This is a genomic window from Caulobacter sp. FV2ye17ST (assembly GCF_058680955.1).
In genome coordinates this window covers 1507574-1617708 of sequence record NZ_CM178727.1, presented here as the reverse complement: position 1 = coordinate 1617708, position 110135 = coordinate 1507574, and the positions used below count along the sequence as shown (strand labels likewise).

General features: G+C 66.5%; 111 protein-coding genes, 2 tRNA genes and 2 pseudogenes (2 of these 115 running past the window's edge). 42 read left to right on the top strand and 73 right to left on the bottom strand.

Going from position 1 to position 110135, the window contains the following annotated elements:
• On the bottom strand, positions 1-535 hold the 5' end (the start) of the coding sequence (locus tag ACW17V_RS07870; protein ID WP_492108294.1) for an FkbM family methyltransferase. Its footprint begins 728 nt before the window's first position; only the first 535 of its 1263 coding nucleotides appear in the window; its start codon is at positions 533-535; its stop codon lies beyond the left edge, outside the window.
• 100 nt (positions 536-635) lie between these two features.
• Here ACW17V_RS07870 and ACW17V_RS07865 point away from each other — a divergent pair, with 100 nt between their 5' ends.
• The 4 genes from ACW17V_RS07865 to clpA all read left to right on the top strand — a co-directional run bounded on the left by ACW17V_RS07865 (position 636) and on the right by clpA (position 5375).
• Positions 636-1892 (top strand): DNA polymerase IV, encoded by a 1257-nt coding sequence (locus ACW17V_RS07865; RefSeq protein WP_492108293.1) that lies wholly within the window; start codon positions 636-638, stop codon positions 1890-1892.
• A 162-nt stretch (positions 1893-2054) separates the two neighbouring features.
• Positions 2055-2453, top strand: coding sequence for a DUF3224 domain-containing protein (locus ACW17V_RS07860; RefSeq protein ID WP_492108292.1), 399 nt, complete (start codon positions 2055-2057; stop codon positions 2451-2453).
• Between the two features lie 242 nt (positions 2454-2695).
• The gene (clpS, locus tag ACW17V_RS07855; RefSeq protein WP_062147013.1) at positions 2696-3025 is read left to right on the top strand and encodes an ATP-dependent Clp protease adapter ClpS; all 330 of its coding nucleotides are present in this window, start codon (positions 2696-2698) and stop codon (positions 3023-3025) included.
• Positions 3026-3038: 13 nt separating this feature from the next.
• Positions 3039-5375: an ATP-dependent Clp protease ATP-binding subunit ClpA gene (clpA, locus tag ACW17V_RS07850; RefSeq protein ID WP_492108291.1), complete on the top strand. Its 2337-nt coding sequence runs from the start codon at positions 3039-3041 to the stop codon at positions 5373-5375.
• Positions 5376-5432: 57 nt separating this feature from the next.
• Here the strand turns inward: clpA and ACW17V_RS07845 are convergent, their stop codons facing one another.
• A complete protein-coding gene (locus tag ACW17V_RS07845; protein ID WP_492108290.1) occupies positions 5433-5978 on the bottom strand; it encodes a GNAT family N-acetyltransferase in 546 nt (181 codons plus the stop codon).
• Between the two features lie 8 nt (positions 5979-5986).
• Positions 5987-6418, bottom strand: coding sequence for an HIT family protein (locus ACW17V_RS07840; protein ID WP_492108289.1), 432 nt, complete (start codon positions 6416-6418; stop codon positions 5987-5989).
• Between the two features lie 53 nt (positions 6419-6471).
• Here ACW17V_RS07840 and ACW17V_RS07835 point away from each other — a divergent pair, with 53 nt between their 5' ends.
• Positions 6472-7065, top strand: a complete 594-nt coding sequence (locus ACW17V_RS07835; protein ID WP_492108288.1) for a DUF4287 domain-containing protein — start codon at positions 6472-6474, stop codon at positions 7063-7065.
• On the opposite strand, the gene ACW17V_RS07830 is transcribed toward ACW17V_RS07835, so the two are convergent.
• The 5 genes from ACW17V_RS07830 to ACW17V_RS07810 form a co-directional block, all read right to left on the bottom strand.
• Entirely contained in the window at positions 7066-7620 is a 555-nt protein-coding gene (locus ACW17V_RS07830) for a glycoside hydrolase family 19 protein (protein WP_492108287.1), read from the bottom strand.
• Positions 7621-7674: 54 nt separating this feature from the next.
• Complete coding sequence (locus tag ACW17V_RS07825) at positions 7675-8832, bottom strand: GNAT family N-acetyltransferase (RefSeq protein ID WP_492108286.1); 1158 nt, start codon at positions 8830-8832, stop codon at positions 7675-7677.
• A complete protein-coding gene (locus tag ACW17V_RS07820) occupies positions 8829-9602 on the bottom strand; it encodes a glycerophosphodiester phosphodiesterase (protein ID WP_492108285.1) in 774 nt (257 codons plus the stop codon). The genes ACW17V_RS07825 and ACW17V_RS07820 overlap by 4 nt, the downstream gene beginning before the upstream one ends.
• Positions 9602-10063 (bottom strand): RidA family protein, encoded by a 462-nt coding sequence (locus ACW17V_RS07815; RefSeq protein WP_492108284.1) that lies wholly within the window; start codon positions 10061-10063, stop codon positions 9602-9604. The genes ACW17V_RS07820 and ACW17V_RS07815 overlap by 1 nt, the downstream gene beginning before the upstream one ends.
• Before the next feature lie 137 nt (positions 10064-10200).
• Positions 10201-10635, bottom strand: coding sequence for a phasin family protein (locus tag ACW17V_RS07810; RefSeq protein WP_419317328.1), 435 nt, complete (start codon positions 10633-10635; stop codon positions 10201-10203).
• A gap of 287 nt (positions 10636-10922) precedes the next feature.
• Between ACW17V_RS07810 and ACW17V_RS07805 the strand changes: the two genes are divergently transcribed.
• Positions 10923-12212 carry a D-alanyl-D-alanine carboxypeptidase family protein gene (locus tag ACW17V_RS07805; RefSeq protein ID WP_492108283.1) on the top strand — a complete coding sequence of 430 codons (1290 nt, stop codon included), beginning with the start codon at positions 10923-10925 and terminating at the stop codon, positions 12210-12212.
• Between the two features lie 66 nt (positions 12213-12278).
• On the opposite strand, the gene ACW17V_RS07800 is transcribed toward ACW17V_RS07805, so the two are convergent.
• Positions 12279-12704 carry a J domain-containing protein gene (locus ACW17V_RS07800; protein ID WP_492108282.1) on the bottom strand — a complete coding sequence of 142 codons (426 nt, stop codon included), beginning with the start codon at positions 12702-12704 and terminating at the stop codon, positions 12279-12281.
• Positions 12705-12743: 39 nt separating this feature from the next.
• On the bottom strand, positions 12744-13580 hold the full coding sequence (gene mipZ / locus ACW17V_RS07795; RefSeq protein WP_492108281.1) for a division plane-positioning ATPase MipZ: 837 nt from the start codon (positions 13578-13580) through the stop codon (positions 12744-12746).
• Between the two features lie 201 nt (positions 13581-13781).
• On the opposite strand from mipZ, the gene panC reads away from it, so the two are divergent.
• Positions 13782-14660 (top strand): pantoate--beta-alanine ligase, encoded by an 879-nt coding sequence (panC, locus tag ACW17V_RS07790; protein ID WP_492108280.1) that lies wholly within the window; start codon positions 13782-13784, stop codon positions 14658-14660.
• A 174-nt stretch (positions 14661-14834) separates the two neighbouring features.
• On the opposite strand, the gene ACW17V_RS07785 is transcribed toward panC, so the two are convergent.
• From ACW17V_RS07785 to ACW17V_RS07760, 6 genes are read right to left on the bottom strand one after another with little or no spacing between them, the layout of a single operon-like run.
• Positions 14835-15233, bottom strand: coding sequence for a DUF1489 family protein (locus ACW17V_RS07785; protein WP_492108279.1), 399 nt, complete (start codon positions 15231-15233; stop codon positions 14835-14837).
• A 19-nt stretch (positions 15234-15252) separates the two neighbouring features.
• The gene (locus tag ACW17V_RS07780) at positions 15253-17214 is read right to left on the bottom strand and encodes an acetyl/propionyl/methylcrotonyl-CoA carboxylase subunit alpha (RefSeq protein WP_492108278.1); all 1962 of its coding nucleotides are present in this window, start codon (positions 17212-17214) and stop codon (positions 15253-15255) included.
• 9 nt (positions 17215-17223) lie between these two features.
• A complete protein-coding gene (locus ACW17V_RS07775) occupies positions 17224-18525 on the bottom strand; it encodes a DUF3667 domain-containing protein (RefSeq protein ID WP_492108277.1) in 1302 nt (433 codons plus the stop codon).
• 39 nt (positions 18526-18564) lie between these two features.
• The gene (locus ACW17V_RS07770; RefSeq protein WP_492108276.1) at positions 18565-19404 is read right to left on the bottom strand and encodes an enoyl-CoA hydratase-related protein; all 840 of its coding nucleotides are present in this window, start codon (positions 19402-19404) and stop codon (positions 18565-18567) included.
• Positions 19401-19943 (bottom strand): GNAT family N-acetyltransferase, encoded by a 543-nt coding sequence (locus ACW17V_RS07765; protein WP_492108275.1) that lies wholly within the window; start codon positions 19941-19943, stop codon positions 19401-19403. Before ACW17V_RS07765 ends, ACW17V_RS07770 begins: the two co-directional genes overlap by 4 nt.
• A gap of 2 nt (positions 19944-19945) precedes the next feature.
• A complete protein-coding gene (locus tag ACW17V_RS07760; protein WP_492108274.1) occupies positions 19946-21538 on the bottom strand; it encodes a carboxyl transferase domain-containing protein in 1593 nt (530 codons plus the stop codon).
• 178 nt (positions 21539-21716) lie between these two features.
• Here ACW17V_RS07760 and ACW17V_RS07755 point away from each other — a divergent pair, with 178 nt between their 5' ends.
• Entirely contained in the window at positions 21717-23489 is a 1773-nt protein-coding gene (locus ACW17V_RS07755; RefSeq protein WP_492108754.1) for a patatin-like phospholipase family protein, read from the top strand.
• On the opposite strand, the gene ACW17V_RS07750 is transcribed toward ACW17V_RS07755, so the two are convergent.
• Positions 23467-24243, bottom strand: a complete 777-nt coding sequence (locus ACW17V_RS07750) for a methyltransferase domain-containing protein (RefSeq protein WP_492108273.1) — start codon at positions 24241-24243, stop codon at positions 23467-23469. The two genes, ACW17V_RS07755 and ACW17V_RS07750, sit on opposite strands and share 23 nt — an antisense overlap.
• Before the next feature lie 142 nt (positions 24244-24385).
• Here ACW17V_RS07750 and ACW17V_RS07745 point away from each other — a divergent pair, with 142 nt between their 5' ends.
• Both ACW17V_RS07745 and ACW17V_RS07740 read left to right on the top strand, forming a co-directional pair.
• Complete coding sequence (locus tag ACW17V_RS07745; RefSeq protein WP_492108272.1) at positions 24386-24553, top strand: hypothetical protein; 168 nt, start codon at positions 24386-24388, stop codon at positions 24551-24553.
• Positions 24554-24647: 94 nt separating this feature from the next.
• Positions 24648-24733 (top strand): annotated as a pseudogene (locus ACW17V_RS07740) (hypothetical protein).
• Between the two features lie 104 nt (positions 24734-24837).
• On the opposite strand, the gene ACW17V_RS07735 reads toward ACW17V_RS07740, so the two are convergent.
• The 6 genes from ACW17V_RS07735 to ACW17V_RS07710 form a co-directional block, all read right to left on the bottom strand.
• Entirely contained in the window at positions 24838-25992 is a 1155-nt protein-coding gene (locus ACW17V_RS07735; protein ID WP_492108271.1) for an isovaleryl-CoA dehydrogenase, read from the bottom strand.
• A 78-nt stretch (positions 25993-26070) separates the two neighbouring features.
• On the bottom strand, positions 26071-27342 hold the full coding sequence (gene spmX, locus ACW17V_RS07730; RefSeq protein WP_492108270.1) for a lysozyme-family localization factor SpmX: 1272 nt from the start codon (positions 27340-27342) through the stop codon (positions 26071-26073).
• 102 nt (positions 27343-27444) lie between these two features.
• Positions 27445-28899 carry a magnesium transporter gene (gene mgtE, locus ACW17V_RS07725; protein ID WP_492108269.1) on the bottom strand — a complete coding sequence of 485 codons (1455 nt, stop codon included), beginning with the start codon at positions 28897-28899 and terminating at the stop codon, positions 27445-27447.
• Between the two features lie 153 nt (positions 28900-29052).
• Positions 29053-29139, bottom strand: a tRNA-Leu gene (locus ACW17V_RS07720).
• A gap of 90 nt (positions 29140-29229) precedes the next feature.
• Positions 29230-29625: a hypothetical protein gene (locus ACW17V_RS07715; RefSeq protein ID WP_492108268.1), complete on the bottom strand. Its 396-nt coding sequence runs from the start codon at positions 29623-29625 to the stop codon at positions 29230-29232.
• A 38-nt stretch (positions 29626-29663) separates the two neighbouring features.
• The gene (locus ACW17V_RS07710) at positions 29664-29915 is read right to left on the bottom strand and encodes a FliM/FliN family flagellar motor switch protein (protein WP_007670373.1); all 252 of its coding nucleotides are present in this window, start codon (positions 29913-29915) and stop codon (positions 29664-29666) included.
• A 71-nt stretch (positions 29916-29986) separates the two neighbouring features.
• On the opposite strand from ACW17V_RS07710, the gene lipB reads away from it, so the two are divergent.
• Positions 29987-30712 carry a lipoyl(octanoyl) transferase LipB gene (lipB, locus tag ACW17V_RS07705; RefSeq protein WP_492108267.1) on the top strand — a complete coding sequence of 242 codons (726 nt, stop codon included), beginning with the start codon at positions 29987-29989 and terminating at the stop codon, positions 30710-30712.
• Here the strand turns inward: lipB and ACW17V_RS07700 are convergent.
• Genes ACW17V_RS07700 through ACW17V_RS07690 form a run of 3 tightly spaced genes read right to left on the bottom strand, consistent with a single transcriptional unit; the run spans position 30709 to position 33718 of the window.
• Complete coding sequence (locus tag ACW17V_RS07700) at positions 30709-31113, bottom strand: DUF805 domain-containing protein (RefSeq protein WP_492108266.1); 405 nt, start codon at positions 31111-31113, stop codon at positions 30709-30711. The two genes, lipB and ACW17V_RS07700, sit on opposite strands and share 4 nt — an antisense overlap.
• A 42-nt stretch (positions 31114-31155) precedes the next feature.
• Positions 31156-31674, bottom strand: coding sequence for a DUF805 domain-containing protein (locus tag ACW17V_RS07695; protein WP_492108265.1), 519 nt, complete (start codon positions 31672-31674; stop codon positions 31156-31158).
• A gap of 49 nt (positions 31675-31723) precedes the next feature.
• Positions 31724-33718, bottom strand: a complete 1995-nt coding sequence (locus ACW17V_RS07690; RefSeq protein ID WP_492108264.1) for an acetyl-CoA carboxylase biotin carboxylase subunit — start codon at positions 33716-33718, stop codon at positions 31724-31726.
• A gap of 159 nt (positions 33719-33877) precedes the next feature.
• Here ACW17V_RS07690 and ACW17V_RS07685 point away from each other — a divergent pair, with 159 nt between their 5' ends.
• On the top strand, positions 33878-34381 hold the full coding sequence (locus ACW17V_RS07685; RefSeq protein ID WP_492108263.1) for a GlcG/HbpS family heme-binding protein: 504 nt from the start codon (positions 33878-33880) through the stop codon (positions 34379-34381).
• A 50-nt stretch (positions 34382-34431) separates the two neighbouring features.
• On the opposite strand, the gene ACW17V_RS07680 is transcribed toward ACW17V_RS07685, so the two are convergent.
• Both ACW17V_RS07680 and ACW17V_RS07675 read right to left on the bottom strand, forming a co-directional pair.
• Positions 34432-35010: a DJ-1/PfpI family protein gene (locus tag ACW17V_RS07680; RefSeq protein ID WP_492108262.1), complete on the bottom strand. Its 579-nt coding sequence runs from the start codon at positions 35008-35010 to the stop codon at positions 34432-34434.
• A 10-nt stretch (positions 35011-35020) separates the two neighbouring features.
• Positions 35021-35341, bottom strand: coding sequence for a YbjQ family protein (locus tag ACW17V_RS07675; protein WP_492108261.1), 321 nt, complete (start codon positions 35339-35341; stop codon positions 35021-35023).
• A 69-nt stretch (positions 35342-35410) separates the two neighbouring features.
• On the opposite strand from ACW17V_RS07675, the gene msrB reads away from it, so the two are divergent.
• Positions 35411-35893 carry a peptide-methionine (R)-S-oxide reductase MsrB gene (msrB, locus tag ACW17V_RS07670; protein ID WP_492108260.1) on the top strand — a complete coding sequence of 161 codons (483 nt, stop codon included), beginning with the start codon at positions 35411-35413 and terminating at the stop codon, positions 35891-35893.
• Positions 35894-36006: 113 nt separating this feature from the next.
• On the opposite strand, the gene ACW17V_RS07665 is transcribed toward msrB, so the two are convergent.
• Both ACW17V_RS07665 and ACW17V_RS07660 read right to left on the bottom strand, forming a co-directional pair.
• Positions 36007-38355, bottom strand: a complete 2349-nt coding sequence (locus tag ACW17V_RS07665) for a TonB-dependent receptor (RefSeq protein WP_492108259.1) — start codon at positions 38353-38355, stop codon at positions 36007-36009.
• A gap of 569 nt (positions 38356-38924) precedes the next feature.
• Complete coding sequence (locus ACW17V_RS07660; protein ID WP_492108258.1) at positions 38925-40394, bottom strand: alpha/beta hydrolase; 1470 nt, start codon at positions 40392-40394, stop codon at positions 38925-38927.
• 123 nt (positions 40395-40517) lie between these two features.
• Here ACW17V_RS07660 and ACW17V_RS07655 point away from each other — a divergent pair, with 123 nt between their 5' ends.
• Both ACW17V_RS07655 and ACW17V_RS07650 read left to right on the top strand, forming a co-directional pair.
• On the top strand, positions 40518-41942 hold the full coding sequence (locus ACW17V_RS07655) for a LytR/AlgR family response regulator transcription factor (protein WP_492108257.1): 1425 nt from the start codon (positions 40518-40520) through the stop codon (positions 41940-41942).
• A 105-nt stretch (positions 41943-42047) separates the two neighbouring features.
• The gene (locus ACW17V_RS07650) at positions 42048-43337 is read left to right on the top strand and encodes an MgtC/SapB family protein (protein WP_492108256.1); all 1290 of its coding nucleotides are present in this window, start codon (positions 42048-42050) and stop codon (positions 43335-43337) included.
• Positions 43338-43700: 363 nt separating this feature from the next.
• Here the strand turns inward: ACW17V_RS07650 and ACW17V_RS07645 are convergent, their stop codons facing one another.
• Both ACW17V_RS07645 and ACW17V_RS07640 read right to left on the bottom strand, forming a co-directional pair.
• The gene (locus tag ACW17V_RS07645) at positions 43701-44165 is read right to left on the bottom strand and encodes a chemotaxis protein CheW (RefSeq protein ID WP_492108255.1); all 465 of its coding nucleotides are present in this window, start codon (positions 44163-44165) and stop codon (positions 43701-43703) included.
• A gap of 23 nt (positions 44166-44188) precedes the next feature.
• On the bottom strand, positions 44189-45697 hold the full coding sequence (locus ACW17V_RS07640; protein ID WP_492108254.1) for a methyl-accepting chemotaxis protein: 1509 nt from the start codon (positions 45695-45697) through the stop codon (positions 44189-44191).
• A gap of 319 nt (positions 45698-46016) precedes the next feature.
• Here ACW17V_RS07640 and ACW17V_RS07635 point away from each other — a divergent pair, with 319 nt between their 5' ends.
• The 6 genes from ACW17V_RS07635 to ACW17V_RS07610 all read left to right on the top strand — a co-directional run bounded on the left by ACW17V_RS07635 (position 46017) and on the right by ACW17V_RS07610 (position 53952).
• Positions 46017-46628, top strand: a complete 612-nt coding sequence (locus tag ACW17V_RS07635) for a GntR family transcriptional regulator (protein WP_492108253.1) — start codon at positions 46017-46019, stop codon at positions 46626-46628.
• 84 nt (positions 46629-46712) lie between these two features.
• Entirely contained in the window at positions 46713-49160 is a 2448-nt protein-coding gene (locus tag ACW17V_RS07630) for a TonB-dependent receptor (RefSeq protein WP_492108252.1), read from the top strand.
• Between the two features lie 44 nt (positions 49161-49204).
• Positions 49205-50113, top strand: coding sequence for a CE1 family esterase (locus tag ACW17V_RS07625; RefSeq protein ID WP_492108251.1), 909 nt, complete (start codon positions 49205-49207; stop codon positions 50111-50113).
• A gap of 26 nt (positions 50114-50139) precedes the next feature.
• Complete coding sequence (locus tag ACW17V_RS07620; RefSeq protein ID WP_492108250.1) at positions 50140-51483, top strand: DUF1254 domain-containing protein; 1344 nt, start codon at positions 50140-50142, stop codon at positions 51481-51483.
• 51 nt (positions 51484-51534) lie between these two features.
• The gene (locus tag ACW17V_RS07615) at positions 51535-52581 is read left to right on the top strand and encodes a serine hydrolase domain-containing protein (protein WP_492108249.1); all 1047 of its coding nucleotides are present in this window, start codon (positions 51535-51537) and stop codon (positions 52579-52581) included.
• A gap of 78 nt (positions 52582-52659) precedes the next feature.
• The gene (locus ACW17V_RS07610) at positions 52660-53952 is read left to right on the top strand and encodes a hypothetical protein (protein ID WP_492108248.1); all 1293 of its coding nucleotides are present in this window, start codon (positions 52660-52662) and stop codon (positions 53950-53952) included.
• A gap of 159 nt (positions 53953-54111) precedes the next feature.
• Here the strand turns inward: ACW17V_RS07610 and ACW17V_RS07605 are convergent.
• From ACW17V_RS07605 to ACW17V_RS07580, 6 genes and pseudogenes are all read right to left on the bottom strand, one after another.
• Positions 54112-55428: pseudogene (locus ACW17V_RS07605) on the bottom strand (aminotransferase class V-fold PLP-dependent enzyme); the annotation flags it as partial.
• A 171-nt stretch (positions 55429-55599) separates the two neighbouring features.
• On the bottom strand, positions 55600-56178 hold the full coding sequence (locus tag ACW17V_RS07600) for an SCO family protein (RefSeq protein ID WP_492108247.1): 579 nt from the start codon (positions 56176-56178) through the stop codon (positions 55600-55602).
• The gene (locus ACW17V_RS07595) at positions 56178-56627 is read right to left on the bottom strand and encodes a copper chaperone PCu(A)C (protein WP_492108246.1); all 450 of its coding nucleotides are present in this window, start codon (positions 56625-56627) and stop codon (positions 56178-56180) included. Before ACW17V_RS07595 ends, ACW17V_RS07600 begins: the two co-directional genes overlap by 1 nt.
• Before the next feature lie 19 nt (positions 56628-56646).
• Positions 56647-58089, bottom strand: a complete 1443-nt coding sequence (locus ACW17V_RS07590; protein WP_492108245.1) for a PepSY-associated TM helix domain-containing protein — start codon at positions 58087-58089, stop codon at positions 56647-56649.
• A 12-nt stretch (positions 58090-58101) separates the two neighbouring features.
• Positions 58102-60420, bottom strand: a complete 2319-nt coding sequence (locus tag ACW17V_RS07585; protein WP_492108244.1) for a TonB-dependent receptor — start codon at positions 60418-60420, stop codon at positions 58102-58104.
• 61 nt (positions 60421-60481) lie between these two features.
• On the bottom strand, positions 60482-60880 hold the full coding sequence (locus ACW17V_RS07580; RefSeq protein WP_492108243.1) for a DUF2946 family protein: 399 nt from the start codon (positions 60878-60880) through the stop codon (positions 60482-60484).
• 201 nt (positions 60881-61081) lie between these two features.
• Here ACW17V_RS07580 and ACW17V_RS07575 point away from each other — a divergent pair, with 201 nt between their 5' ends.
• The 5 genes from ACW17V_RS07575 (at position 61082) to ACW17V_RS07555 (ending at position 66926) form a co-directional block, all read left to right on the top strand.
• A complete protein-coding gene (locus ACW17V_RS07575) occupies positions 61082-63253 on the top strand; it encodes a TonB-dependent receptor (RefSeq protein WP_492108242.1) in 2172 nt (723 codons plus the stop codon).
• Positions 63253-64362, top strand: a complete 1110-nt coding sequence (locus ACW17V_RS07570; RefSeq protein WP_492108241.1) for a PepSY-associated TM helix domain-containing protein — start codon at positions 63253-63255, stop codon at positions 64360-64362. The genes ACW17V_RS07575 and ACW17V_RS07570 overlap by 1 nt, the downstream gene beginning before the upstream one ends.
• A gap of 219 nt (positions 64363-64581) precedes the next feature.
• On the top strand, positions 64582-64773 hold the full coding sequence (locus ACW17V_RS07565; RefSeq protein ID WP_492108240.1) for a hypothetical protein: 192 nt from the start codon (positions 64582-64584) through the stop codon (positions 64771-64773).
• 260 nt (positions 64774-65033) lie between these two features.
• Positions 65034-66074 (top strand): substrate-binding domain-containing protein, encoded by a 1041-nt coding sequence (locus ACW17V_RS07560; protein WP_492108753.1) that lies wholly within the window; start codon positions 65034-65036, stop codon positions 66072-66074.
• Positions 66075-66152: 78 nt separating this feature from the next.
• A complete protein-coding gene (locus ACW17V_RS07555; protein ID WP_492108239.1) occupies positions 66153-66926 on the top strand; it encodes a prepilin peptidase in 774 nt (257 codons plus the stop codon).
• A gap of 6 nt (positions 66927-66932) precedes the next feature.
• On the opposite strand, the gene gspN is transcribed toward ACW17V_RS07555, so the two are convergent.
• The 14 genes from gspN to ACW17V_RS07485 form a co-directional block, all read right to left on the bottom strand.
• Positions 66933-67637, bottom strand: a complete 705-nt coding sequence (gene gspN, locus ACW17V_RS07550; protein ID WP_492108238.1) for a type II secretion system protein N — start codon at positions 67635-67637, stop codon at positions 66933-66935.
• A complete protein-coding gene (locus tag ACW17V_RS07545) occupies positions 67634-68113 on the bottom strand; it encodes a type II secretion system protein M (protein ID WP_492108237.1) in 480 nt (159 codons plus the stop codon). Before ACW17V_RS07545 ends, gspN begins: the two co-directional genes overlap by 4 nt.
• Entirely contained in the window at positions 68110-69195 is a 1086-nt protein-coding gene (gene gspL / locus ACW17V_RS07540; RefSeq protein WP_492108236.1) for a type II secretion system protein GspL, read from the bottom strand. Before gspL ends, ACW17V_RS07545 begins: the two co-directional genes overlap by 4 nt.
• A complete protein-coding gene (gspK, locus tag ACW17V_RS07535; RefSeq protein WP_492108235.1) occupies positions 69192-70166 on the bottom strand; it encodes a type II secretion system minor pseudopilin GspK in 975 nt (324 codons plus the stop codon). The genes gspL and gspK overlap by 4 nt, the downstream gene beginning before the upstream one ends.
• Positions 70163-70753, bottom strand: a complete 591-nt coding sequence (gene gspJ, locus ACW17V_RS07530) for a type II secretion system minor pseudopilin GspJ (protein ID WP_492108234.1) — start codon at positions 70751-70753, stop codon at positions 70163-70165. Before gspJ ends, gspK begins: the two co-directional genes overlap by 4 nt.
• Complete coding sequence (gspI, locus tag ACW17V_RS07525) at positions 70750-71121, bottom strand: type II secretion system minor pseudopilin GspI (RefSeq protein ID WP_492108233.1); 372 nt, start codon at positions 71119-71121, stop codon at positions 70750-70752. Before gspI ends, gspJ begins: the two co-directional genes overlap by 4 nt.
• A complete protein-coding gene (locus ACW17V_RS07520; protein ID WP_492108232.1) occupies positions 71102-71515 on the bottom strand; it encodes a GspH/FimT family pseudopilin in 414 nt (137 codons plus the stop codon). The genes gspI and ACW17V_RS07520 overlap by 20 nt, the downstream gene beginning before the upstream one ends.
• A gap of 58 nt (positions 71516-71573) precedes the next feature.
• Positions 71574-72020, bottom strand: a complete 447-nt coding sequence (gene gspG, locus ACW17V_RS07515) for a type II secretion system major pseudopilin GspG (RefSeq protein ID WP_492108231.1) — start codon at positions 72018-72020, stop codon at positions 71574-71576.
• A gap of 11 nt (positions 72021-72031) precedes the next feature.
• Complete coding sequence (gspF, locus tag ACW17V_RS07510) at positions 72032-73243, bottom strand: type II secretion system inner membrane protein GspF (protein ID WP_492108230.1); 1212 nt, start codon at positions 73241-73243, stop codon at positions 72032-72034.
• On the bottom strand, positions 73230-74705 hold the full coding sequence (gene gspE, locus ACW17V_RS07505) for a type II secretion system ATPase GspE (protein ID WP_492108229.1): 1476 nt from the start codon (positions 74703-74705) through the stop codon (positions 73230-73232). Before gspE ends, gspF begins: the two co-directional genes overlap by 14 nt.
• Positions 74702-76828, bottom strand: coding sequence for a type II secretion system secretin GspD (gene gspD, locus ACW17V_RS07500; RefSeq protein ID WP_492108228.1), 2127 nt, complete (start codon positions 76826-76828; stop codon positions 74702-74704). The genes gspE and gspD overlap by 4 nt, the downstream gene beginning before the upstream one ends.
• Positions 76825-77223, bottom strand: a complete 399-nt coding sequence (locus tag ACW17V_RS07495) for a type II secretion system protein N (protein WP_492108227.1) — start codon at positions 77221-77223, stop codon at positions 76825-76827. The genes gspD and ACW17V_RS07495 overlap by 4 nt, the downstream gene beginning before the upstream one ends.
• 204 nt (positions 77224-77427) lie before the next feature.
• Entirely contained in the window at positions 77428-80049 is a 2622-nt protein-coding gene (locus tag ACW17V_RS07490; protein WP_492108226.1) for a TonB-dependent receptor domain-containing protein, read from the bottom strand.
• Between the two features lie 67 nt (positions 80050-80116).
• Positions 80117-81553, bottom strand: coding sequence for a beta-helix domain-containing protein (locus ACW17V_RS07485; protein WP_492108225.1), 1437 nt, complete (start codon positions 81551-81553; stop codon positions 80117-80119).
• Positions 81554-81886: 333 nt separating this feature from the next.
• On the opposite strand from ACW17V_RS07485, the gene ACW17V_RS07480 reads away from it, so the two are divergent.
• Positions 81887-82504: a hypothetical protein gene (locus ACW17V_RS07480; protein WP_492108224.1), complete on the top strand. Its 618-nt coding sequence runs from the start codon at positions 81887-81889 to the stop codon at positions 82502-82504.
• A gap of 130 nt (positions 82505-82634) precedes the next feature.
• Here ACW17V_RS07480 and ACW17V_RS07475 read toward each other — a convergent pair whose 3' ends face one another.
• Both ACW17V_RS07475 and ACW17V_RS07470 read right to left on the bottom strand, forming a co-directional pair.
• Complete coding sequence (locus tag ACW17V_RS07475) at positions 82635-82955, bottom strand: hypothetical protein (RefSeq protein ID WP_492108223.1); 321 nt, start codon at positions 82953-82955, stop codon at positions 82635-82637.
• Positions 82956-83505: 550 nt separating this feature from the next.
• Positions 83506-84561 (bottom strand): ComEC/Rec2 family competence protein, encoded by a 1056-nt coding sequence (locus ACW17V_RS07470; protein ID WP_492108222.1) that lies wholly within the window; start codon positions 84559-84561, stop codon positions 83506-83508.
• 60 nt (positions 84562-84621) lie between these two features.
• Between ACW17V_RS07470 and ACW17V_RS07465 the strand changes: the two genes are divergently transcribed.
• Entirely contained in the window at positions 84622-84774 is a 153-nt protein-coding gene (locus tag ACW17V_RS07465) for a hypothetical protein (protein ID WP_492108221.1), read from the top strand.
• Here the strand turns inward: ACW17V_RS07465 and ACW17V_RS07460 are convergent.
• From ACW17V_RS07460 to ACW17V_RS07445, 4 genes are all read right to left on the bottom strand, one after another.
• A complete protein-coding gene (locus ACW17V_RS07460; protein ID WP_492108220.1) occupies positions 84771-87149 on the bottom strand; it encodes a TonB-dependent receptor in 2379 nt (792 codons plus the stop codon). The genes ACW17V_RS07465 and ACW17V_RS07460 overlap by 4 nt on opposite strands.
• A 99-nt stretch (positions 87150-87248) precedes the next feature.
• Entirely contained in the window at positions 87249-88223 is a 975-nt protein-coding gene (locus ACW17V_RS07455) for a FecR family protein (RefSeq protein ID WP_492108219.1), read from the bottom strand.
• Complete coding sequence (locus tag ACW17V_RS07450) at positions 88189-88794, bottom strand: RNA polymerase sigma factor (protein ID WP_492108218.1); 606 nt, start codon at positions 88792-88794, stop codon at positions 88189-88191. The genes ACW17V_RS07455 and ACW17V_RS07450 overlap by 35 nt, the downstream gene beginning before the upstream one ends.
• Before the next feature lie 769 nt (positions 88795-89563).
• A tRNA-Leu gene (locus ACW17V_RS07445) sits at positions 89564-89648 on the bottom strand.
• Between the two features lie 104 nt (positions 89649-89752).
• Between ACW17V_RS07445 and ACW17V_RS07440 the strand changes: the two genes are divergently transcribed.
• A complete protein-coding gene (locus ACW17V_RS07440) occupies positions 89753-90760 on the top strand; it encodes a P1 family peptidase (protein WP_492108217.1) in 1008 nt (335 codons plus the stop codon).
• Here ACW17V_RS07440 and ACW17V_RS07435 read toward each other — a convergent pair.
• The 3 genes from ACW17V_RS07435 to ACW17V_RS07425 all read right to left on the bottom strand — a co-directional run bounded on the left by ACW17V_RS07435 (position 90747) and on the right by ACW17V_RS07425 (position 92638).
• Positions 90747-91253: a MarR family winged helix-turn-helix transcriptional regulator gene (locus ACW17V_RS07435; RefSeq protein ID WP_419317368.1), complete on the bottom strand. Its 507-nt coding sequence runs from the start codon at positions 91251-91253 to the stop codon at positions 90747-90749. The genes ACW17V_RS07440 and ACW17V_RS07435 overlap by 14 nt on opposite strands.
• A 237-nt stretch (positions 91254-91490) precedes the next feature.
• On the bottom strand, positions 91491-92312 hold the full coding sequence (locus tag ACW17V_RS07430; RefSeq protein WP_492108216.1) for a hypothetical protein: 822 nt from the start codon (positions 92310-92312) through the stop codon (positions 91491-91493).
• An 83-nt stretch (positions 92313-92395) separates the two neighbouring features.
• Positions 92396-92638, bottom strand: a complete 243-nt coding sequence (locus tag ACW17V_RS07425; protein WP_492108752.1) for a hypothetical protein — start codon at positions 92636-92638, stop codon at positions 92396-92398.
• Between the two features lie 135 nt (positions 92639-92773).
• Between ACW17V_RS07425 and ACW17V_RS07420 the strand changes: the two genes are divergently transcribed.
• Positions 92774-92956 carry a DUF3606 domain-containing protein gene (locus ACW17V_RS07420; protein WP_421738462.1) on the top strand — a complete coding sequence of 61 codons (183 nt, stop codon included), beginning with the start codon at positions 92774-92776 and terminating at the stop codon, positions 92954-92956.
• On the opposite strand, the gene ACW17V_RS07415 is transcribed toward ACW17V_RS07420, so the two are convergent.
• Positions 92953-93375, bottom strand: a complete 423-nt coding sequence (locus ACW17V_RS07415) for a hypothetical protein (protein ID WP_492108215.1) — start codon at positions 93373-93375, stop codon at positions 92953-92955. The genes ACW17V_RS07420 and ACW17V_RS07415 overlap by 4 nt on opposite strands.
• 2 nt (positions 93376-93377) lie before the next feature.
• Positions 93378-93626 carry a DUF3297 family protein gene (locus ACW17V_RS07410; protein WP_492108214.1) on the bottom strand — a complete coding sequence of 83 codons (249 nt, stop codon included), beginning with the start codon at positions 93624-93626 and terminating at the stop codon, positions 93378-93380.
• Between the two features lie 254 nt (positions 93627-93880).
• Here ACW17V_RS07410 and ACW17V_RS07405 point away from each other — a divergent pair, with 254 nt between their 5' ends.
• From ACW17V_RS07405 to ACW17V_RS07385, 5 genes are all read left to right on the top strand, one after another.
• Positions 93881-94486, top strand: a complete 606-nt coding sequence (locus ACW17V_RS07405) for a YqaA family protein (RefSeq protein ID WP_492108213.1) — start codon at positions 93881-93883, stop codon at positions 94484-94486.
• Positions 94483-95112 carry a disulfide bond formation protein B gene (locus tag ACW17V_RS07400; protein ID WP_492108212.1) on the top strand — a complete coding sequence of 210 codons (630 nt, stop codon included), beginning with the start codon at positions 94483-94485 and terminating at the stop codon, positions 95110-95112. Before ACW17V_RS07405 ends, ACW17V_RS07400 begins: the two co-directional genes overlap by 4 nt.
• Complete coding sequence (locus tag ACW17V_RS07395) at positions 95109-95669, top strand: demethoxyubiquinone hydroxylase family protein (RefSeq protein ID WP_492108211.1); 561 nt, start codon at positions 95109-95111, stop codon at positions 95667-95669. Before ACW17V_RS07400 ends, ACW17V_RS07395 begins: the two co-directional genes overlap by 4 nt.
• A 66-nt stretch (positions 95670-95735) precedes the next feature.
• Complete coding sequence (locus tag ACW17V_RS07390) at positions 95736-97538, top strand: M1 family metallopeptidase (RefSeq protein ID WP_492108210.1); 1803 nt, start codon at positions 95736-95738, stop codon at positions 97536-97538.
• A 103-nt stretch (positions 97539-97641) separates the two neighbouring features.
• Complete coding sequence (locus tag ACW17V_RS07385; protein ID WP_492108209.1) at positions 97642-98163, top strand: VanZ family protein; 522 nt, start codon at positions 97642-97644, stop codon at positions 98161-98163.
• Position 98164: 1 nt separating this feature from the next.
• On the opposite strand, the gene ACW17V_RS07380 is transcribed toward ACW17V_RS07385, so the two are convergent.
• A complete protein-coding gene (locus ACW17V_RS07380) occupies positions 98165-98350 on the bottom strand; it encodes a hypothetical protein (protein ID WP_419317376.1) in 186 nt (61 codons plus the stop codon).
• Positions 98351-98569: a hypothetical protein gene (locus tag ACW17V_RS07375; RefSeq protein WP_492108208.1), complete on the bottom strand. Its 219-nt coding sequence runs from the start codon at positions 98567-98569 to the stop codon at positions 98351-98353.
• A 108-nt stretch (positions 98570-98677) separates the two neighbouring features.
• On the opposite strand from ACW17V_RS07375, the gene ACW17V_RS07370 reads away from it, so the two are divergent.
• Entirely contained in the window at positions 98678-98986 is a 309-nt protein-coding gene (locus ACW17V_RS07370) for a hypothetical protein (RefSeq protein WP_492108207.1), read from the top strand.
• A gap of 27 nt (positions 98987-99013) precedes the next feature.
• Here the strand turns inward: ACW17V_RS07370 and ACW17V_RS07365 are convergent, their stop codons facing one another.
• The 4 genes from ACW17V_RS07365 to ACW17V_RS07350 form a co-directional block, all read right to left on the bottom strand.
• The gene (locus ACW17V_RS07365) at positions 99014-99577 is read right to left on the bottom strand and encodes an HNH endonuclease (protein ID WP_492108751.1); all 564 of its coding nucleotides are present in this window, start codon (positions 99575-99577) and stop codon (positions 99014-99016) included.
• A 163-nt stretch (positions 99578-99740) separates the two neighbouring features.
• Positions 99741-100388 (bottom strand): DNA-3-methyladenine glycosylase family protein, encoded by a 648-nt coding sequence (locus ACW17V_RS07360; RefSeq protein ID WP_492108206.1) that lies wholly within the window; start codon positions 100386-100388, stop codon positions 99741-99743.
• Positions 100389-100436: 48 nt separating this feature from the next.
• Positions 100437-100916 (bottom strand): transcription elongation factor GreA, encoded by a 480-nt coding sequence (greA, locus tag ACW17V_RS07355; RefSeq protein ID WP_492108205.1) that lies wholly within the window; start codon positions 100914-100916, stop codon positions 100437-100439.
• 215 nt (positions 100917-101131) lie between these two features.
• Positions 101132-101242 carry a hypothetical protein gene (locus ACW17V_RS07350; protein WP_492108204.1) on the bottom strand — a complete coding sequence of 37 codons (111 nt, stop codon included), beginning with the start codon at positions 101240-101242 and terminating at the stop codon, positions 101132-101134.
• A 156-nt stretch (positions 101243-101398) separates the two neighbouring features.
• Here ACW17V_RS07350 and ACW17V_RS07345 point away from each other — a divergent pair, with 156 nt between their 5' ends.
• Entirely contained in the window at positions 101399-102019 is a 621-nt protein-coding gene (locus ACW17V_RS07345; RefSeq protein ID WP_492108203.1) for a TetR/AcrR family transcriptional regulator, read from the top strand.
• A gap of 4 nt (positions 102020-102023) precedes the next feature.
• Positions 102024-102863, top strand: coding sequence for a tRNA glutamyl-Q(34) synthetase GluQRS (gene gluQRS / locus ACW17V_RS07340; protein WP_492108202.1), 840 nt, complete (start codon positions 102024-102026; stop codon positions 102861-102863).
• Here gluQRS and ACW17V_RS07335 read toward each other — a convergent pair.
• Positions 102860-103594, bottom strand: coding sequence for a GNAT family N-acetyltransferase (locus ACW17V_RS07335; RefSeq protein WP_492108201.1), 735 nt, complete (start codon positions 103592-103594; stop codon positions 102860-102862). The genes gluQRS and ACW17V_RS07335 overlap by 4 nt on opposite strands.
• A 7-nt stretch (positions 103595-103601) precedes the next feature.
• A complete protein-coding gene (locus ACW17V_RS07330; protein WP_492108200.1) occupies positions 103602-104246 on the bottom strand; it encodes a TlpA family protein disulfide reductase in 645 nt (214 codons plus the stop codon).
• Between ACW17V_RS07330 and argH the strand changes: the two genes are divergently transcribed.
• The 4 genes from argH (at position 104247) to ACW17V_RS07310 (ending at position 109140) form a co-directional block, all read left to right on the top strand.
• Positions 104247-105671 (top strand): argininosuccinate lyase, encoded by a 1425-nt coding sequence (gene argH, locus ACW17V_RS07325; protein ID WP_492108199.1) that lies wholly within the window; start codon positions 104247-104249, stop codon positions 105669-105671.
• Complete coding sequence (locus tag ACW17V_RS07320) at positions 105668-105985, top strand: hypothetical protein (protein WP_492108198.1); 318 nt, start codon at positions 105668-105670, stop codon at positions 105983-105985. Before argH ends, ACW17V_RS07320 begins: the two co-directional genes overlap by 4 nt.
• A gap of 164 nt (positions 105986-106149) precedes the next feature.
• Positions 106150-107418 (top strand): diaminopimelate decarboxylase, encoded by a 1269-nt coding sequence (gene lysA / locus ACW17V_RS07315; RefSeq protein WP_492108197.1) that lies wholly within the window; start codon positions 106150-106152, stop codon positions 107416-107418.
• Positions 107419-107535: 117 nt separating this feature from the next.
• On the top strand, positions 107536-109140 hold the full coding sequence (locus ACW17V_RS07310) for a methyl-accepting chemotaxis protein (RefSeq protein WP_492108196.1): 1605 nt from the start codon (positions 107536-107538) through the stop codon (positions 109138-109140).
• Between the two features lie 9 nt (positions 109141-109149).
• Here the strand turns inward: ACW17V_RS07310 and ACW17V_RS07305 are convergent, their stop codons facing one another.
• Both ACW17V_RS07305 and ACW17V_RS07300 read right to left on the bottom strand, forming a co-directional pair.
• Entirely contained in the window at positions 109150-109734 is a 585-nt protein-coding gene (locus ACW17V_RS07305; protein WP_492108195.1) for a phosphoribosyltransferase, read from the bottom strand.
• Positions 109673-110135 carry the final stretch of an MJ0042-type zinc finger domain-containing protein gene (locus tag ACW17V_RS07300; RefSeq protein ID WP_492108194.1) on the bottom strand. The gene runs 467 nt beyond the window's last position, so only the last 463 of its 930 coding nucleotides appear in the window; its start codon lies beyond the right edge, outside the window; the stop codon is at positions 109673-109675. The genes ACW17V_RS07305 and ACW17V_RS07300 overlap by 62 nt, the downstream gene beginning before the upstream one ends.

The window sequence follows — 110135 nt, the reverse complement described above, 5'->3', positions numbered from 1 at the left end:
CGAACCCCATCGAAGCCAGCGCCGCGATGATCTCCTCGGCGCGCCCGGCGCCGGGATTGTAGTCGGCCAGCGAGATCTCGATCATCACATAGTCGGCCTTGCCGATGACCTCTCGGCCGCCCTGCAGGACGTCCAGTTCCGCGCCCTGGGTGTCGATCTTGACGAAATCAAACTGCCGGTCGGTCAGCAGGTCATCGAGGCGAGCCTTGGGCACCACCTCGCGGATGACGACCTCGTCGCGGAAGTGCTGCGAGTTTTCCCGATAGAGCGAGCTGCCGGTGGACTGCAGCCATTCCCGGGTCAGGAAAAGCTCAGCCTCGCCGTTCTCGTTCGAGGCGGCCACCATGTGGCGCTCGAAGGGAAACTTGACCAGATTCTCCTCGCAGTGAGGATTGGGCTCGATCATCGTGGGCTTGCAGGACGGATACACCTGCATGAACGACCAGGTGAACATGCCCACGTTCGCGCCGATATCCAGCATCGTCCGCGGCGTATAGCCCTGCAACCGCAGGCGTTTGAAGAGTTCAAGGTCCACAGGATCATCCGCATGACACGCGGGCTCGACTGAACGCCTCGCCATCGATTCGCGATAGGTTCGCCTTGCGTTTCGGGTTTCTGAAGAGCCACGCTTGAGAATGAAGGCGCTCTGCCGCGATTGTTTCTGGACCGGCGAGGACAGGCCCCGGCGCTGCCCGGCCTGCGGCTCGCCGCGCCTGGTCGTGCATGACGATCTGGGCGATCTGGCCATGGCGCACATGGACTGCGACGCCTTCTACGCCGCCGTTGAAAAACGCGACCGGCCGGAGCTGCGCGACCTTCCCGTCATCATCGGCGGCGGCAAGCGCGGCGTGGTGACCACCGCCTGCTATATCGCCCGCATGAGCGGCGCGCGCTCGGCCATGCCGATGTACAAGGCCCTGCAGCTGTGTCCGCAGGCCGTGGTCATCAAGCCCGACTTCGCCAAGTACAAGGCGGCCAGCCGGGCGATCTTCAGCCGCGTGGAGGCCCTGACCCCGCTGGTCCAGCCTCTGTCCCTGGACGAGGCCTGGATCGACCTGTCGGGAACCGAGCGGCTGCACGGCGCGCCGCCCGCCCTGGTGCTGGCTCGCCTGCAGGCCGAGATCGAGCGCGAGGTGGGCCTGACGGTCTCGATCGGTCTGGCGCCCAACAAGTTCCTGGCCAAGATCGCCTCGGAACTGGACAAGCCGCGCGGCTTCTCGGTGATCGGCGCGTCCGAGGCCAGGACCTTCCTGGCCGGCAAGCCCGTCTCGATCCTGCCCGGCGTCGGCCCCGCAACGGTCACGGCCCTGGCCGCCGAGGGCTTTCGCACCGTGGGCGACATCGCCGCGGCCGACCTGAAGCATTTGGCCGCCACCTTGGGCTCAAGCGGCCTGCGCCTGCACCGACTGGCCCAGGGCCAGGACGCGCGGATGGTCGATCCCGATCAGGTGCGAAAGACCATTAGCGCCGAGACCACCTTCAATGACGACCTCTTCAAGCGCGAGGACCTGGAGGACGAGCTCTGGCCGCTGTGCGAACGGGTCGCTCGGCAGGCCCGGGCCGAGGGCGTGGCCGGGCGCGTGGCGACGCTGAAGCTGCGCACCCCCGACTTCAAGGTCCACACCCGCCGTCGCACCCTGGCGGTGCCGACCCAGACGGCGCGCACCCTGTTCCAGGTGGCCCGCGAACTGCTGGCCGCTGAGCCCGGCGGAACCTACTACCGCCTGATCGGGGCCGGCCTGACCGAGTTCGTCCCGGCCGAGGGCGCGGCCGACGACTTCTTCGCCGGCGACGAGCGTCAGACCCTCGCGAAGGAAAAGACCATCGACGTGCTGCGCGGCAAATTCGGCGCCGGGGCGGTGATGACGGGACGTGCGCTCAAGAGCCGCTGACGGTTGCCCAGGCCGAGCGTTCCGTTATCAAGGATCAGCGTTATCCCAGGAGCCAGCATGTCATCGCCGCCTGTTTTGGTTCTCGCGCTGTTGGCGACGCTGACCCTGTCCCCGATCGCCGCCGCCCAGACCGTCCCAATATCCACGCCCGGAGCTCCTGCCATGACCCATCACGCCCGGGGGCCCTTCGAAGTGAAGATGGCGCCGCAGGATCAGGACGTCGGCGAAGGCTCGACCCTGGGCCGCATGTCGCTGGACAAGACCTTCCATGGCGATCTGGAGGCGACGGGCAAGGGTCAGATGCTGACCGCCGGGGCTGACACGCCCGGGTCGGCCGTCTATGTGGCGATCGAGCGCGTGACCGGAACGCTGCACGGCAAGGCCGGCAGCTTCGCTTTGGTTCATCAGGGCGTGATGCGCGGCGCCGAGCGCAGCCTCAAGGTCGATATCGTGCCCGACTCGGGCGGCGGCGCCCTGAAGGGCATCGCTGGAAGCCTCAGCATCGAGATCGTCGACGGCAAGCACCTCTATGATTTGCACTACACCCTGCCCGTCCAATAGCGGTTCGGACGGGCGACGCTGACCGAGCGCCCCTTGCGCGACACGCTCTCGCGCACCATTTCGGCTCCTCGCCCAGGAAACCGTCGTCGCACGGCCTCCGTTCTCCCAATCGTGAAGTCCTTTTGCAGGGCGCCCCTGTGTTAAAGCGGCGCAGTTGCGCGTGGGCCTCTTCCAAAGCCCGCGCGTTTCCATATCTAATCCTAGTAAGGCGGGTGGTTCGGCCCGTCGGGAGAAAACGGTCAATGGCCGAGCGGAAGCAAGGCGGACAGAATAACGGAACTGGATCTTCGGTCATCACTGAGGTGAAACCGAAGACACAGAAGCCTTCGCTCTATCGAGTACTGATTCTGAACGACGACTACACGCCGATGGAATTCGTCGTGTACGTCCTCGAACGGTTCTTCAACAAGTCACGCGAAGACGCGACCCGGATCATGCTGCTCGTTCACCAACACGGTGTTGGTGTGTGCGGCGTCTATACCTACGAAGTTGCTGAAACGAAGGTTGCGCAGGTCATCGACTCGGCGCGCCGTCATCAGCACCCCCTGCAGTGCACCATGGAAAAAGACTGAGGAGCCTCCCCCCTTGCCCTCGTTTTCTCGCCCTCTCGAAGAATCCCTCCACCGCGCCGTGGCCTACGCCAACCAGCGTAAGCACGAATACGCGACCCTGGAGCATCTGCTCCTCTCCCTCACCGACGACGATGACGCCGCCGGGGTGATGCGCGCCTGCGACGTCGATCTGGTCGCTCTGAAAAAGAGCCTGGCCAACTATCTCGACGTCGAACTGGCCTCTCTGATCGTCGACGACGAGGAAGACGCCAAGCCGACCGCCGGCTTCCAGCGCGTGATCCAGCGCGCCGTAATCCACGTGCAGTCGTCGGGCCGCGAAGAAGTCACCGGCGCCAATGTGCTGGTGGCCATCTTCTCGGAGCGCGAAAGCCACGCCGCCTACTTCCTGCAAGAGCAGGACATGACGCGCTATGACGCGGTGAACTTCATCGCCCATGGCATCGCCAAGAAGGCCGGCGCGTCCGAGCCCAAGGCCGTCAAGGGCGCCAGCACCGGCGCCACCGAAGACGACGCCGAAAAGCCCAACACCAAGACCGGTGGCGAGGCTCTGGAAGCCTATTGCGTCGACCTCAACGAAAAGGCCCGCCAGGGCAAGGTCGACCCCCTGATCGGCCGCGCGAACGAAGTGGAACGCGCGATCCAAATCCTGTGCCGGCGGACCAAGAACAACCCCCTGCTGGTGGGTGAGCCCGGCGTCGGCAAGACGGCCATCGCCGAAGGCCTGGCCCGCAAGATCATCACCCATCAGGTCCCCGAGGTCCTGGCGGAAGCCACCATCTTCTCGCTCGACATGGGCGCGCTGCTGGCCGGCACCCGCTATCGCGGCGACTTCGAGGAACGCGTCAAGCAGGTGGTCAAGGAACTCGAGAACCACCCCAATGCGGTGCTGTTCATCGACGAGATCCACACCGTGATCGGCGCCGGCGCGACCAGCGGCGGGGCGATGGACGCCTCAAACCTGCTGAAGCCGGCTCTGGCCTCGGGCAGCCTGCGCTGCATGGGTTCGACCACCTACAAGGAGTTCCGTCAGCACTTCGAGAAGGATCGGGCCCTGGTCCGTCGCTTCCAGAAGATCGACGTCAACGAGCCGTCGGTGGAAGACACCATCAAGATTCTCAAGGGGCTCAAGAGCTACTACGAGGACTTTCACAAGCTGAAATATACGAACGAGGCCATCAAGGTCGCGGTCGAGCTGTCGGCCAAGTACATCACCGACCGCAAGCTGCCCGACAAGGCGATCGACGTGATCGACGAAGCCGGCGCCGGCCAGATGCTGCTGCCCGAGAACCGTCGCAAGAAGGTGCTGGGCGTCAAGGAGATCGAGGCCGTCGTGGCCAAGATCGCCCGCATCCCGCCCAAGTCGGTCTCCAAGTCCGACACCGAGGCGCTGAAGGAGCTGGAAACGGATCTGAAGCGCGCGGTGTTCGGTCAGGACGACGCGATCATGCAGCTGTCCTCGGCCATGAAGCTGGCTCGCGCCGGTCTTCGCGACGCGGACAAGCCGATCGGCTCGTTCCTGTTCAGCGGCCCGACCGGCGTCGGCAAGACCGAAGCCGCCAAGCAGCTGGCCCTGACGCTGGGCATCGAGATGATCCGCTTCGACATGTCCGAGTACATGGAGCGCCATACCGTGAGCCGCCTGATCGGCGCCCCTCCCGGCTATGTCGGCTATGATCAGGGCGGCCAGCTGACCGACGCCGTCGATCAGCACCCGCACGCCGTGGTCCTGCTCGACGAAATCGAGAAGGCTCACCAGGACGTCTACAACATCCTGCTGCAGGTCATGGACCACGGGGTTCTCACCGACTCCAACGGCAAGAAGGTCGATTTCCGCAACGTGGTCCTGATCATGACCACCAATGCGGGCGCCTCGGACGCCCAACGCCAGTCCATCGGCTTTGGTCGCGACAAGGTGGTCGGCGAGGAAGAGGCCGCCCTCAAGCGCCTGTTCACGCCGGAATTCCGCAACCGCCTCGACGCGGTCGTGGCCTTCAAGCCGCTGACGCCGGAGATCATCCGCCAGGTTGTGCAGAAGTTCGTCATGCAGATGGAGGCCCAGCTGGCCGACCGGAACGTGACGATCGAACTGTCCGACGACGCCGCCGACTGGCTGGCCAAGAACGGCTTCGACGAGCTCTACGGCGCCCGTCCGCTGGGCCGGGTCATCCAGGAGCACATCAAGAAGCCCCTCGCCGACGACATCCTGTTTGGACGTCTGGTGCGCGGCGGCCACGTCAAGATCATCCTCAAGGACAGCAAGATCGACTTCGAGATCGAAAGCACCCCGGAAAAACCCGCCAAGGGCTCCGCGGCCACCGAGACCGAAGCCGAACCGGTCCTCGTCGAATAGATCCAGCACCATCGAGAGGCCCGGAGCGATCCGGGCCTCTTTCGATTCCGGCTCGTTCTAGTCGTGCAAGTCCCCCGACGCCGACCTCGACAGCCACTGGCTGCGGCCCTGCCCATAGATCTGCGTAACCTTGCCGTCAGGTTCAACGGCCGCTCTCAACCAGGTGGAGCCAAGGCGCTGCGCCACGGCAATGGAGGCCGTGTTCCCGGCGTCGATGCCGTGGATGACTTCGGCCCATCCCAGCGTCTCGAACGCCCAGTGCATGGCGGCCCGGGCGGCTTCGGTCGCGTAGCCCTTGCCCTGGGCCGCACCGGCAAACGCCCAGCCGATCTCGGTTCCCAGCGCGCCTTCGGGCATCCATGGGCCGGCGCGGCCGATCCACGCGCCAGACTCCTTCTCGATCACCGAGAACAGCCCGCAGCCCCGCAACGCCCACATGCCCGCGACAGTCGCCAGCCCGCGCCAGGAGGCGGCGCGATCCTGCGGGCCGCCGATCCAGGTGGTGACGCGCTCATCAGCGTCCAGCGCCCCCCAGTCATCCAGATCGCCCTCGACCGGCGGACGCAGGATCAGGCGGGACGTTTCGAGCCGTGGGCCGGTCATCGCGACGCCTAAAGCGCCGCCGCGATCTTCTCGGCCAGGGCCTTCAGCTCCTCGACATCGGCCATGCCCTTGCCGTGCGCGCCCAGGGCCTCGCTCTCGTAGCGGGGGATGACGTGGAAATGCAGGTGGAACACGGTCTGGCCGGCCGGGGCGCCGTTGAACTGTGTGACGATCACGCCGTCAGGCTTGAGCGCTGCGGTGACGGCGGCGGCGGCCTTCTGGGTGGCGCCGATCAGACGGCCCAGCGTCTTGGCCTCGGCCTCCAGCAGGTTGCGGGCCTTGCTGGTCTTGGAGATGACCAGCATGTGGCCACGCGCCTGAGGGAAGACGTCCATGAAGACCAGGACCTGATCGTCCTCGAACACCTTCACGGCCGGCATTTCGCCGCGGATGATCTTGGCGAAGATGTTGTCGGGGTCGTAGGTTCCGTGAAGGCTCATGGCCGTCTCCTCATGCGAGGGGTGTCGTAGCAAACCACGGGAGGCGCGCAAGCATGACGACCAAGTCCAGCGAAAAGCCTCAAGGCCTGACCGAGAAGCAGGAGAAATGGTTCGCCTCGATCCGCGAGAACCTGGAACGCGAGACCGGCAAGACCCTGGCCGAATGGATCGAGATCGTGCGGCGCGACTGCACCGAGACCAAACCCCGGGCGCGGTCCGAGTGGCTGAAGGCCCATCATGGCATCGGCGCCAATCGCGCGGCCCTGATCCTGTCGGAAGCCTTTCCCTCGACCATGGGCTGGGATGACGCCGCCGGTCTGCGCGCGGGCCTGTGGACCGACCCGGCCTCCACCGCGATCCTCGAAGCGGTCGAAGCCGTCGTCGCCGACTTTCCCGGCCTGGTCACCGGCCAGCGCAAGGCCTTCACCGCCTGGTCCAACAAGGTGCAGTTCGCGGCGATCAAGCCCGCCAAGGGTGGGACCGCGTCGCTGGGTCTGGCGCTGACGCCCGACGCCTCCCCTCGCCTGTTCGAGCCGAAGAACGAGGGCTGGTCGGAACGGCTGAAGGCCAGGGTCGCCCTGGCCTCGCCAGCCGATGTGGATGACGAGATCAGGGCGTTGCTGAAGGCGGCCTGGGACAGGTCCTGATCAGACCGTATGGCTGATGGCGGCGTAGAACATCTTCGCCTCGTCGGCGATGATATTGGCCTTGTCGGTTCCGTTGATGATCCGACGGGCGTTCACCCAGTCGCCCTTCGTTTCATTGAAGTAGCGGCCAAAGCCCACGCCGGTGAACAGGCCCTGCTCCATGCCCAGGAACATCACCGGCACGGCGTTCTTCAGCGACAGGGCGAGGTCGGGATCGGCCACCATGTCGACGCCCAGCTTGGTGGACATCTTCTGGTAGTTGTCCTTCCAGGTCAGCTGAACCAGGCCCCGGCCGTAATAGATCTGGCCATGGGGCGGGGTCGGGACGCCATACGGCTTGCCCTTGCCCCTGCCATATTCGCGGATCGGCCCGAAGGTCTTGTCGGTCTCGTGGTAGGCCGTGCCCAGGGCATAGGCCAGCCAGCGATCATCCTTGGCCGCCATATGGGCGTCCCAATAGTCAAGGATCGCGGTCAGGCCATCGACCTGCGATTGCTTCAGCTTGCCGCCAAACAGCTGCGCCCTGACAAATGAAAAGAAGAACTCCCGGTTCATGGTCCCGCCCACGCGTTTATGATCGCGAAGGGAAACACACGTTCAGATAGTAATCTAGCTCTTCTTGAAGGGGGAATATTCCTCGGACAGCATCTCCATCTCGGCGTCGACCGCCACGCGCTCGCGCTCAAGATAGCGGGCGACCGGCTCGCGCAGCATCGGGTCGGCGATCCAGTGGGCCGAATAAACCGGACTGGGGAGATAGCCGCGAGCGATCTTGTGCTGGCCCTGGGCGCCGGCCTCGACGCGGGGCAGGCCCAGGCGGATCGCGTGCTCTATGGCCTGATAGTAGCAGAGCTCGAAATGCAGGAACGGCACGTCCTCGGCGCAGCCCCAGTGGCGACCATACAGGCAGTCGCGGCCCAGCAGGTTCAGGGCCCCGGCGATCCACGGGCCGCCCGGACGACGGGCCATCAACAGCAGGACCTTGTCGGCCATCCGCTGACCCAGCAGCGAATAGAACCGCCGGTTCAGATAGGGCCGGCCCCACTTGCGGCTGCCGGTGTCCATGTAGAAACCGAAGAAAGCGTCCCAGTGCTCTTCGGTCAGTTCATCGCCGGTCAGGGCCACGATCTCCAGCCCGTCCTGGGCGTCGCGCCGCTCGCGACGGATGGTCTTGCGGCGGTTGGACGACAGGGCCATCAGGAAGTCGTCGAAGGTCGCGTAGCCGGCGTTTTCCCAGTGATACTGCTGGTCCTGCCGCAGCAGCAGCCCGCGCTGGCCCATCCATTCCCATTCGTCGGCCCGGGGAAAGGTCACGTGCAGCGATGAGGCGCCCATGCGTTCGCACAGGGTCAGGGCCCCGCCCAGCAGGGCTGAGCGGCCGTCGTCGGCATCGACATCGGGTCGCACGATCAGGCGCGAGCCGGTCACCGGCGAGAACGGCGAAGAGCACTGGAGCTTGGGATAGTAGCGTCCGCCCGCCCGCTCATAGGCGTCGGCCCAGGAATGGTCGAAGACGTACTCGCCCTGGCTATGAGACTTCAGATAGAGGGGCATGACGCCCGCGACGGCGCCCTCCTCGTCTTCGACCGACAGATGCTGCGGCGCCCAGCCCTTACGCGCGGCGACACAGCCGCTTTCCTCCAGGATCGACAGGAAATCATAGCTGACGAAGGGATCGCCGGTAGGCGCGGCGCAGGCGTCCCAGGCTTCGCGGCCGATCTCGGCGATCTCGCGATGGACGCGAACCGCCGCCTTGACCGAAGTCACGCCTCAAAGCCCTCGAAGATCAGGTTGTCGCAATGGTCGCTGACGGCCTCCCACTGCTCGGGCGAGCGCACCGTCCAGGCGATCACCGGCATGCCCTTGGCGCGATGGAGGTCGGCGCGGGCGCTGGGCAGCATGTCCAGGCCCAGGGCCAGAAAGTCGGGCCGGGCGATCTCGACCTGCTCCAAAGCGGCCAGCGAGCGGCGCATCTCCGGCGCCAACTTGCGGGCCCCGTCGTCATTCCAGCTGTAGGAATCCAGGCCGCGCAGGATCTGCGGATGGTGATCGGCGAACCAGGCGTGGGAATAGGGATTGAAACCGATCACGGCGATGGGGCCGTTGTGATCGATCAGCACTTCAGAGACCCGCTTCTCAAGCTCGCCGACCTCGCCGAACGGGGTCTTCAGCTCGATATAGACCATGGCCCGGTGACCGATCAGGGTCAGGGTGTCGGCCAGGGTGGGAATGGTCTCATCGGTTCCGCAAAGCGCCATGGCGCCGAGGTCGGCGGCCGTGTGGTCGCGCAGGCGCCCTTCCCTGCCGGTCAGACGGTCCAGCCGATCGTCATGGAAGACCACCGCCTCGCCATCGGCCGTCAGCTGGACATCAAGCTCGATCGCATAGCCCCGCGCGCAGGCCGCCTGGAACGCGGCCAGGGAGTTTTCGGGCGCGCCACCGGGGGTCCAAAGCCCCCTGTGGGCGATGGCGGGTTCGAACAAGCGCTCCCAGGCCTCGCCAAACACCTCGGTCGAGGGACGCTCGTGAACACGCATCAGGCGATCTCCACCACGGCGTCGACCTCGACCGCGAAGCCCAGCGGCAGGCGATAGACACCGACCGCCGAGCGGGCGTGGCGTCCGGCGTCGCCCAGCACCTCGACCATCAGGTCCGAGCAGCCGTTGACCACCTTGGGAATGTCGATGAAGTCGGGGCCGGCCTGAACGAAGCCGCCCAGCTTGACCACCCGCACCACCCGGTCGAGGTCGCCGTCACAGGCGGCCTTCATCTGGGCCAGCAGGTTGATCCCGCACAGACGCGCGGCTTTCTGGGCGGTTTCCAGATCGACGTCGACGCCGACCGTGCCCTTGATGCCACCCGAAGCGTCCAGCGAGATCTGGCCGGAGATGTGGATCAGGTTTCCGGACCGCACGAACGGCACATAGTTGGCCACGGGAGCCACAGGCTGCGGCAGCACCACGCCAAGCTCGCTCAGACGGTCATCGATCTTCGACATCACGCACTCCATTCACGAGCCGCAATGCTTAACGCCGCAAAGGGCGGGCACAAGAAAAAAGGCCCGAACCGCTACCGGCTCGGGCCTTTCAATCTTGTCTGCCGGGACCGCGCCAGACGCGGTCTCGTAAGGTCGCCTTAGCGGGCGGCCTGGAACTTTTCGACAGCGGCGCTGGCGCGTTCGTTCAGCGGCTTCATCGAATCCTTGATCGAAGCCGAAACGATCTCCGAAGCCTTGCTCATCTGGGCGATGTAGGCTTCCAGAGCCGACTTGGCCCAGGTCGTCTGCAGTTCCATGGCTTCCTGGACGCTCTTGGCGCCGGCCAGCGACTTCACGGCGGCGACCTGATCTTCGGCGGCCTTCTTGGAGTAGGCGAAGGTCTCGGCGCCCAGGGCTTCAGCGCCCTTGGTGGCGGCGGTCACCGAAGCGACAACGGCTTCGAGGTTCTTCTTGGAAACGGTATTGGCTTCCGCCAAGGCGGCCAGCGACTTCTCGACGCCGTCCTTGAAAGCCTGGTTCGAGGCGGTGCTGAACTGTTCGACGGTCTTCTTCATCGTTTCGGCGGCGGCCATGGGGAGTCTCCTGGCAATTTGGCGGGGCATGGCGAAGCTGTGCGAGCAGCCCCATGCGCTTGGGACAACGCCGATTTGCCATGTTGCAGTGCAGCAGTCAAGAAAATTGTGCAGCGCACCATGACCTAGCGTCATGCTGAAGCGCGACCGCAACGCGCTCGTTTTTTCCGCACCCGCGACAACATCGCTCACCGGTTGTTTACTTTGGCTAAAGGCGGGTCAGTTCATGCTAGGGTCACGCGTGTGGCGGTGCGGAACCGCTCAGTTCAAATGACGGACGCTCATTCATGTTCGCCAAGCTTCGCTCCGCCCGCACAATTCTCGCCACCGTTGGCTTGGTGCTTTCGTGCGTGATCAGCGCTCTGGTCCCCACGACCAGCGCTTCGGCCCAGATCCCGTACCTGCAGCTGAACGCCGCAGAGCCGAAATACGCGGCCATCGTGATCGACGCCAATTCGGGCGAGGTGCTCTATGACAAGCGCGCCGACAGCCCCCGCTATCCGGCTTCGGTGACCAAGGTCATGACGCTGTACCTCGCCTTCGAGGCGCTCAGCGAAGGTCGCATGAAGCCCACCGACCGCGTTGTCATCACCCCGCGCGCCGCCGCCCAGGCGCCGACCAAGCTGGGCCTTCCGGCCGGCGACAGCATCAGCGTGGACGAAGCCATTCGCGCCATGACGGTAAAGTCCGCCAACGACGTCGCCGTGGCCATGGCTGAGAAGCTGGCCGGCAGCGAGGCGCGATTCGCCGCCCTGATGACCCTGCGCGGCCAGGAACTGGGCATGCGCAACACCCGCTTCGTGAACGCCTCGGGCCTGCCCGACAGTCGCCAGATCAGCACCGCCCGCGACCTGGCCATCCTGTCACGCGCCACGATGCGCGACTTCCCGCAGTACTACAGCTACTTCAGCGTCAAATCGTTCTCGTTCCGGGGCAATACGATCCGCGGCCACAACCGCCTGCTCGACAGCATGAACGGCTTCGACGGTCTCAAGACCGGCTACACCAACGCCTCGGGCTACAATCTCGCCGGCTCGGCCGTGCGCGACGGTCGTCGCCTGATCGCCGTGGTCCTGGGCGGCTCGTCGACCGCCTGGCGCGACAACAACATGGAAGACCTGCTGCTGACCGGCTTCGAGGTCCTCAAGCGCCGCGCCCACGGCGACCGCACCACCATCGCGGCCAACCTTTATGAGACCGAGCCGAACGGTCCGATCATGCGGCCTTCGATCGAACAGGGCGACGGCGAGCAGTCGGGCCTGAAGATCGTGCTGACAGATTCGCCGCGCGCTCAGCCGGTGAAGGTCTCCCCCACCCTCAAGGCCGCCAAGAAGCCCAAGGGCGAATGGGCCGTTCAGGTCGGGGCCTTCAAGTCCAAGAGCCTGGCCAGCAAGCAGCTGACCCTGGTGCGTGGTCGCTTCGCCAAGTTCGTGGCCGACGCCGAGGGCGCCGTCGAAGGCGCGGCCGGCGGCGCATTCCGCGCCCAGTTCCAGGGGCTGACGGCCGAAGCCGCCCGCAGCACCTGCGCCGCGATCACGGCCAGGCGCCAGCCCTGTATGGTGTTGTCACCGCGCTGATCCCGGCTCAGATCGGACATCGAATCGAGCCCGGAGCGCCCAGCGCCCGGGCTCTTTTCTTGACCGCTAGGGCTTCAGAAGACGATCGCGCGCCGCATTGAGCTGGGCCGCCAGCCCCGCCGTGCCGCCCTTGTCGGGGTGGGCCAGACGGATCAGGCGGGCATGGGCTGAGCGGATTTCCTCGGCGGTGGCGTCAGGTCCGACGCCAAGGATCGAGCGGGCTTCGGTCAGGGTCGGCCCGGACATAGCGGGCGACGCAGGCTTGCGGATCGCAGGTCGCCGACGCGCCTCGGAGGCGCTCCAAAGACCGACAATGCCCAGGACGATACCCGTGCCCCAGCCGCCGCGAATGGTGGTGTAGGCCGCGCCCGCAAAGGCGGCCAAGGCGACGACGCCGGCGCCCACGCGCCAGCCATCCCCTTTTAGGAACGGCTTTCGGCTGCCCCAGAACACCAGGGCCAGCACGATGCCGCCAAGCAACAGATAGATCATCACAAATCCGGACGCGCTCAGGCAGCCCCCGAGGGGCCCCTACTGAGCGGCGAGCAGAGTTTCCCCGGAATAGGCCGAAAGACCAAGCGAATGCATCAGGGCGCGCAGTTCCTGGCGGGCGGCCAGGTGCTGCAGCGACACCGGCACCGGGCGAACCTGGGGCGACAGGTCGGCGATGGTCAGGCCGAAGGGGAACAGTTCGCGATAGATCACCCGGTCGCGCAGGCCAGGGCCCATGCGAAAGCCGACCCGTTTGGCCAGCGACGTAAGGCGGTCTTCCAGACGCTTGCGGTTACGGGCCTCGGTGGTGGCCAGGCGGTTGCGCAGCACCACCCAGTCCAGCGCCTGGCGCTGGCCGCTCATGGCGCGCGCCTTGCGGGCTTCCCAGACGGACTGGGAATAGAGGCTGGGCGTGGTCAGTTCCATGGTCACCGGATCGACGTGACCCAGCATGTCGAAATCGACGAAGCTGTCGTTCATCGGGGTGACAATCAGGTCCGCGCGACCATGGGCCAGGCGCGAGATGGCGGTGTCACCGCCGGGCGTGTCGATCAGGACGAAATCGGCCTCTTCCAGCCCGCGGGCGAAGGCGATCTCGAAGCGCTCGATCTGCTCGCTCTCGGGCGCGGCGGCCAGGGCGATGTCGTCCTCGCTGAGGCGAAGCTGGATCGGCTCGGGAAGCGGAAGCTTCTTGTTCTCCAGCCAGGCGCGGCGGTTCTCGAAAAAGCGCATGGAGGTGCACTGGCGCAGGTCCAGGTCGATCACCGCCACCTTGGCGCCGCCGTAAAGCAGGGCCGTCACGAGATGCACGGCGATGGTGGACTTGCCCGCCCCGCCCTTCTCGTTGCCGACCACGATCACGCGCGTTTCAGCCATGTGCTCGCTCCTTCGTTCGCCGCGACTCGCGCGGTCAATGAAAGGTTAACATGCACGCAACGGCTCAGCCGAGAGGTCATCGCATTGTTCCACAGGCCCTTTTGTCGCAGGGGTGGCGCACGGGTCGCCTATTGTGCGGCGCAGTAGACGCCGCCGCGCCGCTCGGCCATAAGCCACGCCTGTTCGCAAAGGAGGCCGTCGATGCCCCAAGCTTCCCCGACCCCAGTTTCCCCAACCATCGTTCGCACCGTCGCCGATCTGCGCGCCCAGGTCGCCGCCTGGAAGGCCGCCGGCGACCAGGTCGCCCTGATCCCGACCATGGGCGCCCTGCACGAGGGACATCTGACCCTGGTCAAGCTGGGCCAGACCCGGGCGCGGCGCACCGTGGCCAGCGTCTTCGTCAACCCCAGACAGTTCGCCCCGCATGAGGATTTCGACGCCTATCCGCGCGGCGAGGCCGCCGACGCCGAAAAGCTGGCCTCGGTCGGCTGCGACCTGATGTTCGCCCCCTCGGCCGCCGAGATGTATGCGCCGGGCTTTTCGACCGCGATCAATGTTTCGGGCGTGTCCGAGCCGCTGGAAGGCGCGGCCCGTCCGCAGTTCTTTGGCGGCGTGGCGACCGTGGTGGCCAAGCTGCTGATCCAGTGTCAGGCCGACTACGCCGTGTTCGGCGAGAAGGACTACCAGCAGCTGCAGGTCATCAAGCGGCTGGTCCGGGACCTTGATCTGCCGGTCGAGATCGTTTCGGCGCCCACCGCCCGCGCTGACGATGGCCTGGCCCTGTCTTCCCGCAACGCCTATCTGTCGGCCGAGGAACGCCAGATCGCCGCCGCCCTTCCGAGAGCCCTGCGCGCCGCGGCCCAGGCCGTGGCGGAAGGCGGACGCATTGATGAGGCGGAAGCCGCGGGCAAGGCCGCGCTGAGCAGCGCCGGCTTTGGCCAGATCGACTATCTGGATATCCGCGAGGCCTCTGATCTGTCCAAGCTGGGTCCCGGACCGATCGGAGACGCGCACGGCCGCATCCTGGTGGCCGCCTGGCTGGGCAAGACCCGCCTGATCGACAACATGGCCGTGGGCTGACCCGCAGGATCAGTCCATCGGGTGCAGCGCGATCAGCAGCCCCACGACCAGACTGACGAACATCAGACCCACGCCGATCACTGCGTACAACGCCCTCATCGACTTGCCCTCTATGCCTCTGCAAGCAGGATGCACGCCTTGGGGTTGTTTTTTTGCTAACGATCGCGTTAAAATCTACCAGGCGCCCAGTTCACGCAGCTGACGGGCCAGGTCCAGAGGCATGTCGGCGGCCTCACTTTCCGTCAGATCGGCCGGCGCATCCTCGGCCGGCAGATAGCGCCAGCCCTGAAAGGCCCGCCTGGGCTGCGGAACCACGCGGATGATCGGCGGGTCGACCGTCACCTCGCAGCGCTTGGCCGCGCCCTCGCCCACCGTGTCGATGGCCAGGATCTTCTGGCGGCACAGGATCTGGCCCTTGAACACGCGATAGAGCGAGCCGCCGTCCAGCACCTCGTCGACGCGCTTGGGCGTCATGCGGGTGTGCATGATCCACGGCTCGCCGGCCTTGTGCCAGGCGACGAGGTCGTCGATCGTGTCGCAACCGACGACCAGCTTGATGATGTGCAGGGGCATGGGCGGGTGATAGCGCGGATCAGGCGGCCGGTTCCAGCCTGGCCAGCACCACGCCCTCGCTGACCTGACCGCCGGCGACCGCAGAAAGCTCGGCGACCACGCCGTCGAACGGCGCGGCCAGGGCGTGCTCCATCTTCATGGCCTCAAGCGTCAGCAGGGTCTGGCCCTTGACGACGCTCTGGCCGGCCTCGACCGCGACCGAGACGATCTTGCCCGGCATGGGCGACAGGATCGCGCCGTCCGAGGCGGCCGAATGGGCGCCGCCGCCCTGATAGCTGAAGTCGAACTCCTGAACGTCGCCGCCCTCGAACACCCGCAGGGGGCCATCGCCATGCGCGCCGGGCAGGACATCGACATCGTCCAGAGCACGGCCGTCCTCGACGGTGATGTCCCAGGACCAGTCATCACCGCGGCCACCGGCCAGGGCGACGCGCAACGGGACCTTGCGGCCGTCGATGCTCATCGGCAGGTCCATGGCCGCGCGCGGCGCGTTCATGCGGAAGCCCAGCAGACGCGACGGCGCGCTGACGAACGGATCGGCCTTGGGCTGATCGGCGTCCATGAAGCGTTCCAGATGCTGGCCGATGGCCGCCAGAGTCGGGGCGTCAGAGAACGTACGCTCGACCAGTTCGTCCAGCCGCGCTTCGATGAAGCCGGTATCGACCCGCCCCTCGACGAAGTCCGGATGGCTGGCGCAGCGGGCCAGGAAGGCGGCGTTGGTCTTGACGGGCCACACCTCGACCAGGCCGCAAGCCTCGGCCAGACGATGGGCGGCGTCCTCGCGATCGACGCCATGGGCGATCAGCTTGGCGATCATCGGGTCGTAAAAGGGCGTGACCTCGCCGCCCTCCTCCACCGCGCTGTCGACGCGCACGTCGCCCTCGGGCAGGCGGAAATGCTTCAGCTTGCCGGTGCTGGGCAGGAAGCCGGTGACCGGGTTCTCGGCATAGAGGCGCGCCTCCATGGCCCAGCCGTCCAGCGTGATCTCGTCCTGCTCCAGCGGCAGGGGCTCGCCCGAGGCGACCCGCAGCTGCCACTCGACCAGGTCCTGGCCGGTGACCATCTCGGTGACCGGATGCTCGACCTGCAGCCGGGTGTTCATCTCCATGAACCAGATGCGGTCGGCGCGCAGGCCCTCGCTGGCGTCGGCGATGAACTCGACCGTGCCGGCGCCCACATAGTTCACGGCCTTAGCGGCCTTGACGGCGGCGGCGCAGACGGCCTGGCGGGTGGCCTCGTCCATGCCGGGGGCCGGAGCCTCCTCGATGACCTTCTGGTGACGGCGCTGCAGCGAGCAGTCGCGCTCGAACAAGTGGACGACATTGCCGTGGCTGTCGCCGAACACCTGCACCTCGATGTGGCGCGGGCGAGTGACGTATTTCTCCAGCAGCACGCGCTGGTCGCCGAAGCTGGCGGCCGCCTCGCGCTGGCATGAGGCCAGGGCTTCGGCGAAGTCAGCGGCCGCCAGCACCTTGCGCATGCCCTTGCCGCCGCCGCCCGCCACGGCCTTGATCAGCACGGGGTAGCCGATGATGGCCGCTTCCTTCGAGAGACGCTCGACCGACTGGTCATCACCCAGATAGCCGGGAGTCGTGGGCACGCCGGCGGCGATCATCACCTTCTTGGCGGCGTCCTTCAGGCCCATGGCGCGGATCGCCGACGGCGGCGGACCGATCCAGACCAGACCCGCATCGAGCACCGCCTGGGCGAAGTCGGCGTTCTCGGACAGGAAACCATAGCCGGGGTGGATCGCCTCGGCGCCCATCTGCTTTGCGGCCGCCAGGATCTTCTCCGGGACCAGATAGCTCTCCCGCGCCGGGGCCGCGCCGATCAGGATGGCGCTGTCGGCCTCCATCACGAACGGCGCGTCGGCGTCGGCCTCGGAATAGACCGCGATGGTCCGCACGCCCAGCTCGCGAGCTGTGCGGATGATCCGGCGGGCAATTTCGCCGCGATTGGCGATGAGGACGGAAGAGATCAAGGGCTGGGCCTACATTTGGTAAAGAGTGAAAATCATCAAGCCGACCACCAGGATCCCGAAGGCCGTGGCGCTCATGATCCAGACGATAAAGGTCTTGAGCAGCGCGCCAAAAATGCTGGAGCCATAACCGCCGCGCAGGGTCTGGAAGAGATTGATCGGCACCCACAGCGACAGGATGCCGAAATACATCGCCTGCACGGCGTGCGGTAGAATCAGACCCAGGGCGTTAGCCAGGAATGAGAACGACAGCAGGTTGGTGGCCACCAGCAGGTGGTCGTAGATGAAGTACTGGCGCTTGTTGACATAGACCAGCGCCAGGCTGAGGCCCATGATCGGCAGCAGCAGCACCGCCAGACGATGCGCCCAGCCGAACATGACCAGGATGTAGTAGTCCGGGTTCTCGACGGCCTTGGCCGTGCGCTCCTTGAGCCAGTTGCCATTGACCACGGGGCTCTGGAAATTGACGGTGTTGCTGGAGTGCGCCTTGGTCTCGGAATAGATCACCGCGGGCCTGGTTACGGGCCTGCCGTGCGGACTGTCTTCGGCCATGGCCTGGGCCTGGGCTCCCAGGGCGTCTGGCCCCTGCTCTAATGACAGGCTGCGGATCTGGTCGGCGGCGGCCTTGCCCGTCAGCTTGTGCGCGAGCTCCTGCGCGACCTTGGGGTCTTTTTCGATAGCGTCGGCCCTGGCGATCTTCGCCGCATAGCGGTCCTGAACCTTTTGGACATCCTCGGCATAGCTGGCGGCAACACTGGCCTTGTCCTGGTCGGGATCCTTCAGCGCTTCGTCACGCTCGCTCGCGGCCTCTTTCAAGGACTCGTCGCGCACTTCGACCGCCTCGGCGCGCCGTCTAGCGGCTACCTTGGCTCGGCCCTCCGGCGTCGCCAACTCAGCGGCGCGGTGCTCTGCCGCGACCTCATCCTGGTGCTTGATCTCATGGATCGCGTGCTCGGCCGCGAAGATGAACAACAGCAGAGCCACAAGGAACGTGCGGAACGGCGGGACATGCCGCGCGATCCGGCCTTCCATATAGTCCTTGGCCAGCACGCCGGGCTTGAACAGCAGCAGCGGCAGGGTCTTGGCCAGGCGGCCATCGAGGTGGAACATCCCCTCGATGGCTTCCCAGATCAGGTGCAGGATCGTGCGGTGATGGGTGTCGGCGTTCTGGCCGCAGGAATGGCAATACCAGCCTTCCAGCGTCGTTCCGCAGTTCGCGCAGGGCTGGCCCTGCCCGTCGAAAGGCTTCTTCTTTCTGCCCCGGAAGACATCCGTGATGGAGTCCGCCGTCGCCGCTTCGAGTTCACCCGTCATACCGCCCCCGGTCCCCTGAAGTCGTGTCGTGAATCGCGCCTAGATTGACCAGGCCGGTTTACGACGCGCGAGGAAGGCGCGCACCCCTTCCTGGCCCTCTTCGGAGACGCGGCGGCGCGCGATGCGCTTGGCGGTCTCCTCGACCAGGCCCTTGTCGAGTTTCTGATCAGCAAAGTCGTTGACCAGCGCCTTGGCGTCGCCGATCGCGCCGGGGGCGCAGGCGGACATCTCCTCGATCAGGGCGTCGCGCGCCACCTCAAGGCCGGCGACATCGTCGAACACTTCATCGACCAGGCCGTAGCTCCAGGCCGCATCCGCATCAAACACCCGACCCGTGGCGAACAGCAGCTTGGCCGTGCGCGGGCCCAGGGCCGCGATGACATAGGGGCTGATGGTCGCGGGGGTGAGGCCCAGCTTGACCTCCGAGAAGCTGAAGGTGGCGTCCGCCGTGGCCATGGCGTGATCACAGGCCGCGACCAGACCGGCGCCGCCGCCGAACGCCGGGCCTTCGACCAGGGCCACGGTCAGGGCCGGCACGTCGTGCAGGGCCTTGAGCATGTGGGCCAGCTCCAGAGCGTCGAGACGGTTGTCGTCCTCGCTCCAGTCGACCGCGTCGGCCATCCAGCTCAGGTCGGCGCCGGCGCTGAACGCCCCGCCCATGCCGCGCAGGAACACCACCCGGACGCCCTCGGCGCCGTGCAGGGTCTCGAACGCCTCGCGCACGGCCGCAATGGTCGCCGCATCAAAAGCGTTCTTCTTTTCGGGCCGGTTGATCCAGACGGTCACCGCCCCTTCGGGCGTGCTTTCCAGGTGAACCAGCGGGCTCACGGCGTCGGTGTCGGGAACTTCGACAATCGGATCGGCGATAGGGTTGGTCATCGGTCTGGGCCTTCCTGAACTCTGGGCAGACAGTACATCACATGCGGTCGCAGCGGGTGGTCCCGAGACAGGCCCGGATGATCGAAATCCCGGCGCTCGTCGCGCAGGAAACCCAACCGCCGCATGACCGCCTGGGACCGAACGTTCGAGCGGGCCGTAAAGGCCAAGATCTCGTCGACGGGCAAACGCGCGAAGCCGTCGGCGAGGATCGCCGGCATGACGCCAGAGACCAGGCCGCGCCCCACGGCGTCGGACCTCAGACGCCACAGGGCCTCGACGCCCTCGACCCCGAACTCGCCGTCCAGGACATGCAGCCCCGCCGCGCCCACGGCCTCGCCGGCCTCATCCAACACAGCCCAGACGCCCCAGCCCTTGTCCGCGATGTGCGCCGCCACCCGTTCGAAGGTCGAGCGGCTGCGCTCGGCGTCCATCGCGCCGCCCAGCCACTGGGCGACCAACGGATCGCGGTTCAGCGCTTCCCAAGCCGGGAACAGCGCCTCAGTCCAGGGCAGCAGTCGAGAATGCGGCGGCGTCGGCATGGCTACATCCTGAAGACGCCGAACGTCGTCTCCGGAATCGGCGCGTTGAGGCTGGCCGATATGGCCAGACCCAGGACGTCGCGGGTTTGCGCAGGATCAATGATGCCGTCATCCCAGAGGTGAGCAGTGGCGTGGTAGGGATTGCCCTCGTCCTCGTACTTCTGGCGGATCGGGGCCTTGAAGGCCTCGGCCTCCTCGTCCGTCCACTTGCCGGCGTCGCGGTGGACGGTGGCCAGCACGCTGGCGGCCTGCTCGCCGCCCATCACCGAGATTCGGCTGTTGGGCCAGGTGAACAGGAAGCGCGGGCTGTAGGCCCGGCCGCACATGCCGTAGTTGCCGGCCCCGAAACTGCCGCCGATCAGGACGGTGAACTTGGGCACCTCGGCCGAGGCGACCGCCGTGACCAGCTTGGCGCCGTCCTTGGCGATGCCGCCGGCCTCGTACTTGCCGCCGACCATGAAGCCCGAGATGTTCTGCAGAAAGACCAATGGAATCTTGCGCTTGCAGGCCAGTTCTATGAAGTGCGCGCCCTTGACGGCGCTTTCGCTGAACAGCACCCCGTTATTGGCCAGGATCGCCACCGGCTGCCCCCAGATGCGGGCGAAGCCGCAGACCAGGGTCGTGCCATAAAGCGCCTTGAACTCGTCGAACTCGCTGCCGTCGACGATGCGGGCGATGACCTCGCGCACGTCATAAGGCGCGCGGACGTCGGTCGGGACGATACCGTACAGTTCCTCGGCGTCGAACAGCGGCGCCCTGGTTTCGGTGATCACCAGCTCGGCTGGCTTCGTGGTGTTGAGATTGGCGATGATCGAGCGGACGATCTCCAGCGCGTGCTCGTCATCATTGGCTACGTGATCGACGACGCCCGACCGGCGACCGTGGGTGTCGGCCCCACCCAGTTCCTCGGCCGAGATGACCTCACCCGTGGCGGCCTTCACCAGCGGCGGACCGGCCAGGAAGATGGTGCCCTGGTCGCGGACGATGACGGTCTCGTCGCTCATCGCCGGCACATAGGCGCCGCCGGCGGTGCATGAGCCCATGACGCAGGCGATCTGGGCGATGCCCGCCGCGCTCATCCGGGCCTGATTGAAGAAGATGCGGCCAAAATGGTCGCGGTCGGGGAACACCTCGGCCTGGTGGGGCAGGTTCGCGCCGCCGCTGTCGACCAGATAGACGCACGGCAGCCGGTTCTGGGCCGCGATCTCCTGGGCGCGCAGGTGCTTCTTCACCGTCATCGGGAAATAGGCGCCGCCCTTCACGGTGGCGTCATTGGCGACGATCATCACCTCGCGACCCGACACCCGGCCGATGCCGGTGATGACGCCGGCCCCAGGAGCCTCGCCGTCATAGAGGTCGCAGGCGGCCAGCTGGCCGATCTCGAGGAACGGCGAACCCGGATCCAGCAGACGCTCGACCCGCTGGCGCGGCAACAGCTTGCCGCGCGCCACGTGGCGCTGGCGGGTCGCTTCAGAGCCCCCCAGGGCGGCCGTGGCCACCCGCTGGCGCAACTCTTCGACAAGTCCGCGATTGTGGATGGCGTTGCGGGCGAAGGTCTCGCCGGACGGATCGATAACGGAGTTCAGCTTCGGCATGTGAGCGGCATAGCCTTTTACATTCAAACCCGAAAGGCGGTAGTTTTCGCCTCTCGCCATCCACTAATCCGCGAAAACCCTCCGCGAACGGTCGTATCCAGGGCGCGACAGTCGGACCGATCGCGCCCCGATGGTCAAGCCTTGCCATTCAAGCTAGCGTCCCGTCGTGGGAACGACTCTGGACGCCTTCGACGACTCAGCTCTGGCGCGCCTGTTCGCCCGTGAGCGGCGCGACGGGGTGGCGTCGTGGTTCTCTCTGCCTGGTGGCGCGACGCTGTATGCCCCGGGCGAGCAGGCCGACCAACTGTATTTCCTGCGCACCGGTCGCCTGGGCGCCTTCCGGCGCGAGGAAGGCCAGGAGCCGCAGTTCCTGGGGGTGATCCGTCCAGGCGAGCCGGCCGGCGAGATGGCCCTGATCGGCGGCACGCCGCACTCGGCCAACCTGGTAGCGTTGCGCGACAGCGAAGTGCTGGCCCTGCCCCGCGCCGACTTCTTCGAGGCGGCCGAGCGCGACCCCAAGGTGATGCTGGAACTGTCGCGGCTGATGATCCGCCGCGCCCGCCAGGCCCAGACCCATGCGGCGATCGGCGATCCATCGGTCTTCGGCTTCATCGCTGTCGAAGCGGGCCAGGCGATCCGGCCCGTCGTCGAACGGCTGGCGCGCTGCATGGAAGCCCTGGGCTATTCGGTGACGGTCGAGGGCGCCGAGTCGCAGCTGGCGCCGACCGAGTGGTTCAGCAATGTCGAGCGCGAGCACGACTTCGTCCTCTATGTGGCCGAGGCTGACGAGACCCAATGGAAACATGTGGTGGGCCGGCAGGTCGACCGCCTGTTCCGGGTCGGGCGCGGCGAGCGCCAGCCGCCGGCGACCATTCCGTCCTATGCCTCCGGCCCGCTGCAGGCCCAGCGCCTTGTCGACCTGATCCTGCTGCAGTCGGGCAGCCTCAAGCAACCCCAGGGCTCCGAGGCCTGGATGGAGGCCACCAAAGCGGCGCGGCTGTTCCATCTGCGCGAGAACGGCATGGCCGACGTGGAGCGTCTGGCCAGAGTGCTGACCGGCCAGTCGGTGGGCCTGGTGCTCTCGGGCGGCGGCGCACGCGCCTATGCCCATATCGGCGCCATCGAGGCCCTGCGCGAGCGCGGCATACCCATCGACTTCGTCGGCGGAGCCTCGATGGGCGCGGTGATCGCGGCCGGCCTGGCCATGGGTTGGGACGACGGCGAGATGGAGACCCGTATCCGCAAGGCCTTCGTCGAATCCAGCCCTGTCGACGACATCGCCTTCCCGATGATCGCCATGACCCGCGGCGACAAGGTCAAGGCGCGGCTGCAGGAGCACTTCGGCGACGTCCAGATCAGCGACCTGTGGCTGCCGTTCTTCTGTGTCTCCTCGAACCTGACCTCGGGATCCTATCACCTGCACCGGCGCGGCCGACTGCACGACGCCCTGCGCGCCTCGATCTCCCTGCCCGGCGTCCTGCCGCCGGTGTGCGAGAACGGCGCCGTGCTGGTCGACGGCGCGGTGATGAAGAACTTCCCGGCCGACGTCATGCGCGCCTTCCAGCTGGGCCCCATCGTCGGGGTGGACGTCACGCGCGGCCGCAGCATCACCGACGAGGACGTGGTCACGCCGCCGTCCCTGTGGAAGTGGATCTGGTCGGGCGAGTGGCGCAAGGGACCGCCCATCGTGGCCCTGCTGATGCGCGCCGCGACCGTCTCGACCGGCCGCGATCTGGCCGCCAGCCGGGAAGCCTCGGATGTACTGATCACGCCCAAGCTCGACAAGATCGACATCCGCGACTGGCGGGCGTTCGCACCGGCCGTGGCGGCCGGCAAGATCGCCGCCGCGATCGCCCTCGACGGACTGGACCGGCCGGTCGCCGACCTGCGCCGCCGCCCCAGCCTGGCCGAACGCGCCCGCGCCGCGCTCAATGCCGCCGGGCGAGGATGAACATCCGGGTGAACGGAAACAGCGTCACGCCGTCCGCGCGACGCGGATAGTCGCGCGCCAGCCGCGCCCGCCAGGCGTCGAGGAACGCCGCCTTCTCGTCCGCGTCGGGCAGGGCGTCCAGGTAGGGCAAAAGGGTCGTGCCCATCGTCCAGTCGACGATCGGATCCTGGCCGTGCAGGGCGTGCAGATAGGTGGTGGTCCAGATATCGATCTCGGGACACAGCGGCGCCAGCCAGGCGTAGTAGTCGCGCGCATCGTGGGATGGCCGCACCCCCTCGACGCCCGCCAGCCGCCGCGCCCAGGGGCCGGTCGCGACGATCTCGGCCAGAGTCTTTCGCCAGGCCACGTCGGTCACCAGCGGCATCTGACAGGCCAGTACGCCGCGCGGCGCCAGGGCGTTCGCCAGGCGCGGAAACAGGGCGGCATGGTCGTCGACCCACTGAAGAGCGGCGTTGGTGAATAGCAGATCGATCGGGCGCTCGGGCGCGAAGCCGGCGATATCGCCCAGGATCCAGTCCACCCGGCTGGAAAGTCCCCTCGCCCGCTCCAGCATCTGGGGACTGGAATCCAGGCCATGCACCGTCGCCTCCGGATGTCGGGCCGCCAGCAGAGCGGCCTGCTCCCCCGCGCCGCAGCCCAGGTCCCAGATTTCCGCCGGATGCAGGTCACGCGGCAGCGCGGTCAAAAGGTCCAGCGCCGGTCGCTCCCGATAGCTCCGATACAGGGCATAGATGTCGGGGTTCCAGGCAGACATAGGCGTGGCCTTCATTTCAGGTGCGACAATTGGCGCGCGGCGGACACTGCGCCGCCCCCGTTAACCTCTTGGTTAATGCGCGATTCATTCTATATCTAAGTCAGGTCTCCGACAGAGAGACCTTTGGGAAGGACGCCAATCCATGCCTCGACCCGTCAAGCTCACGATGGTCGTTGATCGCCGCAAGGATGCGGCGGGGATGATACCGCCCCATTCTCACAGGCTTTACTTGCCCCGCCCGATGATGATCGGCGCGACACTGCTGTTCTGGGCGGCGGTTGTTGTGGGCCTCAAGCTGCTGGCGTCCTGATTTCAGGCGGCAAGGCTGCGTCAAGCGGTCGCGAGAATAGCCACTTCCCTCTTCGCGGAATTCGCGCTCATATCCTCCTTGTGTTGTTCAACATCTGAAAGGAGGTGACCAGTGTCTCATTGTCTCCAACCGAGGTCGCGCATCGTGACCTGGAGCCTGAAGATCGAGGTATCCGCCTAGAGGCGTTGAATCGCTCAAAGGTTTCAGTCACGCCGCGCACCGCGGCCACGACGATGGAGGGCCGTTCCGGGCAACCGGAACGGCCCTTTTTCATGCCTTGAGGGTCAGCCGCCGACCAGTTCGCGACCGATCAGGAAGCGGCGGATTTCATTGGTGCCCGCGCCGATGTCGTACAGCTTGGCGTCGCGCAGGAACCGCTCGACCGGCCACTCGCGGGTATAGCCTGCGCCGCCCAGGGCCTGGATGGCCTCCAGGCAGGTCTGCACGGCGTTTTCCGAAGCCAGCAGGATCGCGCCGGCGGCGTCAAAGCGAGTGGTCTTGCCCGCATCGCAGGCCCGCGCCACGGCATAGACGTAAGCCCGGGCCGAGTTCAGGGCGACATACATGTCGGCCACCTTGCCCTGCATCAGCTGGAACGAGCCGATCGCCTGGCCAAACTGCTTGCGCTCGCGGACATAGGGCAGAACCACGTCCAGGCACGCCTGCATCAGGCCCAGGGGCCCCGCCGCCAGCACCGCGCGCTCATAGTCCAGGCCGCTCATCAGCACGCCGACGCCGCCGCCCACCGGACCCATGACGTTCTCTTCCGGGACTTCGCAGTCCTCGAACACCAGCTCGGCGGTGTCGGAGCCACGCATGCCCATCTTGTCGAGCTTCTTTGAAACGCTGAAGCCCTTCATGCCCTTCTCGATCAGGAAGGCGGTGATGCCGCGATCGCTGGTCTTGGCGTAGACCACCAGGGTGTCGGCGTGCGGGGCGTTGGTGATCCAGAACTTCGTGCCGTTCAGCACATAGCGATCGCCCTTCAGCTCGGCGCGCAGCTTCATCGAGACCACGTCAGAGCCCGAACCGGCCTCGCTCATGGCCAGAGAGCCGACATGCTCGCCGCTGATCAGCTTGGGCAGGTAGCGGTTCTTTTGCTCGGGCGTGCCCCAGCGACGGATCTGGTTCACGCAGAGATTGGAGTGGGCGCCATAGGACAGGCCCACCGAGGCCGAGGCGCGGGAGATTTCCTCCATCGCCACCACGTGTTCGAGATAGCCCAGGCCAAGGCCGCCGAACTCTTCCTCGACGGTGATGCCGTGCAGGCCCAGGTCGCCCATAGGCACCCAGAGCTCGCGCGGAAATTCGTTGGTTTCATCGATGCGCGCCGCGATCGGGGCGATCTTGTCGGCCGCGAAGCGGGCGGTGGTGTCTCGGATCGCGTCGGCCGTTTCGCCCAGCGCGAAGTCCATCGAGGGTGCGGAATTTGTCATCATGCCCACTCGCATAGCACAAACGCCCGCGGATCAACGAGACCCGCGGGCGTTCATGCTCACCAGCTTTTCAGCCGGGCTCTAGTCTTCGTCGCCCTCGTCGGGACCGGCCAGCTTGCGCAGCAGCAGATAGGCCGAGACCACGAAGCAGATCGCGCCGATCATGCTGGCGCCATAGCCGAACATCTTGATCTGCGAGAAGCCCGGACCCGAGGCGACGGTGAGGATCCACAGGACCCCGCCGCCGAACATCGCCAGGCCCAGCACGCCCAGGCTGACCAGCAGGCTGAGGTTGCCGAAGCGCGGCGCTTCCGGCTCGGCGAACGGCACGTCCAGCGTGCTGAGGGCCACGTCCTCGCTGGTCGAGAATCCGTCCAGATTGAACACCGAGGGCGAGGTCCGCGTGGCGGTCTCGAACAGGGTCGGCTCGACGGCGGCGGCCGGCGGCGGCGTAAACTCGGCGACTTCGGCGACCGGTTGCGGCACGACCGGGGCGACAGGCTCCGGGGTCAGACGGAACGGCGCGCTGACGGTCTCTTCGAAATCCTCATAGAGAACGGCGGCGGGCGGCGCGGCGGCCGGAACCGGGGGCTCGGGCAGCACCAGATCGTCGCGAACGACGGCCGGGGCATCCGGAGCAGCAACCGGCGCGGGCTTGTCGGCCAGGATCGCTTCCAGACGCGCGCCGACGGCGGCGGCGGCCTGTTCGCTGGCGGTCGGACCTTCCTCGTCGGGAACGACGATGGCCAGAGGCGCGCCGTCCTCGCGTTCGACCACGGCGCGGTCGCCTTCGAAGCGGGTCATGACGGCGGCCGGCGTCTGCTTGGGCACCGAGCAGCTGGCGTCGTAGTCGACCTTGGGCCGCAGGACAGGACTGGGCGCCGCGATCCAGACGCCGTCGGCCGGCGTCAGGAACAGCGCCTTCTCGGCCGAGCGGCGACGGACCAGGGCGTCGATGACGATACGCTCGCCCTCGAAGTCGGCCTTGCGCCACATCTCCATGGCGCAGGCGGCCTGCAGCAGCGAACCCTCGTTGATCCGGCGCAGCACGCCGGAGCGGACGAAGTTGTCGAGCCCGATGTTGAAGGCGAAACAGACCAGCGCATCGAACTGGTTCTGGTTCAACGGCGCATAGGTCTGTTCGTTGACCGCATGGGCCACCGAGATCAGATCGTAGAGAAGGAGGGCCTCGGCGTCCTTTTCCGAAACGGTCGCCCCACCGCGTGCGGTGAGGGTGTGGCCGTAACCGATCGTCCAGCGCCCATCGGGGAGCTGAGCGGCTTTCATCCGGTAGCCTTCGAATCTCTTGATGAGATCGACGGCGGCGCGGGAGACCTGATGACGCGGTTTCATCGCGAAGAATGACCCAGTTTGAGACAGACGCAGTTGCGTTCGTCTCTCTCCCGGCAAGATAGGGGCCGGTTTGGGTGTTCCCGTGACGCGGGAGCGATTTTTCTAGTGCAACAGCAGGGCAGCGATCAGCAGGACGGCAAAGAATCCCGTGAAATCCGTAAGGAAGGTCACGAAGATCGACGACGACACCGCCGGATCCCGTCCCATCTTCTCCAGGGCCAAAGGCGCCAGGATGCCGCCGACGGCGGCCGTGAAGATGTTGGTCACCAGGGCCAGACCCACGATGATCGCCAGCTTTCCGTGCTGATCCTCGGGACCGAAGATCATGTAGGTGGCCGCGCCCATCACCAAGGCAAGACACAGGCCATTGACCAGGCCCACGGAAACCTCGCGCAGCACGATCCGGCGGGCGTTGGCCGTGGTCAGCTCCTTGCTGGCCAGGGCGCGCACGGCCACGGCCAGACTTTGGGTGCCTGCATTGCCGCCCAGGGACGAGACGATGGGCATCAGGATGGCCAGGGCCACCAGTTGGGCGATCTCTTCCTGGAACACCGCCACGCCGCTGACCGCGATGCTGGCGGTGACCAGGTTCAGCAGCAGCCAAGGCAGGCGCGCGCGGACGATGTCGATCACGGTGGCGTCGCGACCGGCGTCAGAGACGCCGGCCAGGGCGAGAATATCCGCCTCGGCTTCTTCGCGGATGACCTCGACGATGTCATCGACGGTGATCTGCCCCACCAGCCGCCCGCCCGAGTCGATGACCGGGGCGCTGATCAGGTGATATTTGTCGAAGATGTAGGCGACCTCTTCCTGGTCCATCTCGACCTGAATTTCGGTGACCGCTTCCATCAGGTCGGCCAGCCGCGTCTCGCGGCGGCTGCGCAGCAGCAGGCTGATCGGAATGGCGCCGACGGGCTTGTAGGTGGGGTCCACCACATAGACGTCGAAGAACAGCTCGGGCAGAGAGTCGCCGGCCTCGCGCACATGATCGATGGTGTGACCGGCGGTCCAGAACTCGGGAGCCGCCAGGAACTCGCGCTGCATGAGGCGGCCGGCGGTCTCGTCCTCATAGGACAGGGTGGTCTCGATCGCGGCGCGATCGACCTCGCCCATGGCGGCCAGCACCTGATAGCGCTTGGTGTCGTCCAGGTCGTCGATGACGTCGGCGGCGTCGTCGGTGTCGAGTTCTTCCAGCGCGCGGGCCAGGGCGACCGACGGCGTGGCCTCCAGCACCTCCTCGCGGATATTGTCTTCCATCTCGGCGAGGATCTCGCCGAGCGCCTCGGGATCGAGAAGCGGGATGACCTCTTCGCGATAGGCCGAAGACAGGAAGCCCATCAGGTCGGCGACGTCGGCGGGCTCCAGCGCGCCGACCAGCTCGCGCAGGCGCTCGGTGTCGCCGCTGTCGGCGGCGTCGATCACCATGTCGACATATTCGGGATTGAGCGCGTAGTCGTCGCCCAGCGCCAGATCTTCGAGATCCTCGGGCGTGGCGGCCTTGGGGAACGGAGCCCTGTCCAGCGCGTCGTCGGTCAGTTCGGCGATGTCCCGGGTCATGGGGGCCTCCTGAGCTCTAAGGGCGTGGCGTGCTGGCGTGTTCCGATGGGGGCGAGGCCCGCTTCCCCAAGGAAAGCCAAGCCCAGAAACGATTAGAGCGCGCCCAGCGAGTCGGAAACCGATTTCGCCAAGCGCGCTCTAGTAGGTTTCACCTGGTGCGGTCGAGAAGACTCGAACTTCCACGCCCTTTCGGGCACAGCGACCTCAACGCTGCGCGTCTACCAATTCCGCCACGACCGCACGTGGTGAGGGGCGGCTGGTAGCAAACTGAATCTGGTTTGGAAAGGGCAGAGTTGCGACTCTCTTGTCTGTGCGAAGGCGCGACCGAGCTCAGTTGGCTTTCGCCCGCCGCAAGCGAAGCAGCTCCGGCGGCGCATCGCCGACTTTCAACATCACGCCGCGCCTCACAAAACGCCCCGAGACGGGGATTGCGTCTGCCCCCGCGGTGCCAGCTTGGTCGATCCAACGAGACAGATAGGTGAACTGAATCTGGTCGCCCAGGATCCTGGCCGGGAAAACCTCAGCCCCATTGCACCAGCCCTCGCAGAGCTCGAACTCAACTGTCGGATTGGGGCCGTCTCGCACTTCAAGGCGAGCACCGACGTAATCGTCCGCCTCATCTATGTATCGGAGATTGTCATAAAATCCGGAACGATTGGCCTTGCCCGACCACGCCGTGACCGGAAGGACAGTCAGAAGAATGGCGATGCCAAGCACTCGGATCATGGCCTAGCTAGCCACAACCCTAGTGCGAATGGCTAGGCCTAAACGCCGCCGGCCATATAGTCATAGACGTCGGCGGCGCGCGTCACCTGGATGGCGATGCGATCGTCGCTGATCTGGATCTCGCCGCGGGCGATCGGGTGGTTGTTGGCCAGGATCCAGACCTCGTCATTGGTCTTGGCGTCCAGCGGGATCACCGCGCCGCGGCCCATGCGCAGCAGCTGCTGCATGGGAAGGATCGAGCGCCCCAAAAGAACGGAGATCTCGACATTGACGGCGTTGACCTGGCTCACGAACTAAGGCCCCTAAAATCGACTCTCGACCATTCTTGGTCGCGCCATCGAGATTGCAAGAATAGGGCCGTATGCTTGATCGCCCGTTAAGCCTTGAAAATAAAGGAAACCCGCTTCTGGGACGCGGCGATGACGCGCCCGTGGGGTGGGCGGTTTCGACCGATTATGTCCCCTACCCGGCAGCCGTTGCCGCCATGGAGGCGCGCGCCGCCGCCATCGCCGAGGGTGCGGCGGGCGAACTGGTCTGGCTGCTGGAGCATCCGCCGCTCTATACCGCCGGCATATCGGCCAAGGGCGCGGACCTGATCGAGCCTGATCGCTTCCCGGTGTTCGAGAGCGGACGCGGCGGCCAGTACACCTATCACGGCCCAGGCCAGCGGGTGGCCTATGTGATGCTGGACATGACCAAGCGCGGCCGCGACGTGCGCGCCTTCGTCGAGGCGCTGGAGGCCTGGATCATCGACGCACTGGCCGCCTTCAATGTGGTCGGCGAGATGCGCGAGGGCCGGGTCGGCGTCTGGGTCGAACGCAAGGGCGCGGGCTGGTCGCGCGAGGACAAGATCGCCGCCATCGGGGTCAAGCTGCGCAAGTGGGTCAGCTTTCACGGCATCAGCCTGAACGTGGAGCCCGACCTTGGCCACTTCTCGGGCATCGTGCCCTGCGGCCAGACCGAGCACGGAGTGACGAGCCTGGTCGATCTGGGCCTGCCCGTGACCATGGACGAGGCCGACGCGGCCCTGAAGGCCAGCTTCCAGCGGGTGTTTGGGCCGGTCGAGGACGCGGAAGCGCCGGTCTAGATCGAAACCGTCTTCAGCGGCGGCGGGCCATAGCGGTTGGCTCCCTGCTCGCTGCCCATGACGCCCAGCTCGACGATCGCCCACAGGATGGCGATCGAGAACACGAAGTCGAGGAAGTGCTCGGGCTGCGGCCACACGGCCACGACAGCCACCAGGATCAAGGCGGCGAACCACCCCGATCGACCACGGTCATGCAGGCGCTTGGACAGCACGCAGGCGCCCGAAAACAGCAGGGCCGGATAGACCAGCCAGCCGGTCAGCCAGTGCAGGGTGTAGCCGGCGATGGCCTCATAGATCACGGTGAAGCCGATCAGCACGGCGGCGGCGATCAGAAACGGCGTGCGCGACAGCCGCCCGTTGGACGACAGGAACAGCTCCGCCCATTCAGTCTGACCGTTCATTCGCCCTGGCTCCGAGTCGGCAATCGCGCCGCACGGACTAATCTAGGCGTTTGCGCCGGGTGTCGGAAGGGCGGGATCGCCGAGGACTAGCCGGTCACCGACAACTTCGGGGTGCTTCGGCGAGAGACCGTAGCGATTTCGCCCGCGTGTCCCGTCAACAAAGCCGTAGTCGATGAGAACGTATAGCCCTAGTGCGACGACCGTGACGCCGCCAAGTGCGAGCAGATCGTCGCGCTCAAGGGCGCCAGCAATGCCGATGGCCAACCCCAAGACGAGGAATAGCGAGAGCACCACGATCGAATAGACCGCCGACCGATTGCGGTCATGACCGCGTTTCACCATGAGCGCGAGCGCCGGCCACAGGAAAAGCAGATCCACGACAGTTCGCGCGATCTCGTTGTTCTCCTCAGAGACGCCGCCGATCGCCACAATCAGACCCAGCGCGATGACGATCTTGACGATCCCCAGGCCGAAACTGATCAGCCAATACTCCGAGCGACGCATTCGCCCGTCGAAACTGAACAGACCATCGATGATGGGATTGGTTTTCGTCTTTGCCATGTCCGAGACTATGCCTCAGTTACGCCGAGGCACAATCGAAGATTGCGGACTAGGCGAACTCCACCAGAACCTCATCCGCCGCGACAGGATCGCCGCCCTTGGCGTTGACGGCCTTGACCACGCCGTCGCGCTCGGCGCGGATGATGTTCTGCATCTTCATGGCCTCCAGCACGCAGACCACCTCGCCCTCGCGCACCTGCTGGCCGGCGGTGACGTCCATCGAGACCACAAGGCCCGGCATCGGCGAGAGCACCAGCCTGGAGGTGTCGGCGGCCTGCTTCTCGGGCAGCATGTCGTGCAGCTGCGCCGAGCGCGGGGTCAGGACTAGGACCCGGGCCTTGGCGGCGCGGTGGCGGATGGTGAAGCCCTCGGCCGCCGGAGCGACCTGAACGGTGAAGGCGGCTCCGCCCAGCAGGCCGCGGAACACCGGCTTGCCCGGACGCCAGACGATGTCGCTCAGGATCAGGGAGCGGCCCTCGTCGAGCAGTTCGACGGTCAGATCCTCGTCGCCCGAAAGCTTTACGCGGCGCTTGGCGTGGCCGACGGCCACCACCCACTCGTCGCGCACGGACCCGTTGAGGCCCGCGACATTGGTGCGCGCCCGCGCGGCATAGACCCGCTGCATGGCCGCGCCGACAGCGGTCAGGATGTCGATCTGGACCGGGGTCGGTTCGGTGCCGCCGAAGCCGTCGGGGAACTCGTCCTTGATGTAGTTGGTCGACAGCTGGCCCGAGCGGAACCGCTCCTGGTCCATCACCGCATTGAGGAACGGGATGTTCTGGCCCAGGCCCTCGATATGGAAGTCCTCCAGCGCCCGGCCCATGCCGTCGACGGCGGCGATGCGGGTCGGGGCCCAGGTGCAGAGCTTGGAGATCATCGGATCGTAGAACATCGAGATCTCGTCGCCCTCGCGGACGCCGGCGTCGTTGCGGACGGTGTAGCCCTCATGCTGCCCCTCCTCCGGAGGGTCATACCGAACCAGGCGGCCGATGCTGGGCAGAAACTTGCGGTAGGGATCCTCGGCGTAGATGCGGCTCTCGATGGCCCAGCCGTTGATCTTCAGGTCCTTCTGCTCGAAGGCCAGTGCCTCGCCCCAGGCGCTGCGGATCATCTGCTCGACCAGGTCCAGCCCCGTGATCAGCTCGGTGACCGGGTGCTCGACCTGCAGGCGGGTGTTCATCTCCAGGAAGAAGAAGCTCTTGTCCTGGCCGGCCACGAACTCGACGGTGCCGGCGCTGTCGTAGTTGACCGCCTTGGCCAGGGCGACAGCCTGGGCGCCCATGGCGTTGCGGGTCGCCTCGTCGAGCAGCGGGGATGGCGCTTCCTCGATGACCTTCTGGTTACGGCGCTGGATCGAGCATTCACGTTCGAACAGGTGGACCACATTGCCGTGCTTGTCGCCCAGCACCTGGATCTCGATGTGGCGCGGGCTGACGATGAACTTCTCGATGAAGATGCGGTCGTCGCCAAAGCTGGCCTTGGCCTCGGCGCGGACGGCCGGAAAGCCTTCCTCTACGTCCTGGCGGGTCCAGGCCACGCGGATGCCCTTGCCGCCGCCGCCCGCCGACGCCTTGATCATCACCGGATAGCCGATCTCCTCGGAGATCTTCACGGCATGGGCGGTGTCGTCGATCTCACCGATATGGCCGGGCACGCACGAGACGCCGGCGGCCTGGGCGAACTTCTTGCTCTCGATCTTGTCGCCCATGGCGCGGATGGCGCCGGGGTTGGGACCGATGAAGGCGATGCCCTCGTCGGCGCAGCGCTGGGCGAAGCCGGCATTCTCCGACAGGAAGCCAAAGCCAGGATGCACGGCCTGGGCGCCCGTCTGCTTGCAGGCGTCGATGATCTTGTCTGCGACGAGGTAGGACTGGTTGGCCGGCGACGGGCCGATATGCACCGTCTCGTCGGCCATCTCCACGGCCATGCTGCCGGCGTCGGCGTCCGAATACACAACCACCGTCGCGATCCCCAGACGGCGGCACGTCTTGATGACGCGGACGGCGATCTCGCCCCGGTTGGCGATCAGGATCTTGCTGAACATGGTGTGGCCCCCTGCAAGCTTATTGTCTTGTTGGACACCGGTTATCAGGCCCTCGCCTGTTTGCAACCTTGCCCCTACGGCGCTAAAGCGGAGTCCGGGCATGACACCGGTTTCCAACAACGGTGCTCACGGAAATTGCCCAGGGGAGAAACGGCTATCATGAAGCCCACCGCACACTTTGCCGCGCTTGCACTCGCGCTGGCCGCCGCCTCGCCCGCCATGGCCCAGACCGCCGCGCCGCCGGCCGCCGCGCCGGTCTATCCGCCCTATGGCCGGTCGGTGACCCTGGCCGAAGCCAGGATCGCCGTCGCGGCCGCCCAAGCCGAGGCCGTCAAGAACGGCTGGTTCATGGTCATCACCGTGGTCGAGCCCAATGGCGCGCTGGTGCTGAGCGAAAAAATGGACGGCGCCCAATACGGCTCCAACGACGTGGCGCGACGCAAGGCCGAGACCTCGGCCAGCTTCCGGCGGCCGACCTCGTACTTTCAGGACGCGGTCAAGGGCGGGACGCTGAACGCCATCTTCACCGGCGCCCTGGCCATCGAAGGCGGCGAACTGCTGATCGTCGACAACCGCATCGTAGGCGCCATCGGCGCCTCGGGCGGATCGGGCGCCCAGGACGGCATGGTGGCCCGTGCCGGGGCGGCTGCGCTGGTCAAATAGGCGACTTCGGGCGGGCGGGATCGGCGACGGTCCCACCCGCCCAATCGTCGTCAGCCTGGGGCGAACTCTCTGGCGAACATGGCCTCGTAGCCGCCGATCAGCTCTTCTGACTCCGGCGCGATCAGCCGTGCGATACCAGCCGCGAAGCTGACCGGCGCGATGCCAGCCGCGCTGACGATCCTGCCGGAGGTCACCGCCCTCGCCTGATCGACGTACTGGGCGCCACCGCCATAACCGGGCGCCTGCTCCTCCAGCCAGTCCTTGCCGTTGGAGGTGTGCTCGCGCCCCTCGAACAGTCGGGCGCGCGCGGCGGCGACCGTGCCGGCGCAGATCGTGCCGACGATCTTGCCGTCGGCCACAGCCTGGCGCAGCAGCCCAAAGACCGCCTCATCATGAAAACTCGTCCAGGCGTCTGAACCGATCAGCAGGAAGACGTCGGCGTCGGACAGGACCGGATCGTCAAACCTGTAGTCGGCGGCGGCCAGCAGCCCGCCGATGGAGGTCTGGGGCTCGCCATCCGGCGTGGCGATCTCGATCTGGACGCCCAGATGCTCCCGCAGAAGCGCCAGGACGGGCCCGGCTTCCCAATCGGCCCAGCCCGGTTGCAGAAATGCGACGGCGACGGTCATCGGCCCTCCCCTAACGCAGCTTCACGGCGGTGCCGGCGGCGGTGACCATCAGCATGCCGCCGTCAGGGCCCAGCGACTCGTAGTCGAGATCCACGCCCACTACAGCGTCGGCGCCCAGGCGGCGGGCTTCATCGTTCATTTCCTGCAGGGCGATGTCGCGCGCCTCGCGCAGGGCCTTCTCATAACCGCCGGCGCGACCGCCAATGATGTTGGTGATGCCGGCGAAGATATCGCGGAAGATGTGCGCGCCGATGATCGCCTCGCCCGACACCACACCCAGGGTGGCGGCGGTCTCGCGCTCGGCGATGGAGGGGGTGGTGGAGGTCAGCATCGGCTCGTTCCTTCCTTATGGCGTCTTCGACTCTACCGGATCGGCTCCGGGCATCTTACATTGGGTGTCATGACAGACGCCGCCACCCGATCAACCGCCGGTTTTGACCTTACCGCGCCCAACGAGGCCGAACGCGAACGCCTTGAGGCCGACCTGACGTCCGAAGAGGCGCGGGTCCTGCTGCAGCATGGCACCGAGGCCCCGTTCTGTGGCGGCCTGCTGGGCGAAAAGAGCCCGGGCGTCTATGGCTGCCGCCTCTGCGGCCTGCCGCTGTTTCGCCACCAGACCAAGTTCGAAAGCGGCACGGGCTGGCCCAGCTTCTACGCACCGTTCGCCGAAGACCATGTCCGCGCGATCAAGGACACCTCTTACGGCATGACCCGGATCGAGACCCGCTGCGCTCGCTGCGACAGCCATCAGGGTCACGTCTTCCCCGACGGGCCGCCGCCGACCCGCCTGCGCTACTGTATCAATTCGGTGTCGCTGCAGTTCGTGAAGGCGGGTGATCCCCTGCCCGATCCGCTGCATCGGGGCGATCCGACCGTCGCTTAGCAACGTCGCGTCCGGTCATGGCCCTTGGGTCAAAGGCCGCGCCCTGCTGGCCGACCTGATCCGGGAAGTTGAGGCCGCCCGCGCGCCCAAAGGCGGCGAGCGGCCCCCGGGTACTAGAAGTCCGCCGAAAGGGTGAACTGGATCGTGCGGTGCGAGCCCGGGCGGAAGGTCGCCAGGGTGCTCACGGTCGTGCCGATCGTGCCCAGATAGTCGGTGTCGAAGATGTTATCGACATTGACCCGCGCCTTGACCTGCTCGAACGGGCCAAAGCCGAAGCCGTCGCCCATGTCGAGATAGGCGTTCCAGATCATGTAGCCGGGCGCGTGCTCGCTGTTGATGAAGTTGGTGAAACGGTCGTCGATCAGGCGTCCCGACAGGTTGAACACCAGGCCATCGGTCGGCTCCAGCGTGACCCCGCCCTGGAAGATCCATTCGGGGAAGTCCGGCACCTTCTTGCCGGCGATCTTCAGCGCGGCCGGCGTCGGCGTCAGGACGAAGTTGGCGATATCATCCTGAAATTCAGAGACATTGTACGAGATGTTGGTGTTGAAATAGATCTTGCCGTCGAACAGATCCGGCTTCCACTGGCCGCTGAACTCGGCCCCCGACGCTTCCACCGCGCCGACATTCTGGAAGAAGCTTTCGGTGGTGGTGCTGCCGGGCACCGGTGCGGAGAACGATTGCAGACGGTTCTTGAACTCGGTCTTGTAGACCACGAACGAGGCGTTGAACGTCGCCCGGTTGGCGCGATAGCCCAGCTCCCAGTTGGTCGAGGTCTCGGCCTCGGGCGCCGGGACCAGTGGGCTGGCGGCCGACAGCACGTCATCCGCGCCGCGCGGCAGGGCCATGTTCTCCGAGTATGACGCGAAGACCTGGTCGCGCGCGCCCACCGAATAGACCATGCCGATCTGCGGCAGGAAGCTGTCGGACCAGTTGGCCTTGATGCTGGGCTGACGGCGGTTGATGTAGTCGGCCGGGTTGCGATAGCCGCTGATCTCGTAGTCGACATCCAGGGTCTTGAAGCCAAATTCGAGCTTCAGATCGTCGTCCAACAGGCTGAGCGTGTCCTTCAGGAAGAACTGCGTCGTCTGACGGGTCGAGGTGTAGTTGCGCTGAAGGTGGACCGGCTCGTTGAGCAGCGGCGCGCCGTCGGGGTTGCCGCCCTGGACGTTATAGCGGGCCTGAGTGCGGTGGTAGTCGTCGTCCTCGAGCCAGAGGCCGGCTTCGACGGTGTTGATGCCGATGCGCCATTCGCCCTTGGCCGTGACGCCCTGACGGGTGCCGTCGACGCCGGAAAGGCCGTACTGAATGCCCTTGGGCGCGGTCAGGCCGGCGACGATCAGGCGCTCGGCGTTGTGACTGGTCAGAGAGGTCGCATAGGCTTCAGGCGAAACGCCGTAGCCGCTCTTGTCCTCGTAATAGGCCGTGGCGCTCAGGTCGATGGACTCGCCCAGAGCGGTTTTCAGGGTCAGACCGTACAGGTGGTCCTTCCGCTTGTTCACCGCGAACTTGTAGTACTGATTGTAGTTGGCGTTCGAATAGGTCGGACCCGTCACGCCGTTGATGACGGCCGGAGCCAGCACCGGCACATAGCCCAGATAGGCGAAGTCTCGCCCGCTGCGGCCAAACGGGTCGTTCGCGTTCCCGAAATACTGCGCCTTGTTGATCGACGGCGAGTCGTAGTCGAAATAGTCGTTGTGCACGGTCTGGAAGGTCAGGCTGGTCGCCTCGCCCATGTCCCAGCGCAGCTTGGCTTCATAGTGGGTGCGATCGATGGTGCCCGGGCCGCGCCACAGGTCGCCCTCGATCCACGAGCCGCTGACATAGCCCGAGAACGGGCCGACCTTGCCGCTCTCCAACCGCAGGAAGGTGCGCTTGAGCGAGTCGCTGCCGCGCGTGTAGCTGGCCGAGCCGCCGGCGACTTCGCTGGGGGCCTGGGTGAAGTAGTCGACGATCGGGCCCAGCGACGCGTAGCTGGGCAGGGCCACATCGCCGGCCCCGGCCGAGGCGGTGACCCGCAGCAGGTTCTCGTTGTCGACATAGCGATAGATCGGGCTGCCGCCGAACTGGTCGCTGCGGCCCATGGGGATGTCGTCGAGCAGGAAGCCGATCTGCTGGAAGTTGAAGGCCCGCACCGAGACCGAGTTGCCGAACTCGTACATGCCCAGGGCGTCATTGGCCTGGACGTTGAAGCCCGGAAGCGACTCCAGCATCTTCAGGCCGGTGACGCCGGCCGGCGCAGACAGCAGCGCCTCGCGGGTGATGGAAACCGTGGCGGTCGCCTGGTCTGTGCCGATGGCGACGCTGGCCTCAGACAACCGCTTGCCGGTGACGACCACCAGATCGACCTCCGTCGCCGGCGCCGCTTCCTGGGCCAGCACCGGAGTGGCGACGGCAAGGATCGAGGCTGCAAGAAGCGCCGGTTTGAGGCTGCGCGATCGGGCTTTTGTTTTGATACTCATGACTATCCCCTCTTCGATCTCGTCGCGGCGGGGAGGCCTGACGAGATTCTGTTTGGTCCTAGGACTGACGAAGAATGAGACGCTGATTTCAGGCGTCCGGCCGCGCGCGAACGACGCGGCGCGCGTGAATGCCTGCGGACTGCACGGCGCGAGACCGGTCAGTCGCATTGATCGCCCCAATATTAGGCGACCCGGCGCGGGTCACGGCGCAGAGAGAGGTGAGAATGAACCTTGGGGCGGATCTCCGAAAACGCGGAGCTATTGGGGCAAGATCATCTTTATCGATCGAATTCAGAGACTTAATGTTTGAGTTGAGCAAGCTTGAGCATTCGCGCCAAGGGGGATCACGGCGGCCGCCGGCCCCCTGCGTCGCCTGGCGGCCCCGCAGACCTGTGAGCTGCCGTTCTCCGACGTCATCATGCCGGGCGGGGTCAGCGGTTGGAACTCGCCCGCCGGGCGCGGATCGGCGCGCCGCGACTTCGCCGATGACGATCAGCACAGCGCCGCCAACCGTCTGCCCGGCCGCGCCGGGAGAGTTTCCAGGGTTTCGCGTTAGAGCCGCGCGTCGATCACGCCACCTGGAACTTCGGCGGCGGCAGGCTCAGTCGGGTGTCGGCCACCGTCTCGCCGCGGAAGAACCGCACCATCAGGGCCTGTACGTCGGGATGGGCCTCGAAGACATTGTGGCCGGCGTTCTCGACGATCACCCGCGACTTGTGCTGGAACTGGGCCGCAACCTCGTCCTGCTCGGACATCGGCGTGCGGCCGTCCAGCGTGCCGGCGACCAGCAAGGCGGGGTGGTCGATGCGGAGCGGCGCACGGAAGCCTTCTCCCAGATCAACGCCCGGGACCACGCCCAGCAGCTGCGGCATCGGGAAGTTCAGCGCCTCGCCCAGCACGGCGGTCTTGGCTTCGCGTCGCACCAGGGCCAGCCGGGCCGGCGAGATCCCCGACGCTAGGTCCGTCGCCTCAGGCATGCCAGCGATGCCGAGAAGGTTCGCGAATTCGCCCATGAAGGGCTTCAGCACGTCCGTTTGGCCCGCGTCGAGCGCCAGATACAGTCCCGGCAGCATGACCAGGGTTTGCGGATTGGCGATCAACCCGCCCGCCATGAGTTGAATGGCGAAGCCGCCAATGCGGAGCTCGACCGGCGCGCCATTCAGCGTGGCGGTCATCTTCACCGGCGCCGCCTCCAGCTTGGCGTGCACGCGCCGCATCAGGGCGGGAAGATCGGGGATCGCCGCGCGCACGGCGGGATCGGCGGCCAACAGTCCATCCACCTCCCGCAAAAGCGCGTCCACCGCCGCCGGCCGCTTCACCGTCTGGTCCTGGCCCTCCAGGCTGGCCAGGGCGACGCGGTTCACACGGTCGCCATGCCGCCTGAGCATGCTGAGCGCCAGGTGCGTGCCATAGCTGATCCCCCACAGGTCGACCTTGTCCGCGCCCAGGTGACGTCGCAGGTCGTCGATGTCGTCGGCGTTCTGCTCGGTGTTGTAGCCGGTCATGGCCACGCCGGCCTTGGTCCAGTCGGCCCAGGCCTCCTGGAAGTCCGTACGGAAATAGGACGTCAGCCCCGCCTCGGTGAATTCGGGCGGCGGCCGGGTCGAGGGCGGCCGTTCGGGAATGTGGTTGGACAGGCCTGTGCCGCGCTGGTCGAAGGCGATGACGTCCGCCCTCTCGCGCAGGGCCATCATGATCGGAAAGCGCGGTCCGGCCAGCGCACGTGTCGCCGTGCCCCCCGGTCCGCCAGCCAGGTAGATGATCGGCGGACCGGGCTCGGCCGCCGTCGAGGCGAACCGCACATAGCTCAGCCGGATCTTCCGAGACGTGGGATCGCGGCGATCCTCGGGGACCTCGAAGAAGCCTCGCTCCGCATCGGTGTCCTGCCCCTTCCAGCCCTTGAAGCGGAAGACGCCGGCCCGCGATGGAGACGACGAAACGGGAGCCTGGGGAGCTGCCGTCTGGGCGAACGCCAGGGCGGGAAAGGCGAGGCCGGCGGCGGCGAGAATGGTGCGGCGATTGAGCGATGCATGGGTCATGTCGACAGCAGAGCCGTCCCAAGCGCCGTCCGCCACACCGCTTCGGTCAATGGCGCCGTTTGATCGGCGAATGGTGGCGCATCTCGGCGAGCGGCGCCCTAAACTGGCTTCATGTGGCGAACCTTGCTTCTCGGCCTGCTCCTGACTGGCCTCACAACCCTGGCCCAGGCCCAGGAGATATCATGGCAGGCCTGTACCGGCGTGATCGGTCCGAGCGGTCCGGTGCTGAGCGACTGTCGGCCGATCGAGGATTTTGTCGATCCCCAGGGTCGTGAACTCTGGATCCGTTCCACGATAGGCACGCCCGGCGACACGCGCCCGCGCGCGCTGTATCTGGCGGGCGTCGCCTCGTCCGAGGCCTGGCTCAACGGCCAGCGCCTGGGCGTCAACGGTCGCCCTGGCGCTACGGCGCGGGAAGAAGTCCCTGGACGATACCAGGCGATCTTTCCGATCCGCGAGACCAGCTGGCGACCCGGTGCAAACACCTTGGTGCTGCACCTGTCGTCCTTCCATGGCGGCCTGCGCTTCGCCCGCCCAATGAGCGCGATGGTCGTCCTGCCCTATCCCTATCCACAGCGGGTCGCGCTGCAGGCGGTCACCTTTGTGACCGCCGGCGCTCTGCTGGCCGCTGCGTTCGGCTTCGGCGTCATCCATGCCATGCGCCGCACCGGATCAAGCCTCCTGCTGGCGGCCATGGCCGGCGTCGCGGCCTTGCAGGCCATCGTCGAGAGCCTGCGATCGCTGTTTGCCTATGCCTATCCGCTGCATGCCTGGCGGATGAGCGCCATCTGGGTTCTGGCGGCCGCCTTCGCGATCCTGCTGGTCGGCTATGTTGCCAGCCGGTTCCTGCCCAGGGCGCGGGGCCTGATGATCGGCCTGGCCCTGGGATTGGTCGGCGCCACGGTCCTGCTGCCGGGCTTTGATATCAAGACGGTCTGGGCGCTGATCCTGGGGGTGTCGCTCGCCGCCCTGCCCGCCGCGGCCGGCGTACGTCAGCGGCTCCCCGGCGCGCGGCTGACCCTGGGCTATCTGGCGCTGTTCCTCGCGCTGGCCCTCGGCTTCCCCGAATGGCTGGCCGACCTCTCCTACTTCCTGCTCGCCGCCGCCCTGGTGCTGCCGCTGCTGATGGTCGAGGTGGTGCGTTTGGGTCGCGACGACCGCGGTCGAGAGGCCGCCCTGACCCGCGCCGCCAGCCGCCCCGACCGCCTGACCGTGGCCTCGGCGCGAGGCGTCGAACTGGTTCCGATCGCGGAGATCCTGGCCGTGGTTGGGGCCGACGACTATGTCGAACTGCGGCTGGTCGGCGGCCGAAGCCTGCTGCACGCCGCCCGCCTTGATGGCCTGGCGACCCAGCTGCCGGAAAGCTTCCTGCGCGTTCATCGGTCGGTGATCGCCAATCTGGCCCAGGCGCAGCGCCTAGAGCGCGACGGCGACCGCTGGCGGCTGCACCTGAGCGAGGGCGCGCCTCTCCCCGTCAGCCGTTCGCGCCAGCCCGCCCTGCGCGAGGCCCTGGACGCTCCTACTCTTGTTGAGGCGGTTTCGGCGTAGCGGCGGGGTGACCTTCCCGCTGTTCCCAATCTCCGCATGAAGACATCCCCTGTAGCGTGATATCGGCACGGGCCCATAAATCCACTGGACAGGACCTGGGGCGGAATGGACCGTGGCCATCACCACGAGCCGATTGGAGCCTGGGCCATCCCTGACATCCCCATCCTGAACCTGGCCGTCGCCCTTGGCGTCGGCCTTCTGATCGGCGCCGAACGCGAGCGCCGCAAGCAGGCGCAAGCTTCGCCCGCGGCGGCCGGGATTCGCACCTTTTCGGTCACGACTCTGGCGGGAGCGGTCAGCTTTGTGATCGGCGGCCCGATGCTTCTGGCGACAGCCACGGCTGCGGTCGCCGTCCTGGCGGCCCTGAGCTACTGGCGGGCTCGCGCCGAGCCGGACGCCGGGCTTACGACCGAGATCGCCCTGATCCTCTCGGTCTTGGTTGGCGGCCTGGCGATCCTCGCGCCGGGCGTGGCCGCCTGTGTCGGGGTCATCGTCGCGATCCTGCTGGCCGCCCGGACCCCGCTGCATCACTTCGTCAGCAAGGTCCTGACGCCGGACGAGGTCCGCGACGCCATGATCCTGGCGGGAGCCACACTGGTCGTCCTGCCCTTGCTGCCCGATCGCGCGATGGGGCCGTTCCTGGCGCTCAACCCCCATTCGATCTGGGTCGTCGTTGTCCTGGTCCTGGCCATCGGCGCCGCCGGTCACGTCGCCGTGCGGGCGCTCGGCGCCCGGTGGGGCCTGCCCCTGGCCGGGCTGGCTTCGGGCTTTATCTCGAGCACGGCGACGATCGGCGCCATGGCCGGCAGAGCGGCGGCCGCGCCGGCGACACTATCGGCTGCGGTGGCGGGCGCGGTGCTGTCGACGGTGGCCACCATCGTCCAGATGGCGGCCGTGATCGCCGTCACCAGCCTTCCGACTCTGCAGGTCATGGCCGGGCCGCTGCTGTGCGCGGGCCTGACGGCTGCGGCCTATGGCGCGGGGTTCACCCTCCTGGCCCTGCGCCAGCCCGCCCATGAAGACCCTGATCCCGGCCAGGCTTTCAGTCTCTCGGCGGCCCTCGCCTTCGCCGCGACGCTGGCGGTGATCATCGTGGCCTCCTCGGCGCTTCGTGAGTGGTTCGGCGAGGTCGGCGTTATCGCCGGGGCGGCCCTGGCTGGTTTGCTGGACACGCATGCGGCGGCGATCTCGATCGCATCCCTGGTAGGCTCGGCCCGAATGACCCCCACTGAGGCCGTGCTGCCCATTCTCGCCGGACTTACGACCAACACCCTGACCAAGCTGATCTTCGCGTTTTCCGGTGGCCGCCGTGACTTCGCCTGGCGAGTTGCGCCGGGCCTGCTCCTGGTCGCTGTAGCGGCCTGGCTGGGCACGCTGATCCCGCCCTGGCTATGACAGGAAGGGCAAGGTCGCGCTCAGGCGTCTCCCTTGAGCCTGGCTGGCGTTGCGTCGCGATCGTTTGATCACGGCGGCTTCCCCCGACACCAGGCCGCAGGCTCCTTGAGCGCAGCCACAAGTTCGTCTGGGTCGACAAGCTCGCCTGCGACTTCACGGTCTTCGCGAGTTTCGTCCGCATCATGCCACGGCTCAGGCGGCTAAATCGTCCCTGCAGACTGGAACAGCCTCCCAAGTCCCTCCAGTTTCCGGACGCATAGACCGTCGACGTCGTCGGCAGTGATCGACCCTGACCCGACGTCCGGAGTGAGGATTGGGTGGCTGCGAGGGCTGGTCCGTCCGAAAACAGACAGCCGTGAACGCCTAGGCGGCGAGGTGCTGCGCCGGGAGAAGCGCGCTGACGACCAGTCGACTAAGTAGGCGGTCCCCAATCGGAATGATGGCGTCGACGAAAAGGTCTGGCGTCGTCGTTTCGATCTGAGGCGGTTCTTGCAGGACGCTGGCATCGACCTGGAAGGTCTCCTGGACACCGTCAACCAGAACCCCGGCTAACTGCGCGCCGTGCTGGATCACCACGATGACATGGCGCGACGACACTTCGGTCACGCCCAAACCCAAACGACAGCGCAAATCGATTACCGGCATCACCGCGCCGCGAAGGTTGATGACCCCCAGCACATACACCGGCGTGTGCGGCATCTGCGTGGATGGAGTCCAGCCACGGATCTCACGAACGCTGCGGATATCGATACAAAACTCCTGACCCCCGATCTCAAAGGAGATCAGTTCCAGTTGCCCCTCGCTGGCCAGGCCGCCGTCGCTAGTCATTTGGCCATCTCCCTCCGCACGGGTCAGAATTCTTCCCAGGACTGGGCTGCCGCCTGAGCCGCGCCGCCGGGACGGGCGAACGCCGCGATCTTGGCCTGCTCGCGCGCCACTGGGTTGGCTGCCGGCGCATGACGACCAGGATGAGCGGGTTCGCCCCTTGCGGCGGGCGCGCCGGTCTGGAAGCGCGCGACCAGCGTGGCCAATTCGGCGGCCTCGGTTCTGAGGTTTGAGGCCGCGGCGGTGGCTTCTTCCACCATAGCGGCGTTCTGCTGGGTCACTTGGTCCATCTGGTTGACGGCGGTATTGACCTCATTGAGGCCCGTCGCCTGCTCCTGGGACGACGTGGCGATCTCGGAAATCAACACGTCGATTTCGGCGATCTTGCCGACGATGCCCGTCAGCGCCTGTCCGGTGTCGCCGACCAGCTTGACCCCCCGCTCGACCTGGGCCGTGCTGCTGGCGATCAGGGTCTTGATCTCCTTGGCCGCTTCGGCCGAGCGCTGGGCCAGGGCTCGAACTTCCTGGGCGACGACCGCGAAGCCCCGTCCCGCTTCGCCAGCGCGCGCCGCTTCCACGCCTGCGTTCAAGGCCAGAAGGTTGGTCTGGAAGGCGATCTCGTCGATGACACCGATGATCTGGGTAATCTGACCCGAGCTTTGCTCGATTTCGCCCATGGCGGCCACGGCGTCTCGCATGACGTCCCCCGAACGCGCTGCATCGCTTCGCGCTCCCGAAGCCGCCGTGGAGGCCTGCTGGGCGCCAACGGCGCTACGCTTGACGGTGGCGGTGATCTCGTCGAGCGCCGCCGCCGTCTGTTCAAGACTTGCTGCCTGTTGCTCGGTGCGACGCGACAGATCGTCCGACGCCGACGAGATTTCGTCAGCCCCGGCGCGCAAGCCGCCCGTCGTCGCGGTTATGCTGCTCATCGCCTCCCGCAACGCATCAATGGCGGCGTTGAAGTCATCCCTGATCTGAGTGTAACGCCCCACGAACTGCGCGGTGATCCGAGCGGTAAGGTCGCCCTGCGCCATGCGTTTGAGGCTCGCGGCGAGGTTGGCCACGACCTCTTCCTGCTCCCCGGCCGATCGCTCTCGCTCGGCCTCTGACTGAATCCGTTCGATCTCGATCGCCGTGACGTCGGTCGCGAACTTGATGACCTTGTAAGGCTTGCCGTTCTCGTCGAGCACGGGGTTGTACGAGGCCTGGATCCAGCACTCGGAGCCGTGCTTGGTAATCCGCAGGAACTTGCGGGCGACGAACTGGCCGCTGTTAAGTTCATCCCAGAAAGCGCGGTACTGTGCGCTCGCGGCTTCGGCCGGTGGAACAAAAATCCGGTGATGCTGGCCTACGACCTCTTCGGCGCGATAACCCAGAGCGTTCAGGAAGTTGGTGTTGGCCCGCAGGATGGTTCCGTCGAGCTTGAACTCGATCACCGCCTGGGAGCGATCCATGGCCGCGACCTGCGCTCTCAATTCACGCAGTTCAACCGCGGCAGCGGTCTGCTTGGTCTTTGCCGTGTTTGAGAACAGCATGGCCGGTGGCTTCGCTCCAAGAACATGGTTGCCGAAATTTTTCCGAAAATGGCTAACGCAATCCTAATTGCGCGCCGCTCGCATCTGAACGGCTCCGGCAGATCTACCGAAATCGGGTATGTCCTTGGGTGGTGCGGCAATCCGCGCGCCCTCGCCGATTGACGGCGGCCTTTGGCGCGGCGCAGCGCGCTTGACCTGGATGCGCCCAGAAAACAGCTTGATAGGGCGAGCCCACACATCACATTGTAGACAAATGACCAAAGCCACGACCGCGCGTCTACAACAGCGCCGCAACCGATCGACGGCCGATAGGGTCGCCATGGATCTGGCGTTCCTGATCGAGACTGGCGTCTACAAACCCGGTGATCGGTTGCGGGAAGTCGAGTTGTCGGAACGCTTCAAGGTCAGTCGGGCGCCCGTGCGAGAAGCGCTGCGGGTTCTGGCTACTCGATCGCTCGTCCATATGGAGCCGATGAAGGGCGCGACGGTCGCGCGGCTGTCCGACCAGGAGGCGCGCGAGAGCGTCGAGATCAGCGCCGTGCTGTTCGGCCTGGCGGCTCGGAAGGCAGCAAGTGCCCGTGACGACGACGATATTGCCGCCCTATGGCGACAGGTCGAGCGTTTGGAGGCCATGGCTGGAGAGGGTGTCGAGCCGCTCGAGTTCTTCCGCCAAACCCTGCGGGCCGGCATCGTCGTCGTCGACGCCGCCAAGGGCAGCCGGCTTCGCGCCCTGATCGTCGATGTGCGCATGGGGGCGGCCGACAATTTCGGTCCCTACGGCTTCACCACCCTGGCCTTGCGCGTCCAGGCCGCCAAACGTTGGCGCGATCTGGTCGACGCGATCGAGCGTGGCGATGGCGCTGAAGCGGACCGCCAGGCGCAACTGACCCACGTCGACTCCCTGACGGCGGCGCTAAAGATAACGACGTAAATTGTCGACAATCTGTAGACAGCGATAATCGTCTCGGCATAGTTTCCGGCATCAAGGCGCGCAGACGCCGTGTGGAGGATAACGATGGGACAGGTTCGGACGGCTCCGGCCGAGAGCGTCGCGCGCCGACTCGGCGCGACGAACAAGACGCTGCTGATGAGCGGCGTCGCCGCACTGCTTCTGGGGACGCCCCTTGCAAATCAGGCCCACGCCCAGGCTCCTGCGTCCGGCCAGACTGGGGCGGGCGATGTCGGCGAAGTGGTCGTCACGGCGCGCCGGCGCGCCGAGCAGTTGCGCGATGTCCCCGCCGCCGTCACCGCGATCACGGAAGTCGATCGTCAAGGACTCGTGCTGGACCGCATGGAGGACTACCTGCGGCAGGTCCAGGGCGTGACCCTGGTGACCTCCGGTCCCGAATATCTGAACGACATTTCCATTCGAGGTCAGGGCAGCGGCCGGGTCGGCTTCACCGAAACCGCCACCGGCCTCTATCGAGACGGACTCTATAGTTCCGGCGGTGGCTTTGGCGGTCGCTCTCTGACCCGCATGGACCTGCTCGACAATTCACGGGTCGAAGTGCTGCGAGGTCCGCAAGGGGCGCTCTTTGGGCGCAACGCGGTCGGCGGCGCGGTGAACGTGATTTCCAACGCGCCCAAGCCTGACTTCGGCGGCACGGCGACCGTGCGCCATTCGGATCCTGAGCGGACAGACCTGGAGGCCATCGTCAATCTGCCGCTCGGCGAGACCGTCGCGGCGCGGATCGGCGGTTTCATCAGCGATCAACACGATGGCTTCATCGTCAATACGACGACCGGAAACGTCACCGACACCCAGGATTCCAAGGGCGTACGATTGGCGATCGAGGCCAAGCCTTCCTCGAAGGTCACCCTGGGCGGCACGGCAGAGTATTTCGACAGCAGCGCAGCGGGCTTTACGGGCCTGGCCCGCAGTCCCGCTCTGGATCCGGGCCCCTATGTCCGCGCCAACCAGAACAGGGAGGGGCGTACAGATATCCAGGAAACCGGGCTTGCGCTGCGCACCGATATCGATCTGGGCTGGGCCGACATGGCTTTGCGCGGCTCGCATCGCGAGCGCGACGGCGCCCGAACGGGTGAGGACGACGATCACTTCGCGGGCGTGTCACTCTCGGACGTCGCCCCGGGCGCGGCGGTCAGCTATCCGGACTATTCGCGCGCGCAGTTCGAGGACTACAGGCGCGACGTGGCCCAGGTGACCTTCGCCTCAAAGGCGGAGGGGCGCGCCAGCTGGCTGTTCGGCGCGGAATTCCTGAGCTCCAAGGACCATGTCGTCACCGAGCCGGAAGACTGCCCGGCCTATACGGGCGCCGCCCTGCAGGTCACGCCTGGCTGCTTTGTCGGGACCGCGGCCGTGGGCGCGACAACGACCTTCTCGGCGGCGGCCCGTCAGGCCGGACGCGGTTCGATGAACCACGACACTTTCAACGAAGAGGTCGACTCCCTCTCGCTGTTCGGATCGATCGAGGCGAAGCTGGCCGAGGCGTGGTTGCTGGCCCTGGAACTGCGCGTCCAGCACGATAGCCGGGACTACGATTTCGAACGGTGGTCGGAGGATCCGCTCGTCTATTTCGGGACGGGTCCCGCGCCGACCGGATTGCTGGCCCCGATCGGCGGCTCCGGCGCGACCACCGCGCAATTCTGTCCGCCCACCCTGGCGGCATCAGCCTGCGCGGCGGGCAATCAGACCGCGACGATCAAGACCGGCTTCGACGACACTTTCTACACCCCGACCGTTTCGCTCCGCTGGAAAGTCGCCGAGGAGCAAAATGTCTATTGGCGCTTCGCCACGGCCTACCGCTCTGGCGGCTTCAACACCAACCTGCCACCGTCGGTGACGCGGACTCTGCTGCCGCAGATCCTCCGCTACGACGCGGAGTACGCCTACAACTATGAAACGGGCTGGAAGGGACGGCTGTTCGGCTTCAACGCCGAAGCCGCGCTCTACTACACCTGGACCAACCAGGTTCAGGTGGTCACCGCGCCGTCGGCGGGCTCGACGGGCTTCATCCTGTCGAACGCCGGCGACGCCCATGTCTATGGGTTTGAGGCCGAGGCGCGCCGCGTCTTCCGGGTCGGGCCTGGCAGGCTGGTGACGCGCGTCTCCTATTCGACGTCCGATGGCGCTTACGAAAAGGGCGCCAGCCTCATCAGCCAGGGCGTCACCGTGGATCTGGAGGGCAAGCAGGTTCCGCGCCTGCGAGCCAATCAGGTCGCGGCAAACGTCCTCTACACCCAGCCGATGGGACGACTGCGGGGCTTCGTCGGCGCCAGCGCGCAGTATGCGGACGGCGGGTTTGAAACACCCGACAACAGCCGGCCCTATGCGGGCTACACCCTCTACGACGCCCGCGTGGGCGTGGAAGGCGAGCACTGGCGGTTCTCGCTGACCGGCCGCAACCTGACCGACGAACGCTATGTGCTTAACGTCGTGGGCTCGGCCGAGTTCTGGAACCAGCCGCGCATCTACGGCGCGGAACTTACGCTGCGCTACTGAGCGCCCGCGAACAGGTGGGCGGCGCCAAGACAAGGATCGAACAGATGAAACCCGTCATTGCTGCGATCTTAACGGCTGTCATGTCGTTCGCGGGCAGCATCACCTGGGCCCAAGGCTCGGAAGCGCCTGTCGCGCAGAGCGTGCAGGTCGGCGGCGCCAGCCGTGAGTATCTGCTGGCCACCCCGACCGGGATCGAAAGGCCAGTCCCCCTGGTCATCGCCCTCCATGGCGGCGGCGGCAACGCCAAGACCATGACGCCACGCTGGCTGGACACGGCCCGCAAGGAGGGCTTCGCCGTGGCGTTCCCCAGCGGGGTCGGGCGTACGGGCAATATGGGCACCTGGAACGCCGAGGGCTGCTGCGGCTACGCCATGACGTCAGGCAGCGACGATATCGCTTTCATCGCGGCCATGATCGACGATATCGCGCGCACCCACCGGATCGATCCCGCTCGCATCTATGTGACGGGCCTGTCCAACGGCGGGATGCTGACCTATCGCGCCGGTGCAGCCCTCGCGCCGCGGCTCGCCGCGATCGCCGTGGTGTCGGGCGCGATGTTCGGCGGAGAGCCGGCTCCGTCGACGCCCTTGCCCGTCCTGATCATGCACGGCGCGCAGGACGATATCGTGCCCTTCAAGGGCGGGACGTCACCGATGGCGCTGGTGGCCCGTTCCCAGTCGCGCCCGTTCCGAGAGGTATCCTACGCCGTGGACTTCTGGCGCGGCGCCGACGGTTGCGCGCCGTCCCCCTCGGTCGAGGTCCAGGGCGACATTACGGTGGAGACCTACGGCAAATGCCTCAAGGACAGCGAGGTGGTCTTCTACAGGCTCAACTCCGCCGGCCATACCTGGCCGGGGCCCGTTGCGGCCAACGGCGGACTGGAGCGCGCCCGCTATGACCAGATCGACGCGACCGAGGTGATCTGGCGGTTCTTCAGCCGTCACGCGCGTTGACCCCTGCCCGGTTGGAGAGACATCCGATGCACCGCCGCCACCTGATCAAGTCCGCGCTCGCCGCTTCGACCCTATCGCTGGGCGGCCCTGCGATGGCCGCGCTTACCGAGCGCGCGTCGACAGACCCCTTCCTGCGGGCCTTCTTCTTTGCTTTTCCGCTCTACGAACTCGCACGCATCGAGCAGGAGCGAACGGAAGCCGTCAGCGGCAAGCCAGGCCGGCTGAACACCATCTCGAGCCGGGCGCGGTTGATGGACCACACCTCTCGCCAGGTCACGGCGCCCAACAACGATACGATCTACGCGTCCATCTTTCTGGAACTGTCAGGGGGACCGGTCGAACTGACCGTCCCGAGTTCGACAGATCGCTATTTCTCCCTGGCCTTCATGCACGCCTTCACCGACGTGTTCGCCTATGTCGGCACGCGCGCCACCCGGGGACAGGGCGGTCGTTACTGGGTCGTCGGTCCCCAATGGAAGGGCGCGGCGCCTCAGGGCGTGAAGCTGATCCGTTCGCCCAGCAACGACGTCTGGGCCCTGATGCGTACGCTGGTGGACGGCCCGGACGATCTGCCGGCGGCGCTGGCCTTTCAGAACGGTCTGACACTCAGCGTCGCGCCCGATCGCGCGCCGCCTCGCGGCTTTCAGGCCGCCGCCGGCGATGTGAACGATCCGGTCGTGTTCCTGTCGCTGGTCAATGAAGTCATCGCCCGCTCTCCAGGCGGCGGCGCGCAGTTCCCGAGGGCCCGCCAGTTCGCCGCCCAGGGGATCGGCGCGCCGGGCCTGCCGTCGAGCGACGTGCTCGCCCGCTGGCGGGAAACCATTCCCGGGGCGCTGGAAATCCTGCGCGAGACCTTCCGGTTCCGAGACTACGCCGTCGATGGCTGGAGCTATCAACCGCCCGGGATCGGCGACTTTGGCGCCAATGACAAATTACGGGCCGCCGTCGCGCTCGGCGGCATCGCGGCGCTGGGCGAAGAGGAGGCGATGTATTTCCACGCCAACTTCGATGGAGACGGCGCGCCGCTGATGGGCTCGGCCCCGTATCGCTGGCGCGTTCCTCCCGGCGGCGTTCCCGTCGACGCCTTCTGGTCGCTGACTATGTACGAGGTCACGCCGGAGGGCCGCTATTTCTTTACGGACAATCCCATCGGCCGCTACGCGATCGGCGACCGCACGCCCGGGCTGATCAAGGATCCAGACGGCGGGTTCGAGATCCTGCTGCAGCGGGATCGGCCCTCGGGAGACATGGCGGCCAACTGGCTCCCCTCCCCCGTCGGACGCATGCGCCTGGCCCTTCGCGCCTATCTGCCACGACGAGAGCTCAGAGAGCGATCCTGGCGCGTCCCGGCTCTTTTGAAGGCCGGGTAAGTCCAGCGCCCCACGCCCGACAGCGCTCGCCAACAGATGAAAGCCCGAGTGATGCCAAACGCTCTCCTCCGCCTGTTCGTGGCCGCGATCGCCTCGACGCTGGCCATTGGGCCGACCGCGTGTGCGATGCCGCCCGCGACCGCAGGCCAGGTCGCGACCGTGTCGTCGGAGACGAAGGATCTCCTCGAATATCTGCGCAGCCACGGCAGCACGGGCTTCATCGTCATCCAGAACGGCAAGACGCTGATCGACCAGACCTGGCCGCCCCCTGCCAACGACCGAATGTTCGCGAACTTCATCTATGGTCAGGCGGATGACGGCGGGCTTCTGGAAGACGTCGCCTCGCAGCAAAAGAGCTTCGTCGCGATCCTGGTCGCGATCGCCATCGACAAGGGTCTGATCGACATCAACAGCCTCGTCTCCAGCTATCTGGGCGCGGGCTGGTCCAAGGCCTCGCTCGAGCAGGAAGCGCGCATCCGGGTCATCGATGTCCTGACGATGAGCTCGGGGCTCGACGAGACGTTCGGCTACGTCGCGCCGCCTGGCTCGGTCTTTTTCTACAACACGCCAGTCTACGCGATCGCCAAGCGCGTGGTCTCTACCGCCGCCGGTCGGCCGCTGGAAGCGGTCACCCAAGACTGGCTGACCAAGCCGACCGGGATGAAGGACACCGCCTGGCGCAAGCGCCCCGCCGCGCTGGCCTCGGCCGGCAACGACACCGGTCTGGTCACCACGCCGCATGATGTGGCGCGTTTTGGCCTCATGGTGCTGAACGGCGGCGTGGCCGAGAACGGCGCGCGCGTTGTCTCGAAAGCCCAGCTCAACGCCTTGTTCAACCGCTCGCCCGCCAACCCGGCCTATGGCCGCCTGTGGTGGCTGAACGGTGGCGCCTACGCCCTGCGCGCGCAGGCCGGCCGCCAGGACGGCCAATTGATCCCTGCGGCCCCGGTCGACCTGTTGGGCGCGCTCGGCGCGCTCGATCGCCGCCTCTATGTCGTGCCCAGCCGGCGTCTGGTGGTCGTGCGCACCGGCGCGGCCTCCCGCGATCCCGGCTTCGATCAGCAGCTGTGGCTGAGGCTGATGAAGGTCATCGGCTGATCCCATTGCCCCGGCGCCTTGGCCGCGCAATCACGCGGCATCGCGACGACTTTTTCACCAGACGACGAGGGACCCGGCATGATCGACACCAGCAGGCGGACATTTCTGGGCGCGGGTGCGCTGGTCTCCCTGAGCGGGGCCGCCGCCTCGCCCTCTACCCACGACAGGATCCAGGCAGACCTGCTCAAATACGCCGGCTTCGGGGAAAAGCGGGCTGGCGGCCCCGGCGATACAGCGTGCGGCGAGTGGCTGGCCAGCGAGCTTCAGACGGTGGGCTATGCGATCGAGAAGCAGGCGTTCTCCGTCCCCTTCTTCAACACCACACGCGCCGAGTTCGCCATCGATGGAGCAAGCGTCCCAGTCTATCCCCAGCCTATCGTCGTACCGACCGGCCCCGCGGGCTTGTCCGGACCGCTTGTCAGGGTCGACCCGGCCGGTCGCTTCGCTGGCTCGCTCAAGGGCGCGATCGCCCTGGTGGATCTGCCCTCTGCACGCTGGTCCACGATGCTGGCAAAGGCCGCGCGCGGCCCGATCGAGGCGGCCTTCGCCGCCGGATCCAAGGCCGTGGTGGCGATCACCAATGGTCCCACGGGCAAGGTGATCGCGCTGAACACCGATGGCCGCAAGCCGATGTTCGCCGGCCCGGTCGCCTTGCTCGCCCCCGAGGCGGCTAGCCCCTTCCTGGGCGCCGCTTTCGAGCGCAAGGAAGCCCGCCTGACGATCAACGGTCAGGGCGGCCAGCGATCAGCCTTCAATTTCGTGGGGAGGATCGACCGCGGCAAGGGGCGTTGGCTAGCGGTGTCCACCCCGCGCTCGGGCTGGTTCGGCTGCGCGGCGGAGCGCGGGCCGGGCGTCGCCGCCTGGCTGGACCTGGCGCGCTGGGCCGCGGAGGCGATCACGGACCACGATCTCGCCTTCGTCTGCAACACCGGTCACGAATACGAGTATCTCGGGGCCGCCGAAGCGATGAAGCAGATCGCGCCACCGCCTGCGGCGACCCGTTTCTGGCTACATCTGGGGGCCAATGTCGCGGCGCGCGACTGGCATGAACTCCCGGGGAAATGGACGCCGCTGCCCAGCGCTGACAGCCAGCGTATCCTGTCGATCACGCCGGAGCTGCTGCCACTGGCCCGCGCCATCTTCGCGGGCCAGATCGGCTATGAGGCGCCGGTCTCCAGCGCCGTCCTGTCGGCGGGGGAACTCGACGAGGTCATCAAGGCAGGCTACGCGCCGGCAGCGGGCGTCTTCGGAATTCACCGCTACCACCACGTGGCGGAAGACGACGAACGCTGCCTCAACACCCCCGCCACCCTCGCGGCCGCAAATCATTTTCGCAGATTGGTGCAGGCCGTCGCTACCGCGTCGTCCTAGCGCCATTTTCAGACATTGCCACGGCTCCAAAAACTCGACCTTCGCCAGTTCGTCGCGCCGAACCATCGCGAGTTTCTGGACAGCGAAAGGATCAGGCAATGTCCCTCCCCCTGCACCTTGAACCCTTTCCCAGGGCCGAGCCGAAGCTGACTGCCGAGGCTAGAGAAACATTGCGTGTTCGGCCCTCAGCGCGACAGCCAGCGCATCGACGTCCGCGTTCGCGCTGTACAGGCCAGGCGTCACGCGTATCACCGGTCCGTTTTGAATGCCGGTCCGCCAGACGGTGTGAATGCGGTAGCGCTCGAAGAGCCGGCGCTGCAAGCGCTGGGCGCCCTGGTCGGTGACCATCCCCTTCAGCCGAAAACTGGTGATGGCGCAATAGCGCGACGGATCATCGGGCACGCAGATTTCGACGTTGGGCAGGTCGCGGACGGCATTCACCCACCGGTCCCTCAAGGCCCGCATGTGCTTTTCCTTTTGCGCGCCGCCCACTGCGAAATGGAAGTCGACGGCCGTAGGGATCGTCAGCACGGCTGGGAAGTTCACCGTGCCGGCCGGAACCCTGGCGTTGATGTCGTCGCTGGGGAGCGCATTGCCAAACGCGATGTCGATGTCGGCGAGTCGGCTCTTGCGAATGTACATCGCGCCCGTGCCAAGCGGTGCGGAGGTCCATTTATGGACTGACCAGCCGACGAAATCAGCGCCCAGGTCCTCGAGCTGGAAGTCGAGGCAAGCGACGCCATGGGCGGCGTCGACGATGGTGTCCACGCCACGCGCGCGCGCCATGGCGACGATCTCGCGCACCGGCGTCACCAGGCCCGTCCGATTGGAGACCTGGGTGACCAGCAGCAGCTTGGCCTCGGGTGTGCGCTTGAGAACATCCTCATAGGCCGAGAGGATGTTGGCCGTGGTGGCGGGCTCCGGCATGGCGAACTTCACCACCTTCGCGCCGCGATGCGTACCCAGCCAGCCCATGGCCGCGATCATCACGTCGTAGTCGAGGTCGCAATGGATGACCGCGTCAGCGGGCTTGAGCGGCTTGTAGTTGGTGATCAACATCTGCAGCGCATCGGCGCCGCTGCGGGTGACGGCGATCTCCTCCGGCAGACAGCCCATCTGGCGCGCAATGGACGCCTGGGCGGCGCGGTTTGCCGAAGTCCAGCCTGCGCCGCCCGGCAACACGTTGCGCGCCCAGATAGCGTTGGCGCTGTTCACCGCCACGTTGTGCCGGGCGTAGGTCTGCGCCACCGCCCGGGGCATCATGCTCCAGTAGCCGGCCTCCAGATTGTGGATGCCGGGTTCGACGTCGAAATGGCTGGGCAAGTCTTCCGCCAGGATCGAGTTGGGTCGCAGCATTGGCTCTGGCGACGGCCCCGAAGCGGCGGCCGCTGGCTGCGAGGCCAGCAAGGCGGGCGCGCCCGCCAATGCGGTCGTAAGCAATTGGCGGCGGCTGGGCGTATTGGGCATGACGGTCCTATCGAGGGCCAAGTTTTTCAAGGCGGGGTCAGGAGTTCGGATCGGCGCGCAGTCGGCAAGCGGTCTGGTCGCTCGCTCGCGAACCACGCGTTCATCGACCGTCCCACAGGCGTTTTGCCCGGCGCCAGGATGCTTTTGGGGGCGAAAGCCCTCCCGCCGGTTTAGCCAGATCTAGCCCAGCACGCCCTTCACTCGCTCAAGGGCCTGATCCGGTGAACTGCCGTAGCCGATCGGGCCTACGAACTCGCCGCGCCGGTCGAACAGATAGACAGCCGTGGAGTGATCGACCGTGTACTCGCCCCCCTCCAGCGGGACCTTGCTGTAGTAGATGCGGTAGGCCTTGGCGGTGGCGGCGATCGCCTCGGGCGACCCCGTCAGCCCCCGAATGCGTGGGTCGAAGTTCGAAAGGTAGCGCTTGAGCTGAGGCGCCGTATCACGCTGCGGATCGACGGTGATGAAAACCACGTTCAGGCGCGCGGCTTCTGGACCCAGCTTCTCCAGCCACTGGCCAATGTCGGTCAGGGTCGTGGGGCATATCTCCGGGCAGTAGGTAAAGCCGAAATAGATCAGGGTCGGCTTGCCCAGCAGATCGCGGTCGGTGACGGTCCGGCCATCGACATCCATCAGGGAAAAGGGGCCGCCGACCCGTAGAAGCGGCTTGCCGTTGCGGCTTCGGACATAGAGCGCCCCGCCCGCGGCCGCACCCAGCGCCGCCGCCGCCCCGCCCAGCACGAGAACCCTGCGCCGCATCAGTGCGCGCCGGCCGGAGACGGCGCCTTGATCGGCAGGGTCACCGTGATCGCTCCCGCCCTCTCGAAACGGAGAGTCAGCCGCAGGTCTTCCCCAGCCTTGAGCGGGCTGTCCAGACCGATGAGCATGATGTGGTAGCCGCCCGGCTTCAGGGCGACAGTCCCGCCGGCCGGGATCGCCAGGCCATCTTTCAAGGGCCGCATGCGCATGATGCCGCCCGTCACGGACATCTCGTGCACCTCGACACGCTTGACGCCGGGCGCCGAGCCACCCAGCAGCCGATCCGGCGCCTTGCCAGGGTTGGTCAGGGTGAAGTAGGCCGCGCCAGCCGGGGCGCCGGGCGGCGTTGCGCGCACCCACCCCGCCTCGATGCGCGGAGCCGACGCGGCGGCCAGAGCCGACGTGGCGATGAGGCAGGCGGCGGCCGCGATGAAAGCTGCGTTCTTCATGGAAAACCTCATGGGTCTATCAGGCTGCGGGATTGGCTTGGCGCAGGCCCAGCCAGTGGCGGACGCCGGGGATGTGACGCAGGGCCAGTCGCTCGATCAGGGCGATGGCGATCATCGAGATCCCTAGGACGGGTAGAAGGACGCCGAACACCACGATGAGCACGCCGACGCTCACGGCGATGCGGCCCTCGGGCAGATTGGGCGGCGCGCCCAGCTGACCCTCCGGTCGGCGGCGCCACCAGATCACCAGGCCGCTGACGCTGAGGGTGATCAAGCCCAGAGCGGCCAGCACACCCAGAAGTTGGTTGGCCAGGCCAAACAGCTGGCCCTCATGGACGGCAATGCCATAGCCGATCACCTGGTCGATCGGGTGACGGTTGCTGAAGCCGTCGGTGCGGATCACCTGGGCGGTGTCCGGGTCCAGGGTCAGGGTCACGCGCTGCGGCCGATTGGGCGTATCGGAACGGGCCGTCCAGTCGGGCGAGGCATTGCGACCTTTCCTGTTGGACGGCGGCGCGATCAGCACCGGCGGCGGCAGGTCCAGGGCCCGCACCGTGGCGACCATGCGATCGAGCGGGGGCGTGGCGTCCATCGTCATCCCCGACATGTCCATGCTCGACATGTCCATACCGGCCATATCCATGCCCATCATGTGACCGGCGTGCTCCGACGCTGCGGCCCCATCAATAGCCTTGCGCTCGGCCTTCTCACCGGCGCGGCCATTGGACCAGTCCTGCTTGGCCACGGCCGTGCCGGTCAGCTTGCGGACCTCCTTGAAGCTGTCGCCCCAGACCTTGGCCCAGGGCAGACCGGTCAGCAGCAGGAACAGCGCCAGGCCGGAAATCCACATGCCGGTCACCGCATGGATGTCCCGCCAGAACAGCTTGGAACCACGACCCAGGCGCGGATAGAGCACCCCGCCCAGGCCCTGGGCCTGACGCGGCCACCACAGATAGAGGCCGGTGACGACCATGACGATGGCCCAGCAGGCGGCCAGCTCGACCAGGATCGAGCCGTTGTCGCCCATCAGCAGCTCGCCATGGATGGTCTTGTCGATATCCATCAGGCGATCGTTCTCGTTGATCACCTTCAGGACCTGCAGCGTCTCGGGGTGGACATAGACGAGGATGTTGTCGCCCTTCCTGCCCACCACCACGCGGGCGGCGTCGTCGGCCTCGCGTCGCACCTCGTAGGTGCGCAGGCGCGATCCGGGCACGGCCTTGAGGGCCGCGTCGACCTGGGCCTGGGCGCTGACGGGTTTGCCCGTCAGAGTCAGGTGGTCATAAGGGCGATCCAGCCAGGCCTCGACCTGGGGCTTGAACAGATAGATCGAGCCGGTGATCGCCAGGATGACAATGAACGGCGCGCAGAACAGCCCGGCATAGAAGTGCCAGCGCCAGATCGCGCGATAGTCGAAGATCGTCCGTCGGGCCTTGGTCAGGGCCGGGCTGGAGGTGGTCATGAGATCAGGCTCCTACCACTTGGTCTTGACGTCGAAGACGAAGGTCCGCTGCGGCAGCGGGTGTGAGACGTAGGCCTGGTCGTTGAACAGGTTGTCGATCCCGACGCTGACCTGGGCCTTCTCCGTGACGTTCCACGACACCCGGCCGTCGACCGTGAAATACTCGGTCTGGAAGCCGTAGGCGTCGCCGCGCGACAGGCCGAACAGGTCGGAATTGGGCCGCGAGGCGTAGCGCCAGCCCAGCGAGGCCTTCACGCTGTCGCTGATCCGATAGCGGACATTGCCGCTGGACCGCCAATCAGGGATACGCGGGAACTTCACACCCTCGGCGGCGGTGTTGGCGCTGTTCTTGATCGTCTTGGCGTCGATGCGGGTGACATTGGCGTCGATGTCCAGGCCCGGGATCAGGACATCGCTGGCCTCCAGGATCAGCTCCAGGCCGTACTGGCGCACCTTGTCGACGTTCTTGTAGGACGAGACCACGGTCCCATACTGGTTGAGCCCGCTGAAGCTGAAGATCGCGTCCTCGATATCCTGGTAGAACAGACTGGTGGTCGAACGGACCTTGCCGAAGGTGCGTCGCAGAATGAGGTTGGCGTCCTTCGACTTCTCGGCCTTCAGGTTGGGATCATAGCTGGTGGGGTCGATCTCGCGGGTGATGTCGTCAAACCGCCCCTGATAGAGCTCGCCCACGGTGGGGAAGCGCTCGGCCGTCCCCACACTGACCTGCAGCTCGAAGTCGCCGGGGATGCGCCCCTGCAGCGACAGCTTCGGGCTGACCGAGGTCTCCTCGCGCTCGGGATAGGCGCTGTCGGCGCGGGCGCCGCTGACGCGTTTGCCGATACCGCCGTCGAAGGCCCGCCAGCTGTCGAAGCGCAGGCCGCCGGTCAGGACGAAATTGCCGTCCAGATCATAGGCGTCCTCGGCCCAGACGCCCCACAGGCTGGTCTTGCCGTAGGTCGAGGTCGAATAGACCGGCGTGGTCGCCGTGTGCCAGTTGGTGGTCGTATAGGTGTCGGTTCCGGCCTCGTAGAGGTTTGCGTTCAGGCCAAAGCCCAGCTCATGCTTGCCGAAGGCGCGATCGAAGCTGGCGTCGCCCGTCCACCAGCCCGGCTTGGTCTGACGGCTCTGGGTGCCGGCGCCGTTGTTCGCGCCCGTGGCGTAGTCGTTGGAGGTGCGCGAATCCTGGTCCGGGATCCAGTAGCGCGACAGATTGAACGACGCGTCCCAACCAGCCAGCGGCCCGGCCAGCTTCAGGCCGGCCAGATATTCGATCCGGTCGGTTTCGGAGAAGGTCAGACCGGTGGCGTTCCAGGTCTTGCCGCCATAGCTGACCTTGCCCTGGTAGACCGGCTTGCCCGACGCATCGACCAGCCAACTGCGCGGATTGGTCAGGTCCTGATTGGTCTTCCAGGCAAAGCCCAGGGCCTGGATGTCCCAGCCATTGCTGGCCGCATAGCCGACCCGCAGGCGCAGCTGGTCCTGGATCACATGCACCGGCGAAGCGCCGCCGAACACCGGCGAGGCCAGGCGGCTGTCAGTATAGGCGCCGGTCACCGCCGTGCCCGTCCCGGTCGTCGCCGACAACAGGCTGTAGCTCATCGACTGGCCGGTGTTCTCGAAATGCCGGAAGCCGCCGCGCACGCTCCAGGGGCCGTCCTCCTGCTTGTAGGAGATCCCGCCCTCGGCGCTGTAGCCCTTGAAGGTCTGGTCGTAGCCGTATTCCTTGAACGGCATGATCATGGTCTGGGCGTTGGCATAGACCTCGCGGCCAGGCTCGGGCTCGCGGGTGGTGACCGAGATCACCCCGCCCATCGAGTTGCCGCCGTAACGGGCCGAATAGGGTCCGTAGACGATGTCGAACTGGCGCACCTCGGCGGGGCCGACAACGTTCCACTTGGGCGGATAGTCGTAACGGTTGCCCAGGAAGTTGGAGACCAGGAAGCCGTCGACCAGCACGATGGTGCGGGCGCTCTGGACGGTGTTGGTGCCGCGCAGGGCGACCACGGCGTTGTCGTCGCCGGCGAAGCGTTTGCGCACGAAGAAGTCGGGCGCGTACTTCATCAGGTCTTCGACATTGACCGCGTTGATCGCCTCGAACTCGGTCTGGCCAAGTGACACGGCTAGGCCGCGCGGCACGACGGTGACGGGCTTGTCGCCGCGCCCGACGACCAGGACCTGGTCGACCTCGGCGGGCTTGGCGTCGGCGGGCTCGACCGCCGCGGCGACGCGGTCTTCGGCCAGGGCGAGAGCGGGCAGAACGGCGGGGCTGACCGCGAGGGCGGCCAGCAGAGCGCGCGCCGAAACGGCGCGGCAAAGCGTGAAGGACATGAAAATTCCAATCGTCGAACGTCAAGGAGCCGGCGCGCGAAGCGGCCGGCGGCGATGGGCGTCAGACGATGGCGGGTGGTCCGGTCTTGAAGGGCGGCGGAGCGGCCAGGCCAAGGCCAGGTCGCTGATGGGCGAGCGGCAGATCAATCTGTGAAACCGTGGCGAAGGCTTCCGCGTGGACCAGCGTCAGGGCGGGAACGGGCAGCGGCGTGACGGCGCCGGCGAAGACGCAGCCATGGTCTAGATTGACCTTGCCATCAGCCGGCTCGGGCGCGCTTTCGCCGTTCTGGACAACACCGCCGCCATCGACCGAAACGGTTTTGGCGCCTTGGGCCGTACAGATCACGATGGCGGGCAAACCGCCCTGCCCCTGGGTCGGGGCGACCATGTAGCCCGCCGGGATCAGGACCCGCACGGCGATTGCGCAGACGGCCAGCAGCACGCCAACGCGCGCCTGCATCCGAGTCAATCGTGACCACCCCAGTCTCATGGGCGCTCGCCTACGCCCAATGGTGAGGCCTGTCCAGACGACGCCGCTTTCGCGCAGCGACCATCGTCAGTTGACGACTTCAGAAGTTCGATATGGCACAAGACATATTGCAACTCAGTCGCAATTACATCATACGGCGCCTCATCCTAGATTCATGTTCTCCGGGGCGTCATGACCAAGCAAGTTTCCAGCGCGCGCCTGCGGCTCGCCCTCCTCGCCGGCCTCAGCCCTCTGGCGCTATCCCCGGCCGCGTTCGCCCAATCCCAGACCGACATCGAGCAGGTCGTGGTGACCGCCGCCCGCACCATCCTGCCGGCCAGCGCCCTGCCCCTGACGGTCGACGTGATCGACAACGCGACCCTGAACCAGCAGGTGGCGATCAGCGGCTCGATCATCGACGCTGTCTCGACCCTGTCGCCGTCTTTCTCGCCGACGCGCCAGAAGCTGTCGGGCGCGGGTGAGAGCCTGCGCGGCCGCTCACCGCTTTACGCCATCAACGGCATTCCGCAGTCGACGCCGGTCCGCGACGGTTCGCGCGACGGCTACACGATCGACCCGTTCTTCATCGACCGCGTCGAGCTGATCTACGGCTCTAACGCCCTGCAGGGCATTGGCGCCACCGGCGGCGTGGTGAACCAGGTGACGGTGGGACCGCCCAAGCAGGACGGCGTCTCGGGTCGCACCCTGATCCAGGCCAGCGGCGGCAACAAGCTGGGCGACTCCGTGGGCGGCAAGGTCGCAGGCCTGGTCGGCTGGCGCGGCGGCGCGTTCGACGCCACCGCCGGCGTCGCCTATGAGACCCGCGGCGCCTTCTATGACGGCGCCGGCCGACGCATCGGCATGGATACCGCCCAGGGTGATGTCCAGGATTCCAAGACCCTGTCGCTGTTTGGCCGCCTCGGCTGGCAACTCAGCCCCAGCACTCGCCTGGACGTGGTCGGCAGCCGCTTCGAGCTGAAGGGCGACGGCGACTACGTGACCGCCACGGTCGCTGGGCGCACGCCGTCGACCGCGATTCTCCCAACTGACGGCGACAGCGCCATCCGCTTGCCGACGACCGCTTTCCGTGGCGTGGTCCCAGGCGATCCAGCAGCCAACCGCGTCGAGTCGATCTCGGCGTCCTTGGTCAATGACGATCTCGCCGGCGGCGTGCTGAACGCCCAGCTGTTCTTCAACCGCACGCGCGACACCTTCGGCGGCGACATCAGCGCCACCTTCCAGGATGCGCGTATCGCGCCCATCGGCACGCTGTTCGACCAGTCCGCGAACCGTTCGCGCAAGTTAGGCGCGCGGATGAGCTATGAGCGCGCCGTGCCGGGGATCGAAGGCCTGGTCGCCACCGCGGGCCTGGACGCCCTGACCGACACCACAGCCCAACTGCTGACCGCCACGGACCGCGCCTGGGTGCCGCCGACCAAGTTCGAGAGCATCGCTCCCTTCTTCCAGGGCAACTACGCTCTTCTGGAGGGCAAGCTGCGCCTGGCCGGCGGCGTGCGCTTCGAGAACGTCAAGCTGAAGGTCGACGACTTCACCACCCTGGCCTCCTACGGCTCGCGTCAGGTCGGCGGCGGCGCTCCCGAGTTCAAGGCCACGTTGGTCAACGGGGGCGCAGTGTTCGAACCGGCCAAGGGCCTGCGCGCCTATGCCAGCTATGCCGAGGGCTACACCGTGCCGGACGTGGGGCGTATCCTGCGCGGCATCAACATCCCCAATCAGGACGTCGACACCTACCTGGCGATCGAGCCCATCGTGTCCAACAACCGCGAGATCGGCGCCGAGTTCAAGCGCGGCTCCTTCGACGCCAGCGTCTCCTATTTCTGGTCCAAGTCGAAGCTGGGCCAGTTCCTCGTCCGCAACGCCGACGGCATCTTCGATGTCCAGCGCCAGGGCGTGGCCATCGAGGGTCTGGAAGTCAATGTGAAGGCCCGCACGCCCGTGCCCGGCCTGGAGGTCTCGACCGGCTACGCCCGCCTGCGCGGCCAGACCGACACCAACCGGGACGGTAAGGTCGACACCGACCTGGACGGCGCCAACATCTCGCCCGACCGTCTGAACTTGGCCGCCGACTACCAGGCCGGCAAATGGGCCCTGCGCCTGCAGGTGCAGAACTACATGTCGCGCAACATGCAGACCGCGACGGTGAAGGACGATTTCGAAGGCTACACGGTCGCCGACGCCTTCGTGCGCTACGAGCTGCCGGTCGGGGCGCTGTCGCTGGGCGTCCAGAACCTCTTCGACAAGCAATACATCACCTATCACTCGGACACGACCGCGCCCCAGAGGGACAAGTTCTATGCCGGCCGGGGCCGAACCGCGACCCTGGGCTGGGAAACGCGCTTCTGATGAAGGCCCTGCGCCTGCTGCACCGCTGGACGGGCGGCCTGATCGGCCTCCTGCTGGCGCTCCTGGGCTTCACCGGCGCGCTGCTGGTGCATGAGGACGCCTTCCTGCGCGCCACCGTGCCTCACGCCGCCGACGCCCAGCGGCAGGACACAGCCACCCTGGCGGCGGCGGCGGCGAGAGTCTTCGCCGCCGAGGACCGTCCGCGCTCCATCGTGCTGGCGACCGCCGACCAGGGCGTGCACAGGCTGAGCTACACGGATCGCGAGCGGGCGGCCTATACCGACCAGGACGGCGCGATCATCCTGAGCTGGACCTCGAAATGGGCGCGACCCGAGGTCTGGCTGTTCGACTTCCATCACCACCTGTTCGCGGGTGATACGGGCGAGATCGTCGGCGGCGTGGCGGGCCTGGCAGGCCTGGGCTTCGTGGTCACGGGCCTGATCCTGTGGTGGCCGACCCGGCGGATGTTCCACCTGCGCGCCTGGCCGCGGATGATGAAACGGGCGGCGATCGTCCATCATCACCGCGACCTGGGCGTACTGGTCGCGCCGCTGCTGATCATTTCACTGACCACCGGCGCGACCATGAACCTGAAGTGGTTCTCCCGAGCCCTGCGCGCGCCGTTCACCGCGCCTTCGACCATGGAACAGGCCTCGGCTCCCCCCAAGATCAAGGGCGGAAACCTGGCCAAGGATCTGGATTGGGCCAGGGTGATCGGCCAAGCCCAGACCCGTTTCCCCGGCGCCGAGGTGCGGATCATAACTCCGCCGGCGAAGGCGGGCGGGCTGATCTCGATCCGACTGCGCCAGCAGGCCGAGTGGCTGCCCAACGGCCGGACGATGGCGTGGTTCGATCCGGCGAATGGCCGCATGGTCGCCGCGCGCGACGCTCAGGCCCTGCCCCTGGGCTCGCGGATCACCAATGCCGACTTCCCCCTGCACGCGGCTAAGGTCGGGGGACTCGCCTATCGTCTGGTGATGACCGTCTCGGGCCTGGCCCTGACCCTGCTGGGCACGCTGGCCGTCGTGACCTTCTGGGGCAATCCCAGCGGGCTGCCGAGACGCCGAAAGGTCCGCTCCGTAAAACCGACCACGCTGCGCGCCCGCTAAACGGGCGCCCTACGCTAGCCGATAAGTCCCACAGCATCCCTTCCCTGACCGAGCCCGTCCTGATCTCAGTCGCCGCTGCGCCAGTTGCGGACATTGGTACCAACCCGAAATCCTGACGTTCAGCGCCAGCCCCGATGGCGCCCGCGCTCCGGAGTGTCGCCCCTTCCTGCGGTCGTCTAAGGACTGTGTCTCCTGGCCAGCCTGCTCTGCGCCACGCTCTTGACCCGAGCCTGGATCCGGGCTCGCACCCGGCTTCTGCTCTGGACCGCCGTCTCGTTTGGCTTCCCGGCCGCCTTTCTGCTGATCATCGGGGCGGTGATCAGCAGAAAGAACCTCAAGCATGGACCAAAGGCCCAACCCACCCCCTGCTGCAAACACACCTTCCGAACACGTCTGCACAGCCAGCGATGAGCGGGATCGGCCTCCAGTCGGGGCGCCAGAGTAGCGACACCAATACCTCAGGAACAGGCAGGGGAAGGAAGGAGGCGTCGTGTTCCGTCCACTCGCTATGTCCGCCCGTTAGGGTGTCGCCAATCGGTCATAGTCTTCTGGCAAGACGCCTCTTGCTCAACAATCAGGTGTGTGACGAGCCAGACCTAGGTCGGTCATGGCCCTTAGCGGACAACTCGCACTCCCGTGATCACTCACCCGTAGTTGCCAGGATACTTCTCATGAAACGTCTTATCGGTGCCACCGCAGCCTTGGGATTGATGGCCACGGCGCCATCGGCCTATGCCGCGCGCGACTATGTCTGGGCTGCTGGCTCTTCGACGGTGTTCCCCTTCTCCACCCGGACGGCAGAGAACTTCGCCAAGAAGACGGGCAAGAAGGCGCCGAAGATCGAGAGCCTGGGCACGGGTGGCGGCTTCAAGCTGTTCTGCGGCGGCGCTGGCGAGGGCTTCCCCGATATCGCCAACGCCTCTCGCCCCATGAAAAAGTCCGAGTTCGAGGCGTGCAAGGCCAAGGGCGTCAAGGACATCATCGAGATCAAGATCGGTTTTGACGGCATCGTCATCGCGATGGACAAATCTGCGCCCAACTACAATTTCAAACTTGAGCACCTCTATCTGGGCCTGTCGCAGAACACGCTGCGCGGCGGCCAGTTCGTAGCCAATCCCTACAAGACCTGGAAAGAAGTCGGCGCCGAACTGCCAGGCAATCGCATCCTGGTCTATGGTCCCCCGCCGACCTCCGGCACGCGCGACGCCTGGATCGAATTGGCGATGGAAGGCGGCGCCAAGAAGTTCCCAACGCTGAAGGCCTTGGCCGAGTCCGACGAAAAAGCCTTCAAGGCCAAGGCGCATTCGCTGCGTATGGACGGCGCCTGGGTTGATGCGGGCGAGAACGACAACGCCATCGTCGGCACTATTGAAAAGACCCCCGGCGCGCTGGGCGTGTTTGGCTATTCGTTCCTCGAAGAGAACGCCAGCCGGATCAAGGCCGCCAGCGTCAACGGCATCAAGCCGACGCCGGCGACTATCGCCAACGGCACCTATCCTGTTTCAAGGTCGCTGTTCATCTACGTCAAGAAGTCGAGCGTCGGCGTTGTGCCCGGCCTGAAGGATTTCCTGACCGAGTTCACGTCAGATGCTGCCGCGGGACGAGGCGGGTATCTTTCGCAACGCGGACTGATCCCCCTGCCGCCAGCCCAGCACACCGCGATGAAGGCCGTCGCCGTCAAGCTCACGCCGATGGCGCCCCCCAAGAACTAACACCCGGGCCGCGCGGACGATTTGCGTCCGCGCGGTTTATCGGCCAAGGCTTGACCGGTAAGCTTGGGACTACAAGGCTTGACCATCGACCACCTCTGGGCCGTTTCGACCCTGACCTTCGGTCCTTTCGTGGGCAGCTTCATCGGCCTGCTGACGCTACGCTTGCCGGCCGGTCGCGTTTGGGCGATTTCACGTTCGGCGTGCGATGCCTGCGGTCGCCCTCTCGGGGTCGTCGATCTACTTCCCTTGCTAAGTTTTCTGGTCTTGCGAGGACGCTGCAGAACCTGCCGCGCCGCCATACCGCCCCGCTATCTCCTGCTGGAAGGCGGCTGTTTGCTCATCGCCCTCTGGAGCGCGCTCACCCAGACCGGCGTGATGATTCCCGTGACGGCGCTTCTGGGTTGGGCTTTGCTGCTGATCGCGGTCGTCGACGCCGAGCACCTGTGGCTGCCCGACATGCTGACCCTGCCGCTTGGCCTGGCCGGGGCGCTCCTGACGGTCGGCTTCGCCAACGTTTCCGTCTGGACACCGCTGCTGGGCGCGGCTGCGGGCTTTTGTGGGCTGGCGGCGATCGCCTGGCTCTACAAGAGAGTTCGGGGTTTTGATGGTATGGGCGGCGGTGATCCCCGCCTGCTGGGGGCCATCGGGGCTTGGGTGGGATGGCAGGGCCTGCCCTCGGTGCTGATCTGGGCGTGCGTCGCCGGCTTGAGCGTCGCCGCATCGAAAGCGATCGTGCGCCGTCGCCTGGCGCCGGGCCAGGAGTTGCCATTCGGCGCGTTTCTCGCCATCGGCGCCTGGCTGACCTGGCTGTGGGGTCCGCTACATGTGCTGATCCGCGAAGGTCTGGCCTGACGCCCTCTACAGGCGTCCTTCCACCGTGCGTCGCGCCCCGACCGCATCCCGCAGAAATCCCGAACCCAGCAAGCCCTGGATCATGACTTCATTGACCGTCGCGACCATAATTTCCAACTGGTAGCGGCCCTTGCCGTCAATCCTGATCGCCAGCGTCGCCTTGCCGTCAGCCGCCGGCCCAACCAGGGTCGCGCTCCAGACGCCGCTCCGACAGACCGGTTCGCCGTTGAGCACAGCGCCGCGCAGGGGGCTGTCTCCCGCGAGGATGAGCTGAACGCGCCCCTTGGCCCGGAGGCATCGCTCCTGGCGGAACACGCCGGCCACGTCCGTGAAGCCCACCACGCCCGAGAGGGGCAGTCCGGTCGCGGTCAGATCGATCGGCGTTCGCAGGTTCAGCCCCTCGACACCCGTGGCCCGCCCGCCCTTCAGGAGTACGACCCGCGCGTCAGCCAGCGGCGTTCTGCGCAGGCTCAGTCGCATCTGGCCCGTCATCAAGGACAGGGGCGAAAGGCCCACCTTCAGGTCTCCGACCGGATTGCCCGCGATGGTGACATTGTTCAGGCGCCCAGCCCACACCGTGCCCCTGGCGCTTGTCATGCCCACCCGGCTTGAGCCCGCCATGGCGCCGGTCAGCAGCCCAACTGGGGCCAGGATCACGGTCATCAGCACCAGGGCCGCGATCAGGATCGCGACGAACGTTCGGTTGCTCATCGCACGGCCCCGGCAAAGGTGATTTCGGCCTCGACGACACCGCCGTCCAGTCGCGAGGCGGTGAAGTCGGCCACCGTGACGCCGCCCTCGCGCTCAACAGCCGCCACCCAGGGCAGCAAGGTCCGTGCGTCGATCGCTGTGATCCAGATCGTGAACTGGCCGTTGGCGTCCTGCCGTCGCCGCGCGATCGGCACGCCGGCCTTGACCGCGCTGGCCTCGACCAGAACCTGTGGGGCTGCGGCGGTTCGAGCAGGCTGGGGCGCGTTCACCCGCGCCGCCGCTTTCAAGCTCGCCAGCTTTCTGGCCGCCGTCTCGACGCGCATCTGGCTATCCTCGGCGGCGCTGCGCAGCGGGGAGATAATCCCGTACCAACCCACGACGCCAAGCACGGCCGCAAGCATGACGGCCAGCAGCACGCGCTCCCGGTCAGAGCGCGACAGCCACCACTGCCGCGCGGCTTCAATCCGCTCGATCATGGCTGTCTCCTGACGATGAGATCGCTGGTGATGCGGGCGCCCTCGGTGACCGTGCTCTGCTCGGTCAGCTGGAGCCCGGCCTTCCTGGCCGCGTCGCGAAGCTGGTCCATGTCCGAATAGTTGGCATAGGCGATCGCCGAGCGGATCGCGCCGTCGTCGCCATAGACCAGGGTGTCCAGCGTCACGCCGGGCGCCGAGCGCACCATGGCCAGATAGCTGGCCGCCAGGTCACCAAAGCCCTGACGTCCCTGGGCGGCCGTGATCCTGGACAGGGCGAAGGCGGCCGGATCTTCATAGCGCGACGCCTGCGGGACCATCGAGACCGCCAGGCTTCTGGCCTGCCGCTCCAGCGCGCGGGCGGTCAGTTGGTCATGAGCGATCTGGGCCAGAACCAGAATGAGCGGCGAGATCACGGCGACGGCCGCCAGAATGACAAGTCGCTTCCGCCCCCGCGCCGGCGCGCCACTACGGACCGCGAACTGGCCCTGCAGCAGGTTGATCGCCGGCGACCGCGCCCCCGCCGCCAGCCACGGATCAAGCTCCGCCGCGGGGATGTAGCGATGCGGCCGATCTTCAGCGAGCAACGCGGCCAGATCGGGCTCGACATTGAACGCCCTGCCCGGCTCCCGAAGTCCCAGACGCTCCCCGAACGGTGCGACGATCAACTGCCCGCTCGGGTCTTCCGGCAACAGCAGATAGTCGGGGATCACCGCTTCCGGACTGACGCCATGGGCCAGGGCCGTTTCGAGCCAGGCTTTGAGCTTGGCGCGCGCCGTCCAGACCACCAGCGTGCGTCCCGCCTCGTCCAGGCCCCCGACCGCGATGTGAAGTTCCTCGCCAGCCAGCGCTATCTCGTCTTCGACGCGAAACGCCGCGGCCGAACGGGCCTGGGCCGGGCTGCCGATCGGCAGGTCCATCCAGCGGGCGACGGTGTCGGCGCCGGGCGCGACCAGTACGGCCGCGACATCCAGCCGTTCGTCGGTCTCGACGGGGCGGCGGGACACGACAACCCCCTCGGCCTCGATCAGCTCGAGCCGGGCGCCGCTCTCGGGCGGCAATATCAGCAGGCGCAGCACGGTCATTCGTCCGAGGTCCAACGTCGCGCGACCAGCGTCACCGTGCTGGCCGTACGGGTTTCAAAAAGAGAGGTCATGAAGATCGGCATGTCGGCAAAGACCACCTGACTGCTGAGCGCGAAAAAACGCGTGCGAAAGCGAATCTGCTCGCGCACGACGTCGCCGGGCGGCGTAGCCAGCAGGGCCTGCTCGCCCCAGAACGCCTGGGCGTCAGGCCAGCCTTGGGTCGGCCGACGATCCAGCACGCTGCGCGCCGTTTCCCCCGCAATCTTTCCTTCGGTCAGGGCGGTCAGCAGCAGAGCGCGCTCGGACGGCAGGGTGTTGACATTGATCGGCGACAGATCGGTCGTCGGCAGGGCGCAGACATAGGGCCGCAGGGCCGCATAGATCTCGGGCGTGAAGCCGCGCACCGCCCGCAGTTCGCTGACCTCGGCCAGCGGCCCGCCCGCGGTCCTGTGGGGCTGGGGCAGATTGACATAGCCCTGGTCCTCGGCTTCCGCGCGGCCGACGTCGTTGCTATCCATCCACTCGGCCAGGTTCTCGGCCAGTTCGCGCTCATTGGGCGCGCCCACCAGCGACAGCAGGGTCGAGAACTGACGCACACCAAGGTCGCGGCGGCGGAAGGGCTCGCCCTGATTGGCCTCGACCAAGCTGTTGAGGTTGAAACACCCCGTGGCGTCAGTGAGCGTGGCCTCCATTTGGCCCTGCTCGATCGGGAAAGCGATCACGCGGCCGTTCCAGTCGCCTTCCAGCGTGGTCTTGCTGGCGTCGCGATCCATCAGCTGCCGGATTCTGGCGCGGGCGAGTTGCTCGGTTCCCAGCGCGAACCACTGGGCCTGATTGGCGACGCGGGCGTTGAAGGTGCGGCGAATGCCAAAGCGGATATCGTCCAGCACGCCGATCGAGATCACCGCGATCACCGCGACCATCAACAGCACCGTCAGCAGCGCCGCGCCCTTTTCGCGTTCGGGTCTCATCGCCCCTCCCCCGAGGTGAGGAACAACTGGTCGATGACGCCCATGTCGGTGAGCCGCAGATTCACCCGAACGGCCGTGGGGATGTCGGTCTGGGGATTGCCCTTCCAGGTCGGGCTCCAGGCGCCGTTGAACAGGAAGGCCATCTGGGCGCTGTCGACGTTGGTCATCAGCACCTGGGCCGGCCCCAGGCGGGCGCCGTCCAGGGCGGACCTGGCCCGTCTTTCCAACCGCCCCTCGACGAGGGCATATTCGACATATTGCATCGAGGCGCGCGGCGCGGCGTCGGGGTTTTCGTAGCCCCGGCGCGTGAAGGCCAGCAGCGGACCGCCCACGCCCCAAGGGCTGCCGCCGGCGAAGGCCGTCATCGCCGGCATTCCATCCTCGCCCCGCGTGCGCCGCGAGGCGGCCTGCGACAGATCGGCCTTGAGGATGGCCCGGGTGCGCTGCAGTTCGGCATAGCGCTCGACCTTGGTCCGCACCGCGCCCTGATTGGACAGGGTGGTGCTCATCACGGCCACACCGGCGGCAGTGATCAGCGCGAAGATCAGCAGCGCCACCAGCATCTCGATCAGGGTGAAGCCCTTCATCGGGCCAACCTGAACACAGTGGCCATGGCCGAGGGCTGGCGCGAGCGCGGCTGGGCCACGGCGATATCAACGCGCAGGATGTCCGGGTCGGCGGTGCGGCTGACCTGTTTCGTCCATAGCCAAGGGCGTCCGGCGACAACCTCCTGGCCGGCTGTCTTGCCCAGGCCGGGCGGAGAAACGCTGGCGATGGTCTCCACGGCGCGGTTGTCGAGGACCACCTCGGCCAGGATCCGGTCCTGCAATCGACCGCCGGCGCGGGTGTTCTCGCCGGCCAGGTTCAGCAGGGCCAGCACGGCGAGGCTGAAGATCGCCAGGGCGACCAGCAGCTCAATCAGGGTGAAGCCGGCCTCAGAGCGCGCGCGGGTCATGGACAGTCACATTGCCGGCGAGGTCGACACTCACGCGATAGCCAACCTTGGCCCGCCCAAGGACGAAATCAGCCGCGCTGGCCTGGCCCGTGGGCTCGAAGACCACGGCGCTTTCGGTTCCCTCGGCGGAGACGCGGGTCTCGTCGATCCAGGGCGTCGTCGCGAAGGGGGCGCGATCCAGCGCCCGCCAGTCGCGTCCATCGCGAATATCGAACCGGTAGTCGGCGGGCGATACGCTGACGCGAACCTGGCGATTGACCAGCAGCGCCTCCTCGCGCGCGCGCAGCAGGCGCGCGGCGAAGCGCTCGCTTTCCTGGGCCAGCGACATCCGCCCATCCGGCAGGGTCAGGATCACGGCGCCCGCCAGCAGGCCCATGATCACCAGAACGACCATCAGCTCCACCAGGGTGAAACCCGCACGCGAAGCACGCGCGGCTGTCAGGCGCCGGGGTTCAACTCCAGTTGCCAATGTCGGCGTCCTTGCCCTCCCCGCCCTCGCGGCCATCGGCGCCGAAGGAGAAGATGTCGATGGCGCCACGCACGCCCGGCGCGCGGTACTGATAGGCGTTGCCCCAGGGGTCCTTGGGCAGACGGCGGATATAACCGCCCTCACGATAGCGGTCGGCCTGGGCGCCGGCCGGCGGGGTCACCAGGGCCTGCAGGCCGGCCTCGGTCGGCGGGAAGGCGAACATGTCGAGGCGGTAGCTTTCCAGCGCCTGCTCCAGCACCGACACATCGGCCCGGGCCTTTTCCTTCATCGCCTTGTCCTGGCTGGGCAGGACGTTGATCGCAACCACCGTGGCCAGCAGGCCCAGGATGACGATGACCACCATCATCTCGACCAGAGTGAAGCCGGCCTCTCGCGAACGGCGACGTTTGTTGTGTTCCGGCTTGGGCATGGTCGCGCCTCCTAGTTCAAGGCCAGGGTGTTGATCTGCAGGATGGGCAGCAGGATCGACAGGACGATGGTCGCCACCACCCCGCCCAGCAGCACGATGATCGCCGGCTCCAGCAGGCTGAGCAGCATCGCGGTGAAGGTGTCGAACTCGCGTTCCAGATAGTCGGCGGCGCGCATCAGCATGGTCTCGACCCGGCCGCTGCTCTCGCCGCTGGCGGTCATGTAGACCAGCACAGGTGGAAACACCTCGACGCGCCGCATGGCGACCGACAGGGCGCCGCCCTCGCGAATGGCGGCGATCATGTCGTCCATCGCCCCGCGCAGGACGGCGTTACGCACCGTGCCGGCCGTCAGCATCAGCCCTTCCAGCATGGGCAGGCCGCTGGCGATCATGGTGGCCAGGGTCCGCGCCAGACGGGCGGCGTGAACATCGCGGATCAAGCGGCCCAGCAGGGGCGCGCGCAGCAGGGCGCGATCGACGGCAAGCTTGAAAGGTGGACTGCGCAGGCCGCGCAGGAAGGCGATCACGCCCACCGCCATGACCAGCGCGATCAGCCATCCGAATGACTGCAGGCCGGTCGACAGGCCGATGACGATCCGCGTCAGCAGCGGCAGGGTCTGGCCCATGGAGTCGAACTGCTCGACCACCTTGGGGATCACGAAGATCATCAGGGCCGCCACCACCAGGCAGGCGACCATGGCCAGAACGATCGGATAGACCAGCGCCGTGGTGATCTTGGCCCGGACCTGTTGCTGTTGCTCCAGCAGGTCGGCGAGACGATCTAGGATTGTCGGCAGGGCGCCAGACGACTCGCCAGCCGAGACCATCGCCCGATAGAGCGGCGGAAAGGCCTTGGCCGGCCGCGCCAGGGCGTCCGAAAGCCGGTGGCCTTCCAGCACGGCGGCGTGGACCTCGCCGATGACCTGCTTGAGCCTGGGCTTGTCGGCCTGGAGAGCAATGGTGCGCAGAGCTTCTTCCAGCGTCGACACCGTGGTCAGGGTCGCCAGCTGGCGCGTGAACATTGAGCGGTCCTTAGCGCCCAGACCCCGGCCAAACGATCTGGCTCCGCTGACCGTCGGCTTGGCGACGGCGGGCACGATCCTGACCGGAGCCAGCCGGCGACGTTCCAGCTGGCCGATAGCGGCGGTCTCGTCGCTGGCCTTCAGCTGACCGCGGCGGGTGTGGCCTGCCAGATCGAGGGCGACATAGTCAAAGGTCGCCATCACGCGCCCCCTGCCCTGTGATCCGAAGGGCCTCCTCGACCGTCGTCAGACCGGCCAGGATGTAGCGGCGCGCCTCCTGGCCCAGATCACGATCCAGCCCCGCGGCGGTGATCTCCTGCTCGGTGGCGTTGCCGCCGATCAGACGGCGCAGGCGGTCGTCGACGCGCAGGGCCTCGTAGATGCCGATGCGCCCCTGATAGCCGGTATGGGCGCAATGGGAGCAGCCGACAGGGCGATAGAGGGTGTCGCCCGGCTCGATCCCGACCAGGGTCGCAGCGGCTGCGTCGGCGGGCTCGGGGGTTCGGCAGTGCTCGCACAAGCGCCGCACCAGGCGCTGGGCGATGATCAGCCGCAGGGTAGAGGCCAGCAGGAAGGGTTCGACACCCATGTCGCGCAGGCGGACGACCGCGCCCGCCGCGTCATTGGTGTGGACGGTCGACAGCACCAGATGGCCCGTCAGGCTGGCCTGGACGGCGATCTGGGCTGTTTCGGAATCGCGGATTTCGCCGACCATCACCACGTCGGGATCCTGGCGCAGGATGGCCCGCAGGCCGGCGGCGAAGGTCATGCCGACCTTGGTGTTGACCTGAGTCTGGCCGATGCCATGCACGGCGTATTCGACCGGATCCTCGATGGTCAGGATGTTGCGACTATTGTCGTTGAGCACCGCCAGGGCGGCGTAGAGCGTGGTGGTCTTGCCCGAGCCGGTGGGACCAGTGACAAGGATGATGCCATGCGGCTCGCGCACGGCGGCCTCCAGCGCGCTCAGAACCTCAGGCGACATGCCAAGGTCTGCCAGGCGCAGGCCGGCCTGATCCTTGTCGAGAATCCGCATCACGACCCGCTCGCCCATGCGGGCCGGCAGGGTGGAAACCCGCACGTCGAGGCTCTTGCCTCCAAGGGCCAACGAGATCCGGCCATCCTGGGGCAGACGCTTCTCGGCGATGTCGAGCTTGGCCATCACCTTGACGCGCGAAACCAGCATCGCGGCGATACGCGGCGACAGGCTCAGGACCTCGCGCAGCAGGCCGTCGATGCGCAGGCGCACGATCAGCGCCTGCTCGAAGGGCTCGATATGAATATCCGAAGCGCCCAGCCGCACCGCCTCGGCGATCAGGCCGTTGATCAGCCGGATGATCGGCGCGTCGTCCTGGGGATCCAGCAGATCGGCCGCCGCCGGGATGTCCTCCAGCAGGAGGCCCAGACCGCCGTCCAGATCAAGGCTGTCGGCGCTGGAGGCGGACGCCAGGCCCGCGCCGGCATAAACCTCGGAAAAGCGTCGATCGAACACCGCCGCCGCCATGGGTTCGATCGCCAACGGCAGGCCGACAGCGCGCCGAACCTCGACCAGCGCGGCGGGGTCTGCGCCCTCGCGCACGCCGATCACCGCCCGCTCGCCCAGAGACAGCAGGACCACGCCATGGCGTTTGGCGAAGCCATAGGCGAGCAGATGCGCGGTCATCGCGGCGTCAGAGGCGCAGTGGTGACGGGAGCGGGCGGAACGGCGGCGATAGGGGCCGAGGCCCCGGGCGCCGGTGCGACCGCTGTGGGGGGAGCCGTGCGCAGATAGTCGCGGATCACCGCGTCCAGAGAATTGTCGCCATCCGGCGTGGTCATGGCCGGCAGGTTACGCATGTAGTCATAGCGGGGCGCCGTGACATTGCGGGCGTCCGCCACGCTGCGGATGATCCGGGGGCGAATAAAGACCATCAGATTGGTCTTGCCGCGCTCCCGCGCCGTGCTGCGGAACAGGGCGCCCAGGCCGGGAATGTCGCTCAGCAGCGGCGTGCGCTGCACCGAGACCGTCTCCTGCTGATCCAGCAGACCGCCGAGCACCACGATATCGCCGTCGTCCACCAGGGCCGTGGTCTCGATTTCGCGCTTGTTGATGATCAGCTCGCTGGAGCCCACGCTGACCGGGCCGGCGACGCTGGAGACTTCCTGGCGCAGGAACAGCGTGATGCCGCCACCGGCGTTGATCTGCGGCTTGACCTCCAACTGAACGCCGACGTTCTGGCGCTGGATGGTGCGGAACGGGTTGGAGTTGGAGTCGCCCAGCACCTCGCCCGTGGTGATCGGCACTTCCTGGCCGACCAGGATGCGGGCTTCCTCGTTGTCGAGGGTCATGATCGACGGCGTCGACAGCAGGTTCGACGCCGCGTCCTTTTTCACCGCATTGATGATCGCGCCAAACAGCGTGTCGCCGCTGCGCCCGGCGATGCCGCTGGTGATACCCGAGGCCGTCAGCAGCGAACTGACCGCCGCATCGCGCAGCGACACCAGGGCGTCGGAGTCCGTATCCTTGGGTTCGCCGGCGGCGGCGGCGGCGACGAGTGGCAACAGGCTTGGTGAGGCGTTGGTGTAGTTGGTGGCGGCGAAGGGAACCGTGCCGTCTGCGCCGCCCAGCAGGAACTGAACCCCCAATTGCTTGGCGGCGTCATCGGAAACCTCGACGACGATGGCTTCGACCAAAACCTGCTCACGGCGGATATCGAGTTGGCGGATCACCTCGGCAAGCGTGCGCTGGGTTTCGGGCGGCGCGCTGATGATCAGGGCGTTGGCCCCCGGATAGCGCGCGACACTGGCCTGGGCGCCGTTGGACGGCGAGGCGACGGGTGACGACGAAACCGCGGGCGCGGCGCTGGCCGAGCTGGCCGTTGCTGCGCTCCCCGCCGACCGGGTCGCGCCGAGCGACCGCGCCGAGGCTCCCGCAGACCCCGTCGAGCTTTGGCCCACCAGTTGCTGCAGGACCGGCAGCATCTGTTCGGCATTGGCATGGCGCAGGAAGACTACCCGCACGTCGTCGCTGGACTCGGCCCGGCGATCCAGATCGGTGATGATCGGCAGCAGGCGCTGCACGGCGTCGGAATCGCCGCGCAACAGCACCGAGTTGCTGCTCTCGACCGCGACCACGGTCACAGCGCCCCGACCGCCCTTCCCGTCCGCCCCGGGCGCGGCCATGATCTCGTTGATGACCTGAGCGATTTCCCGTGCGGAGCTGTTGGTCAGGGTCACGGTATGGACGCTGGCGCGGTCCTGATCGACCTGGGCCAGCAGCGCGCGGATGCGGCGCACATTGTCGGCATAGTCGGCCACGACAATGGCTCCGCCGCGCGGATTGGCCACCACCTGCCCCTGCGGACCGATCAGCGGCTTGAGCATGTCCACGGCGGCCGCCGGATCCAGCGTTCGCAGACGGAAGACTTCCGTGGCGAACTGCCCTCCGGCCGTGCTGGGCTGGCGGGCGGCGTTCTCCGAAGGCTCGATGCGATAGGCGCCGGTGCCTGCGGGCGTGGCGACGAAGTTATTCGCGCGCAGCGTCGCCAGGAAAACCTCGAACAGCTCACGCCGATTGAGCGGCCCATTGCTGGCGACCGTGACCGTGCCCTTGACCCGAGGGTCGATGATGAAGGTGGTTCCGGTGCTCTTGGCTACGTCCTGGATGAAGACGCGGATATCGGCGTCCTGGACGTTCAGCACCTGGGTCTGGGCGCGTGCGGGAGCCGTCGGCACGGCTGCGCCGGCCAGCGCGATGGCCGCAGCTATAGCCAGGACGGAAGTTCGCGGCGAATAGGCCTTGGTCATTGGATTTCCGGGAACGAAAGGGTGCTGCGCGCGCCGTCGCGGGACAATTCGACATGGTCAGAGGCCACAACCGCCAGGACGACGCCGTCGGCGACCTGTTCGCCCACCGCAAAGGACTTCTGGACGCCGTCGGGTCCGGCGATGATGGCTGATCCGCCGCTGCCGCCGGCGCGGACACCAAAGAGGCGAAACTCCCCCCCAGCTTGGCCGCCGGGCGAGGCGCCGGCGCCGCCTGAGACGCCGAAAGCGTCGAAACTGGCCAGCACGCCAAGATCGGCGCGAGACTTCTGAATTGCGACCGGCGCGGCGATCGGAAGCGTGGGGGTAGCGACGATCCAGATGAGACGCGCGCCTTGTGTGGCGACGACCAGCAGCAGGATGATCTCAAGCGCCATAACCACCCTGGCGTTCGGCGCACGGAAATAATCTGTGAGGTTCAAAGGATCCTGCCGATACGCCGCTTCCGACTAAGGCGGAGTATCCCGGCGTGGATGCAGATCAGCGACAGTTTGGCGACGGTCTGATGACAAACGCTCCCCACTCGGACGAATGGGGAGCGCTATCGGTGTCGCTATCAGACCGGGAGGGCCCGGGAGCTTCTAGAACTTGGCCGCCAGGCTGAACGTGAAGCTCTGACCCAGGTCGTAGGTGTTGTTGTCAACACGACCACCACCAAGCTCTTGATATTCCTCGTAATCTTCGCCGAGAATATTGCGAGCCTTAAACGTGAACTCGACTTCGCGGTCCATCACGTCGAAGGCGCGACGGTAGGTGAAGTCGACAGACACGCCCGGGTCCTGGATCAAATCAGGCTGCCCCGGACGACCGCGGGCCGAAATACGCTCGCTGACATAGGTGGCCAGGATAGTGGCCTGCGAACGCGCCTCGGCATTCTCGTAACCGAACTGAATATTGGCCAGGTGCTCGGACAAACCCTGCAGCTGGCTGCCGTCCTTGACGTAGTCGGTGGCGGGACGCGAGGCCCCGGCTCCGGCCAGCGGGAAGACAACATCGCCAGCCGACACCTTCACCTCGGACTTCGAGTAGGTGTAGTTGGCGCCGACCATCCAGCGCTTGCCGTCGAACAGGAAGCCCTCGAACGGAAGGTCGAAGTACTTCTTGGCGTCCAGTTCCAGGCCATAAAGCGACGCCTTGGGGGCGTTCACATAGGTCTGGACGATGGTGGCGCCCTGCTCACTGACCACGGCTTCGACGGGGCTGTCGATGTCCTTGTAGAACAGACCGCCCGACAGGTACTGGCCGGCGTCGAAGTACCACTCGACGCGCGCGTCGAGGTTCACCAGCTCGGTGTCCTTCAGATAGGGATTGCCGATGAACAGGCGATCGCTGTCCGGATCGAAGTACTGCTGCGGCGCCAGCTCGCGGAACTGTGGGCGGGCGATGGTCTTGGACGCGCCGAGCCGGAACTGCATGTCTTCATAGAAATTGTAGGTCAGCGTCGCCGCCGGCAGGACGTAGGTTTCCGTCAGCGAGGTGGGGGCCGCCGGCGTGCCGCCGAAAAGATCCACGACCCGCACTTCCTGCTCGGCGTCTTCGAGACGCAGACCAAACGAGGTGCGCAGACGCGGCAGGAATTCGGCGTCGACCTGAGCATAGGCCGCGTGGACCTTCAGCGAGGCCTCATAGGCCGCCGCGCCGTCGCCCCCGGTGGTTTCGGTGAAGGTCAGGTAGCCCTGAGCGATGTTGTAGTCCGACAGCAGGAAGTCGACGCGCTCTTGCTGGACAGTCAGCGGGATGGCGCCGCCCTGGAAGCGGAAGTCACGACGCTCGGCGTCGCGCTCGTTGTCCATATAGGCGTAGCCACCGCTGAAGATGGCGTCGCGGCCCGAGGACAGCGGCAGGGTGTACTGAACGTCGAAGCCGGCGCTGGCGACGGTGTCGTCCAGTTCGCTGAAGCTCGTCGAATTCTGCTCCTGCGAGGCGCTGTGATAGTAGACGCCGTTTTCCTTGCGATAACGGATGAACTTCTCGTACGGCGCATCGCGCTCGGACTTGGCGTACGAACCGCGCCAGTCGAAGTTCCAGGCGCCGAACTCGTGCTTGCCGGCGATCTGGGTGTCGAGCAGCGAGCGCTCAAACCACTCGGTGTAGGAGTCCAGAACCTGCTGACCAGCAAGCTCGTCATTGCCCTCGCGCTGGCGCGCTGACTTGGTCGTGCTGTGGATATAGAGGTTGGTCCACTTGATCTGGTTTTCACCCCACTCGAGGCCCAGGCCAAACAGGCCGTTCACCACCACGTTGTTGCTGGTGGCCATGAAGTCATAGTCGGTGCGCGTCTCAAGAACGCCGTTCTGCTCCAGGCCTTCCTGCTGCTTGCCCTGACGGGTGCGCCAGCTGTTCTCGAAGCCGCCCAAGGCAACAACACCGAGGTGGCCCCAGCCCAGATCAAAGGACTGACCAGCGCTGATGTCGGTCGAGAAGTTCGGCGCGATCTTGTTCTTGGTCTGGATCAGGTTCAGCGGCGCATTGACCAGGCTCTGACCGATGCGGGTCAGCTGCGCCGTGGTGAAGTTGCCCGAGCTGATGCGCTTGCCGGTCCCCAGCGCTTCGCGCAGTTCCGGCGGCTTCTTGCGCGTACCGTCGTCGTAGCCGAGGAAATCGGTGTCCGAGCCGTAATAGGTCAGACCCTTGTTCAGGGTGGTTTCGGTATTGCCGCCCGTGCCGATCTCGAAGCTGAAGAAAGCTTCGTCGGGCACGGCGATGGTCTGCAGGTCGATGAGACCGCCGCCGAATTCGCCCGGATAGTTCGGCGAGTAGCTCTTCTGGACCGTCGCGCCGGCCAGGATGCTGGACGGGAACAGGTCGAGCGGGACAACGCGTTGCAGCGGCTCAGGGCTGGGCAGCGGCGAGCCGTTCAGCAGGGCCGACGAGTAGCGCTCGCCAAGGCCGCGAACATAAACAAAACGGCCCGACACCAGGCTCAGGCCGCTCACGCGCGTCAGGGCCTCGGCGGCGGTGCTGTCACCCTGCCGCTTCAGATCTTCCTGGGTCAGGAAGCTGGCGACCTCCGAGGTGGTCCGCATCGGCTCGGGAATGTTCTTGCCGAGGATCAGGATTTCCTCGACCTCGGTCGAGTCTTGGGGAACGGCGCCCGACTGCGTCTGGGCGGCCGCGGGCGTTTGAGCCAGGGCAAACTGTGGCGCGACCAGCGCTGTTGTCGCGAGCAGGAAGCCGCTCAGGGGCAGGAACAACTTGTTCATGTCGGGAACCTTGAATTGGGCGGGAGCAAAGGGATCGGGGGCGGCGCAAGCGCCGCCCCCGTCCAGATCAGCAGGTCGAACCGGAGGTCAGACCGCAGGTCCAGCCCTGCCACCAAGTGTCGTTGGCGTCCTTGACGGCGCCGATGTAGCTGACGTTGGTGAAGAAGCTGCTCAGGCTCGTGATGCTGGCGTACGAGGGGCGAGCCGTCTCGTTGGCGCCATTGATGAACGTGCCGCTCAGCGTCGACGTCAGCGACGACGTGTTGTTCGTACCGGCGTTGAAGAGCGCCGCGACAGCCGTCGCATCGACATTGCTGTCGTTGGTGAACGGCGTGCCGCAGGCCAGGGCGACCGAGTGGAAGGTCGGCACGGTGGTCGCGTCGTCGATGTCAACGCAGCCAGCCGTCGTGGCCGTCTGTTGGAGAACGGAATTGACCAGGACGCTCTGGGTCGAGGAGTTGGCGACGAACAGGTCGTTGCCCGAGCCGCCACGGCCGATGACCGTGAAGTTGGCGAACTTGGGGTTCGAGCGCGGCGCGGTGCCGGCGCTGCTGGTTTCAAACGCGCGGTTACCGCCATTGGCGCGCTGCACGATGATGCCAAACTGCATGGCGCCGTTGTAACCCACGTCGGTGTCGACGCTGTCGTCGTCGTTGCCCGTCAACACCAGATACTTGGCGTTGACGTTGCCGCCGAAGAACTCGATGCCGTCATCCGAGCTGTTGTGGACCTGGATGTGGTCGAAGGTGGTGCCCGAACCGACGCCGGCCATAGTGATGCCGTTCAGTTCGTTGTTGGCGACGATCACGAAGCCCGAATGCTGGACGCGCAGGTAGCGCATGACGCCGCTGTTGTCCTGGGTCGAGCTGCCGCCGTAGAACGCGTTGGTGCCTTCGACCTGGGCTTCGCAGTTCGGCGTGCCCGGCGTAGCGCCCGAGCCCGAGCAGTTGCTGGTCGGCGCGCGGCCGAGGATGACCAGACCGCCCCATTGGCCGATCGAGTCGACGCCCGTCGTGCCTTCGACGCTCTGCTTGCTGGTGAAGATGATCGGCTTGGTCGCGGTGCCTTCGGCGAAGATTTGCGAGCCGCGGTTGACCACGATGTAGTCCAGACCGGCCGAGCCGAAAATCTTGACGCCAGCTTCAACGGTCAGAACACCCTTGGCGCGACCGGCGATCGGCGCGTTCGGATCGCCGCCCTGATCTTGACCAACGTCGACGCGACCGCTGACCGAATAGACCGTGCCGTCACGGAGCGGAATAACGAGGTTGCCGGTGACCGACTGGGGCAGTTGGCAGTTGCGCAGCGTGCCATTGGCGACCGTGCCGACATTGGCGAAGCCGGTCGGGCAATCGGCGGCGGGCGTGCCCGGCGGCAGCGGGGTCGGGGTCGTCGGGGTCGTGGTGCCACCACCCGCGAAGGAGCCCTCGCCCGGCGAGGCGACGCTATCGGCGCCACCGCAACCAGCGAGAGCCAGAGAGGCGCCCATGGCAAGCGCGATCAAACTAACATTTCCGAGGCGGATCATCAGGTTTCTCCAGTGGCGAGCAGCCGCAAACAGGGCAGCGAAGACCACTGGTCAGCGCCTATGGAAAAGCCTCGCCCTTCCTAACCCCTTTTGATGGGCTACCGATCTTGCACGACAATCGACCAACAGTTTTACGACAGTTTGGAGACGTGCCATTTCAGCCACTTACTTGTCGATACATCCTTGACATCAATTTGTTCTATAGAAATATCGCAACAGACTCAAAAGCGTCTTTCGCCTTATTATAGTCCGCTCAAGGATGATTTTCGCAACTTAGAGTCCAGGATTTTCAAGCGAGTATGCTTACAGATGGCCCAGCTAGGCTTCCTGTTGCCGGACGAGATGCAGCAGTTGTTCGACGTCTATGCCGCCAGCCGGGGCGGAAGATCTGCGGCGCTTCGCGCGCTCGTGGCCAAGGCGCTCGCCGATGAGGGCCACAGCCTCGCGCCTCTGCCAGGACCCCGGATCTCCGATGACGGCAATGCTGGAGGCGTGACCATCCGACTGTCAGGCGCAGACTGGTCGCGCCTTGATGAAGAGCGTCGCGCGATGGGAATGACCCGCGGCCAATGGCTACTCTCGTGCGCGCGCCATCGACTTCACGGCAGTCGGCACTTTGGCCAGGTCGATCGTGAACGCATCGCCAAGATCGTTGGCGAGATGCGACACATCAAAATGATCCTGTTTCGTTATGCTGGCGCGTTGGAGCGTTCGCCCAAGGATATAGCCATCGTCGAGAAGCATCATGGCCTGATCGCGCATTTGTCGCACGAGATCGCCCGGGCCTTGAGAGCGATCGAGGGATCCTTCCAAGGCAACGATGGCTACTGGCGCGAAGAACCCTTGCCGACTCATTTGACGACTGAAGGGGCTATGAGAGCTGAAGGAACAGCTACCGAACGCTCTGCGCCTGCGAGCGCTCGGTAGCCGCCTTGCGTCGCGGGTTGAGTCGAGGACTTCACTCCTAGTCAAGCGAGGCTCTCAAGAGCGCCACCTCAACCCAACCCTTCAATTGCGAGCCACGTGGACGGGGCTCACACCTGCGTTCATTGCGACTCTAGCGGGTCTGATGCTTGATTTGGATCAGATCGCTGGACGACGCTTCCAGACGACGTAGCTCGGCGCCCGTGATGCAGCGCGGAGCTGCCCATTGGTCGCCACCGCTTCGCTTGGCAAGCAAAGACTTAGCGGTCACGAATTTTACCTCACCATGAAGCCGTTTGAAGGTTCGCTTGGAACTGGCGTCGCGCTCACAAACATAGAGCATTTTGGCGCCCGAGACCTGAGCCGATGAAATCTTTGCTTGTTCGAAATCAGCCCCAGATCCACTTGCAGACAGGGCCGCGGCGACGGCAAGGCCAGCAAAAACAGTGAACATTTCTCTCCTCCTTGCTCGATTGGTCCGAGCTCAAGTGAGAGCTTATGCTCACCGCTGGAAATGTGAAGGTATTTTGACAAGCCTGTGGATAAGTTTTCAGCGGCAGAATGACGCGGAGAATCTAATCAGCTTACTGAGTATTTGACGCTTCCAATTTCAGCCTATTCTTCAGTCTACCCCCGGAGCCGAACAACGCCGTCGCCGACTGAACCCCGCCCCATTTGCCCGCAGTTCATGTCGAGTTGCCGCGCCGGAGGACAGGTCGGAGCCTGACCTAGCGCGCGATCAGGTGCTTCAGGCAAAAGCGATGTTCCCATCCCTCGGCAGCGAGACGCGCGCATCGGAGTGCGACGAATTCCTTCGGCGCTTTGGGGTAGAAGAGCCGGACCCTTGAGCTTTCACGCGAGCCAGCCGGTGGGGACCACGGCGAGCCGGCCTTGACGGCAGCTCAATGCCGCGCGGTGTGTCTGCGTCTGGTTGCGAAGCGCCATTTGCAGACATTTGCGCCCGCCCGGTAAGCGGACTCCAAGACGGTCCTTAACTCGGCCAGCTATGGAGCCGATACAAATGGGCCAAAGATCGCGACCACTCGATCACCTTCGTCGCGGTTGTCGGTAATCACCAAGCGATAGCTGCCCCCTCCCGGCGCGACGCGCACCACCACGTGGCCCGAGCGGCTGCTCATCCGGTCAGTCAGCCGCTTGTTGGCTAGTGCGTTGGCCGGCGAAAGACCCGTGGCGAACACCTCGCGCGGGCCGGGGTAGAGTCTCTGGCTGAACATCCGCTCGAGCGTGGTGATACTGGGATGGGCTGCGTGCCAGCCGAGGATCACCCAGGCGCGTGGACGCAACGCGCGGACCGCGTCAGGTCCCGTGGCGTCGAACATGCCGTGGTGCGGGGCCACCGCGACCTCGACCGGTCCCGCCGCCCGGGCGGCGGGAGTCTCCACATCGCGCCAGGGCAGCGCGCCATCGAAGGTGCTGCTGGTCAGGTCGCCCGCCGCGAAATAGTCGAAGGCGCCATAGCGCAGATGGATGGCGGTCGAGCAGGCGTTCTCGTCGGGACTATCGTCCGGAGCCAGGCTCTGAAGCGGCGGGAACAACTGGCGCGCCCACTCCTTGGACAAGACTTCGCCGTTGGCCGCCAGGTTGCGGACGGAGAACATGGGGTAGTCGGCGGGGCGGCGGCGGAGCGCGAACTGGTCAACCGCGCCTACTCGAAACCGCTCGACCCTGCCGCCACCCGCCAAACGCGACCGGATGAACGCCTCGTAGTTCTGCGCGAACGGCGCGGTCCAGGGGCGCGGATAGGCATAGTTGGGATAGCCACGATCGACGATGAGGCCGATAGGCAGAAGGGCCGCCACGTCGCTGACGCCGGTCAGCCGATAGCCGCCGCCCGGCGCCATTGGCGAGTCTTCGGTGACGTCGCCCAGATGGTCGGGGTGAAGGTGGCTGACGAGCAAGGCGTCGAGGCCAGGATTGCTCGCGGCTTTTAGGTGCCGAACGGCGTAGCGGCCGATCCATTCTCCCGCCCGGCGTTCGGGGCCCGGTCGGATGTCGAGCGCGGCCGGAGACGGCGTGGCTGAGGCGCCGGCGTCGATCATCTGACTGGTCCCGTCAGGGCCGATGATCAGGGTGGAGTCGCCTCGGCCGGTGGCGATGTGATGGATGTCGAGACCGCCTGGCCGCCAGGGCCGCAGCGGCTGACCGACGACGTCGATGCCGTCGCCAGCCGCACGTGCGGCGCCCGCCAAAAGGCCGAGGGCGGCGACGCTCCGCAGAACGCCGCGCCGGTCCAGGCCGCCCGCCACGGCTAGAACCGCGCCGACAGCATCAGACCCCAGGTCCTGGGCTCACCCAGATATTCGGCCAGCACACCCTGGGTCGAGGGGGTCAGCAGGTAGTCGACATCGCCGAGGTTCTTGGCCCAGGCCGTGATCCGCCACGCACCGTCGCGGGTCTCATAGCCCAGCGACAGGTTGGTCAGGGCGTAGGACTCGACATGCAGGTTCGGGTCCTTGGTCGCGCCGGTGTAGTAACCATCGGTATAGGCCCAGCTGACCGAGCCGATCAGATAGCCGGCCCCGTTCAGCGGCGCGCGCAGGTCGGCGGCCAGGGCGCCCTTGTTGCGAGGCGACGAGCCCAGCGGATGGCCGGTGTTGACCGCCCCGCCCGGGATCACGAAGTCGTCGTAGACGCTGTCCAGATAGCCATAATTGGCCATCAGGTTCAGCCAGGGCGTCGGCCGATAGCTGACTTCAAGTTCCGCGCCTTTCACCGTCGCCTGGCCGGCATTGGTGATGGTCAGGATGCGGGTCAGGTTGTTGAAGAACAGCTCCTGCTTGTCCTTGTAGTCCATGTGAAAGATCGAGCCGTTGATCCGCAGGCGGTCGTCCAGCCATTGCGACTTCACGCCAAGCTCGTAGTTGGTGACGGTCTCCGGATCGAAGGGCCTGGTCAGGGCGACCAGCGTCGCGGCGTCGGTGTTGAAGCCGCCGGCCGTATAGCCCCGCGTCACGCTGCCATAGACCGACAGATCCTCACGCGGCTTCCAGGTCAGGACGGCGCGCGGCGTGACCTCGCCCCAGTCGGCTTTCAAGTCGCGAGCGGTGAAGCTGTTGACCGCGCGGACGAAGTCGGTGCGGACCAGCGAGGCGGTCTTTTCATCACGGGTATAGCGCGCGCCCAGGGTCAGGTCGAAGGCGGCCGGCAGGTGGATCACGCCATCCAGAAAGACGCCGTAGCTGCGGGTCTTCACCGCCTGGTCGGTCAGGACGTTGGCGCTGACGACGCCGGTGACCGCCGCCAGGCTGCGGGTTGTCAGCTGGCGCTTGGCGTCCTCGTCGGCAAGGTAGACGCCGGCCACAAAGTCACCGCGCGACCATTTGGGGCTGGCATAGCGAACCTCTTGGGACAGCAGGCCCACATCGTCGACATCGCGATTGACCTGCTGGCTGTTGGTCCCGGTCAGGAAGACATAGCTGGCGCCGACGCCAGAATAGTCCTCACCCGACTGCGACTTGCGATAGCCGGTGATCGCGGTCACCTGGCCGGCCGGCGCATTCCAATAGATGCGGGCCGAGGCGCCGAACTGGTTGCGAGCGAAGCCCTGAGCGTAGCCGAGTTCGGAGGTGCGTCGATCGCCGTCCGATCCCGCGCCCTTCGAGGACAGAGTTCGGCCGCCATTGTGGTCGTCGCTGTAGTCAGCGCCCAGCAGCACCTCCACGCCGTCGCTGGCCTGGAAACGCGCCTGACCGCGAACGCCCTGGCTGTCGAGATCGTCCTGCTCGCGGCGGATCAGGCGATCCTTGCCATAGCCGTCATGGGACTTGAGTGAGCCGGCCAAGCGAAAGGCCAGTCGATCGCCGACCGGCAGATCCAACAGGCCGTCGACCTGCCGCAGGTGGTAGTCGCCGCCGCCCACGCGGACCAAGGCGGTCTGGTCTTGGAAGGCCGGCTTGCCGGTGTCGAGCACGATGGCGCCGCCAGTGACATTGCGGCCGAACAACGTGCCTTGCGGTCCCTTCAGCACCTGGACGGAATTGAGGCCATACAGCTCGACGGTCGCGGCGCTGTTGCGCGGAATGAAAAGGTCGTCGACCACCACGGCGACCGGCTTGTTGGCGCCGATCTGGGTGAAGGTGTTGGTCGCCCCGCGAATGGCGATGGTCGGGCTGCTCTGGCTGAAGGATGAAACCAGCAGGCCGGGCGTCAACCGCGAGATGTCGCGCAGGCTCTCGAGGCGATAGGTCTCGACCGTCCGACCGGAGAAAGCTGTCAGCGAGATCGGCACGTTCTGGGCCGACTCTTCGCGCTTCTGGGCGGTGACGACGATGGTGTCGAGCGCGGCGGGTAGCGGCTCGGGGTCTTCGGACGTGGTCGTCGGGGTCGGCGCGCGGCGCAGAACGATGACCCCGCCAGTGTCGGAGACGATCTCCAGACCCGTGCCGGCGATCAGCTGGCGCAGCGCCGCGCGAGCGTCCAGCGCGCCCTTCAGCGCCGGGGTGCGGACACCTTGCAGACCGTCCGCCGGAGCCACCACCTGCAGGCCAGCCTGGCGCGCGAAGGCCGAGATGGCCGAGGCCGCGCCCTGGGCGGGCACATCGAAGGTTCGCTGTTGCGCCGCCGCCGGCCAAGCGAAGATCAGCGACAGCGCCGCCGCGCCGCAGGTCAGTTTCAGTTTGCGTGTCATCGACATGGTCGCCCCCGACTTAACGCCCGGCCTTGCACCGGGTCTCATCGGCTTGGATGCCGGGGCGCGCGGCTTCCGCCATGCCGTCGCCAAATAAATTCAGGAGTTGGCGGCGCGCTCCAGCCGCACGCCATCGGCTTGGAGCCTGACGACCAGACCCAGGCTGAGCGCGGCGGCGCGCGCGAAGCCGTCGGGGTCGCTGGCCGAGAACAGGCCGGTCATCTTCAGGCGCGCCACGGCGGGATCGTCGACCACGATGCGACGATCCGAATAGCGCGCGAACTCGCCGGCGGCCTCGCCCAGGGTCAGGCCGTCCAGATCGATCTGGCCTTGCCGCCAGGCGGTGGCGCTGTCGACCGCCGAGGCGGCGACGGGAATGGCCCGCAGCGGTCCGGCCGCGTCGACCTTGGTCGCGGTCTGGGCCACGAGGCGGAGTCGCGCACCGCCCTCCCCTCGCCAGACCTCGACCACGCCCTCGCGCACCAGGACGTCGACCTGGCCGTCCCTATGGCTACGGACGGTGAAACTGGTGCCGACCGCGCGTACCCGCACCTTGCCGGCGACTACAACGAAGGGGCGGGCCGCGTCCTTGGCGACATCGAACAGGGCCTCGCCGCGCACAAGGTCGACCCGGCGGATCTGGTCGTTGAACGACGACCTGATGATCGTATCGGTATTGAGGGTCACCGCCGAGCCGTCATCCAGCGGCGCTCGGCGGATGTCCCCCTTTCGGGTGACGACGCGGCCCTTGAAGTTGAGAGTCTCGTATCCCGCGACGCCGACAACTGCGGCCGCAGCCAGGGCTCCGCCTGAGGCTAGGAGCCTGCGCCGCCCAGCCGCAACCGCCACCGGATGGAGCGCCGGCGCGAAATCCTCGCCCAAGGCCTGGGCGCGATCAGCGTGGGCGCTGACCGCCAAGGCCCGGGCATAGGCGCCGGCCCGGCGCGGATCCTCGGCGGCCCAGGCTTCCAAAGCTCTCTGGTCTTCCGCCGACAAGGGACCGCGATCAGCGCGCGCCGCCCAGGCCGCCGCGGCGGCGTCAATGGCGGCGCTGCTGTCTCGGGTCGTTGCCAAGTCTGGTCTGATCTCTGTCTTCACGATCTCTAGATGCCTTGAAGCGGCCGTTTCCGCCACGCCCCATCGCATCCATCAGCACGCTGATGCCCTTGCCAACGTGCTTTTCGACGGTGTTCTCCGAGACGCCCATGCGGCGGGCGACCTCGCGCTGAGAGAGGCCATGCACCTTGCGCAAGGTGAAGGCCTCGCGGCACTTGGCGGGCAACCCCGCGATCAGGGCGGCCAGTCGGCCCAATTCCTGGCGATCGGCGGCGACGGTCTCGGGGGACGGCTCTGCGCTCGGCGGTTCCAGGCCTTCGGCTTCCGCCAGCGCTTCGAACGCCACGATGCGGCTGCGTCGCAGCGCCTGCAGGATCACCGACTTGGCCACTTCGAACATGTAGGTGCGCGGCGTCTGAACGTGGTCCACGCGCTCCAGGCTCGCCAGGATGGCGTAGGTCTCCTGGACGATGTCATCGATTTCCAGACCGGCCAGCGGCCGACGGCTCAGCCACGCGCGCAAGGCCAGCTCATGCGGCAGAATGTACCGCGCCAGCCAAACCGCTCGCTCCTGGGTCGCCAGTTTCATGGCCAAGTCAGTTAGCAGATCGACGTGACAGTCACGTGCGAAGTCAGCGTTTTCTTACTTTGTGCCGCCTGCTGCCTGAGCGTAGGCGCCAGGAACCCGGGTTGGTGAGAAATCGGAGGCGACTTGCCAAAAAGCGCGACACGCCAGCGACCAGGATCTCCAACGCTTGCCCTCAGCAACCCAGGAAGCGCCGCGCTGCGCCAACCCCTCGGAGCGTCCGCTACGCTGATGTGCGCTGACCGACCGGAGATGTCGAAGTCGAAGTCGCGCCAGTTGAAGACATTGGGTTCGCTCCAGAAAGCTGACGTTCGGCGCACCGCGAAAGCCGCACGCCGCGGTAAACTCCCAACCTGGATACTCTGAAGCGGTTTGGACGCTATCTTTCGCGATGGGAACGAGATCAGCCGGCTGATGAACTTGACCCGCCATTGGGGATTAAAGTGTGATCCAGGTTCATCAAGCAGGAAGAGCGCATTCTTGTCAGTAAACTTGGCACGCAACAGCGAGACTTTGGTCTCGACAAAGGGATGTCCGCCGATGGCGTATTTGCCGTCTGCTGCCCCCGATTCCTGAGATTCGAAGCGCCCCCCCGGGGGGGGGAGGCTGGCGCCAGAACATCAAGAGAACCACTGTGCGCTGATTATGCGCGCGGAGCTTTTGGGCAGAGCCAGAAAATCCGGGAAAACTGAAGAAAATCAACGCACGCCGCGTTGAGCGGCAATTGCGCCTCAGATTCGGGGAAAATCGCCCTAAGTCCTTGAAAAGATTATGGTGCGGGCGGTCGGGGTCGAACCGACACTCCTTTCGGAACCGGATTTTGAGTCCGGCGCGTCTACCAGTTTCACCACGCCCGCAGACTTCGCTCATCGCGAAGGGCCGTCTCTCTAGCAGGCGTCGAACACGAATTCCAGTGGCGAGACGGCGGGTCTAGGGTCGGCGCGCACAGGAGATTCTCGCCATGCCGCGCCCCGGCCCCCGCAACCTGATCACGGACGTTCCCGGCCTGACCGTGGGGTGCGCTCAGGATGAGGCCGTGCGCACGGGGGTTACGGTGGTCCTGTGTCCTGAGGGCTGGAACGCGGCGGTCGATGTGCGTGGCGGCGGCCCCGGGGTGCGCGAGACGGACACCCTGTCGCCCGAGAACAGCTTCAGTCGGGCGCATGCCGTCTGCCTGTCTGGCGGTTCGGTTTTTGGCCTCGGCGCGGCTGACGGCGTCGCCAGCGCCCTGTCCGCCAGGGATGTCGGAATTCATCTCGCGGCTGGATCGCTCGCCATTCCCATCGTTCCAGGCGCGGTGCTGCACGACCTTGCCAATGGGGGCGACAAGGCCTGGGGAACAGACCCGCCCTATCGCGCCCTCGGCATGGCGGCGGTGGCCGCCGCCGGCCAGGCTTTCGAGCTCGGCGCGGTCGGCGCGGGACGCGGCGCGAAGGCCGGGCTGGTCAAAGGCGGTCTGGGCTCGGCGTCGATCGACCTGGGCGGAGGACTGATCGTCGGCGCGCTGGTCGCGGCCAACCCCATCGGTTCGGTCTATATGCCCGATAGAGAAACCTTCTGGGCCTGGCCCTTCGAGATCGACGGCGAATACGGCGGCCATGTCCCGAACGGCGCCGTTTCCGCGACCGAGCCCCTCCCTGATGAGTCAAAGCTTGGCGCCGCCGGCCGTTTGCGCCCCGGAGCCAACACCACCCTGGCCGTCATCGCGGTCACGGCAGACCTGTCGACCGCCGAAGCCAAGCGGGTGGCGATGATGGCGCACGACGGCATGGGACGCGCGGTGCGGCCGGCCCATACCGCCTTCGATGGCGACGTGGTGTTCGCCCTGGCCTCGGGCGCGGTGAGCCTGGGCCCTGATCCGGCGAGACGGCCGGTCGAGGTCTCGCGCCTGGGATCGGCGGCGGCTGACTGCCTGGCCCGCGCGATCGGCCGGGCGGTCTACGAGGCCCGGGACTTCAGGGAATCATAGTCTCGCCGCCCGCCAGCTGCGTGGCGGTGACTTCGAGACGTCCCAGGAGCCGCTTCAGCATCACGACCTCGCTGGGCGCCAGACCAGACAGCAACGCCGCCTCATAGGCCAGGGCCATGGGCGCGATCTCGGCGAACAGGCGGCGGCCGGCGGCCGTCAGCTCCAGTCGGTGCGAACGGCGGTCGGCCCGGACGGTGGTCCGGTTCACCAGCCTGCGCTCGACAAGGTCCTGGGCCGCGCGACTGACCCGGACCTTGTCCATGGCGGTGCGGGTCACGGCGGCATGCGGAGTCAGCCCGCCCTCCGCCAGCACCGACATCAGCCGCCATTGCGGAATGGTCAGGCCGAACCGGTCTTCATAGGCGCGCGCGATCAGCCGGCTGACGGCCGCCGCGGCCGTCACCAGTCTGTACGGGACATAGTCGGCGAGACTCAGCGCCTCTTCAGGCGTTTCGGGTGTCGCCGTCGTCAGGGGAGAGACCGTTGCGGTCATGACCCGTTCCTTTCGTCCTCCCGGGCGTGGTCGCCAATTGGAAGACGACCTTTCGCCAATCCTTGCGTCGTTACCTCACCGATCGGGGATCAGCTTCGGTCCGCGCCCGATCGATGTGGCGCCTTGCGCCCTATCGCCTCAATCGTCCAGCCAAGAGTTCGACAGAAACCCCCAATTTCGTGCGTCGGTTGTGCAGCCAGGGCGCTCCACGCACGCCTCATGGGCGCCGGTGAGATGCTAGTGGTGCGAAGACGCTTTGAGCTTGAGCGCCTTCAGATCGGGAAAGGGCGCGGTGCTGGTCAGCACGGTCTGGCAGCGCTCCAGCTCCAGCACACAGTCGCCCCGGCTCCAGAAGTCCGAAAACTCAACCACCGCCATACGGACCTGTTTTGAAAAGTCCTTGTGATCCAGGACCTTGGGTTCAGGGTGTTGCCCATGGTGATCGTCAGCGGGTTTGGCGGGATTTGCGATGACGACTGTCTGGCCGCCGATGCGAGGGCCAAGAATCGTTACGTTCGGCGCTGCGGCCTCGACCACCGCCACCACGCAACGATCGCACTGGCAGCTGGGATCGTGCCCGCCATGGCCACCGTGCCCGCCATGACCTGCAGCGCCGTGGCCGCCATGCTCGGCTGAGCCGTGACCCTGGCCATGACCGTGGCCGCCGCCATGGCCATGCGAATCCTTGCCGCCCTTGTCCTTTTCCTCAACCGGCTCGCCCTTCAGGGCCTCGGTCAGCCCCTTCATCGCCTTGGCGCAGGGGCCCCCGAACTGGATGACGGGACCGATCCGTCGCTGGACCTCCTCGACCAGTTCCTGGGTCTTGGACACCAGTTCGCCCGACGGCGCGCTGGTGGCGGCGACGCATTTGGCCTTGATGGCTTCATGGATGGTCTTGGCGACGCCGCGGTAGCTTTCGCTGTTGTCCTTGCGGCCCAGCATGCGGCCGGCCGCAAAGGCCAGGCCTGCGATCACCAGGGCCGCCAGAACCAGACCCATCAGCAGGGTCGGATCGAAGATCGGGATGGGCTGATCGACCGGAAACTCTGACTGGTACACCAACCCCTCCCCACACTGCGCGCCGCCATGATGGCGCGACCTATGGTTAACGCAACCGAAGACCACTTGCACGGCGAAGGTTGTCACCCTTTGCGGGAAATCACGCCCCTAGCCTTCGCGCCCTGATCGTATCGCGACGGCCCGCCATAGACTGCGACCTCGCAAAGGATGTCGCCTCCCTCATCGGCGGCCCAGAGATAGTTCCGCTCGACCTCGACATCGCGACCGCCGGGCGAGATTCCCTCGAAGGTGTCGCCCCAGGGAATCACCTTGGACAGATCGCGCCAGGTCAGGGTCATGCCGCGCGACAGCTCGTCGGCCGCCATGGCTTCAAGATCGGGATCACTCATCGGCGGGCGCGCTTCATGGTTTTAGTTTTCTGGAACGAAGGTGAGCTTTGAGCGTCGCCTCGACAACCATCGGAGCGCAGGATAGGTCGCGGACGAAGGCAGGAGACGATCATGGGCATTCCCAAGGGCAAGCGCGACTTTCGCGACGAGGACCGGCTCGATCCCCGCGAGCGCCACCAGGTCGAATACTGGATGAAGCGCTGGGGCGTGACCAAGGACCAGATCGTCGCCGCCCATCGCAAGGTGGGCAACTCGATCAAGGACATCGGCGCGGAGCTGGGAAAGAAGCGCTAACGCTTGTCGCGCTGGAAGGCCTTGGCCTCGGCAGCGAGGGATGAGCTGGTGTGCTCGGTCTCTTCCGGCTCCGGGAGGAACGGCAGGCTGCCGGCGACGCCACGCAGGGCCAGCCACAGCGGGTGGCTGAAGTGGCCGAGAATGCGCAACGGCCGGCGCTTGTCGTCGGTGACATCCCAGCCTTCCAGCTCGAACTGGTCAGCCTGCTCGCGCATCGACTTGATGTCGATGCCGTCCCAGCCTTCCGGATCGGGGATGACGGCGGCCTCGTCGGCCGTCAGGCCGAAGGTGTCGCGCGCCAGCTGATCGATCTCGGGAAACTCGCGGCGCGCCTCGGGGTCGGCGAAGGCCGGCTTCATCAACGCCCGGAGCTCCAGGTCCGCGAATCCGGGCAGATCGATCAGGCGGCGCAGGGTCACGATCAGGACTCGGCGATGTCGCGGAAGTACGGGACAACTTCGCCCTGCAGCTTGATGGTCATGGGGTTGCCCTTGCGATCCATCGTCTTGCCTGCGGTCACCCGCACCCAGCCTTCGCTGACGCAGTATTCGTCGACATTGGTCTTCTCGACGCCCTTGAAGCGGATGCCAACGCCGCGCTCAAGCAGCTCGGCATTGTAGAACGGGCTATTGGGATTGGTGGCCAGGCGGTCGGGAGGCGTGTCGCTCATCGGATCGGCTTTCGAATTTTTGTGGGCGTAAGCCCTTGGACGGGGGTGATAGCCACCCGCCGCCGGAAATCCAAGCGCCGCGACGTCGCGTCGCCTCCTCTCGGGACAGCTGAACGCAACGACAGCGTCTCGCCGGCGGTGAAGTTGTGGCCAGAAGGACCGACGGCGTGCTCTGAAAACCGCATCGTCGATCATCGCTGGGGACAACGGCCGCGCCCCCTGCTAGCAACAGGCGTCACATAGCTGGAGCTCGCATGCTGCGTCGCCTGTACGACTGGGTCATGGGATTGGCCGCCTCGCGCCACGCCTCAAAGAGCCTTTTCGCCATCTCGTTCGCCGAGAGCTCCTTCTTCCCCATTCCGCCCGACGTGATGCTGGCTCCCATGGTGCTGGCGCGACCGGATATGGCCTGGCGTTACGCGGCGATCTGCACCGCCGCTTCGGTGCTGGGCGGCATCCTGGGCTACGCCATAGGCTTCTTCCTTCAGGACCTGGGTATCTGGATGATGGCAGCCACGGGCCATGCCGGCGGTCTGGCCGAGTTCCAGTGCTGGTATGGCAAATACGGCGTCTGGGTGATCCTGGCCAAGGGCCTCACCCCGATCCCCTACAAGCTGGTGACCATCGCCTCGGGCCTCGCGGCGTTCAGCTTTCCGATGTTCATCGTCGCTTCTGTCCTGACGCGCGGCGCGCGGTTCTTCCTGGTCGCCTGGGTGGTCAAGAAGTTTGGCCCTGCCCTGCTGCCGGTCATCGAACGCCGCCTCGCCCTGTTCGCCGGCGGCCTGTTCCTGCTTCTTGTCATCGGCCTGACGGCGAGCCATTTCCTGGGTGGAAACAGCGGAGGCGCCTGCGCGGTATGACGAGCGATATCAACGACCCTCGGGCGACCACCGCCGGACCGACGCCAACCCAAGCGCCCGTTCTTGAGCCTGTGCGCGGCCCTGCGGACGTCGAGGCGACAGCGCCGGTCGGGGTATCGATCGTCACTCTCGCTCTGGAGTGGTGGCCGCTCATCGCCCTTCTGGCCAGCGCCGCAATGCTGGCGACCGCGCACGCCTTCGAGACCTTCGGCAAACTCTATCCCTGCACCCTGTGCCTGAAGCAGCGCGAGGTGTTCTGGGTCGCCGGAACCGTTGCCCTGATCGCTCTTGGCGCGCGCTACACCCCCTGGGCCGCCAGACTGCGCCGGCCTTTCGACCTGCTGCTGGGCGTCATCTTCCTCTATGGCGCGGGCCTCGCGGCCTATCATGCCGGTGTGGAATGGAAGTGGTGGCCCGGTCCGACCACCTGCAGTGGCGGAGCCTCGGCGGCCGCCGGCGATCTGGTGGCCATGCTCAAGGGCGACAAGATCAAGCCCCCCGCTTGCGACGAGGCCGCCTGGATTTTCCTGGGTATCTCGATGGCTGGCTGGAACGCCCTGATCTCGCTGGGCCTCGCGGCCGCCGCTCTGACGGCGGGCCTGCGCAAGACCGAGTCCGTCCGATGAGCGGCCCTGCACCACGTCGCCCCGGCGCCGGCGCCGCAAGGGCGCGCCTGGCCGAGATCCTGCGCGTCGATCAGGCCGGCGAACTTGCGGCGGTCAACATCTATCGCGGTCAGGCGGCGGTGATGCGCGCCAGCCCCGGCCGCGAACGTCTGGCCGAGCAACTCAAGGAGATGGAGGGCCACGAGCAGGTCCACCTGAACCGCTTCGACCAGTTGCTGACGGAGCGTGGCGTACGCCCCACCCTGATGTCGCCGTTGTGGCGCGCGGCGGCCTTCGCGTTGGGCGCCGGCACGGCCCTGCTGGGCGACAAGGCCGCCCACGCCTGCACCGAAGCGGTCGAGACCGTTATCGAAAAGCACTATGCCGGCCAGATCGCCGAGCTTGTCGACCGCGATCCGGAACTGGCCGCCGAGCTCTCGCAGTTTCGCGACGACGAACTGGCCCATCGCGACCTGGCCATCGAGGAAGGCGCCCACGAAGCCCTCGCCTATCCCCTGCTGACCGCCGTGATCCAGGCCGGTTGTCGGGCCGCGATCAAGATCAGCGAGAAGATCTGATCCTCTTGGCGTTCGCGCCGCCCCGGCCTACCCCTGTTGGCAAAAGCACCGACTTGGGAGTCCCGCTTGCCTCGTCCGTCCCTCCGACTTGCCGCCTGCGCGGTTTCCCTGCTGGCGCTGAGCTCAGGACAGGTGGTGGCCCAGGACAAGCCGCCGGCCCGGAAGACCACGGCCCTTACCCTGAGCACCGGGGGCGTGGTTCCGGCCGAGCAACGCGACATGTCGCTGGAACATGTCGACCTGCGCATCAAGGTGATCCCCGCCCGCAAGGCGATCGAGGGCGACGCGACCCTGACGATCCAGGCCCTGGCGCCCCTGACAAGGCTGGTGCTGGATCTCGACCGGAACCTGCCGATCAGCCTGCTGACGCTTGATGACGCGCCGCTGGCCGCCGACGCATGGAGCAATCCGGAAGGGCGCCTTTCCATCACCCTGCCCAGACCTCTGGCCAAGGGCGAGCAAACCCGGGTGCGCATCCGGTACGCCGGTGTTCCACACGAGGCCAAGCGGGCCCCTTGGGATGGCGGCTTCGTCTGGAAGAAGACCAAGAGCGGCGAGCCCTGGATCGCCACCGCCGTTCAGGGCGACGGCTGCGATCTCTTCTGGCCCTGCATCGACCAGCCGATGGGCGAGCCCAAACTAGTCGACCTGCATATCGTCGTCCCCGCCCCGCTGGTCGCGCCCGCCAATGGCGTCTTCGTCAGCATGGAAGAGAAGGACGGCTGGCGGACCTACAACTGGCGCGCCAAGACCCCCAATACCTACGCCATCGCGCTCGACATCGGCCCCTATGTCGAACTGAGCGAGACCTACAGGAGCCGCTATGGCGACAGCTTTCCAATCAAGTTCTGGCATCTGAAGGGCCGCGAGACCCCGGCCAAGGCGCTGTTCGCCGAGTTCGCGCCCATGCTCGACTTCTACGAGGCGATGATCGGCCCCTACCCGTTCCGCGACGAGAAGATGGGCGTGGTCGAGACCCCGCACCTGGGCATGGAGCATCAGACCATCAACGCCTATGGCAACGCGTACGCCAAGGACGTCTACGGCTACGACTGGCTGCTGCAGCACGAGTTGGCGCACGAGTGGTTCGGCAACCAGCTGACCAATGTCGACTGGGACGACATGTGGCTGCACGAGGGACTGGGCACGTACATGCAGCCTCTCTATTCGCAGTGGCTGCACGGCGATATGGAATATATGGCTCGCCTCAACACCCAGCGCGCCGCCATACAGAACAAATTCCCGGTCGTGGCGGGCAAGGTGATGGCCGAGGATCAGGTCTATGATCCCAAGGTCGGCCCCGGCAACGACATCTACTACAAGGGCTCCAACGCCCTGCACACGCTGCGGACGCTGATCGGCGACGAGGCGTTCTTCAAGGTGATCCGGCTGGTGGTCTACGGCCGCATAGATCCCAAGCCGGGCAATTTCGCGCCGCGCTACGCCAACACCAGGGACTTCATCCGCGCGGTCAACGATGTGACCGGCAAGGACTATGGCTGGTTCTTCGACGTCTATCTGTACGAAGCCGCAGCGCCCGAGCTGCTGGAAAGCCGCGAGGGCGGCGATCTGATCCTGCGCTGGAAGGCGCCCGGGGACAGGCCCTTCCCCATGCCGGTCGAGGTCAGGATCGGCGACAAGCTGGTCACCCTGCCGATGGCCGATGGCTCTGGACGTGCGCGGATCGGAAACGCCGCTCCGGTGATCGTCGATCCCGCTTCGAAGATCCTGCGTCGCCAGCCCCATGTCGAAGCCTATCAGGCCTGGAAAAAGGCCAAGGACGACGCCGCCAAGGCTGAGGCCGAAGCCCGGAAGAAGGTCGAGGCGACCGCCAGGGCCAAGCGCAAGGCCAAGGGCATGAAGCACTGACGGCCGACCCGGGGGCGCGAGAATTCATCGCTGGTTGACGATGTTCGTTCACTGAATGGGGGCGAGGTCGTGGCTATGAAACGGCCTCACCGAGAGCCCATCCATGCTGACCCCCAACCATGTCGTGATCGCCGCCCGCGCCGTGCTGGTGTTTGGCGCCGTGACCGCCGCGATCCTGATGCTGGGACCGTTTCAGGGCATGGAGGCGGTCTTGGGACTGACCGACAAGAGCGCTCACGCCATAGCCTTCGGCGGCCTCACGGCGGTATCCTTCGCCGCATTCCCCCGCATGCGCCGCTCGGACCTGGCTCGGGCCGCCCTGATCCTGGGAGGAGCCGCGGAAGTCGCCCAGATGTTTGGCGGTCGCACCGCCAGCCTGGCCGACTGGGCCGCCGACGCCGTGGGCATCGTGACGGTCTATGGGTCAAGCCTGATCGAAAGCGCGCGGAAGATGGCGCGCGAACACGGCGCCGTACCCTTCTCGGCCATCAAAGCCATGGATCGGCGCCCGGTGCGCAACACTGCCAAGGCTGTGATCACGCCGACCGTGGCGAGCGAGGGCGAACAGCCCGCCCGGTTCGCGGATCGCGCGGCGCGACGCTTCCCTCGGCGGGAACCCGCCTAGATCAAGTCGCCGCCGCCAAGGCTTCCTGGCCTTCCGGCGTTATCTTCCAGCCCACGCGATCGCGCTGTGCGTAGCCCAGATCGGTCAGGGCGCGAGCGTCGCTGATGTTGATCCAGTCAACATCGTCTCCCGCCTGCTTTCGGGCGAGGTTTTTCAACGCCAGCATCTGGCCTTCGGACAAGGCCATCTATTGGACGTCCAGCGCCGGTTCGACCGTCTCGGCTTCCGGGCGAGCCGCTTCGCACAGCTTGCGCAGTTGCTTGAGCATGGACGGTCCGCTGATCTGGCTGGGCGCGTCGGAGAAGCCCTCGATCTTCAGCTGACGCCGGATGTCGGAAATGGTCGAGTATTCGCCAGAGCGCGCCAGCTGGAAGGCGCGTTCGAGAGTGGTTGGTCTGTTGGTCATGCGTCACCGTACAGGAGACGGTCCCCGACAGCGAGGTGTTGTTCTTTCGAACACGCAGGAACAAGCGTGACCGGGAAACGTTTGTCAGCTTCATCAGAGGACATGACCATGACTGACACCAAGCAGAGACAAGACGACTCCGCTCCCGGCGTGCTTGGCGACTGGTCGCAGGCTCAGGACCTCGGCCAGACGGGCCATCCGGAAGATCGCGTCAGCGAAACCGACGTCAAGGAAGCCTTCCAGAAGGAAGGCGCCCCGACGAGCCGATTGGTGGAACCCCTGCCGGAAGGCGAAAAGCACGACCAGCTCGCAGAACATGTGGATCTTGCCGAAGACCGGCAGGAAGCCCTGATCGACGAGAGCCTCGAAGAAAGCTTCCCCGCCAGCGATCCGCCCAGCGCCAAGCGGATCACCTGAGGCGACAAGCCGCTTTTCGCTGAAGCCTTACGCCTCCAGTTCGATGTCCCAGTAGAGATAGTCGAGCCAGCTGGCGTGCAGGTGTCCCGGCGGGAAGCGGCGGCCGCGGTCCTGCAGTTCATGCATGCTGGGCCGCCGCGCCGTATGGAACGGGTGCATGCCCGCCTCGCGCGGCGTTCGCCCGCCCTTGCGCAGATTGCAGGGCGCGCACGCCGTGACGATGTTCTCCCAGGTCGTTCGTCCGCCGCGAGAGCGGGGAATGACATGATCGAAGGTCAGATCGTCGAGCGAGGAACAGTACTGGCACGTAAAAGCATCGCGCAGGAACAGGTTGAAGCGTGTGAAGGCCGGCGGCCGGTCCTGCGGGACGTACTGCTTGAGCGACACAACGCTGGGCAGCTTCATCTCGAACGACGGCGAGTGCACGACGTGGTCGTAGGTCGATACGACCTCGACACGCTCAAGGAACACCGCCTTGATCACCTCCTGCCATGGCCAGAGGGACAGCGGATAATAGCTGAGAGGCCGATAGTCGGCATTCAGCACCAGCGCCGGCATGCCGGACGGTGGACGGGAGAGAACCTGCATCAGGATCTCCCTCTGGAGCCACAAAGGCTCCTGTGAAGCGGATACGCGATCGGACTGAAGACGGGCCTCCTTCCTACGCATTCAAAGGGAATCGCCATTCATTCCCGAACGCATCCAAAGGATGATCCAACTCCGCGACGGAACCAAGACATCTGTCTGCAAGCGATCAGAATGGTGGAATTTCGCCCTTTTTGACCGCGCCATAGCACCGCCAGAGCAAATGGGCCGCGACCGCCCGATAGGGTTTCCAGGCCTCGGCCCGGGCATAGGCCTGCTTCTCGTTGGGCCTGATCTCGGCGCGGTCCGCCCAGCGCATGGCTTCCTGCAAGGCGACATCTCCGCCGGGGAAAACGTCCAGCCGTCCCTCGCAGAACATCAGATAGGTCTCGGCCGTCCAGCGGCCGATGCCCTTGACCGCCATCAAGGCCGCAGAGGCTTCTTCATCAGACATATGCCGCAGGGCGTTCAGATCGCAGAGACCCGAGACATGCGCTTCCGCAATAGCGCGGGCGTAGCGAACCTTGGGCCGCGACAGGCCCAGGCCCTGCAGATCGACATCTTCAAGCGCCAGCACGGCCGCGGGCGACACCTCCCCTAGCCCGACCTCCACCCGGTTCCAGATGGCCGCGGCCGAGGCCAGCGACACCTGCTGATAGACGATCAGCCTCAGAAGGCCGGCGAAACCCGGCTCGGCGGTCCGCCAGGGAAATACGGGGGTGACCGCCTCGATCACGGCAAGCGCCGGATCGAGGGAGGCGAGATGGGCGCGGGCGTCCCGGATCTGCTCGGCGGTGGGTGAAAGGTCTGCGGTCACCGCACGACCAGACCATCGGCGCACGGCGGCGGCAACCCGATCCTTGCGCTAGGCGACGGAGACGATCTCGACCTCGCCGCCGGCGACCATGGCCGTGTCGCCGATGGTCTTGCCGAGAAGAGCCCGGGCCAGAGGCGAAACATAGGAAACCGAACCGTCGGCCGGATCAGCCTCGTCCTCGCCGACAATGCGGAACGTCTGACGACGACCGTCCTCGCGGTCAAAGGTGACGGCCTGACCGAAGTGCACGACGTCGGCGGGACCCGTGGGTTCGGTCAACTGGGCGCTGGCTCTGCGCGCCGCGTAGTAGCGCAGGTCGCGGGTCGCCCGGGCCATGGCCGTGCGATCCTCGGCGACGCCGCCTGTGGCCTGGGCTGCGCTGTAGGCGGAGCGCGCCTCGGCCAGCCACGTCTCAAGCTGAGCCAGACCCTTGGCGGTTACCAGATTGGGATTGGGGGAAATCGGCCGGTCGAGCAGGTCGGCGGCGAACGCCTCGCTGTCGCCTTCCTTGGTGAAGGCGACGCTCATCGGCGGATGGTCTGAACTGAAATCGACATGAGCTGGAAATCCGAAGGCCGGCGGGATGTTCCCGGCGCGGGCCAAAGGTCCCAGGCGCGTCGGCTCCTTGTGCTAGCCCCGGGCGCGACGGGTTTCAAGCGCGGGCGCTTCGCAGGCTGAGAGCGAACGCGACGGCGGGACGGTCTTTTGCAGAACCAGCCCCGTCGTTCGCGGACAAAGCGGCCTTACAGAACGACGCCTGCGACGGCGCCGGCGACAGCCAGGGCGAGCACGAGAAAATAGCCACCGGCCAAACGGTCGAAGGCGGTTTCAAAAGCGCTGAGCGAGCGGAGCATGATGCAAATCCCTCTTGGTTAGCGGGCCCAGCCGGTTGCCGGTCAGAGCCTTGTCCGATCTGGACGATGCTTAGATAGCACCAATCTAAACGCCGTCAAGATAATCTTTACATCGTTTGGATGAAATTTTAGAAAGGAGACGTTAGAGTGAGGACAATGACCAGCGCAGCCACCGAATCCCGCCCCTATCACCATGGAGACCTGAGCCGCGCTCTGGTCGACGCCGCGCGTCGCATTCTTGAAAAGGAGGGTCCCGCGGCGCTGTCCCTGCGCGCGGTGGCGCGTGAAGCCGGCGTCAGTCCCGCCGCGCCCTATCACCACTTCAAGGACAAGGGCGAGCTGCTGGAAGCGGTCGCCCACGAGGGCTGGATGGCGCTGGACGCGGCCCTGACCCAGTCTCGCGCCTCGGCCACCAATGCGCGCGACCGGATGACCAGCATCGGCGTGACCTATGTGCAGTTCGCACGCGACAACCCCGCGCTCTACCGGGTGATGTACGACTGCTCGCGCGACAAGGACGCCCTGCCCGAGCAGATGAAAGAGGAAGGCGCCTATTGCCAGGTGCGCGACACCATATCCGAGCAGTCAGGCGACGGCGCCACGGGCATCGATGTCGAGCTGGCCACCATCGCCGCGTGGTGCGCGGGCCATGGCCTGGCCGAGATGATCAGCTTCAAGCAGTTCGCGCCGCTCAAGGAGCTGCTGGGCGGCGAAGACGCCTTCCTGCGGGCCGTGTTCGAACACCTGGGCATGTTCGCGAAGTTCGACCGGGGCTGAGCCCTTGGTCTTCGCCACCCGGTTCGCGCCCTCGCCGACGGGCTACCTGCATCGCGGCCATGCCTTTTCGGCCCTGACAGCTTTCGAGGCTGCGCGCGCCGCAGAAGGCCGCTTCATCCTGCGCATCGAAGACATCGACGCCACGCGCAGCCGGCCAGAGTATGAGATGGCGATCCTGGAAGACCTGGCCTGGCTGGGCCTGAACTGGGAACAGCCCGCCCGCCGCCAGTCCGAGCATCTGGCCGACTATCACGCCACCATCGAGGATCTGCGCGAGCGCGGTCTCGTCTATCGCTGCTTTCGCACCCGCAAGGAGCTGGATATCGGTCGCGCGCCGCACGGACCGCAGGCGCCGTTCGTCGGCGCGCCCTTGTCGCCCAACGAGGAGGCGGAACGCTTGGGGCGTGGCGAGGCCTTCGCCTGGCGGCTGTCGCTGTCAGCGGCGAAGAAGGCGCTCGGCGGGTTCAACAGCCTGACCTTCATCGAGGAAGGCGCCGGACCGGACGGCCAGTCCGGTCGGATCAGCGCCCTTCCTGAAAGCGTGGGCGATATCGTGCTGGCGCGCAAGGACGTCGGCGTCGCCTATCATCTGGCGGTCGTTCTGGACGACGCCCTGCAAGAGATCACCCACGTCATCCGTGGCGAGGACCTGTTCGAGGCGGCGCACATCCAGCGCCTGCTGCAGGCGCTACTGGGCTTGCCGACCCCAATCTATCGCCATCACCGCCTGCTCGTCGGGCCGGACGGCAAGCGCTACGCTAAGCGCGACAAGGCCCAGACCCTGCGCGAGCTCCGGGCGGCGGGCGTCACGCCACCAGGCCTGCGCGCGGAAATGGGCGTCTAGCGAACCCAGTAGCGATAGGCGTAGGCGGCCCGAAACCCGTCGCGTTCATAGAGGGCGATCGCCGGCCCGTTGCTGGCCTCGACCTGCAGATAGGCGCGACGCGCGCCCAGCGTCGCCGCTTCGGCGAGCAAGGCGCCAAGCACGCGACGCGCCAGGCCTTTTCGGCGATGCTCGGGCGCCGTGCGCATGCCAAACACGCCGACCCACTCACCGTCGATCGCGCAGGCGCCCAGGGCTGCGGGCTGCCCACCGACGACCAGACGCGCGAAACGCGCCGGAGCCGGGATTCGGGCCAAGGTTTCCAGCCGCTCGCGCGCGTCGTCGAGATTGCCACCCGCCGAGGCCGTGAACACCGACTCGAAGCTGGGGTCGGGCGCGGCGGAAAGGGTCACTTCCGGGTCGGACCGTCCCAAGGTGGGGCCGATCAGCACCAGGGTCTGCTTGCAGTCAGCATAGCCCCGCCGTGCAAGACGTTGCGGCAGGTCTGCCGGCGTTGTCGCGCCGTCGGTCAGCTTGAAGCGCGGCGGCAAACCTCGCGCCTGGAACCAGGCTTCGGCCGCGTCGATCGCCGCCTCGATCTCGCGATCCGGTTCGCCCAGCGGCCAGCAGGCATTGGTCCGCATCGACCAGCCTTCGGCGGCGTTCAGCCGCCAGCCGCCCAGCGCCGACCGTTCTCGCGCCGGCCAGGCCCGGTCAGCGATCGGTTCCAGAACGGCGGGATCGACGTCCAACCGCCCGCTACTCGGCCAGCAGCTTCTCGACCAGACCCCGCGCCTCGGGGCTGGACCAGTCGGCGTCACCAGACAGGCGGGCGCGCTCACGGCCCTGCTTGTCGTAGATCACCGTGGTCGGATAGCCCGCCGCGCGCGGCTCCATCTCGAACGACATCTTGTAGGACGGATCGCGATAGAGCTTCAGGGGCGCATTGGCCGCCATCTCGGCCTGGGCCAGGTTGAGGTCCGAATCCCGATCGACGCTGACGGGCAACACCTTGAACGGCTGGGCGGCGTAGGCCGCCGCCAGCTTGGCCAGCGTGGGCATCTCTTTCTTGCAGGGCGCGCACCAGGTGGCCCAGAGGTTCAGCACCACGACCTGCCCCTTGAAATCGGCAAGGGTGACCGGCTTTCCGGTCTCATCGAAGAAGGTTGTGCCCGGCGCGACGCGGGGCGAGGCGGGCACGTCGAGCTTGGCCAGCGAGGCCCGCTTGAATTCATTCAGGTTGGCCGGCCCTGAGGGTTTGAACGAAGCGGCGGCGATGACGTATAGAACCGCCGCGACGCCGACGAGCATGGCGGCGCCGATCGCCCACTTCAGCGGACTGCGCTTGCTCGCGCCGGTACCGTTCTCGCCCGACCCGTTCTCGCTCGACTGGATTTCGCTCATATGACCGACAACGCCTCCAAAAAACCCGACGCCGCCGACGGCGGAAAGGGTCAAGCCATGTGGGGCGGCAGGTTCTCGGCCAAACCGGCGGAGCTGATGCAGGCGATCAATGTCAGCATCGGCTTCGACAAGCGCCTGTGGGCGCAGGATCTGGCGGGCTCCCGCGCCCATGCTCGGATGTTGATCAGCCAAGGTGTGATTGCAAGTAGCGATGGCGAGGAAATCCTCGAAGGCCTGGCAAAGGTCGAGGACGAACTGCTGACCGGAACCTTCCCGTTCCGCGACGAATACGAAGACATCCACATGAATATCGAGGCCCGGCTGCGCGAGCTGATCGGCCCGGTGGCCGGTCGCCTGCACACCGCCCGGTCGCGCAACGACCAGGTCGCCGTGGACTTCCGCCTGTGGGTTCGCGAGGCCTGCGACCGTTCGGCCGCCCAGCTGGACGCCCTGCAGCGCGCGCTGCTGGCCCAGGCCGAGACCCATGCCGACGCCCTGATGCCGGGCTTCACCCATCTGCAGCCGGCCCAGCCGGTGACCTTCGGCCACCACCTGATGGCCTATGTCGAGATGTTCGGCCGCGACGCCGGCCGCTTCCGCGACGCCCGCAGCCGGATGAACGAGTGCCCGCTGGGCGCCGCCGCCCTGGCCGGCTCGCCCTTCCCCATCGACCGTCACGCCACGGCCAAGGCCCTGGGTTTTGATCGTCCGACCGCCAATTCGCTGGACAGCGTCTCGGCCCGCGACTTCGCGCTGGAAGCCCTGTCGGCCGCCTCGATCACCGCCACGCACCTGTCGCGCCTGGCCGAAGAGATCGTGCTGTGGACGACGCCGATGTTCGGCTTCATCAAGCTGACCGACGCCTTCACGACCGGCAGCTCGATCATGCCGCAGAAGAAGAACCCCGACGCCGCCGAGCTGATCCGCGCCAAGGTCGGCCGCATCCTGGGCTCGCTGACCACCCTGACAGTGGTCATGAAGGGGCTGCCGCTGGCCTATTCCAAGGACATGCAGGAGGACAAGGTCCCCACCTTCGAGGCCTTCGACGCCCTGGAGCTCAGCCTGCTAGCCATGGCAGGCATGATCGCCGACCTGACGCCCAATACCGACAAGATGGCCGCCGCGGCCGGTGCGGGGTTCTCGACCGCCACCGATCTGGCCGATTGGCTGGTGCGGACCCTGAACATGCCTTTCCGCGACGCCCACCACGTGACAGGCTCCGCCGTGAAGACAGCCGAAGGCCTTGGTGTCGATCTGGCGGATCTGTCCCTGGAGCAGTTCCAGGCGATCGAGCCGCAGATCACCGCCGAGGTCTATGCCGTCCTCACCCCGGCCGCCTCGGCGGCCAGCCGCATCAGCTATGGCGGGACCGCTCCCGCCCAGGTCCGCGCCCAGATCGCGCGTTGGAAGGAACTGCTCGGATGACCCTGCGCCCCCTCGCTCTTCTGACCCTCGCCGCGCTCAGCCTTGCCGGCCCCATGCTTGCGGGTTGCGGCAAGCAGGCTGAACTGGAACGTCCCGCCCCGATGTGGGACGCCCAGAAGAAGGCCGCCTGGGAGGCCGAGCGCCGCGCCGCCTCCAGCACGGCCAACCAGCCGGCCCGCGTCGGCGGCACGCAGGAAATCATGGATCCGGCGTCCAGCAACCGCACCGTCCGCGCGGCGCCGCTGGCCGGCACGGCTCCCAACCCGTTCGGCGGCCCCTCGGCGGCGGGCTTCCCCGGCGCGACCCCCAACTGACGGCGACCGCCGCACTTCATCGACCCAGCCCAGACACGCCGTCATCCCGGCGAAGGCCGGGATCCAGATGAAGCCCTGCTGATGCTCTGGATGAATCTGGATCCCGGCCTTCGCCGGGAAGATCGGATGATGAGGGGGCTTATGATGAGAGAGCTTCGAGTCCCGTGAACCACTTCGAGTACGGCCCCGAGGGCCTGGCCTGCGAGGGCGTCCCGCTGGCGCGTATCGCGGCCGAGGTCGGCACGCCGGTCTATGTCTATTCCCGCGCCACGCTCGAGCGGCACTTCACCGTGTTTCGCGACGCGCTGGAACTGTCCGGCGTCGCCGATCCGCTGATCGCCTATGCGGTCAAGGCCAACTCCAATGTCGCGGTGCTGAAGGTCCTGGGCGACCTGGGCGCCGGGGCCGACACGGTGTCGGAGGGCGAGGTCCGCCGCGCGCTGGCCGCCGGCATTCCCGCCGACCGCATCGTCTTTTCCGGCGTCGGCAAGACCCGGCGCGAAGTCGAGTTCGCCCTGCGGGCCGGCGTCGCCGAGATCAATGTCGAGTCCGAGCCCGAGATGAACCTGGTGGCGTCGGTCGCCGCCGAGCTGGGCGTCCGCGCCAAGATCGCCTTCCGGGTCAATCCGGACGTCGCAGCCGGCGGCCACGCCAAGATCGCCACCGGCAAGGCCGAGAACAAGTTCGGCGTCTCGTTCGCCGAAGCAGCCCGCCTTTACGCCAACGCCAGCAACAACGCCGCGCTGGAGCCCATCGGCGTGGCCTGCCACATCGGCAGCCAGATCACCGACCTTGCGCCGATGCGCGAGGCCTTCACCAAGATGCGGGGCCTGGTCGAGCAACTGCTGGGTGAAGGCCTGTCGGTCGAGCGCCTTGATCTGGGCGGCGGCCTGGGCGTGCCCTATTTCAACATGCCGACCCCGCCCTCGCCTGCCGACTTCGCGGCGATGGTGGGCGAGGTGACGGCCGGCCTGCCCGTCAAGCTGGCCTTCGAGCCGGGCCGCGTGATCGCCGCCAATGCCGGAGTGCTGGTCAGCGAGGTCATCCACGTCCACGAACGCCCCGAAGGCCGCAAGTTCCTGGTCATTGACGCGGCGATGAACGACCTGCTGCGCCCGGCCATGTACGACGCCTTCCACGACATCCGTCCGGTGCTGAAGCGGGATGGCGACGCCAGCCCCTATGACGTGGTCGGCCCGATCTGTGAGACGGGCGACACCTTTACACGTGACCGGCCGCTACCGCCGCTGGCGGCGGGCGACCTGGTGACCTTCATGTCGGCGGGCGCCTATGGCGCGGCCATGGCCAGCGAGTACAACACCCGGCCGCTCGTGCCCGAGGTCCTGGTCGATGGGGACCGGTTCGCGGTGATCAGAGCGCGGCCGACCTATGAGGAAATCCTGGCCCGGGACCTGACCCCAGATTGGGTTTAGGTATTCATACGGATGCGACTCGTCGCCCCCGGACCCAATTCCGTCACCGCGAGTTAACCGCTGTCACCGACCCTGCGACCGCCCGCGACAGCCTGTCGGGGTGGGCCGGAGCGGATCATGATCGAGTTCGACAGCATCGAGGCGCAACGCCGTGTGGGCGGGCAGCTGGTTCGGCTGTGCGTGGCGGCGATGGTCGCCCTGGTGCCCGCCGCATGCGCCTTTGCCGGCCGACCCTGGCTGGTCCTGACGCTGGGCGCTGCGGTTTTCGCGGGCCTGGCCTGGGGCGGATACGCCATATGGCGTGACAGCGCCGCGCAACGGATATCCACCGCGGTCACCCTGATCGGACAGGTCAGCCTGTTCATCGCCGCCTTCGCTGGCCACGCCTGGCAGGGTGACGCTCGCATGGCCTATCTCGCCGCCCTCGCCCTTCTGGTCGCCTATGGCGACTGGCGGGCGGTCGCCGTCGGCGCGGCTACCGTCATCACCACCGAGGTCGGCGCCAGCTTTCTGGCCCCGCACCTGCTCTTGCCTGGCGAGATCACACCGCTGCGGATCGCCTTCAATGCCGGGATCACCCTGACGGCCGCCTGGTCGCTGATATGGCTCACGGCCGGGGTGTCGCGCCTGTTCGTCACGGTCAACGCCCGTACTGACAAGGCCCTCGAAGCAGCCTCCCGCGCGGACGCCGCCAATGCGGCGACGGCGGCGGAACGCGCCGCGCATGACGCCGCCAACGCCGAGCAGGCCGCTCAGAAAGCCGCGCTGGAGGCCGAGCAGACCCACGTCGTCGACCAGCTCGCCAACGCCCTGACCCGACTGTCGGCCGGCGACCTGACCTGGCGCCTGAGACATGCCTTCGCCGATCGATACGAAACCCTGCGCGCCGACTTCAATGACGCCATGAACCGCCTGCAGGCGGCCATGAGCGAGATTTCCAACAATGCCTCCAGCATGTCCGCGGGCGTCGCTGACATGAGCCGGGCGTCCGACGAACTGGCGCGCCGCACCGAACACCAGGCTGCGGCTCTGGTGCAGACCGCCACGGCGCTCGACCAGATCACCGCCGCCGTCAACCAGACCGCCGAAAGCGCTCGCCAGGCCAATGCCGCCGCGGCCGGAGCGCGCCAGGAAGCCGAGCGCTCTGACCCAGTGGTCAGCGAGGCGGTCGAAGCCATGACCCTGATCGAGACCTCGTCGGGCCAGATCGGCAAGATCATTGGCGTGATCGACGAAATCGCCTTCCAGACCAATCTTCTGGCCCTGAATGCCGGGGTCGAGGCCGCCCGGGCGGGCGACGCCGGCCGCGGCTTCGCGGTCGTGGCCCAGGAAGTGCGGGCCCTGGCCCAGCGCTCCGCCAACGCCGCGCGCGAGATCAAAGACCTGATCAACATTTCCGGCCAGCAGGTCGGCGCTGGCGTCGAGCGTGTGGGCCGGACCCGGGAAGCCCTTCAGCGCATTGTCGCCCGTGTGGCCGAGATCGACTCCAGGGTCACCGCCATCGCGGCGTCGGCCCGCGAGCAGGCCCAGGGCCTGGGCGAGGTCAACACCACCATGGGCGAAATGGACCGCGTGGTGCAGCAGAACGCGGCCATGGTCGAGGAGACCACCGCCGCCGCCCATGCGCTCAAGTCTGAATCCGAGGAACTGACCTCTCGGGTCGACCTTTTCGACATCGGTCGGAAGGCCTCTTCCGCCGACAGCGCCAGACAGGCTGCCTAAGGCGAGAGCCTAGTCGAGCGCGCCGATGTAAGGCAGCCCGCGGCTCTTGCCCTCGTCGTCGAGCCCGTAGCCCACGAGGTAGCGCGCCGGCGCTTCCCAGGCGACGAAGTCGGGCTCCATGCCGCGATCGGTCGGCCAGGGCTTGCGGGCGAAGACGGCGGTCATGACTTCGCTGGCGCCGGCGTCCTTGACCAGGCGCGAGGCCTCGCTGAGCGACAGGCCGCTGTCGAACACGTCATCCACCACCAGGGCCCGGCGGCCGATCAGCGGACGTTGCAGGTCGGCGCGGACCTCGCAGCGGCCGGTGCTCTTGCGCTCGTCATGATACGAGGCCAGCCACAGGGCGTCGAAGCGGACATTGCGTCCGGCCTTCCACAGCGCCCGGGTCAGGTCGGCGGCGAACCACAGACCGCCGGTCAGCAGGCAGACGCAGACGGTGTCGTCGTCGATGCGCGGCGCGATGGCGTTGGCGAGGGCCTGAACGCGCTGGGCGATCTCGGCTTCCGAAATCAGGACTTCGGGGTGGGCGGTGTCATTCATGATGCGCGGGTTCGTGAGAGTCTGAGGGAGGGGCTGTTTCCGCTCCGGTCTCATGTCCCGAGGGTTCATGTCCAGCCGCATCTGCCTGGACGGGCACATCCTGGGCGCCGCGCAGGGACAGTTCCGGGTCCGCGTGGGCGGCGGGCGTCTTCAGGGCCGCCTTCACGGCCTTGGCGGCGCCGGGCTCGACCGCGAAGTCGATGACCAGGTCCTTGGCCGTGCGCGGCGGGTCCAGGATTGTGATGGCGAAGTGGCGGATCTCGCTGGGCGGGATCTTCGGATCGGCGGCGGCGGCGATGCGGCCGGCCACGCGCTTGTCCTTGGCGTTGCGCAGCTCGACCCGCAGCGGGGGAGCGATGACGGCATGATCGGTGATGTTGCGCATGATCCCGGTGATGGTCACCGCGGCGTGGCCGTCTTCCAGCGAGGGCTCGGCCTTGATGTTCTCGATCACC

Bases quoted from the DNA above. Each gene is read 5' to 3' on its own strand.
- ACW17V_RS07865 (WP_492108293.1), top strand. From the start codon at position 636: ATGAAGGCGCTCTGCCGCGATTGTTTCTGGACCGGCGAGGACAGGCCC.
- ACW17V_RS07860 (WP_492108292.1), top strand. From the start codon at position 2,055: ATGACCCATCACGCCCGGGGGCCCTTCGAAGTGAAGATGGCGCCGCAG.
- clpS (WP_062147013.1), top strand. From the start codon at position 2,696: ATGGCCGAGCGGAAGCAAGGCGGACAGAATAACGGAACTGGATCTTCG.
- ACW17V_RS07845 (WP_492108290.1), bottom strand. From the start codon at position 5,978: ATGACCGGCCCACGGCTCGAAACGTCCCGCCTGATCCTGCGTCCGCCG.
- ACW17V_RS07840 (WP_492108289.1), bottom strand. From the start codon at position 6,418: ATGAGCCTTCACGGAACCTACGACCCCGACAACATCTTCGCCAAGATC.
- ACW17V_RS07835 (WP_492108288.1), top strand. From the start codon at position 6,472: ATGACGACCAAGTCCAGCGAAAAGCCTCAAGGCCTGACCGAGAAGCAG.
- ACW17V_RS07830 (WP_492108287.1), bottom strand. From the start codon at position 7,620: ATGAACCGGGAGTTCTTCTTTTCATTTGTCAGGGCGCAGCTGTTTGGC.
- ACW17V_RS07820 (WP_492108285.1), bottom strand. From the start codon at position 9,602: ATGCGTGTTCACGAGCGTCCCTCGACCGAGGTGTTTGGCGAGGCCTGG.
- ACW17V_RS07815 (WP_492108284.1), bottom strand. From the start codon at position 10,063: ATGTCGAAGATCGATGACCGTCTGAGCGAGCTTGGCGTGGTGCTGCCG.
- ACW17V_RS07810 (WP_419317328.1), bottom strand. From the start codon at position 10,635: ATGGCCGCCGCCGAAACGATGAAGAAGACCGTCGAACAGTTCAGCACC.
- ACW17V_RS07805 (WP_492108283.1), top strand. From the start codon at position 10,923: ATGTTCGCCAAGCTTCGCTCCGCCCGCACAATTCTCGCCACCGTTGGC.
- ACW17V_RS07800 (WP_492108282.1), bottom strand. From the start codon at position 12,704: ATGATCTATCTGTTGCTTGGCGGCATCGTGCTGGCCCTGGTGTTCTGG.
- mipZ (WP_492108281.1), bottom strand. From the start codon at position 13,580: ATGGCTGAAACGCGCGTGATCGTGGTCGGCAACGAGAAGGGCGGGGCG.
- panC (WP_492108280.1), top strand. From the start codon at position 13,782: ATGCCCCAAGCTTCCCCGACCCCAGTTTCCCCAACCATCGTTCGCACC.
- ACW17V_RS07785 (WP_492108279.1), bottom strand. From the start codon at position 15,233: ATGCCCCTGCACATCATCAAGCTGGTCGTCGGTTGCGACACGATCGAC.
- ACW17V_RS07775 (WP_492108277.1), bottom strand. From the start codon at position 18,525: ATGACGGGTGAACTCGAAGCGGCGACGGCGGACTCCATCACGGATGTC.
- ACW17V_RS07770 (WP_492108276.1), bottom strand. From the start codon at position 19,404: ATGACCAACCCTATCGCCGATCCGATTGTCGAAGTTCCCGACACCGAC.
- ACW17V_RS07765 (WP_492108275.1), bottom strand. From the start codon at position 19,943: ATGCCGACGCCGCCGCATTCTCGACTGCTGCCCTGGACTGAGGCGCTG.
- ACW17V_RS07760 (WP_492108274.1), bottom strand. From the start codon at position 21,538: ATGCCGAAGCTGAACTCCGTTATCGATCCGTCCGGCGAGACCTTCGCC.
- ACW17V_RS07750 (WP_492108273.1), bottom strand. From the start codon at position 24,243: ATGTCTGCCTGGAACCCCGACATCTATGCCCTGTATCGGAGCTATCGG.
- ACW17V_RS07745 (WP_492108272.1), top strand. From the start codon at position 24,386: ATGCCTCGACCCGTCAAGCTCACGATGGTCGTTGATCGCCGCAAGGAT.
- ACW17V_RS07735 (WP_492108271.1), bottom strand. From the start codon at position 25,992: ATGATGACAAATTCCGCACCCTCGATGGACTTCGCGCTGGGCGAAACG.
- spmX (WP_492108270.1), bottom strand. From the start codon at position 27,342: ATGAAACCGCGTCATCAGGTCTCCCGCGCCGCCGTCGATCTCATCAAG.
- mgtE (WP_492108269.1), bottom strand. From the start codon at position 28,899: ATGACCCGGGACATCGCCGAACTGACCGACGACGCGCTGGACAGGGCT.
- ACW17V_RS07715 (WP_492108268.1), bottom strand. From the start codon at position 29,625: ATGATCCGAGTGCTTGGCATCGCCATTCTTCTGACTGTCCTTCCGGTC.
- lipB (WP_492108267.1), top strand. From the start codon at position 29,987: ATGCTTGATCGCCCGTTAAGCCTTGAAAATAAAGGAAACCCGCTTCTG.
- ACW17V_RS07700 (WP_492108266.1), bottom strand. From the start codon at position 31,113: ATGAACGGTCAGACTGAATGGGCGGAGCTGTTCCTGTCGTCCAACGGG.
- ACW17V_RS07695 (WP_492108265.1), bottom strand. From the start codon at position 31,674: ATGGCAAAGACGAAAACCAATCCCATCATCGATGGTCTGTTCAGTTTC.
- ACW17V_RS07690 (WP_492108264.1), bottom strand. From the start codon at position 33,718: ATGTTCAGCAAGATCCTGATCGCCAACCGGGGCGAGATCGCCGTCCGC.
- ACW17V_RS07685 (WP_492108263.1), top strand. From the start codon at position 33,878: ATGAAGCCCACCGCACACTTTGCCGCGCTTGCACTCGCGCTGGCCGCC.
- ACW17V_RS07680 (WP_492108262.1), bottom strand. From the start codon at position 35,010: ATGACCGTCGCCGTCGCATTTCTGCAACCGGGCTGGGCCGATTGGGAA.
- ACW17V_RS07675 (WP_492108261.1), bottom strand. From the start codon at position 35,341: ATGCTGACCTCCACCACCCCCTCCATCGCCGAGCGCGAGACCGCCGCC.
- msrB (WP_492108260.1), top strand. From the start codon at position 35,411: ATGACAGACGCCGCCACCCGATCAACCGCCGGTTTTGACCTTACCGCG.
- ACW17V_RS07665 (WP_492108259.1), bottom strand. From the start codon at position 38,355: ATGAGTATCAAAACAAAAGCCCGATCGCGCAGCCTCAAACCGGCGCTT.
- ACW17V_RS07660 (WP_492108258.1), bottom strand. From the start codon at position 40,394: ATGACCCATGCATCGCTCAATCGCCGCACCATTCTCGCCGCCGCCGGC.
- ACW17V_RS07650 (WP_492108256.1), top strand. From the start codon at position 42,048: ATGGACCGTGGCCATCACCACGAGCCGATTGGAGCCTGGGCCATCCCT.
- ACW17V_RS07645 (WP_492108255.1), bottom strand. From the start codon at position 44,165: ATGACTAGCGACGGCGGCCTGGCCAGCGAGGGGCAACTGGAACTGATC.
- ACW17V_RS07640 (WP_492108254.1), bottom strand. From the start codon at position 45,697: ATGCTGTTCTCAAACACGGCAAAGACCAAGCAGACCGCTGCCGCGGTT.
- ACW17V_RS07635 (WP_492108253.1), top strand. From the start codon at position 46,017: ATGGATCTGGCGTTCCTGATCGAGACTGGCGTCTACAAACCCGGTGAT.
- ACW17V_RS07630 (WP_492108252.1), top strand. From the start codon at position 46,713: ATGGGACAGGTTCGGACGGCTCCGGCCGAGAGCGTCGCGCGCCGACTC.
- ACW17V_RS07625 (WP_492108251.1), top strand. From the start codon at position 49,205: ATGAAACCCGTCATTGCTGCGATCTTAACGGCTGTCATGTCGTTCGCG.
- ACW17V_RS07620 (WP_492108250.1), top strand. From the start codon at position 50,140: ATGCACCGCCGCCACCTGATCAAGTCCGCGCTCGCCGCTTCGACCCTA.
- ACW17V_RS07615 (WP_492108249.1), top strand. From the start codon at position 51,535: ATGCCAAACGCTCTCCTCCGCCTGTTCGTGGCCGCGATCGCCTCGACG.
- ACW17V_RS07610 (WP_492108248.1), top strand. From the start codon at position 52,660: ATGATCGACACCAGCAGGCGGACATTTCTGGGCGCGGGTGCGCTGGTC.
- ACW17V_RS07600 (WP_492108247.1), bottom strand. From the start codon at position 56,178: ATGCGGCGCAGGGTTCTCGTGCTGGGCGGGGCGGCGGCGGCGCTGGGT.
- ACW17V_RS07595 (WP_492108246.1), bottom strand. From the start codon at position 56,627: ATGAAGAACGCAGCTTTCATCGCGGCCGCCGCCTGCCTCATCGCCACG.
- ACW17V_RS07590 (WP_492108245.1), bottom strand. From the start codon at position 58,089: ATGACCACCTCCAGCCCGGCCCTGACCAAGGCCCGACGGACGATCTTC.
- ACW17V_RS07585 (WP_492108244.1), bottom strand. From the start codon at position 60,420: ATGTCCTTCACGCTTTGCCGCGCCGTTTCGGCGCGCGCTCTGCTGGCC.
- ACW17V_RS07580 (WP_492108243.1), bottom strand. From the start codon at position 60,880: ATGCAGGCGCGCGTTGGCGTGCTGCTGGCCGTCTGCGCAATCGCCGTG.
- ACW17V_RS07575 (WP_492108242.1), top strand. From the start codon at position 61,082: ATGACCAAGCAAGTTTCCAGCGCGCGCCTGCGGCTCGCCCTCCTCGCC.
- ACW17V_RS07570 (WP_492108241.1), top strand. From the start codon at position 63,253: ATGAAGGCCCTGCGCCTGCTGCACCGCTGGACGGGCGGCCTGATCGGC.
- ACW17V_RS07560 (WP_492108753.1), top strand. From the start codon at position 65,034: ATGAAACGTCTTATCGGTGCCACCGCAGCCTTGGGATTGATGGCCACG.
- gspN (WP_492108238.1), bottom strand. From the start codon at position 67,637: ATGAGCAACCGAACGTTCGTCGCGATCCTGATCGCGGCCCTGGTGCTG.
- ACW17V_RS07545 (WP_492108237.1), bottom strand. From the start codon at position 68,113: ATGATCGAGCGGATTGAAGCCGCGCGGCAGTGGTGGCTGTCGCGCTCT.
- gspL (WP_492108236.1), bottom strand. From the start codon at position 69,195: ATGACCGTGCTGCGCCTGCTGATATTGCCGCCCGAGAGCGGCGCCCGG.
- gspK (WP_492108235.1), bottom strand. From the start codon at position 70,166: ATGAGACCCGAACGCGAAAAGGGCGCGGCGCTGCTGACGGTGCTGTTG.
- gspJ (WP_492108234.1), bottom strand. From the start codon at position 70,753: ATGAAGGGCTTCACCCTGATCGAGATGCTGGTGGCGCTGCTGATCTTC.
- gspI (WP_492108233.1), bottom strand. From the start codon at position 71,121: ATGACCCGCGCGCGCTCTGAGGCCGGCTTCACCCTGATTGAGCTGCTG.
- ACW17V_RS07520 (WP_492108232.1), bottom strand. From the start codon at position 71,515: ATGGTCGTTCTGGTGATCATGGGCCTGCTGGCGGGCGCCGTGATCCTG.
- gspG (WP_492108231.1), bottom strand. From the start codon at position 72,020: ATGCCCAAGCCGGAACACAACAAACGTCGCCGTTCGCGAGAGGCCGGC.
- gspF (WP_492108230.1), bottom strand. From the start codon at position 73,243: ATGGCGACCTTTGACTATGTCGCCCTCGATCTGGCAGGCCACACCCGC.
- gspE (WP_492108229.1), bottom strand. From the start codon at position 74,705: ATGACCGCGCATCTGCTCGCCTATGGCTTCGCCAAACGCCATGGCGTG.
- gspD (WP_492108228.1), bottom strand. From the start codon at position 76,828: ATGACCAAGGCCTATTCGCCGCGAACTTCCGTCCTGGCTATAGCTGCG.
- ACW17V_RS07495 (WP_492108227.1), bottom strand. From the start codon at position 77,223: ATGGCGCTTGAGATCATCCTGCTGCTGGTCGTCGCCACACAAGGCGCG.
- ACW17V_RS07490 (WP_492108226.1), bottom strand. From the start codon at position 80,049: ATGAACAAGTTGTTCCTGCCCCTGAGCGGCTTCCTGCTCGCGACAACA.
- ACW17V_RS07480 (WP_492108224.1), top strand. From the start codon at position 81,887: ATGGCCCAGCTAGGCTTCCTGTTGCCGGACGAGATGCAGCAGTTGTTC.
- ACW17V_RS07475 (WP_492108223.1), bottom strand. From the start codon at position 82,955: ATGTTCACTGTTTTTGCTGGCCTTGCCGTCGCCGCGGCCCTGTCTGCA.
- ACW17V_RS07470 (WP_492108222.1), bottom strand. From the start codon at position 84,561: ATGATCGACGCCGGCGCCTCAGCCACGCCGTCTCCGGCCGCGCTCGAC.
- ACW17V_RS07465 (WP_492108221.1), top strand. From the start codon at position 84,622: ATGGATGTCGAGACCGCCTGGCCGCCAGGGCCGCAGCGGCTGACCGAC.
- ACW17V_RS07460 (WP_492108220.1), bottom strand. From the start codon at position 87,149: ATGACACGCAAACTGAAACTGACCTGCGGCGCGGCGGCGCTGTCGCTG.
- ACW17V_RS07450 (WP_492108218.1), bottom strand. From the start codon at position 88,794: ATGAAACTGGCGACCCAGGAGCGAGCGGTTTGGCTGGCGCGGTACATT.
- ACW17V_RS07440 (WP_492108217.1), top strand. From the start codon at position 89,753: ATGCCGCGCCCCGGCCCCCGCAACCTGATCACGGACGTTCCCGGCCTG.
- ACW17V_RS07435 (WP_419317368.1), bottom strand. From the start codon at position 91,253: ATGACCGCAACGGTCTCTCCCCTGACGACGGCGACACCCGAAACGCCT.
- ACW17V_RS07425 (WP_492108752.1), bottom strand. From the start codon at position 92,638: ATGGCGGCCGACGAGCTGTCGCGCGGCATGACCCTGACCTGGCGCGAT.
- ACW17V_RS07420 (WP_421738462.1), top strand. From the start codon at position 92,774: ATGGGCATTCCCAAGGGCAAGCGCGACTTTCGCGACGAGGACCGGCTC.
- ACW17V_RS07410 (WP_492108214.1), bottom strand. From the start codon at position 93,626: ATGAGCGACACGCCTCCCGACCGCCTGGCCACCAATCCCAATAGCCCG.
- ACW17V_RS07405 (WP_492108213.1), top strand. From the start codon at position 93,881: ATGCTGCGTCGCCTGTACGACTGGGTCATGGGATTGGCCGCCTCGCGC.
- ACW17V_RS07400 (WP_492108212.1), top strand. From the start codon at position 94,483: ATGACGAGCGATATCAACGACCCTCGGGCGACCACCGCCGGACCGACG.
- ACW17V_RS07395 (WP_492108211.1), top strand. From the start codon at position 95,109: ATGAGCGGCCCTGCACCACGTCGCCCCGGCGCCGGCGCCGCAAGGGCG.
- ACW17V_RS07385 (WP_492108209.1), top strand. From the start codon at position 97,642: ATGCTGACCCCCAACCATGTCGTGATCGCCGCCCGCGCCGTGCTGGTG.
- ACW17V_RS07380 (WP_419317376.1), bottom strand. From the start codon at position 98,350: ATGGCCTTGTCCGAAGGCCAGATGCTGGCGTTGAAAAACCTCGCCCGA.
- ACW17V_RS07375 (WP_492108208.1), bottom strand. From the start codon at position 98,569: ATGACCAACAGACCAACCACTCTCGAACGCGCCTTCCAGCTGGCGCGC.
- ACW17V_RS07370 (WP_492108207.1), top strand. From the start codon at position 98,678: ATGACTGACACCAAGCAGAGACAAGACGACTCCGCTCCCGGCGTGCTT.
- greA (WP_492108205.1), bottom strand. From the start codon at position 100,916: ATGAGCGTCGCCTTCACCAAGGAAGGCGACAGCGAGGCGTTCGCCGCC.
- ACW17V_RS07350 (WP_492108204.1), bottom strand. From the start codon at position 101,242: ATGCTCCGCTCGCTCAGCGCTTTTGAAACCGCCTTCGACCGTTTGGCC.
- ACW17V_RS07345 (WP_492108203.1), top strand. From the start codon at position 101,399: ATGACCAGCGCAGCCACCGAATCCCGCCCCTATCACCATGGAGACCTG.
- ACW17V_RS07330 (WP_492108200.1), bottom strand. From the start codon at position 104,246: ATGAGCGAAATCCAGTCGAGCGAGAACGGGTCGGGCGAGAACGGTACC.
- argH (WP_492108199.1), top strand. From the start codon at position 104,247: ATGACCGACAACGCCTCCAAAAAACCCGACGCCGCCGACGGCGGAAAG.
- ACW17V_RS07320 (WP_492108198.1), top strand. From the start codon at position 105,668: ATGACCCTGCGCCCCCTCGCTCTTCTGACCCTCGCCGCGCTCAGCCTT.
- ACW17V_RS07310 (WP_492108196.1), top strand. From the start codon at position 107,536: ATGATCGAGTTCGACAGCATCGAGGCGCAACGCCGTGTGGGCGGGCAG.
- ACW17V_RS07305 (WP_492108195.1), bottom strand. From the start codon at position 109,734: ATGAGACCGGAGCGGAAACAGCCCCTCCCTCAGACTCTCACGAACCCG.